Below are 112,219 nucleotides of genomic sequence, written 5' to 3' on the forward strand. Positions count from 1 at the left end.
CTTGCAGACCCTGAGCGAAACTGCGCCCACTCGGCTGCCCGCTGTGGCGCGCTGAGTACCGTGCATCTCAGCTCTGTCCGGGCTGTGGACCTACACCACGGAATGGGACACGACCCTCATCTGTTGGCCAGTCGAGTCTGGAGTCGAATATTCGCGCCATTGGCTGGGGCATCAATCAAGGCCGCCATGTGTCTTGGCATGCGGCTGAGAGGTACAACCCGTCTCTACAGCGAACAGCTTTACAGCCCGCTGAGCGTTCGCCTTCGGCCGATTCTGTTGAAAAACTCGGTCAGTCGCACAGGGTGAAAGTGCCTGCGCCACAGGTGGAGGCGCAGTTCTCCCTTTCTCCGGGCTCTCATGCCCTGTTTTGATGGTTGTTCGGAGGGTTTCGCCTCAAGCGGGCGCAGCTGTGCTCTGGAACGGTGGTCCATGGGAGGTCAGCTTGGCAAGACGTCGCAGGTTTTGGACCGCCGCTGCCAGCGTGAACTCATCTGCTGCCCCCGTAAGCCCACGCAGACGCAGTCGGTCGAGCTTGAGGATGCGTTTGAGGTGCGCGAACAGCACCTCGACCTTCTTGCGTTCGTGACGTGATCGTTGGTACTGCGCTGTGGCGCCGATGCGCCTGGCAACATCGCGGGCATCTTCATGAATGCTGCGAGCAATCTTGCGGTTGGGCGTATTGGGGCAGCACTGCTGCTTCCTCGGGCAGTTGGTGCAGTCCTTCTGGCTGGCTCGGTAGATGACGGTGTCCGCCTTGGTGATGCGAGTTCGCTCGATCTTGAAGACGCGACGGTCGCGGCGCAGTTCATGGCCTTCAGGGCAGAGGTATGCGCCAGTCTCCGCATCCCATTGAAAGTCGTTGCTCGACAGGCTGTCGTCCTTGCGCTTGGTCTTGTCCCATACCGGTACGTGCGGCTCGATTCCCTTGTCCTGGACCATCCAGCCCAACATCGGCGCTGTGCCATACCGTCGAATGCAAGCCTCGTTGACCAGGCAATGCGTGAACATCTCGGAGAAGGTCGTGCAGCGGCTGATGAAGCAGGAATGCTTGGTTGCCGCCACGCGCAAGCGCCGACGATACGGCTCTTACATGGGAGAGATCAGCCCTGCGCCAGACAACCTACTGGAGCGCGACTTCAGCGCAGGTGCGCCGAACGAGAAGTGGCTCACCGACCTCACAGAATTCCAGATTCCAGCTGGCAGGTGTACCTGTCGCCCATGATCGACTGCTTCAATGGCATGGTCGTCAGCTGGACGATCGGAACTCGCCCGGACGCCGAACTCGTCAACACGATGTTGGACGCGGCCATCGAGACCGTCACAGCCAGCGATGAGCGGCCGATCGTGCACTCCGATCGCGGCGCCCACTACCGGTGGCCTGGCTGGCTGTCTCGGATTGCTGAAGCAAAGCTTGCGCGCTCGATGTCTCGCAAGGCATGCTCGCCGGACAACGCTGCGTGTGAAGGGTTCTTTGGCCGCCTGAAGACCGAGCTGTTCTACGCGCGCAGCTGGCTGTCCACGACTATCGAGGACTTCATCGCGGCGTTGCACTCCTACATCCTTTGGTACAACGAGGATCGGATCAAGATCTCGCTGGGAGCCCGCAGCCCCATCGAGTACCGGCGCAACCTTGGACTTGTTAGATAACCCGTCCAAGTTTTCTGCCGCCCCCCCCTGGGTTAGTTTTACATCGGCGCTAACTGCCAGCACCACGCAGTGCGCCAGAGCGTTGCCCTCGATGGCGTCGCGGTGCAGTTGGTAGGTGCCCTTGTCAGCGCTGCGGCGCAAGCCCGTGATGAACTCGCACAGGTTGCCGTAGCCCTCGATGTTGCAGGCCAGCACGGTGAACGTGAATGGGGCGTCGCCGTCCACGGCGAACTGGCTGCCGTGGATGATCTTCAGGCCCTGCGCCTTGCCCTCGGTGTGCGCGCGCACCGCGCCCGTGGAGCACTCGTCGCAGACGGCGCGTTGTAGCCGAGCTTCTGCGCTCGCTCGACCAGTTCCTCGGGCCAGCTGGCGCCCTTCGAAAAGCTGAAGTTGGACAGGCACCGCAGCTCGGCGTAGCCCGGGATGCCGGCCCGCGGACCGGCGCTCATGCGAAGGCGCCATGCAGGTACCAGGCAGTCTGTTCCCCCGCGAGCCGCTCGTGGAAGATCCACAGCACGCCGGCATGGGGGCTCTGCGCCACCCAGTAGTCGCGCACCACGGTCCGGGTGGTCTCCTGGGCGTCCTCGCGCACGCGGTGCCACCAGCCGCCCTCGACGCGGTGCGGGCCGGCGACCAGTTGCAGCGGGCCCTGGTAGAGCGGGGTTTCGCCGCGCATGCTCAGGCGCAGCGGTGCGGGCAGCAAGAAGCTGGGCGGCGGAAACCGGCTGCGGCGCGCCCGCTTGCGGGGCAGCGGCTGGGGTGCGGGCAGCCACTGCGTCTGCCATTCCAGGCGGTGGTCCTCCAGCAGAAGCGGCCGCAGCACCTTCTGGGGTCCCAGCCGCGCCGCAATGCGTTCGAGCACCAGGGCCAGCGACTCGCCCGTCTGCGCCGCGTCCGGCAGCAGCGACTTGCTCAGCTCCTCCAGGTCCTGCACCTCCACCGCTTCGAGCTCGAGGTCGCCCGCAGGCGCCGCCAGCTGCACCTTGGCCAGGTGCTCGGCCAGCAGCGGGCACAGGTGCTCGACGTCGCGCATCGGGGCGGCGGTGCGCACCGTGAGTTCGCCGCCCTCGCCCGCGTCCTTGGACCGCATGGCGTCGTGGCGCCAGCGCAGGGTGAACGCCGTGGTGCCGGCATGCCGTGCGGCGAGCCGACCGCACAGTTGCAGTACCAGCCGGCGGGCGCCGAACAGCAGGGCCGGGGCGGTCTCCACGCGCGCCATGAGTTCCACCTTCGCCAGGAACGTGGGCGCCAGTGCGATCCAGCTGTGGGCCTCCGGCCGCAGCCCGTAGGCCTGGTCCAGCGCGATCAGCAGCTGCGCGTCGAAGCGTCGGCTGATGCCCCCGCGCGGCAGCGCGCGCACGTCGCCCAGGCGGCGGCAGCCCAGTTGCGTCAGCGTGGTCTGGTGCGGCCGCACGGCCGCCAGGACCTCCATCGGCAGCGCGTCCAGCAGGCCGGCCAAGGCGCCGCGCAGGCCATTCTCATGCCCGGCCCACGCGAACGCGATGGCCGCCAGGCTGGTCGGCGCCCAGGCCACCTGGCCGACGTCCTGGTCCTGGGCGTGCACCACGATCCGGTCGCGCAACGCGCGCCTGCCGCCGAACAGGCGAGCGCTGGCGTCCACCTCGAGCACCACGGCGTCTTCGACGAGGGCCACGCGCGGGGAGAACTGCAGCGCCCAGGTCGCCAGTCCGCGCAGTGGCACGTCAAGCGGCGGAGGGTGCGCGTCGGGCCGCAACAGCAGGGCGGCCCACAGCATGGGGAGCCTCGCGAACCACCGGTGGGGCCACACGCCGCATGCGCGGTGTGAGCACGGACGTCAGGCCGCCGGGCACGGAGGGCGGCGACAGCGGCTGCGCGTGCGACGGCCCGCGACGCTTGAGGATCTGGACGTCCAGGTGCCAGTCCTGGGTGGACTGCGCCTGCACGCGCAACGGCGCGGCCGAGGATTCGTGCCGGGCCGCCTCGGGGCGGCACAGGAACACCGGCCCGTCGCACGCCAGCGCGCAGACCTGCAGGCGGCGCAGCTGTTCGGGCCGGGCGTTGGGCAGCCAGGCGATGACCGCGCCGGCGGCGTTCGACTTGATGAGCTGCTCGGTGATCCACAGCCGTTCCGCCGGCGCATCGGCCTGGATCCAGATGAACTGTCGCTCGCTCAGACCCATGTGCTGCAGGCCGGGCAGGTGCGGATGCCGGGGCGGCCCAATGACCACGACCTGCCCGCCCGCCTGCACCACCTGGGCCAGGCTGGGGGACAGCAGCCGCCATTCGATGACGCAGGGCTGTGCGGCCAGGATCTCGGTGACGGAGCGTCGCAGCCAACCACCGCCCGGCAGTTCCGCATCGAGCGCCGCCCAGCCCGACGAGACGGATTCGACGACCTGATGGCCCAGCGCATCGCCCCGCCACACCGCATCGGCGATGTGCGGCGCGAGCCGCAACGGCGCAGGGGCACCGGTGGCTTGAGGGGATTCGGAGGCAATGGCGACGGCGGGCATGGTCTAAAATAACTGTACATCAATACAGTATCACGATCGTCGCCACGTGGCTGTCGGTGCATCGCACGCGGCGTCCGAACCGACGTCGTGCCGGAGTGCCGCATGCAGAGCGACTTGTTCGCCGACACCGAGACCGCGTCCATCCCGGGCCTGCGCTACCAGCCGGAATTTCTGACGGCCGCGCAGGAGGCTGAGTTGCTGGACATCATCCGCAGCTTGCCGCTGCGCCCGGCGCAGTACAAGGCGTACCTGGCGCGCCGGCACGTGGTCAGCTTCGGGGGCACCCGCGACGTCGACACCCACCCGCTGCGCGTTGGCGCGGCGCTGGACGCGCGGCTGGTGCCGCTGCGCGACCGCGTGGCCCACTGGCTGGGCGTGAAGCCGGACCGGCTCGTGCAGGTGCTGGTGGCGTCGTACGCGCCGGGCACTCCGCTGGGGTGGCACCGCGATGTGCCCGAGTACGAGACCATTGCGGGGGTCTCGCTCGGAAGCACGGCCACGCTGCGGTTCCGGCCGTATCCGCCTGACCTGCCGGCCAGGCGGCATGCCGTGCAGCTGGACGTGGCGCCGCGTTCAATCTACAGCCTGGAAGGCACGGCCCGCTGGGGCTGGCAGCACTGCGTGCCACCGGTGCGGTCGCAGCGCTGGTCGATCACGTTCAGGACACCTCGGGCGGGAAGACCGTGAATCGGTCCCACACGCTCCCCGGCAATGCCGTCGGCGCCTTCCACGGCTGAACCCTGCGTGGCCCTGGCGCTACGATGCCCCATGTGCTATTCATCCCGCATCGAGGCCGAGTACCGCAGGTATGTGCGAGAGATGGGCGCGCGCATGAGCTTCCACGACTACCACCAGGTGTTCTGGGAGCGGCCCGGCGGGCGCAACATCAAAGTACCGCGCGCGATCGAGGATGCGTTCTTGGCCGGCGACAGCGAGGACGAGCGCAGGATCGCCGCACTGATCCACGCGCACCGGGCCGCAGAGGCCGTCCGCATGGACCAGGAGCTGTTCGCGCAGCGCAAGCGCTTGGCCGATGCCGAGCGCAAGTTGGCCTTGAAGCCGACCAAGGCGGCCAGCGAAAGCCAGCGCATCGCGACCTCCAAGATCGAGCAGTTCATGGCCCGGATCACGGATCTCCAGCGCGCGGACGGCAAGAGCGGCGATGCGCGCATCTTCCCGGGCACCTATGCGCACGTCCTGATTGTGGAGAACGGTGAGCGCGTGCTCAAACCCATGCGCCATGGCTGCCGGCCGGCCGGCAAGCCGGCGCTTTACGACACCAAGTACCCGGGCACCTACAACGCACGCCGAGACAACCTCGAAGGGTTCTGGAAGCAGCAGTTCGGCCACACCCACGGCGTCGCGTTCTGGTGGCAGTTCTACGAGCACGTCGACCGCGGCGGCCAGGACGTTGTGCTGGAGTTCACACCGGCCACTGGCGAACTGATGGCCGTTGCGTGCCTGTACTCGCACTGGACACCGCCGGCGGGTTCAACCGAGCCGGCGCTGTGGTCCTTCGCGGCAGTCACCGACGAGCCGCCGCCAGAGGTCGCGGGGGCGGGGCACGACCGCTGCATCATCCCGCTGCAGGCCCGGCACCTGGACACTTGGTTGAATCCCGATGCGCAAGACCTGCCGGCCCAGCATGCGGTGCTGGATGACCGCGAGCGGTACTTTTACGACCACCGGATGGCGGCGTGACTCGGAGTGTGGGTCGAAGCACCTGGCAGTTTGTGGAATCGATCCGTTTGCGAAGGCATACAGGGGAGTTGGGGGCAGCCCGACATGGCGGATTCGAGGTGGCTGCTGCGGGATCGTAGTGGTCGCGGCATTGGACCCATGGAGATTTTGCAGCGGTCGCCTGTTGACCCGTATCGGTTGCCCGGGCCGGAACAGCGAAGGCCGGGTTAAGCCGGGGCTCGGGCGGTCACCTAGATTGGCAGCAACCGCGCTGCGCCCGTCGCCTCGCGATCCCGAGCGACAGCAGTGCAGCGGTTGCTGCCGGTGACCTGCAGCGGCCGTACTCACGCTGCCCGCAATCAAGCCGTCGTTCGGCTGGGCGCCAGGCGCTGGCCTGAATGACCGCGGTACGAGGTACAGCGGTCGCACGAATCCATTGGGGCGATTCGCGCAGCGTCGACGGCCGCTTCTGAACTCTGGGTGACCAGAGAAGTTGTCACTTTTTGCCAACCCTCAAATGACGTCTAGGCACGTCCCCTTTTGCGATCACTTTGCGCGAGTTAAGCTCCACAGCGCAAGGCGGCCCGGTGTTGGGTTGCAGCGCGAAGTGGCGTGGCCTGACGATGGAATTCGGGAAGTCTTTGCAGGCGTGAGGGTGCGCCGCGACTGCACGCTCTTTTTCCATTGACGAAAGCAGAACGCTGTGGACATGACACTTCTGATGAGCTTCCTTGGACTATCCATCCTGGAGACGATCGTGCCCGGTCCCACGCTTGCGCTAGTGTTGCAGACGCGCACAAATCACAGCAGACCCGCTGCGTTTGCAACCGTTGCCGGAATCACCGTCGGAAACGTCGTATGGGTGATTGTTGCCTTGGGCGTGACCTATTGGAATGCGCAGGTCGCTAGCGAGTGGATCAGTTCGATCGTCAGAAATTTCGGTGCTGCCTTCCTGATCTATCTGGCTTCCAGAAGAATCCTGTCTTCTGCGGTGGGCATGATTGCGGGACGGGACGGCGATCCTCCCCTCGATTCCTCCGAGACGACCAAGAAGGCGTTCCTGACCGGCTTTGTCGCGCACGGATTGAACCCTCTGTCAGCGACCTACTACCTGGCCGCATTCAGTGTGGCCATTTCAGGGTTGCCTTTCAAGTACGCAATAGTGTTCGGCGCGATTCCAGTGGTGGTCGATCTATTGATCTTTTCCTTGCTGGCATGGGTGAACCTGCCAACGTTCGGTCATCTCCCGACGCGCCTGGTCCGCCTCTTCGCGGGATTCTTCTTCGTTTTCCTCATCGGCCATGTGTATTCGGAATCGCAGGAACAACCGAACATCCTGGTGACTTCGTGGACCGCCATCGTCATGCTGATCGGATTCTCGTCGGGGGCCGTTCACGAAGCCATAGACCAGGTTGAACTGCGCCAGAAGAAGTCCAACAAGATGCTCTGGCGAACAGTGGCGGTTTGGAGTTCTTGGTTTTCCATCGCCGCGCTCGTCGGCGGCTTCTATACGCTGATCGGTGGATTCGGCGAGTCGATGCTCTCGTTGCCGCCGGCGGTGGAACACAGAGTGCGCATCTGTTTCGTGATCGCCGCCGTGCTGGCCGCAACGCTGTCGTTCGCGAAAGCGATCGGAGAACTGCAGGATGAAAGAGTTCCCGCGGGAGGCGCCGCGCACGGTGCCGCGGCGCAGGGGTGGCAGACCAAACCACTGCTCGTAGGACTGGTGGTGATAGGCCTGTTGCTTGCGACGTTCTTGATGCTTTCGGCGGCCAATTTCAGCGTGGTAACGCACGGCAAGACCTGATCCGTTTCAGGCCGGCGTAGAAGCTGCAACGCCGGCTTCCCGGATGGTTTTTATGAGGAGACGTTGACGTGGAATCAAGTTGCTCACCCTCCATGCTCGCGAGCAGCGAGCGCCTATCGAGGGATGACATAGAGTCGCTGTGGAATGCCGCGTCCGGTCAGGACGACTCGCTGACCGTTTCTCCCGGAATGATCTCGGCGCTGGCAAACAAGCAGGTGAAGCCTGTTGCCTATTCACGGGCACTTTTCTACGAAAGAACACTGTCCTGTGCCCCCAGTATCTTCTGCAATTTCGAGTTGCGACGAAACGGGCGCCGTACGTCGCATCACCCGGACCCGTCGACGTTGCCTGATGTGCTGCGTAACGTGTTCGCACGCGAGAGTGCCCGTGTCCGGAGCGGCGAGTCAGTTCGCCGGGTGCTGATTCCCGACATTCTGAAAAAATGGGACCGCGAGCGAGCGATCTTTGGCGTAACCGACCTCCACTACATTGGTTCCCGCTTCGACAGGGTTGTCGATACGTCCGGGCTGAACGACTTCAACTTGCTGCCCAGGGGCACAGAGGGCTTTCAATCGCAGGACTCCCTCGTCATCAGTTCAAAGGGGGCCGTCACCGACTCCCACTCCGACGATCACAGCGGTAGCAATCACAGCTTCATCGGGAGCAAGCTCTGGCTGCTGTGGGACACCCTGGAAGGCATTGGACGTGGGCTTCAGGATGCCGAGCATTGCAGCGTTCGAGGACGCGCCGCCTTCGATCTAGCCGAGTTCATCGGCCTGAAGACATCCAGTTGGATCCTGATCGGCCCGGGCCAGACAATGTTCATCCCCGCGCACCTGACCCACAAGGTGATCACACTGGAGAAATACATCGGCCTCGGAAGCTTTCACGCGGCCTTGCCGGCTTTCCCCGACCTGCTGTCGCGCTGGAATTCCCTCAAGCCGCGATGGACCGTGCATCATTTCGGAAATGCCGATTGTTCGGTCGAGTTCCTAACACGACGAGCCATCCGGAAGATTCATGCACTCAGGCATGCCAGCGAGGCGGAACGCGAGCGCTGGGGCGTTCCCCAATTGCAGGCACGTATGCGGATGAGACGACCCCGCTACTGTGCAGCAAACCTGTACGATCCATGTGACGATGACGTCTGTCTGAAGGCGTTTTGCCACGCTGCGCGCCGGCTTTGATCCGCAGACCCGTGAGACAGCGGTCGGGTCAAATTTCATTTCGGGTCAAGAAAAGAGACCTGATCCAAAGTGTCGAACCACCAACCTCGCACGCTAGGTCCTGCGGTTGGCTCGAACGACCGCATCGGAGTGCGCTGCGGTCATCCCAGTCATCGTCGCTCAACCATCTAGAGAATTTGGCGCTTCAACGATCGCTGTCAGCTGGGGTGAACTGGCGCTGCGCGCCCAATCCGGTCAGAGAAGACTCAAAATTCGGCGCCGCAAAGCGGGCACCGCAGTCTGCCGCTTGCCGGGTTCAGCTTTTGACTCGGACAATCTGCTCCCTAACAGGCCGTTGAAAAACCGACGATGAACGCGAGTTCAGCCATGGAAGTTCGGCTCGCCGAGGTCATGGAGCTTTCTGGTTCGACCCGAGTGCGCCTGATGGGCCAGTTGCACAGCCCTTTTTGCGGCTGGAACGCGCCATTTTCGACGTCCTTCGCCCTCATGGGACGCACTGCGGACGCAGTTGCGCCAAGGTACGCAGCCGCGTGAGGTTGTAGGCTGCCATCGTCAGCGTTAGAAGCTGATCGACCTTGTCCAGTCCCTGCACCATGACCTGGCGGATCGGGCCAATCACCTCGCTTTGTCGCCCCGACCGTCACGCGCTTGCCCGGACCCGCCACGTCGGCCAGCATCTGCGCGGCCACTTCGCGCTCGGCCGTTCCATCGGAAGTGCTGGCTTGCTCATTGACAACCAGGCCGTGGCGGTTGACGGTGCTCGCCTCTACAGCCTCCAGCAGTTGTTCGAACTGAAGCGGCTGCGATACGAAGCCGACGCGCGGTTGATGGCGCTCGAGGCCACGCAGGAGCCAGCGGCGACGGACTGACGCGACGGCGGCGTTGCTGGGCGGCGTCTGAAAATGGATTCGCCACCGCCAGCAGGTGGCGCGGCTCGATCATGTCGGCAACCGGCTGGACGGAAGAAATCTGCCCCGGGCATCGGCAAAACGCCCAGGAATCAAGAATCTGATGAGAGGGTTCTCGGGGGATCGTGCACCCGGAGGAACTGGGGCAACCCCAGTGTTCATGCGGGAGCGGAGGTCTTCAGGGCCGACCACTAAGCTCCTTGGGCCTCGTCTCGAAGCGGCGCGTGCGCCCGTCCTCATCTTTGATGACGCGCTGCGTCCGGGCGGCCCGTCCTGTGGGCTCCAGCAGCCAGAATCCTGGCGTGCGCGACGACACCGCGCTGGATCACAAGAACACGGGGGCTTCGGATGAACCGCACATTCCGCGCGCTGACCGCCATCGTGGCCATCACAGCAATCACGACCGGCTGCGGGGGTGGAGGCGACGACTCTGATCCGCAATCGATCTCGGCGATGCCTCTGGCCATCACCGCAGACGCTGCGGACAGCATCGGGACGCTGGTGCCCGGCGTCGCAGACGCGGTCCTGACGGCCGCGCAGTTCGCCGTGGATGCCACCCGCCGTTTTACGCTGCCGGGCACCAAGTCGCCCGTGATCTCCACCTGTCCCAACAGCGGCCTGCTGACCGTCACGCTGGTCGACCGCGACGGTGATGGTGTTGCCTCGCCCGGTGACCGCATCTCGGTCGACGCGCGCGACTGCGCGGCGCCGATCCTCGCCGACATGGTCGCGGGCACCATGCACATCGACCTGGGCATGCCAGCCGGCCTGCCCGCGACCAGCCTGCGGGCGGCCCTGACCCTGGCCACACCCGTGCGCGTAGGAGAGGCGGACGCTGACGCGGCGCGCCTGCTGGGATCGATGCAGCTCGACTGGTCGTCGACCGGCGTGCAGACCATCTTGCGCGTGACCGCATCGGCTGCCGATGACCTGCGGGTCGTGGAAGCCGGCACCGGTGCCAACGCTGCATCGTCGATGGCGTCGATCCGCCAGCCCGACCTGACGAAGACGCTCCAGTTCGATCAGGCGCGCTCTGTGGTCTCGATGTCCTTTCGCTACGAGAGTGAAGCGCTTGCGGGCAGCGTCATCGTCGCCACGCCCGTCCCGCTGCAGGCCTACCTGAACACATTCCCGGAAGAAGGCCAGGTCGAGGTGTCAGGCGCAGCCGGCAGCAAGGTGGTGCTGACGCCCAATTTCGCGAGCAACAGCCATCAGTACCAGTCTGCGTTCGACAGCAATGGCGACGGCCAGACCGAGGCCCGCAGGAGCATCGACTGGGCCGCCAGCGTGGCGGGCTACCTCTGGTGGGACGGCACCACCATGCCCCCCCTCTGGAACCCCCATGGCTATGCCACGCGCACCTTTGCGACGACCGACTTGTTCGCGAACGCGACCTTGGACTGGACGACTTCGAGCGCGAGTTCCGTTCGGTTGCAGTTCAGCCGCCTGCCGGCCAGCACGACACCCGCGCTGTTCTTCCGCTTCGTCGACCAAGGCTCCTCGAGCAGCGGCTACACGCCGCCCGTTTACATTGCCGCCAGCGCGCAGGTGCATGGTGCGCTCATCATCGTCAAGCCCAGCACGCCGCTGCGCCATGCGCGCTCCTACACGCTGCAGGTCTCCGGGGATGGCGTGAGCTGGTCGAACAGCGTGACGGTGCAGGACGCACTCGGCAACAGTTCGTCCAGTTTCCAGTGGAGCGGCATGTCCTTCACCACACCCGACAACCTGCTGGCCAGCGCTGTGGCGACTGGTCTGCTGGCGGGCCCGGCCGACCAGGTGTCGTTGAACGGGCAGGCGTCAACCGGTGATCCCCGTCCCATCGTCAGCTACCAGTGGTCGCAAGTCTCCGGTACGCCGCTGCGCTTCGCCGATGCCAGTGCGGCGCAGACCACAGTGTCGTGGGGGGCTACACCACCGACCGGCGTGGAGATGGTGGTGGTCCGGCTGACGGTGACCGATGCAGCAGGCGACACCGAATGGGCGGAGGTGCCGGTCACCTCGGCCGACCTGACCACCGCCTCTCGTGTGCTGTACTTTCGCAGTGCTGCGGGCGACTCTGTTGGCGCAGGAGTCACCAGCCTGCTCGTCGATGGCCAGGCGCAGTTCCAGAACTACGGCAGCTTTGGCTGGTTCTATGTGACGGCCGCCACGCCAGGCTCTGCGCAATGGTGGAACCTAAACCTGACCAGCGGGGACGGCCTGCCCTTTCACGTGGGTGCCTACGAGAACGCCATTTCTTGGGCTTCTTTCGGCCAGAACGGCATCAACTTCACCGTCAACGGGCGTGGTTGCGGCCAGACGGTCGGCCGCTTCGACGTGCTCGAGATCCAGACGGACTTCAGCGGCACGATCACAAAGCTTGCCATCGATTTCGAGCAACGCTGCGGATCCGCGTCTGCGCCCCCGTTGCTAGGCAGCTATCGCGTGAACAGCAGCGTGCCGATCCGGCGCTGAAGCACGGCGACGACGGTGCGGCGCGTGCACCGGCCGCCTAAGACCCCGCAGGGGTTCTAGCCATGCGCCGCATCCTCCGCACGATCTGGAGTTCGGCGTGAAGGTCAGCCTGGCGGTCACGAACTAGCAGGGTCGGATGGTCGGTCGGGCCGAAGCGCGCGGAAGCACCGGGTTGTTCCCAACGGCAAAGCCGCATCAACGGCTCTGCACAGTTATCTATGTTGTTGGCGCCGACGCCAGGATGAGCCACTTGCAGCCACGGCGCCGGCTTCGCAGTGAGCCGGCTCAACCAGTTGCCCGCCCGCGCGGGGCGTGGCATTTTCGATTTGAGGGAGGCTCACTGCGAAGCCGGCGCGGTGGCTCAAATCTCGATCGGCGTCAACACCGCAACGGGCAACAATCGGTCATCGACCGGGTACCGCTGTTCAAAGAGCAGGTCATCCCCTCCCAAACAACGCTGGCTTCAGACTTACGGAAATAACGACCCGCAGGTCGGCGTCGGGGGTCGGATGCGTCAAGTGCGCCCTTGCTACTTGACACGACCGACTGTGGTGTTCAGGACGGCGCCTGCCACCTCTTTCTGGTCGAGCAGCACACGGATGAACTTGCGGGGGGCTTGCACGAATGCGCTGTTAGTGGAGGGGAACGGGGAAATCCGCGTCGGCTGAATGCCAGACAGCTCGCAAGCCCGATCCAACACCTGTTCGACAGCGTTGCTCACGACTGTGGCGCGATGCTGACGTTGAGCGACTAACGGCATCGCTGCATTGATCGACGGCAACCCACCGACATCAAAGCGAACCACTACGTCGAGCAACTCGTCGGGAGCTTCGGCGGTGTCAGGCAGGCTCAGCGCCGCCTCCAGGCGGGGTTCAACCTTGGCGGGCATGAGCATCGGCTGTGGTCAAGTGCACCGTGCCAGTCTACGCCTTGATGAGCCAGCGTAAACGGCACGCGGTCACCGAGATCCGTGTGCCACCGAGGTCGCGGCCTAGCCGTTCACGAGGCCTGCAAGCGACTGCAAGGCTGCTTCGGCGTCGGGCATACCCCGCCCGGCCCGGGTATCGGGGACCGACGCATGGCGCTTGGCTGAGCCAATGATCGCAGTCTCGACTAGGCTAATCGGTGCTCTCGGATGCGCTTCCATCAGGAGGGCGGCGAGCCCCGCGACGTGCGGCGTCGCCTGAGAGGTGCCCTGCAGCATCTGGAAACCGTCGCCGGGCGCCGCCGACCAGATGTCGACGCCCGGAGCCACGATGTCTGGAACGATCGGTTCGTTGGGCCGATTCATCACTTCGCTGCCCGAGAAGGTTGGTACGCGGCCGAACTGCGAGACAGCACCTACGCTGAGCGACTGCGCGTAGTTGCCGGGAGAGCGCGTCGAGCCTTCGCCGTCGTTGCCGGTAGCGATCACCGGTAGGCACTCGTTGGCGCGCAGGGCATCGACGATGGTTAGAAAGCAGTCGGTATAGGTCGGCCAACCCAACGAGAGGTTGAGGATGCGCGCACCATTGGTCAGCGCCCATTCCATTCCGCCTAGGACCCGCGCGATGGAATCACCGGCTTCGAGTACCTCTGCTGAGAGTAGTTTCGCCCCCGGCGCGACGCCCGCCTTTACCTGTTTGAAGGGCCGGCCCGCGATGATCCCTGCAGTGTGGGTACCGTGATGGCCACTATCGGTAGGTGGGTTCGTGGCGCGCTTCTCGACGCCGCCCAGGTCGAACACCGTGGCCTTTTCAATCGCGCCCTCAAGCATCGGGTGTGCCCCATCTATGCCCGTGTCCAGGTGACCCACCAGCACGCCCTTGCCTGTAAGGCCCTGAGACCACAACGCTTCAATCTTAAGTGCTTTGATGCCCCATGTTGGCCCCTTGTCGGGAGTATCCTGCGCACTCTGGGCGAGGTATGGCACCGGACGGATCATGCGAAGACTGTTGGACTCAGTCACGCTTCGCACCGCCTGGTGCTTGCGCATCGCTTCGAGCCCCTCGCGCGTCACCGCCCCGTAGGCCAAACCCAATTTGGGGAAGACTAGCATCGGCGAGGGAGACTCAGAAGTGCCACTCCTGCGGGAGCGACGCCTGTTTGTTGCCAGCACGGCGCCGCGGGAGCCCGCTTCGGAATCGAAAAGGCCCTTTAGCGTTGTGAGGTCGGCCTCGCTTTGCGACGAAAGGCGCACTAGCACGCCGGCAGCCCTACGGTTGGCCAGAAGTTCGTCGATGCTCATGGCGAAGTCTTGCCAGCGTTAACGGCTCCGGTAGCTCCCTGCTGGGATGCAGTCGGCTCGGCCGGTCGGGCGTTGACGATATTCTGGACGTTGCTCACGGAGTGGTAGCCGCCGTGAACAGGGACAAGGCTTGAAGCCATGACGTTTCCGGTGGGCCCATCGAAGGCGGTCATGGTTGCAACCGCACCGCCCATCACGAAGAACGGGTTCGCTCCAAGTGAGGACAATATGTTCTTCTTTGTGTAGCCGGTTCCCCCGGCTTTGTGCAGTTGGACAACAACCAGCGAGGCTCCATCATCGAGCTGTCCGCGTAAGGCCCCTTCTCGAACGACGTTCGCTAACGGGATCTGGCCCTTGTCGTCCGCCGTGCCGAGCTTGACGGCCCACGTATCGATGCGATCAGCCAGCGCCTTCCACTGCGCGGCCGCTTCCTTCGCCTTGGCAATCTCCTTCTGGAGGCGGATCGCTTCGGCTTCCGCCGTATCGCGCTCGGCTTTCGGCTTTGTCGCGTCGTCCCTGATCTTTGCCTGGGCAGCCAGGGACGTCTCCCGCTCGACCTGCGCGGACGCATGCTGGCGAGCTCTCTGCGCTGCGAGGTCGCCGATTTCAAAGGCGGCTGTTATCTCGCCCAGCGCTTGCTGGTCTGTCTGGTCCGGCTTGGCCTGATACATCGCCGGGGCCTGGGCCGTGATGGCAGGACTGAGAGCGCGCAGCTCACCCGCCAACGCCGCTAAAAGCATGCCATCCGTGGTCGCCACCTCAATGCCCTGGAACTTATAGTCGGTCTTGAAGTAGCTCAAGACCTTGTTCAACGCTTCGAGACCGAGGCCCACCGACGCCAACGACTGAGCCAGGGTGTCAGACCTCGGAGCATCCTTCGTCTGCTCGGTCACTCCCTTCTGTGCGGCCTTAAAGCTCTCGTGTTGCGCGTTGAAGGCGATGAGCGCCTGAAAGTCAGGGACAGTGGAGGAGGTGAAAAGCAACGCTTTCTTCTGGTCCGACTTGGACTTCCCGATAGACACCGCGAATTCTCTGGCAATCGTGCGGACCGCTAAGGTGGCGAGCAGGAGCGCCTCCGCGTTGCCCGCATTGGTGCCCATGTCAGCCGCGCCCGTGTAGCCGGAGGCTGTGAAGTCTCCGTACTTCGCCTTCGCTGCTGCCGACGCCGCTTCGAAGCTCGCCTTCTCGGCGTCTGCTTGTGCCTTCCTCGCGTCGGCGAGCTCCTTGGCCGCCTTGGCAACGGCGGCCTGATCGGCGGCTGGCGATTTCGCCGTGTCCTGCGCGGCGGCCAGCGCCTTGGCCGCGTTGGCTTCCTGTGTCAAGGCTTCCAACGCTTCCTTCCTTGCCACGGCCTGCTCTTTGATCTTCTTGAGTTCTTCGGGCGTTGCATTCGCGGGAATGGCTGGATCTTGAGCGGCCACGGGACCTCCGTAGAGAGAAAGCAGAAGCAGGGTCGCCGGAGCGATTCGGCGGAAACGAGCGATTGCGGTCAGGACGCCGTCGGGCGGCGTGATCGTTAGATGTTCGACGAGCGCGATGGCAACGCGTGCCGCAGAGCCTTCGGCCATGGTATGCATTCTCCTTCTGTGGGGTAGCAAGTCGCCACACCCGCATAGTGCTTAGAACGCCGTGTGCCGTCATCATCAATTGGACTGACGAGCGGTGCCCTATCAAGGTGGTTGTGGACCTGCGTACCGGGTCGCCTCGATATCGGGCGGTCGTAGCAGAAATTTCGCAACGTGCGCACGGATGAGTCATCATGGCCGGACACGCCGCATCGGCTTTACGCTGGAAGCGAATGATCTGCGACTCGGTATAGCGCTTCGTCGCCTACTCTCCGAGAAGCCCAAAAAACTCTTGTTGGGATGCTGTTTAGCTGCCGCTCGTCAATTGCCGAAACTGGCCGAGAGCGACTGCCCACCGGGACGCTTGAATGCAGCCCTTCAACCCTGCTTGGCGGAGGGGGCAACCCGCAACGACAGCTGCTAGGCAGGCGCATCCTACAAGGCCCTCAACTCGATGGGAGACCATCATGGAAACTGCAAGCACTGCGATCCACCACGAGCCGTGGAACAAGGGCAAGATCGTGGGACAGAAGGCACCGTTCAAGCTGCAAGACATCTGGGCGCTTCGCGTTCGCCTCCAGATGGAAGGCCGGGTCCGCGAGCTGGCCCTCTTCAACCTCGGGATCGACAGCAAGCTGCGCGGGTGCGACCTCGTTGCCTTGAAGGTCCGCGACGTGTGCCATGGCGAACAAGTTGCCGCGCGCGCCATCGTCATGCAGCACAAGACGCAACGCCCGGTCCAGTTCGAGATCACAGCCGCCACCCGAAAGGCTCTGGCGGCGTGGATCAAGCAAGCTAGGCTGAGGTCGGATGACTTCCTGTTTCCCAGCCGGCTCCACGAGTCGCCACACCTGGGGACGCGACAGTAGCCCGGATTCTCGGCTGGGGCTGGACCGCGCGGACTACGGGACTCACTCCATGCGACGGACGAAAGCGACCCTGATCTATCGACGGACGAAGAACCTGCGCGCGGTGCAACTGCTGCTCGGGCACTCCAAGCTGGAATCGACCGTGCGATACCTCGGCATTGAAGTAGATGAAGCACTCGAGATCTCCGAGCAGACAGAGATCTGAGCAGCCGCAGCGGCAGCTCTGCAATTGCGCCGAGCCGGCCGCTGCTCAACGACGGCTATGTGCAGTCTGGCTGCACCAACGCTATCGGCCAGAGGACTAAACCGCTCGCGCGGTAAGCGCTTCGCGCAACCCGTTGGCGACTGATCGGCACCGTTGGTGCCACCGTCGATGTCGAGGCAATCCGCCTCGTTCACCGACGGAGCAGTAACCATGGACACGATCACATCGGCGGTCACCCCGCTGCGCCAGCGCATGCTCGAAGACATGCGCATGCGCAAACTGGAACCACGCACGCAGGAAGCCTACATCCGCGCCGTGCGCAAGCTGGCGGCCTGGCTGCACCGCTCGCCAGACACGGCCACCGTGGAAGACCTGCGCAACTTTCAGCTCCACCTGGTCGACGAAGGCGCCTCGCCGATGACGTTGAACGTCACGCTCACCGGCCTGCGATTCTTCTTCGACGTCACGCTGCAGCGGCTGGAACTGATGGCCCGCATGCACCCGGTCAAGCTGCCGCACAAACTGCCGGTGGTGCTCAGCACGCAGGAGGTCTCGCGCCTGATCGCCGCTGCCTCCAACGTCAAGCACCAGGCGGCGTTGTCGGTCGCCTACGGCGCCGGCCTGCGTGCCAGCGAAGTCATCCACCTGAAGGTCACCGACGTGGACAGCGAGCGCATGACGCTGCGAGTGGAGCAAGGCAAGGGCCGCAAGGACCGCTACGCCATGCTCAGCCCGGTGCTGTTGCAGCGCCTGCGTTCGTGGTGGCGCATCGCCAACAGGCAGGGCCGCATGCTGCCCGGCGGATGGCTGTTCCCGGGCCTGGACCCGACGGACCCGCTGACGCCGCGCCAGCTCAACCGCGCCGTGCACGCCGCCGCCGAGGCCGCCGGCATCGACAAGCGGATCTCCACGCACTCGCTGCGCCACGGGTTCGCCACCCACCTGTTGGAGCGCAAAGTGGACATCCGCGTGATCCAGGTGTTGCTGGGCCACAAGCGGCTGGAGACGACGGCGATCTACGCCCATGTGGCCAGCGACCTGCTGCGCGAGGTGATCGGCCCGCTGGAGCCTGTGCCGTCATCCTGAGGTCGCTGTGCAGCGGCCCGTCCTGGAGGTCGCCGACGTCTTTCATCAGCACGGCCCGGCCTGGCGTGCCGCCCAACGCGGCCACCTGAGCCTGGGCCAGCTCAAGGTCATGTCGGCCATCGAGCAGTGCCGCAGCGCGGCGCTGGGTGGACACGTGTTGCGCTGCGAGGGCTGCGGCACGGACCAGGTCTCGTACAACTCGTGCCGCAATCGACACTGCCCCAAGTGCCAGAGCGCAGCAGCGCAGCGCTGGTTGGAGTCCCGGCAGGTCGATCTGCTGCCGGTGGACTACTACCACGTGGTGTTCACGCTGCCGGCGCCCGTGGCCGATCTCGCGTACCAGAACAAGGCCGCGCTCTACGGGCTGTTGTTCGACTTGGCCTCCGAGGTCTTGCTGACCATCGCGGCCGATCCGAAGCATCTGGGCGCCAGGATCGGCGCCACGCTGGTGCTGCACACCTGGGGCTCGGCGTTGACGCACCATCCGCATGTGCACGGCATCGTGCCCGGTGGCGGGCTGGCGCCCGACGGCAAGACCTGGGTGGCGTGCCGGCCTGGCTTCTTTCTGCCGGTGCGGGTGCTGTCGCGCTTGTTCCGGCGGCGCTTTCTCGACGAGCTGGGGCGGCTGCACGCCGGCGGCAAGCTGCGGTTCTTCGGCGAGCTCGCCGCACTGGCCGATGCGCGCACCTTCAAGAGCTGGCTGGCACCGCTGCGCAAGGTCGAGTGGGTGGTCTACGCCAAGCGTCCCTTTGCCGGCCCGCAGGCCGTGCTGGCCTACCTGTCGCGCTACACCCACCGGGTGGCGATCTCCAACAGCCGGCTGCTCGCGATGGACGAGCGCGGCGTGACGTTCCGCTGGAAGGACTACCGCGCCAAGGGACGCACGCGTCACAAGGCCATGACGCTGGAGCCAGCGGAGTTCATGCGGCGCTTCCTGCTGCACGTGCTGCCCGGTGGCTTGCACCGCATCCGGCACTACGGACTGCTGGCCAACGGCTGTCGCAAAGCCAGCCTGGCGTTGGCGCGCGAGCTGCTGCAGGTCGCGCCAGAGCCAGTCGCGACGGACAGTGACGCTGGTGCGTCGGCCCCGCAGGCTGTCGCCTTCATCTGCCGGCACTGTGGGAGCCCGATGGGCATCGTGCAGATCTTCCCGCGCGGCGTGGCCATCCGCGCACCGCCACCGCGATGACCGCCGACAAACCAACACCACGCCTTGCGCCGATCAGCCAGTGGCTTGAATCGCCTGGACACTTGCGCGCGTGGCGGCTCAAACAAGAGCCGCGGCCGCCTGCAAGAGCTGCTGCGCTGGGACTGTTCACGCAGCGGTGGGGCTGTGGGCGAGCACAGCGACCTCGTCAATCACCACGGCATGCCCGTCCACCATCGCACCGTGCCGCTCAAATCCCCATAGACCCCTGCGTCTGACAACCGCTGCGCCTTGGTCCGCGGTTTCCTCCCTCGAGGCTTGTGCGACACCTGCCCTCAGGCCGTGGGCGCTCCATGCCCGGCTGGTTGTCGGGCAGGTATCTCACAACCCTAAACACTAGGAGTCATCGACAAGCGGCAGCTTTCCCGGACCTCTGTTGGCGATGGCCGGTCAGCCGGTCAGCCGCCAACCTCATCAAGTCGATCGGGCACCACAGTGCAGAACCACCAATCCGGCACCCGCACCGTGCATGAGGTGTCTCCGCTAGACTACCGCCACCAATTGCGGTGGGATTAGGCGTCGGCGATGGGGGACACGGCGGTGGCGGCAAACGGTTCCGGGGCGTGCCCCATGTGCGGATATGTGGGCGCCGAGCCCAGCCTGCGCTTCTGCGGGCAGTGCGGCATGCGCTTGGCCGCGCCTCCTGCATCCGGCAGCGCAATAGTGCCCCGGCGCGACCCTGCTGGCGGTCCCGAACGCCGGCAGGTCACAGTGATGTTTTGCGACCTCGTCGGGTCGAGCACCCTGGCCCAGCAACTGGAGCTCGAGGAGTTCCGCGACTTGATCCTGGCCTTCCAGGATCGATGCACGTCCATCGTGCAACGGTTCGGCGGCGAGGTCTCGCGCTTCATGGGAGACGCGCTGCTCGTAGTGTTCGGCTACCCGCGCGCGGACGAAAGCGCCTCGGAACGCGCGGTGCTCGCGGGCCTGGAACTGGTGGCCGGCGTGTCGCGCCTCCCGCTGCAAAGCCACCCGCAGCAGGTGCTGGGAGTGCGCGTGGGCATTGCGACAGGCATGGCCGTGGTGGGCGACCGGATCGGGGAAGGTGCCTGGCTTGAGCAGGCCGTGCTCGGTGAAACGCCCAACCTGGCGTCGCGGCTGCAGGGGCTGGCGCCGCCGGATTCGGTGGTCGTCTCGGGGGCCACCCGCGAACTGATCGGCAGCCGGTTCCTGTGCGAAAACCTCGGAATGCAATCACTCAAGGGCTTCGACGCACCGGTGCCGGTGTGGCGCGTGTCAGGTGTGCAGCAGGTCTCCAGCCGATTTCAGGCGCTGCGCTCGGCGAATTTGCCTCCGCTGGTCGACCGCCATGACGAATTGGGCTGGCTGGACGACCTGTGGCAGGCAGCCACGCAAGGCCAGGGCCGCGTGGCGCTGATCGGCGGCGAACCGGGCATCGGCAAGTCGCGCCTTGTGGAAGCGCTGCGCCAGCGCGTCGGTCAGGAGCAGGCCGCGTGCATCCACCTGCAGTGCTCGCCTTATTACACCAACCGCGCGCTGCATCCGGTGCTGGAGTACATCGAAGGCGCCGCCTTCATGGACAAGGAAGATGCCCCAAAGAGGAAGGTACAGCGGCTGGCGCAATGGCTGGGCGCGCAGACGGGCCGCACCCATGCGATGGCGCTGCTCGGCGGGCTGCTGTCGATCCCTGCGGCCGATCTGCCGCCGCTGCCATCGATGACGGCTTCGCGCCAGAAGGCGCTGGTCTTCAGGCTGCTGAACGAGCTGATCCAGGGAATCGCCGTCGAGCGTCCGCTGATGCTGGTGTGCGAGGACCTGCAGTGGATCGACCCCACTAGCGAAGCTTTGCTGTCGCAGATGGTGGCCGGTGTCCGCCAGATGCCGATCTTCATCGTCGGCACGCACCGGCCGGAGTTCGTGTCCGCCTGGCCGGATGCCGAGCGGCGCACGCTGCGCCGCCTCGCCCCACAGCTGGCGCGCACGCTGGCTGAGCACCTACCCGGCGCCCGCGACCTGCCCGCCGACGAACTGGACGATCTGGTCGCCGCCTCCGACGGCATTCCGCTGTTCGTCGAAGAGATCACTCGTGCGGCTGTGCACGCCAGGTCCGTGAGCGGTGCGCCTTCGGGGCGCAGCGCGCGACGAGGGCGCCTGTCGATCCCGTCATCGTTGCACGACACGCTCCTCGCGCGCCTGGACCAGCTGGGACCAGAGCGCCAGGTGGCGCAGCTGGCCAGCGTGATTGGCCGCGAGTTCAGCTATCCGCTGCTGCAGGCGATTTCCACGTCGCCGCCGGCCGCAGTGCACGAAGCGATCGGCGCGCTCGAGCGCGCCGAGCTGATCTTCGCCGACCGCAGCGGGGTGGGCGCGCGCTACGTCTTCAGCCATGCGCTAGTCCGTGAGGCCGCCTACGAAACGCTGCTGCATAGCCGGCGTCGACAGCTGCATGCGGCCGTGGCCGAGGCTCTTGAGCGGCAGTTCCCGCAGACCGCGACCGAGACACCGGAGCTGGTAGCCCACCACTGGTCGGAAGCCGGACGCCCGGAGCTGGCCATTGCCAGCTGGCTGCTGGCCGGCCGACGGGCGAGTGAGCGATCGGAATATCGCGAAGCGATCGGCCACCTGCAGCGCGCTATCGAACTGCTGCCGCAGTTGCCCGAGGATCAGTCCCACGAGCATCGCGAATTGGAGGTGCTGCTGGAACTAGCGCCTTCATTGATCGTCACCCAGGGTGCGGGCACGGCCGAGGTGGCCCAGCTCTACACTCGAGCGCTGGACTTATGCGACCGGCTGCCGACTTCGCCGCTGCACTTCGCTGCGCGCTGGGGCTGGTGGCGTGTCTCGATGGATCACCGCTCGGGGCGTGGGCGCGCCGCCGAACTGATTGGCCTGGCGCAGAGCCTGGACGACCCAGGCCTCGTCGTGCAAGCGCACCATGCACAGTGGGCGACCCTTTATATGGTTGGCCAGCACGAGCAGTGCTGCGCGCACGCCGACGCGGGCCTGAGCCTGTATGACCCGCTACGGCATCGGATGCATGGCGGCATCTTCGGCGGCCACGACGCGAAGGTTTGTGCGCTGGGCGAATCAGCGCTGTCGGCATGGATGCTCGCCCGTCTCGACGAAGCAACCGGCCGCATGCAGGCCGCGCTGGACTGGTCTGCTACCCTGGGCCACGCCGCCAGCCGCGTACATGCGATGGACTACGCGCTGCAGTTGCACCGCTTCCGAGGTGACGCCGCCGAGGTCGCCCGCCGGGCCGATGAGTTGGTCGCCTACGCCGTGGAGCAGCACCTCCATGAACACCGCGCCAAAGGCCGGATCTTCCGCGGCTGGGCGCGCGCGCGGCTCGAGCCCGATGCCGCGAAGGCGTTCGAGGAGATCCGCTCGGCGCTGGACGAAGAAAAGACCGCCGCCACGCCGGAAGACTTCCCCCAGTACTACGAGATGTATGCCGATGTCTGCGCGCGCGCGGGGCAAGTCGATGCCGGGCTGGCGGCGGTGGACGAAGCGCTGCGGCTCGCTGACAAGGGCGGCTTTGTCTACTGGAATGCCGAGTTGCTACGCCGCCGCGCCGGGCTGCTGGGGGTGGCCGGCGCCGACAGCGAGACCATCGACGCCTGCTTCTGCCAGGCCCTAACCTGCGCGCGCGAGCAAGGCGCTTTGTCACTGGCGCTGCGCGCCGCCACCAGCCGGGCCCGCTTCTGCGCCGACGGCCCGCGCGCGACCGAAGCCTTCGACGCGCTCCGCCAGATCCTCGGGCAGTTCCGCCAGGGATTGGCCTCCCCCGACGTTGTCGAAGCTACCCGGCTGGCCGAAGCGCCGCGGTCCGTATGACGGAGGCCGCCTTGCCCGAGCTCGGGACCATGCATCGCTGCTGCACGCCGGCGCAGACACTGGCCCGGCTTGAGCCACTGCTGCCTGCCTTTGGTATCACGCGGGTCGCCAACGTGACCGGCTTGGACCGTATCGGTATCCCGGTGGTGATGGTTGCACGGCCGCTGGCCCGGTCGATCTCGGTCTCGCAGGGCAAGGGGCTTACGCTCGACGCCGCCAAGGTGGGCGGCCTGATGGAGGCCATCGAGGTCTGGCACGCCGAACGCATCACGCAGCCGCTGCGCATGGGCAGCGCGGCGGAGCTGGCGCAGGAGCACCGCGTTGTCGCCGTCGGCCGGCTCGTGCTGACGGTGGACTCACAAGTGGCGCATGAGAGGCCGACGCTGTGGGTCGAGGGCCGGGACCTTTCATGCGGCCATGGCGTGTGGGTGCCCTATGAGATGGTCAGCACCGACTACACGCTGCCCTTGCCACCGGGCAGCGGCATGTTCGAGGCCAGCACCAACGGCCTGGCCTCGGGCAACGATTCGGCGGAGGCCGAATGCCACGCGCTGTGCGAGGTGGTCGAACGCGATGCCACCGTGCGCTGGAAGCGCTTGCCTGCCTCCTGCCGCGATGCACGCACGCTAGACCTGGACTCGGTCCACGATCCGGCCTGCCGGGACGTCATCGTACGGCTGCGGGCAGCGGGCCTGTCCATCCATGCCTGGGACACCACGTCCGACGTCCGCGTAGCCGCCTTCGTTTGCTTGGTGATGGAAGTATCCGGGGACTTTGCCGACCCGGAGTTCGGTGCCGGCTGCCATCCGCAGCGGGCCGCGGCGCTGCTGAGCGCGTTGCTCGAAGCTGCGCAGGCCCGCACGACCTTCATCACCGGTGCGCGCGACGACTTCGCGCCCGATGCCTGGGAAACGCGGCATCGGCATCGCCGCCACCGGGCCTGCAGCAGCCTGCTGCCGCGCAGTCCGGCGCAACGTCGCTTCGATGCCGTCCCTGACGTAGCGACAGCGAATGCGGCCGAGGACCGCAGCCACGTCATTGCCCGCCTGCAGGAGATCGGATGCGACCAGGCGATTGCCGTCGACCTGAGCAAGTCGGCGATCGGCATACCGGTGGTCAAGGTCGTGGTACCTGGGCTGGTCGGTCGGCTGGCCGAAGAGCAGCGCGCGCCGGTCCATCGCGAGCGCGCGAAGACGGCTCTGCGCCGCAACTGGGTGGTGCAGTGGCCGTGAAGGCCTGCGTCTTCGTGGGCCCAACACTGCGGCGGCAAGAGGCACTCGCGGCGCTCGACGCCCACTTCCTGCCGCCGGCCCGGCTGGGTGACGTGTACCAGGCGGTGTCGCTGCTTCGGCCGCGGGTGATCGGCATCGTCGACGGATACTTCCAGTGGGCACCCGCGGTCTGGCACAAGGAGATCCTCTGGGCGCTGTACGGCGGCATTCAGGTATTCGGCGCTGCCAGCCTCGGCGCCCTTCGGGCGGCGGAGCTGCATCCCTTCGGCATGCAGGGGGTCGGCACGATCTTCCAGGCCTACCGCGACGCCGTGCTACCGGGCGACGATGGCACGCCGTTTGAGGACGACGACGAGGTGGCCGTGGTGCACGGGCCGGCCGAGTTGGGCTACCCGCCACTTTCGGACGCAATGGTCAACATCCGGCTCACGATTCAACGGGCCGTGTCCGAAGGGGTGGTGGCACCGTCGATCGGCGACCAGCTGCGCCAGCTTGCGAAGGCCACGTTCTTCGCCGAGCGCTCGTACGCGGGTCTGCTCCGCCTTGCGCGGCAGCGCGGCCTACCAGCTGCCGAGTTGCGAGCGCTCGAGTGGTGGCTTCCCAACGGCGTCGTCGACCAGAAGCGGGCCGACGCCCTCGACATGCTGCGGGCGATGCGTGCGTCGCGCGCCACCTGGCAGCGGCCACCGGCAGTGAACTTCAGGTTCGAGTCGAACTGCTACTGGCAAGCCGTGGTCCACCACTTTGAGCCCGAACTCGCCGTTGACGAGACCGACGAACGGGTGCTGGCCGAATTGCGCCTGGATCCGGCGGCGTGGCAGGACGCCAAGCGGGCGGCGCTGGACCGCCTGTTGCCACCGCCGCCGTCAGCCTCCGCAGAGCCCGAGCCCCCAATGGCCGCGGCGCAGCAGTCTCGAGCGTGGGCGATCGCGCGAGATCGCCTGACCCCGGCCGTGGTCGACCGCGCGATGCTCGGTCACCTGCAAGCCACTGGCAAACTCGAGAACCTGCGCCGACGCGGCGACGCCAAGCACCGCTACCTAGGCGCCATGCCGAAGCCGCTTGGTGCCGATCGCCTCGGCGACATGCAACGGCTGGCCTTGACCGACTGGTATTTCGCCCAGGTCGTGGGCGGTGAGATGCCCGACGACCTGCCACAGTGGGCCCGCGACGCAGGCCATCGTGACGAGGAGGCGTTCATCGGTGCACTGTTCGACGAGTACCGGTTCCGCCAGGCGGTGGACGCTGAACCCGACGGCGCGGCCGCCGGATCCGGGGGCGCGAGCCAATGAGCCTTCGAGCCGTCTCCGCGCGCCGGTACGGCCGGCAAGTCAGCCTCACCCGGACCGGAACCAGGTTCCTGCTTTTTCCGCAGGCCCCGGTGTTGCCGGGCATTCGCGGGCCCGAGACGGTTTGGGTGTCGCCGCCGGCCGGAAGCATCGGACCCGGGCCAGCGGATGGTCGCATGTACGTGGTCGACGCAATCGAGAAGCTGCCGTACGACGGCGAGGCCTTCCCACCCTGGCGCGGCCCCGCGAATGCTCCAGCGCGGCCCGGACCGGAAGGCCACTTTGACCACCTCGAACCGCGCCAGCGGGAATTCATGGCGGCGCACTGCTACGGCGCGCTGAGGCTGGTGTTAGACATCTGGGAGCACTACCTCGGCCAGGTGATTCCGTGGCACTTCGCGATGCACTTCGACCGCCTGGAGATCGTGCCGATGGTGCACTGGAACAACGCCCAGTGCGGCTATGGCTTCATGGAGTTTGGCACGCACGCGCTCGGGCTGCCGGGCGCGCTGCCGTTGTGCCTCAACTTCGACGTGCTGGCGCACGAGTTGGGCCATGCGCTGCTCTATTCCCTTCTCGGGCTGCCGCGGCCGGAAGAGGTCTGCGCGCCCTACATCGCCTTTCATGAATCGGCGGCGGACTGCGTCGCGTTGATCTCGACCCTTCACTTCGACACGGTGGTAGACCGCCTGCTCCGCGCCACGCATGGCAACCTGTACTTGCCAAACGAGCTGAATCGCATCGGCGAACTGTCCACGACCGACCAGATCCGCAACGCCAGCCAGTCGCTGAAAATGTCCGACGTGCCGGCGTTCGATTTGCCGCTCGATCTGTTGTCGAACCGCCAGCGCCACGACATGAGCCTGCCGCTTACGGGTGCTGTCTTCGACATCCTGGTCGAGGTGTTCCAGGAGATCTTGGTGCGCGAAGGCCTGATCGGCGAGGAACTGAATGCGCTATCGCGCCAGGCCGGTGATGCCCACGAAGCCCTGGTGCAGCAGGCCTTCGACGTAGCTTTCAGTGGGCACGAGGCGCAGTTCAAGGCGGCCCTGCTGGATGCGCGGGACTACACGGCACGCTGCCTGGCTGGCGCGTGGAGAGCCCTTGACGATCAGGTCACCTTCGATCGCGCCGCCCAGGCCATGCTTCAGGCCGACCTAGCTCTGACCAGCGGCGCGGGCCACCGAATCCTGGTCGACTGCCTGAGCTGGCGCGGGATCCGTGTCTGATGAATCGGCTGACCTTCAGCAAGCCGACGGACGGAGCTCCTATCCACTGCAGCAAGCTGTGCGTATCATCGGTTAGGCAGTGAAGGTACTTTCAAAGGGAGGGTCCATGGCTAGTGAACGAAAAGCAAAAGAAAAGCCGGCGGAGACGTTGCCCAAGACGCCAGACAAGAAGCCGGACGAGATAACGGAGTCTGGGGGGCCTCCGCTGTACCCCTCACAAAACGCCGCAGAATCGTTCTTTGACTCCAACCGGATCGTCATGTTCGGCAAGCCGTTCAACGATCTGGCCGTCGCGAATCAGCAGCAGTCCAGAGGCGTTGTCAATGCCTCGGCCGCGCAGCGGAAGGCGGCGCTGCGCAATCTACTTCAAGACCGCGACGCACGGGTCGCCCGGATCTTCGGCTACTCGTTCGAAGGGCAATACTACAAGCTGCCTCGACCGATGCTTTTCGTCGTGATCGGAGACGGCACTTCGGTAGGTAACAGCCCCAGCGTCGCGGTCGCCGGCGTCGAAGGTCAGGACTGGAACTTTTCACCCGACATCGTCGCGTGGCCGGTTGATGGCGACGATGTCGCGATCTGCCTGGATCTGATGATCGGCACCTTCGAGGAACTGCTGCTCGGCGTGGACCCGGCGGTACCCGACGACACGAAAGCACGCAGCGCGATGGCAGGTCGCAGCGCGGTCGCTTCGCGCAGCGCGGCCACGCTGCGCAGCGCAGCCGCATTCCGCTCTGCGATGCTCGGGCCGCACCAGGACCGATGAGCGACGTATTTTGGGAAGCGAAGGTCTGTTCTAGATGTCGCTGACACGCCGGCAGCATTCCCGGCAATTGAGGCCCGGAGCGCGGCTTGAGACCGTGCGGACTCCCGCGCAGGGAGCCAACGTGGAAGCCGTTCGGCCGGCAAACTCTAGCGGGAGATGGCTGCCACCCAGTTCCACTACGAACGGCACCGCGCCCAGCAGGCCACGCCAAACGCCTGGTGCAGCAACACGCCGGCAATGTTCGTCGCGCAAGCCGAGGCCGGCACCGGATCTGAGCGACCACGGTTCTTTGAGAGACGAGTTCAATGCCCAGCCTGTCGCAGCGTTCTGCATCTACCCGCTTGATCGGCGCCTGGAGCAAACCCACCCGAGGTTCTTCGAATGGCAGTCTATGCGCGATGCGGCTCGGAAGATCCGTGCCGGATGTCCGACCCTGACCATGCGTGCAGGTGAGACAGCGCTCGAGGTGTGTTGGCGCCGACCGAAATTTGAGCTCACTTTTGCATTGGAGCCCACACTCGATGTGGCCATCGCGGAATGCGCAGCGCTTGCAGGCGGCAGATAACTGTGGCCTCGAACGCGTGACTGTGGGAGTGGCCGACCGACCGCTCCAGGGCGGCGAGATCGGGGCGGCCGATGACGGCTCCGGGCGCATAGCCGCATGCAATCGCATAGAAGCTGGCACGGACCCGACCCGGCTTCTTTCGGTCTGCGGCAGCCCCACGCTACCGTCGAAGCTGGTTACGCAGTGGCAACAGTATCGGGAATTTGCGACGAGCATCCGAAGCCGACCTTGACTAATGCGATGTGCCCTGCACTTTGACTCTGAACGAAAAAAGCACGGCCCGCTTTTCCAAAGTGCCCTCATCCGGAGCGGCGCTCCGCGACCCACCCTGCGTGGGGCGCTGGGACTACCGCAAAGCCTCAGTGGTCATGCACGACCGCAAGTGGGGAAGAAGCGAAATCCTTTCGGATGGGGCTGACGTCGAAAACACCCGATTCATGCCCCTTTGTCGCTGGCGAAACGAATCGCCGGGTTGATGTTGAGGGTCGTCTTTACCGGCTGTACACCGAGGCGAACCTGACCGTGCGCAAGCGCAAGAAGGTGCGCAGGCCACCCGCCGAGCGCACGCCGCTGAACATCGCCACCCAAGTCAACGAGGTATGGAGCATGGACTTCGTCAGCGACAGCCTGGCCAATGGAAGACGGCTGAAGTGCCTGACCGTGGCCGACGACTTCAGCCACGAGGCTGTGGACATTGCGGTGGACTACGGCATCAGCGGGCAGTACGTGATCAGGCTGCTGGACCAGGCCGCGCGGTTCCGGGGCTACCCGGCTGCTGTCAGGACAGACAACGGCCCCGAGTTCACCAGCAGGGCCTTCATCGGCTGGGCACAAAGCCACGGCATTCGACACATCCTGATCGAGCCGGGGCGACCCATGCAGAACGGCTACATCGAGAGCTTCAACGGCCGGTTTCGCGACGAGTGCCTGAACGAGCACTGGTTCCAGACGCTGCACCAGGCGCGCAAAGAGATCGCGGCATGGCGGCTCGACTACAACGTGGTGCGGCCCCACGGGAGCATCGGGCGCATGCCGCCAGCCCGGTTCGCCGAGCAGCATCGGAATGCCGGCGATGCTGCTCAACAGCTCACACCAGCAAACAACGAGATCCAGTAACCTTCAACCAGGACTTCTGCCGAAACATTGGTACGGCGGATGGGGGCAGGTCAGGAGGCTCAGCTTAACAACCCCACCTGCTCCACGCAGTAGCGCCGCGCCACCTCGGAATCGAACACCGCGCCGCACAGGCCCACATGGCCGTCGGGCCGCAGCAGGTGGAACGCCAGCAGCGCGATACCCGCGCCAGCCAGCACCGCGTCGTTGCCGGCATCGGCGGGCACGCACAGCACCGCCACGTCCGGCGGCAACGCAGCCGGCGGGGGGGCGTCCTGGCCGAACAGCAGCAGCGTCCAGCGCGTGTCGTCCAGCTGCTCGAACAGGTCCTGGGGCGCCGCTCCCGCCGCCAGGCGCAGCTGCAGCCACGGAAAGCGGTCCCCTGCGCGCACGCCTTCGGCCGGCATAGGTGCGGCTTCGCGCGACAGCGGACCGCCGCGGTAGCAGATGGCGGTCTGGGAGATGGTGCGGAAAGCCAGCGACTGCACACGGGCGGACCGCATCGCCAGCGCGGCGACGCGGGCCAGCACCTGCGTGCGCAGCAGCCCCGCGAGCGGGTTATCGGACACGATCACGCGGAAGGCGCGGTCTGTGGTGTCCAGCAGGCGGTCCGCCACCGGGATGCGTTCGGCCTCGTAGCTGTCCAGCAGCGCCGCTGCGGCCTCGCCGCGGGCCACGCGTGCGAGCTTCCAGGCCAGGTTGTAGGCATCCTGCAGCCCGGTGTTCATGCCTTGCGCGCCGACCGGGCTGTGCACATGCGCCGCGTCGCCGAGCAAGAAGCAGCGGCCGGCGCGGAAGCTGGCCGCGCGGCGATGGTGGATGCGGTAGGTGGAGAACCAGGAGCAGCCCTGAAACGCGAGCTGGTCGCCGGCCTCCTGTTCGATGGACGGCACCACCGCCTCGAAAGTCAGCCCGGGCCGGTCGCGCAGCTGCGGCTCCAGGATGCCGACCACGCGCCAGTGGTCGTTGCCGCGCATCGGAAAGAACAGGTGAAAGCCCTTCTTCCACAGGTAGATGTTGAGCTCGCCAGGGACCATGCTGCCGGTGGCCGTCGTGTCGGCCACGAAGAACACCTGCTCGTAGGACGCGCCTGGAAAGCCGATGCCGTTGAGCTCGCGCACGCTGCTGCGGGCGCCGTCGCAGCCGGCCACCCAGTCGGCCTGCAGCTCGCGCTCGCGGCCGTCCGGGTTGCGCAGTCGCGCCCGCACGCCGCCCACATCCTGCGCCAGCTCGACCAGCTCGGTGTTCCAGGCGATGGTCACGCCCAGGCCGCTCAGCCGCTCGCCCATGATGCGTTCGTTGTCGTCCTGGCCCAGCACCAGGATGTACGGATAGCGGCTGACGCGTGCACCAGCACTACCCAGCGGCACGCGGCCCAGCCGCCGGCCGTCGGCCCACAGGTTGCCGCCGGTGGCCGGGGTGCCGAGCGCCAGCGCCTGCTCCACCACGCCCATGCGCTCGTAGATCTCCAGCGTGCGCGCGTGCACGCCGAGCGCGCGCGACTGCATGGCCGGGCCGGCATGGCGGTCGACGATGAACGGCATCAGCCCGGCGCGCGCCATCTGGACGGCCAGCATCAGGCCGGTCGGGCCGGCCCCTACGATCAAGACCTGCGTGTGCATGGCGCTTCTCCTCGTAGCCTGCCCGCCATGATGCGCCGCTGGCCGGCGCACCGCCAGCCTGCATCGCGTCTAAAGGCACCCGAGTACGGCGCCAGCACGCGGCGGATGTCGCTGTCGGGCCGTGCCTTCGGCAATGCGCGGTCGGCCACGCCGTACAGGAGCACATCGATCAGCGCACCGGCGCTTCCACAACGTCGTGGTGCTCGCGCTCACAGCGCATCCGCTGGGACGCGGCCCAGTGCAGCCGTTCGAGCCTCGCAAGCGATGGGGGCGCAGCGACCGCAAACAACCCGGACCACTCGCTCGCCTTATCCATGGCAACGGCGGCAACCGCTGCACTGCCGACGTCCAAATTCGTCCGGCGACCGACAGCAAAGGGCGGCGAAGCTGCCACTCAGCAGGGCCGTCGCGCAACGCGCGAGCATGGATGCCGGGCGTTCACGAATAGCGCATGCGCTAATGGGCCCAGACGTTGATGCGCTGTCGCGGGCGTCGATGGCAAGCCACCCGCCATCGCGCTGGGCACGGCTGTGCAGCAGCACATCCGTGCCGCCGCCCTCACCTCGACGCGCTCCTCGCCGGTAGTCCGCGGTCACCGCCACTGCTGAATCCACTGCCGCAAATCTTCGGCCCGCCAGGCGGTGATGCCCTCGGACAACCGAACCGGCTTCGGAAACTCTCCTGCTTGCACCCGTCGCCACAGCGTGGTCTTGGAGAAGGGGATGACGCGCAGCAGCAGCTTCTGCCGCACGAACCCGATCTCCGGCAGGCTTGCGCGTTCAAGCGCAGGTGCATCGGCTGCACGTGGCGCGCTGGGGGTCGAAGGAAATACGTGTTGCATGATCGATCCTTGTGCCGGCTGTCGCCGACTGGAACAGGGATGACCCGCTCTGTCGCGGCCGTCGAGGTCACAAGACAACGCGCCGCCAAGGAACGCTGGATCTTAAGCGCCTGGCCGGCGTTCCGAGGGGCCAGGATGTCCATGCAACAAGGCGCACTGCGCCAGGAAGAGCGCCTGCACACAGCGCGTCCACGAAACTCCATGCGACGGCGGCGGAGGCCGTCCCACGGCGTTGCAAGAGGCAGGTACGACTGCGACGCGCCCGATCGGCGTCGCGTGCGCCGCAGTGGGCGGCGTACACGCCTGACCACTTTAGCGCGCGCCGTGCAGCGGCGGAACCACCGCGTGCCAGGGACCCGCCTATTGGCCCCGCCATCCTGGCACTTCGTGCATGGCGATGCGACGCGATGGGATCAGACGGAGGCGACCACGCCCTGCTGCACCACGGCGGTGGGGTGTGGCGCCGTGTTGCGTGCTTCGGCTCCGTTGCACGCTTTGGCATCCTCGGGCGCGGTGACCGCGGCTGGAGCATCTGGCACACCATCCTCCTCGTCCCCGCGGCGGCCGGCAGCCTCGGCGGACCGGTCCAGTGCATTCATCTTCATCCGCAAGCGACTCGCCTGGCTGCGCGCGCTGTTCGCCACGTCGCGCACCTTGCGCTTCAGGACCGCGCGCTCGTGGTCGATCTGCTCGGCGGTCCCGACCTCGTGGATCTCCAGCGTCTGCAGCAGCGGCATCAGCTGGTCCAGCTTGCCCAGGATCTCCAGATAGCGGCGTCCGCTGGACGACAGCACGCCGACCTCCAGGACCATGGGCACGGTGTCGTAGGTGGCGGTCACCGTGATGCCGTGCGCCTGGAAGTTCGCCTCGGCGGCATCGATGGCCTCGTCGATCAGCGCGGCCAGCTGGTCCATCTGCGCACGCAGCGTGGTCTCGGCCCTGGCCACCTCGGTCGGGTCCAGCCGCGTGCGCGCGATCACCGAGACGAAGTGGCTGCCGAGCTGGAAGGTGTTGAAGTAGCGCACAAACGCGCGCTTGCCGTCGGGACTGGCGAAACGCGACGGCATCTTCAGGCTGGCGGCCTCGACGCGCCGGAAGTCCGTCTTGTGCTCGCGCGCGAGGATGCGGGCGTTGACGCCCCCCTGGTCATGCTGGACGACTTCGATCTGGGCCATGGCCTCCTCCGGTGCGGATCCTGCGGCCTCCATGATCGGCATCTTGCGGATCCATCGCCATGCGAATCGGGCACTGATTTGGGGGGATATCGACCCCAGCCCCGTTGCGAGGTGGCGATGGGGTTGACGCGTCACGCTCCGTCGCCTACTGTGCCTCCCATGCAGTAGCTTGGCCCTGCTTCCCCGGCTAGCCCTGGAGTCAACGACGCCCCCGCTCGAGTCCCTGCGGTGCGGCGTCAGGAGGATCGACCGGACGCGGATGCGGCTTTCGAGGCCGGTCCAGGCCCTGCACCGCTGGCCTGGCGCCGAAAGCTTTCCCGCCGGTCGCTGGCAGACCGGACGCACGACGCACCGCGCCGTGCGCAAGCCAGCCTCGTGTCCCGATCCGTCCCGGATCCGATGTTTGCCAACCCCTGGGGGCTCCACGCCCCGCGGGTGATGGTGGCCTCCCTTTCAACCCTAGGAGCCCACCATGGTGCACACCCACGCCTGCTCGCAGATCATTTCCGTTGACTCGCTGTTCCATGTCCCGGTCGATCTGCTCGAGACCGACACCGGCAGCGCCGACACCGGTGCCTTCGATGTCGATGCACCCGTCGAATGGAGCGAAGAAGACCTGGTGCTGCTGCATTGGCGGCTGCTGCGGGAGATCCAGCGGCTGGCCGAGCCAGAGACGCCGCTGGAGGAGAAGCTGGACACGCTGCGCTGGGTCTTCACCGAGCGCGCCAAGGACGGCCAGCCGTTCTCGTTCGTGTCCTGCCTGCGCGTCGTGGGCTGCAGCCCGCTGTCGCCCCTGCCCTATTGCGGGCTCGTGGACGCCGAAGAGGTCCGCGACCGCATCCGCGCCGCCGTGAAGCCCTGGCTGCGCGAGACGCTGCTGCGCTACCCGGGCTGGGTACGCGAGGCCGTGCTGGACCACCCGGACTGGGTGGCCGCGCGCCTGGCCGCCAACCCGCAGTGGCTCAACGAGGAAACGCGGCGCATCGCGCTGCATGGCGACATGTTCGCCTGATGTCTTCGCGTTCTTTGGCGTGATTTGTTCGCCTGACCCATCCACCCCCGCGGTGCCGCGCTCCCTTAGGCCGACCCGCATTCCACAGGAGATGACCATGCAGATCCAAGTGCACATCGACGAAGCCGGCGCGCTGCGCAACCAGCGCTACGCCTTCTCCAACCGCTTCACGCTCGTCACCGAGCTGCTGCAGAACGCGCGCCGTGCCGGCGCGCAGCACATCGAGGTCGACTACGACCTGGACGCACAACGCCTGACCGTGCAGGACGACGGTTGCGGCCTGCAGGACTTCCAGGCCCTGCTGACCTTCCACCATTCGGGCTGGGACAGCCAGACCGTGGTCGAGGAACGCGCGTTCGGCCTGGGCTTCACCAAGTGCCTGTATGCGGCCACGCGCTGCATCGTGCACTCGGGCCACCAGCGCGTCGACATCGACACCGTGGCTGCGCTGGACCGGGCGCCATGTGACGTCGTCACCACCGACGCCCACGTCGCCGGCACACGCGTCGAGCTGCACGGCGTGGACCTGCCCGACCTGTCCGTGCGCATGGAACGGCTGTGCCAGGGCTTTCCGGTCGACGTGGTGTTCAACGGCGAACAGCTGGTCCGTCGCTATGCCGAGGACTGTCTGGTGTTCGAAGCCACCCCCATCGGCGCCATGCACCTCACAGGCCGCCACGACGGCCGCGCCATGCGCGGCATGCTGGTGTTCCTGCAGGGCTTCTGTGTGCACGCGCCCTCGTACCACGAGAGTGACCACGTCAATGTCGTGCACCTGGACCCGCGCCAGTTCGTGGCCAGGCTGCCAGACCGCGACATGCTGATCGACGCCGACCAGCAGTTGCCACGCATCGAGGCGCAGCTGCGCCTGTGCTGGCGCCACCACCTGCACAAGGCGCGTGACAGCCAGCCGGACCGCAGCTTCGTCGACACGTTCTACAACGCCATGCGCAGCTGGAACCTGCTGGAGCTGCTGAACGACCTGGACGAACTGCCGACCGCGCTGTGCGAGCGCATCGGTGGCTACCCGGTCCAGGGCCATGCGTTCGCGCGGGCTTTCATGGACCCGGTGGCCACGGCGCCCAGCCGCGCGGAGATCGAGCAAGGCCAGGTGCGACTGGTCGCGCTGGAGGATCCGCATGCGGGCAACGCCGCCCACTGGATGCTGGCCCGCGCGCGCCGCTGGCTGGTCATGCGCCCCCACAGTCTGCAGGCCTGCCACTGGGCGCAGCGCCACATCCGCATGCTGGACGACACCCCGGCCCAGGTCGAGGCGCTGGACGTGCAGACGCAGGCGCAGCTCGAAGGCCGGGTGGTGCGCGCGCGCGTCGTGCTCTGTCGCGCCGTGCGCATCCGGGTCGGCCAGGAGGAAGCCGAGATCGAGGACGCCGGTGTCTGCCATGCCGAGCAGCTGCTGCTGCCCGCCGGCGAGTGCAGTGGCGAGCCGGTGCGCCAGCTGTCGGACTTCCTCGACGACTGCGACCGGTACCAGGACGGCGCCATGCAGGCCGACCGCGAGGCCCTGGCGGCGTTGATCCAGCACCTGCGCTCCACCGATGCGCAGGCCACGCTGTCGGCGCTGCTGGCGACCATGAAGCTGGACCGCTACCCGCTGCTGCACGGCTGCTCGTTCGAGATCAGCGTCGGCAACGGTGCGGCGTCAGGCTGCTCGGTCGAGCTGGTCGGCTCGCCGCTGGTCGCCATCCCGCTGGGGAACCTTGGCTTGGAAGAGCGGCCACTGGGAGCGCTGCATGGACAACCCTGAGTACGCGCAGCGCGTGGACGCCGCCCGGCGTGCCGCGCATGGCCGCTGGACCGAGATCCTGCGCGCCCAGGGGCTGGACGAGCGCATGCTGCTGCGCAAGCCCATGGCCTGCCCGCTGTGCCGCGCCGGCGTGGACCGGTTCCAGTACACCGACAAGTTCGGCGAAGGGAACTACCACTGCCGCAAGTGCGGCGCCGGCGGCGGCTTCAAGCTGCTGCAGGCCTGCAAGGGCCTGGACTTCCATGCGGCGCTGTGTGCCGTGGAGTCGCTGCTGGGCCGGCTGCCGGAACCACCGGCATCGACGGCCCAGCCCGCGGCGCCCTCCCCCGAGCGCATGCGCGCCCTGGCGCAGCGCATCTGGGACGAGGCCCTGCCGGTGTCGCCCGGCGATGCCGTCGACCGCTACCTGCAGGCGCGCAGCCTGGGCCTGGCGGTGTACCCGCCAGCCCTGCGCTGCCACCCCGCCCTGGGCTACTTCCGCAAGGACGGTGGCCCGCGTGCGCGCAAGCTGGCCGACTACCCGGCCATGCTGGCCAGCGTGCAAAGCCCGCAGGGCCTGGTGACGCTGCACCGCACCTACCTGACGGACGGCCACAAGCTGGACGCCCAGGATGCGAAGAAGCTGCTGTCGGGTGGCTACGTCGGGGCCTCCGTGCCCCTGGCCGCGGCCACCGACGAACTGGCGGTGTGCGAGGGCCTGGAGACCGGCCTGGCCGTGCTGCTGGCGACCGGCAAGCCGGTCTGGTGCGCGCTCGGCGCGGGCAATCTGGAAAAGCTCTGGGTGCCGCCCACCGTGCGCCGGGTCTGCATCTACGCCGACAACGACGCCGACGGTGACTTCACCGGCCAGGCCAGTGCCTACGCGCTAGCGCGGCGGCTGCGGCGCGAGGACAGCACGGCGCGCGAGGTGCAGGTCTACCTGCCCAAGGCCGCCGGATCGGACTGGGCCGATGTCTGGCGCCAACGCCAGCAGACCCGTCTCGTGAGGGTGGCATGAGCGTGCCGTCTTGTGGGCGCGGCCACGCGCCATGGCTTGGCGGGCGACGGCGGTGGCCGCGCCCGGCCTTTTCAGCGCAGGTCGCGCGGGCCTGGCGGCCCGGTGCATCGGCCTGCACCGCAAAGGTCACCCCCGGCTTTCCCGACTGGTCGCTGCCAGACCAGGCCGCTCGCGCGGCGAAGGCAGCCTCGGAGTTCACGGTGCGATCCCTCGCACCACGGTGGTGCCGGCTTGCCGGCACCGATTGGCACCCCCTGGGGACCAGCGTCCCCAAGAGGGCCGTGGTTCCCTACTTGAAATGCAAAGGAGATGGTCATGAGACATGGACGTACCCTGCTGAGCTTGGCGCAGGAACTGCAGCGCCAGCTGGACAGCAAGAAGGACCTGGTCGTTCCGTCCGCACTCGTGCGGCACACAACCAGCGACACCGGCGACACCCGCCTGGTGGTCGCCGAAGCCACTGGCGCCGCCGAGTACGGCGTCACGCAGTTGGCGCGGCGTCAGCTCGCCGACAAGCTCGGCATTCCGCATGCCTACTTCGAGCGCATGCGCGCCGACCAGCCCAGCCTGCTGGACCGCAACGTCAACACCTGGCTGGCAAGCGAGAGCGAGCGCCGTCTGCTGCGGACCCTGGACGGCCGCGTGCGCGCCGTGCTGTCCGACCGCTACCGCCGGCTCGACAACTACGACCTGGCCGAGCATGTGCTGCCGATCTTGCAGGGCCTGCCGGACGTGGTGTTCGAATCCGTCGAGCTGACCGAGACGCGCATGTACCTCAAATGCATCACGCCGCAGCTGCAGTGCGAGATGGCGCCTGGCGACATCGTGCAGGCCGGCGTGGCCATCACCAACTCCGAGGTCGGCCAGGGCACGCTGTCGGTGCAGCCCCTGCTGTTCCGGCTGGTCTGCCGCAACGGCTTGATCGTGCCGGACCGCGCCCTGCGCAAGACCCACATCGGACGGGCATTGGCGCGCGAGGACGCAGCCGTGACGGTCTACCAGGACGACACGCTGCAGGCCGACGACAAGGCCTTCTTCCTGAAGGCGCGCGACGTGGTGCAGGCGGCGGTGTCCGAGTTGAGCTTCCACCAGGCGGCCAACAAGCTGCGCCACACCATGGGCATCCGGCTCGTCGGCGACCCGGTGCAAGCCGTGCAGGTGCTGGCCCAGCGCTGCGCGCTGAACGACCAGGAGCGCGCCGGGGTGCTGCGGCACCTGGTGGCCGGCGGCGATCTGTCGGGCTACGGCGTGGTCAACGCCGTCACGCACTACAGCCAGGAGATCGAGGACTACGACCGCGCGACGGACTTCGAAGTCCTGGGCGGCCGCCTGCTCGAGTGGAGTGCGCCGGAATGGAAGGCGCTTGCCGAAGCGGCGTGAGGTGCGGCGCGCAGGCGACCGGGAGGGCGACCTCCCGCGCCTGCGCGGCGCTCCGTGCTTCAGAGCGGGCGCAGTTCCAGCGCCGCGTGGACCTTGCCGACGACCCGCAGGCGTCCATCCTGCGCGACGTCGGTGCCGAGTTCGCAGTCCGCATAGGCCGGGTTGTCGCACTTGAGCACGAGCCGGTCCCCGATCCGCTGCTCGACGCGGCGGATCAGGCGCCGGCCATCGAACTCCAGCGCATACAGGCCGTTGCCGGCCAGGGCCGCCACCTGGGTGTCGACGAAGACCAGATCGCCTTCGCGCAGGTGGGGCGCCATTTCGTCGCCGACGATGCGCATGGGCGTGCCGATGCCGCCGCGCGCGGCCATGCTGCGCGCCAGGGCCTGCAGGCTGTCGGCCAGCACCAGCGTGTCCTGCACCAGGTGGCCGAGCGCGGCCTGGGCCGGCTCGATGCCGAGCAGATCGTCGGCGCGACAGCCCAGCCCGATGCACAGCCGCACGAACGAGGCCAAATCCGGCAGCCCGGGCTCGCGCGGATCGAACCAGCGCCGCACGCTCTGCACCGTGCGCTGGGTGATGCGGGCCGCATGCGAGACGGTGCGCGAGGGGGCGATGCCCATGGCATGCAGGCGCGCCAGCAGCCGGTCGCGGACCTCGGGCACCAGGCTCGGGGCGACCACCGTCGCGGCGGTGGTGGCGTCAACGTGCTGTCGCGGCTCCGACGCTGCCGTGGGTGCCTTGTCGTGGGGCACGAGCACGGAGAACTTGGCGTGTGCGTCGTGCCCGGTCGGCCGCGCAGGTTTTTTTTTTCGGATCATGGTGGTTCTTGGCGCGTTGGTCTCACCCAGAGCATGAGTGTCACCGTGACGCCTGGGATCCGCAGTTGCTGACGTGCGACATCGCCCAGATTCCTGGGACTTCGTGCATGGCAACCGAATCTGCCCTTGCGATTGAAACAGTTTGTGCCTGGTGGTCCTGGCTGTGCAGCATATGCTGTAAACGGCTTCATCCACCGGCAATCCACCACGACCATGAAACCGCTGTAAACCCCGGCCCGCACCGGGCCACCCGCATGAGGAAGCTGATCATGTCCCCCGTTGACTTCGACGTTCAAACCTCGAATCTCCGCCTGATAAACACCATCCGCTTCGGGCTGGAGCACGATCCCATCGACACCTGCCGCGCATTCGGCCTGCAGGCCGACGACGCGGAACGCCTGCGATCGTTCACGCCCGACCAGCTGTGGAACCGCACCCAGGCGATCGGGCCGATTTCCATCGTGGTCCTGCGCAGCGACTTCCTCGAGCTGCTGAACTCCCCGACCGACCTGTCGGCCACGTTGGCAGCGGCGCAGCCGCCCAGGCCAGCGCCACGGTCCAAGCGCAAGCCGTCCTCGCCTGCCGACCGGTCGCGCTGAGGAGATCGCCATGGCCAAGGTCTTTCGCATCGACCGCACGATCCACGACCTCGTTCTGGCGCGTGCCTGCGCGCACGCAGGGGCCCGCATCAGCACGATGGCCCTGCTGACGAACATCTCCGAGAAAAACCTGCGCAAGCTGATACCTCCGGGCGAGCTGCACGCGGCGCGCGGCCGGCTGCCGAATACGCGCGAATGGTTCCACAATGCCAGCCTGCCGCAGCAGATCGAGGCCTCCATCCTCATGACGGACTTCGAGCACTCGCGCGCGCTGGGCTTCCGCGCGGCCGAATCGCTGGTCGCCGCGTTCCGGTTCGACCGCCGGCTCTTCGGCGAGCTGTCCTGCATCAACTTCGACCGGGCCTTCGACCTCGCGGCGCACACCGCCGGGCGGTGGATCGCCACCAGCGCCAGCTTCCGCGTGAGTCCGTGCGCGGCCTGTGCCAGGCACCGCCTGCACATGGCCTGCACCGGACCCGTTCTCGAGCGCTGCATCTTCTGCAAGCTGGTCGAACGGTCGGCTTGGGACAAGCGCCTGGTGGCCGCCCTGCCCCGCGTCCCGCTCCGGGAGCGCCTGGGTGGCGATGGGACGCTTGCGCACGACCTTCCCGGGGGCTGACGCCGATATCCCCCCAAATCAGTGTCCGATACGGCGTGCGGCGCCGCCGGCCTGCGCGAACAATGGCCCGCCAGGACGCCCGAGGGGGCGTGGCATCCGCACCATGGCGCAACACCCACCAGCCCGCACAGCCGCGCCGCGTGACAGCGCTGGCGCGACGCGCCAAGACGCGCGGCCGGTGGACGCGCTGCTGGAGCAGAACGGCGCCCTGCTGGCCCGGCTGAAACTGTGTTTCGGCGCCGACCGCCCGACCTTCGAGCGCGACCTCCTGCCGCTGCTGCGCGGCTACGCGCGCTACGTGCACCTGCTGCCGGCCACCGCCGACAGCTTCTTCAGCGAGCCCGGCGGCCTGCTGCGGCTGGGGTTGGAGACCGCCTTCTTCGCGCTGCAGGGCACGGACGCGCACATCTTCTCCGGCAAGGCCACGATCTCGGAACGCGTCGAGCTGGAGCCGCGCTGGCGCCTCGCAACGCTCGTGGGCGGTCTCTGCAGCGAACTGCACCGCGCGCTAGGCCCCGTGACGGTCGTCGCCGACGACGGCGCCGTGTGGCCGGCCTGCCTGGGCCCGCTCGCCGACTGGCTGGCGCAGCATGCGTACGGCGGCTACCGCGTACTGTGGCGTGACGCATCGCGCGATGCGTCAGAACTGCGAGGAACGCGGGAAGCACGAGAAACGCGAGAAGCGCGCGGCACCGCCCTGTTTGCCTTGCCGCATGTGCTGCCGCCGGAACTGCTGCAGCATCTCGACCACGGCCACAGCGCCATCGTCGCCCATCTGCTGGCCAGCATCGGGGGTGTCCCGCTCGCCGAGCACAACGTGCTGGACCGGCTGGTGCGGCGGTCCGCAGCGCTGGTGATCGGCCGCGACCTGCTGGTCCACGCCGGCCAGCGCGGCAGCGCGGCCGACGCCGAGCACCTGGCGCGCTACCTGCTGGACGCGCTGCGCCGGCTCAGCGCGGGCCACTCGGCCTGGGTGCCGAACCAGGACAAGAGCCGCGTCTGGTACGCGCTGGACGGCCTGTTCCTGCTGTGGCCGGGCTGCGGCCACGATGTGCTCGCGTTGCTGGCCATCGACGAGCTGGCCGGCATGCCCGGCGATGCGCCCGCGGTCCTGGACATCCTGCTGCAGGCAGGCGCCATCGTCCCCCGCACGCCGGACCAGGTGATCTGGTCCATCCAGACGCCCACCGGCAAAGGACCCATGTCGGCTGTGAAGCTCAGTACCCCGGCGTTGCTGCTGGCCGGGGTCCCCGTCCTGGCCCAACCGCTGGACCAGCGCCTGGCGGTGGCGGTCGAGACCCGGGGCCCGCCTGGTCAGGTCGCTCCGGATGTGCCCTTGCCCGCAGCAGCCTCACGGCAGCAGTCGGCAGCAACGCCAGGCACAACGTCCCCACGCACGTCGGTGGTGCTGGACGCGGGCATGGGCCAGCTGTCGCTGCTCGGCGACGCGCCGGGACCGCTCATGGCACGACCCGAGCAGCACGGGGTGTCGGACGCAGCGCACGCCGAAACGCCGCCCACCCGCTTCAAGGCACCACTGCGGCTGCACCCGGCCGTCACCGCCGCGCTCGCGGAGATGGTGGCGGCCCACACAGCCCAGGGGGCCGTGGAGGGCTTCTTGCCTGACGACGAGGGCGTGTTCATTGCGCTCGAACAGTTCCAGCGTCGTGGCGTGCAACCCGCGCTCGCGCTGCGTGCCCTGCGCGAGGCGCGCCTGCTGGCGAGCCGACCGGGCGACCAGGCCACCACCTGCACGCAAAGCGTCAACGGCACGCCCACCCTGGGGGTGCGCCTGGCGTGGGAGCATTTCGAAGGGTTGCGGCGCGCGCCACCCGCGGCAGCAGGGGTCCAAAGAGGCCAGGTTGGCCGTGAAGCGTCAACGGGGCAGGCATGCTGACCCGTCGGTACGAGATGCCCTGGCGCCCGGCCTTCGAGGCGCAGGCCGCCGCGGTCTGGCTTGCCACCAGCCTCTACTTCGCCGTGGTCGCCTGGGGCGCGTGGCTGCCCCGCGAGGTCGCGTCAAGCCTGGCCCTGGCTTGCTTCGCCTTCGGGTTCCGGCGCGCCATGCAAGCCTTGCGCGTGTTGCGCCTGCGCGGCGCGCTGGGCGGACGCCGGGTGCAGGTCATCGGTCCGCGCGCCATGGCCCAACAGAGCCAGGATCCGGAGCAGGTCTTTCTGGGCTTTGGCTTCGAATGGCAACCGGTGCATGCCCAGCGCCTGTACGAGCTCGCCAAAGTCGACTACCGCGAGCAGGCCATCCCGCGCTGGCTGCAACGGCTGCTGGGTCAGGGCCAATTGGCGCAGCCCGATGCCGAGATCGGCCTGCCCTACCTGCACGGCGTCGAACCGCGCGAACACCCGCTGCACCGGCCGCTGCAGAACTTCGAAGGTGGCACCCTCTTGGTCGGCACGACCCAGTCGGGCAAAGGCGTGGCGCTGGCCTGCCTGATCACCCAGGCCGTGCGCCGCGGCGACGTGGTGGTCGTCATCGACCCGAAGAACAGCCAACGCCTCAAGCGCGTGGTCGAGCGCGCCTGCGCTGACTACCGCGAGCCCGACTGCTTCCTCGAATTCCACCCCGCCTTCCCCGAGCGCGGCGTGCGGCTGGACTTCACGTTCAACTGGCAGAAGCCGACCGAGATCGCCTCGCGCATCCAGGCCATCATGCCGCCCGACACGGCCGGCGCCTTCAGCGCCTTCGGCTGGGACGCCGTCAACGTCGTGGTGCAGGGCCTGGTGGCGCTCGAGGAGCGGCCGAACCTGATCAAGCTGACCAAGTACATCGAGGGCGGCATCGAGCCCGTGCTGGAGGCCTCGCTGCGGCGCTTCTACGAGGGGCTCCTCGGCCCCGGCTGGCGCGAACTGCCGGACATGCGGCGCCTGCTGCATGAGGCCCACCGCGGCCAGATGAAGCGGCCGTCCGAGGCCGCCAGTGCCGACCTGATGGCCTTCGTCGCTTACTACGAACACCAGGTCGCCCAGCACCAGCGCCACAAGGTGCTCGACGCCCAGGTCCGCACCTTCCGCCACAACCGCGAGCACTACCAGAAGATCACGGCCAACCTGCTGCCCATCCTGTCCATGCTGACCTCGGGCGACCTGGGCCGCAGCCTGTCGCCCGACCCGTTCGACGCCGAAGACGAGCGGCCCATCATGAACTTCGAGAAGATCGAGCGCGGCGCCCATGTGCTGTACATGTGCCTGGACGCCCTGCCCGATCCCTCGGTCGCCTCGGCCATCGGCGCGCTGGCGCTGGCCGACCAGGCCGCGCGCGCCGGCATGCGCTACAACCTGGGCACCTACCGCCGCATCGCGCTGTTCGTCGACGAGGTCAGCAACGTCATCAACCAGCCGCTGATCGAGATCCTGAACAAGGGCGCCGAGGGCGGCATCTTCACCACCTGCTCGATGCAGACGCTGGCCGACCTGGCCCGGCGCCTGGGCAGCGAGCATGCGGCGCGCATGGCGCTGGGCAACCTGAACAATCTGATTGCGCTGCGCACCAAGGACCGGCCGACGCAGGACTTCGTGGTCGAGACCTTCGGCAAGACGGCCATCCACACGGTGCGCGTGGGGCTGAGCCATGGGGCGGACGCACACCTCGGGGATTTCTCGTCGAGCTACTCGACCCAGCTGGCCGAGAGCTTCGAGGAACTGGTGCCGGCCGATGTGTTGGGCAAGCTGCCGAACCTGCAGTACTTTGCCTCGGTGTCCGGCGGGCGCATCGTCAAGGGGCGGTTTCCGATTCTGGACCCTGGCGCCGATGCGGGTGTGGCGCATGCGCGGAGCGTCGCATGATCCGGGTCGTTGCTGTCGTGTCGCTGCTGGCGGTGCTGGTGCTGGTCCTGTACGTCCCGGCCATCCACGCGCCGGCCGAGATTCTGCAGGTCCTGCGGCAAGAACACCATCGCGCCACGGACCTGTGGGGCGCCGAGCGCGCTGACCAGCATCTTCAGAGCGCCATGCGCCTGCAGACGCAGGTAGCCAGGGCGAGCCCGCTACCCGATGTCTCGCCGAAGCCAGAACGAGAGGTCGTCGGCAGCGCCGTCGCGTCGGAGATGCGCTACGTGACGCAGCGCCTGTTCGCCAACGACTATGTGCGCTCCGTCGACGCGATTTTGCTGCTGGCGAGCTACCGGCTCGCCGGCTTGATGGCCTGGCTGCCCTGGCTGTTGCCCATCGCGATCGCAGCCGCGAGTGATGGCGCCCTGCGCCGCCTGATCAAAGCCAGGGAGTTCCTTCAACATGACCCTGAACTGTTCGCCGTGTGGTGCTGCCTGCTCATCGTGGTCGCGTGCGGAACGGTCGTGGCGCTGGTGGTCCCCCGTAAGCTGCATCCGCTGACGATCGCTCTACTGCCCATCGCCGCGTCGCTCTTGGTCGGCCTGTCGATCGCGAGCTTTCACAGGCGCGCCTAGGACGCATGGCCATTGCCTTCGGCGGACTGCCTGCAAACGTCCGACGGTTCTCCAAGTCGATGGGCAGCTTGGCGCCCATTGCAGCCGGCGGCGGCTTTCTCGGCGAGTGACCCGTCCACCTTGGAACCTGACCTTCGCTCGCCCCGCGGAGAGAGTTGATGATGGCGACAGCGGTCGTTCGCGCATGCCGACCGACTATCGGCACAAGTTCGGGGCCGAACGACTGCATCCGGCGACCTCGAACTGGCGCTGCCGACACATTGGCGACATCCGCGGCGCCGAACTCGCCGCCCAGACCTACCGGGCGTACCCGAGCGCAGGCACCAGATGACGGCCCTGCGGCACCGACCGATGGCCGCTACGTCGCCGCCGCGTTGCGCGCGGCATCGGCGGCGGCGTCGGCCTCCTGCAAGCCCAGCAGGTGGTAGACGGCGCGATCGCCGTGGGCTTTGCGCGCATCAACCGCGGCTTCATCCTCCCCGGGAAGTGACGTCGGCCCTCACGCAGCGACGCGAATGACGAGCTTGCCATGCACCTGGCTCGACACCAGCGCGCGCATGCCTGCCGCTGTTTCCTCAAGCGGGAAGGTGCGATCGACCGCGGGAGTCACGCCAGGCTGCCCGAGTATGTCGGCCAGCGCCTGCAGCGGTTCCGGCTTCACGAAGCCCACCAGCATCGCCAGCCGCTGCTTCAGGAACATCGACCACAGCACTGCTCGCAGCGTTCGCCCCATGCCGCCGAAGACGCGGTCACCGCCTTCGCCGCCGCCGAGCACCAACGTGCCCCGGGGCGCGAGCGCTTTGCGCAGCACGATCAATGGCCGGTTGCCCGCCAGATCGAGAATCACATCGAAGCGGCCATCGGTCGGCAGCGGCACTTTCGTGTAGTCGAGCACCCAGGTGGCGCCGAGCGAACGCGCGAACTCGAGCTTCGAGGTGCTGCACACCGCGGTGACGAGTGCGCCGAAGTGCCGTGCGAGTTGCACGGCCCATGATCCGACGCCGCCGCCCGCGCCGATCACGCACACCGACTGGCCGGGCAACACCCTGGCCACGTCGCGCAGACCGATGAGCGCGGTCACACCAGAAATCGCTGAGCCCGCCGCCTGCTCGAAGCTCAGGCGCTCGGGTTTGAGGCAGAGCTGGTCTTCACGAGCGCAGGTGAACTCCGCGAACGTTCCCGACGCCGCGCCGAACACCGAGTCACCGACCTTGAAGCGCGTCACTTCGGCGCCGACAGCCTCCACCACGCCACTCACGTCCTTGCCAAGCACGCGCTGCTTCGGCTTCGTCAGTCCCGTCGCGAGTCGCATCACGTATGGCTTGCCGGACATGAGGTGCCATTGCCCGTAGTCGAGGCCGGCGGCCACCACGCGAACCAGCACTTCGTTCTTCTGCGGCAGGGGGCGCTCTAGGGTGACGACCTGGAGCACTTCGGGGTTGCCGTAGCGCGAATGGAAAACGGCTTTCATGAGCATGGCGCACTTGTTCAATGGAGCTCGAGGGTCTGATGGTGGCGAGCGCGCCGTGCCCGAATCAGCATCACCAACGCGACGATCACCGCAGCGGTCACGTCGAAAGTCATGCAGAATCCCGGCCAGCTGGCCGGCACGCCGGTGTTGTGCACCAGGTGGCCGTGGAAGGAGTCCATCACTCCGTGCCCGCCCAAGGCGAGCACTGCGATCCATGGGTTGCGCTTGAAGCCCAGTACCGCCCCGACGATGAACACTGCCGCGATCGCCACTTCGGTCAACCAGACCCCGGCGCGACCATCCCCAGCGGAGAACGCCAGGTAGTAGGAGGCGACGGTGATCGCCACGGCCGGGTAGAACACGCGCTCGCGGTCCATACCCAGTCCCGCGGCGGCGGCGCAGAAGAACAGCGCGAGAGTGATCCCGACGATGTATTCCATGGCTGGATCTCCGTGTTTCAAGGCACGAGATGCCGCAGGTCCGCCGGAACCGGCATCGGCTTGAAAGCGCTGACCCGCGCCCGCCCGCTGTTGCCGCGCGGCACCCACAGCCGCGAGAACAGTATTGAGGCCACGATCCGCGGCACCTGACCGACGGCTTCGCGAAGGTCGCCGCGGTGCAGGCCAGCCACGAGCATCCGCCAGTGAATGAACGTGTGCCGACCCGTCATCCGCTGGGCCAGCACATGGGCCCGCTCCAGATGCCTGAAGGCGACCTCGAAGTCATCTCGCCGCAGCGCCTCGTCGGCGCTTGCCACTTCCTGTTCGTACGCATCGTCCACGTCGTTGCTCCTGGTTTGCGCGAACGCGACCTGTGTTCGCTGACGTGAACTGTCGGCGGCGCTTGTGGGCGGCAACAGCGGCAAGCGCCCAACGGTCGAAATCTGTCCGGCAAGGGTCCGAACGCTCGATCGAGCGGTGGATGCAGGCGCCCTGCGGGAAGGGCGCGACATGGCAGCTCCACCCGCACCGGGGGCCCGACCACCCGGTCGATTGCCGAGACTGCTGCCGCACGCGCGCCGACCATTCGTCTCATTGGGCTGTCCATGCGCCGTCGCGCCGCCGAAAGTGCAGCCATCGAAGACATCCCGTCGTCGATGCAACCTTAAAGGACTCCACCATGAACACCACCCAGCAAACCACCTGCGGCTGCAACACCTGTCCCGGTACTGGCTGCAACTGCGGCTGCCAGCAAGCCGCCGCACAAACCACCGGCACCTGCGGCCCGCAGTGCCAGTGGGGCACGCAATGCAACTGCGGCTCGCAGTGCCAATGCGGCGCCGGCGCCAGCTGCGCCCAATCCTGAGCCGTGCTCCAACCGGCACGGCGCCGGCGGTCGCCACCCGGCCGCTGCCGGCATCTCGGCCTCGCGGGTCGACCCCACCCGCTTCCGTACAAAGGAATCCGTCTGTGAACAGCTTCGTCCTGGCCTATGTCGGCGGCATCGTCGGCGCCGTCCTGATGGACATCACCGAGACGTTCGCAGCCCGTGCGGGCCTGACGAGCGGCGTCACCGTCGCCCTGGTCGGCCGTTGGGCGCTGGGCCTGCTGCGCGGGCAATGGGCCCATGCTGACATCGCCCGCACCCCGATACGACCGGGCGAGGTGCGGGCGGGCTGGGCCTTTCACTTTCTCGTCGGCGGCGGGGTTGCGCTGCTGTACGCGGCCTTCGCCCACGCCGCGGGGTTCAACCTGCCCGCCCAGCACCTCTGGGGTGGCGTGATCTTCGGCGCGGTGACTTCGCTGCTGCCCTGGCTGCTGCTGTTGCCGGCCTTCGGCTGGGGCTGGTTCGGGCGACGCGGGCCGCGCGGGGCCAACGCCCTTCTGGCCAGCACGGTCTCGCACATCCCCTATGGTCTGGGCGTTGGGGTCGTGATGGCGTTGGGCTCGAGTCTGTAGCGGCTTGGTGTTGAACCACGCCGGCCCTAAAGTTGCGCTGACCCGATCCAGCCTCTCGAGGCACCACTGCCCACCATGTATCTGTCTTCGACACCTTCCGCCGAGTTGTGGCCCGACACGCTGAAGGGCTCGCTGCGTGGCGTTGCTATCGCCGCCGTCTTCTGGGCCCTCGCTGCGACGCTGCTTTACTTGCTGTCCCCTGGCCTCGATACCTGGTCCCGGCTTCTGGTGTTCCACGAGTGCGTGGGCATGACGATGGTGGTGTGCGTGCTGCTGCTGCGGCGCATGCGCGCCTTCTCGCCATTCAGACCGATGACCCGCTGGCTCCTCACCGGGATCGTCGCCATACCGATCGGCTTTGTCGTGGGGCACCAATTCGCCTTCCTGCTGCTGGGCGAGCCGCTGCGCATGGTCGGGTATCTGAGCGTCAGCCTGATCCCGGTTCTCTTCACCCTGTTGGTGGGTGGCGTGGGGCTGCACTACTACGCCACCCGCGAGCAGCTGGCCACGGAGGCGGCCGCACGCTCGGAGGCGCAACGCCTGGCAGTCGACGCCCAGCTGCGCCTGCTGCGCGCTCAGCTCGAGCCGCACATGCTGTTCAACACCCTTGCCAACCTGCGCTCTCTGGTGCGCGAGGACGTTGACCGGGCCGAGTCGATGATCGACCAGCTGATCGTGTACCTGCGCAGCGCGCTGGCGGCGTCGCAGACGGAGTCGGTGTCCCTGAGCCGGGAGTTCGCCCAGTTGCGCGCCTACCTGGACATCATGTCCCTGCGCATGGGGCCTCGACTGACCTACATGATGGACCTGCCGCCTGAGCTGGAGGCCACGACGGTGCCGCCCATGCTGCTGCAGCCGCTGGTCGAGAACGCCATCAAGCACGGGCTGGAACCCAAGGTGGGCCCGGGCAGCATCGAGGTGGTGGCACGCGCGACGGCCGCCGGAATCGAGATCCGCATCAACGACAGCGGCCTTGGGCTGCCCGCGGACGAGGAAGACGAGCTGGCGCCACGCTCTTCAGGCACGAGCTATGGCCTGCAGCATGTCCGCGACCGGCTGCAGGCGGTTTACGGGCCAGCCGCGCGGCTCAACCTGGAGCGGCGCCAGCCCACGGGTGTCAGCGCCCTGGTGTTCATTCCCGCTTGACCCGTCGCACACCCCAATTGCCCATCACCTTTGCCATCGACCCGTCGAGAGGGACCTCCATGACCCTGGCTACCGCCCCCACCGCCGTCATCGCCGAGGACGAACCCGTTCTTGCGCGCACCTTGACCCGCCTGCTGGAGCAGGTGTGGCCCGAGCTTCGCATCGTCGGCGTCGCGGAAGACGGCCTGCGGGCGACGGAGCTGGGGCTGGCGCATGCCCCCGACGTGATGTTCCTGGACATCAAGATGCCCGGTCGCACCGGCCTCGACGTGGCCGAGGCCGTCGCCGACGACTGGCCTGACGACCGTGCCGAGCCGCTCTTCGTGTTCATCACCGCCTACGACAGTTTCGCGGTGCCAGCGTTCGAACGCGCAGCGGTCGATTACCTGCTCAAGCCCGCCACGGCCGAGCGGCTGCAGCAGACCGTGGAACGCTTGAAGACAAGGTTGGCTGGACGCACCGCGTCACCCGCTGTGGGCGACCGGGCCGCGCTGATGCAGCGCATGCAGTCGCTGGCGGCGCCGCAGGTCGAGGCCGGCGAGCGCATCAAGGTCATCCGCGCCGGCGTGGGCAACACCGTGCGCATGATCCCGGTGGCCGACGTGGTCTGCTTCGAGGCGACTGAGAAGTACGTCAACGTCGTCACGCCCAACGGCGAAGCGCTGGTGCGCATGAGCCTGCGTGAGCTGATGGCGCGCGTCGACTCGACCGACTTCATCCAGGTGCACCGCAGCGTGATGGTGAACACCAACGCCATCCTCAGCGCGACACGCGACGAGATCGGGCACTACAGCCTGGCCGTGCGCGGCCTGCAGCGGCCCCTGAAGGTGAGCCGCGCCTTCGGGCACCTCTTCCGGCCGATGTAGGCCTGCAGCGAGCGTGACGCCCGCGCGTCACGACAGGGCCACCTCAAGGCTCAAGGACGTGCTCGCTCGAGCGCTTGCTGCCGAACTTCGAGATCATTCGCGTCGATGGCCAGCGCAAGGTACTGCTCTTCAATGCTGGCGGTCCGCCGCAGGGTCAGCAGGCTGGCGATGGCTTGCAGCGGGGTCTTCATGGGTCTCTCCTTGGCACCTTGCGGCGGCCGGGTGTGCGCGACGGCGGAATGCCTTCGATGACGGCACTGCGGTTGTCGGCTCCCTTGGAGCGACAGCCCTTTGCGACCGACTGTCGGCGGGCTTGCTGCAGCGGTCGACGGCGTCGACCGAACGGCACGCCGCTCAGGCGGTCGCGGGCCGCGCCGGGGCGATCGGCGCCAGCCGGACCGGCAGTGCCCAGGCGGCGACGCAGGCCGGCAGGGCGGCCAGTGCCGCCGCGGTGAAGACGCCCGCCAGTGCGGGCAGCAAGCCGCCGGACAGGTGTCGCGCCAGATACTCACCGAGCAGGGCCATGCCCACCGCCGCCACCCAGCGCGCGCAGCATCATCGGCATCGCGGTGGCGATGCCCGTTTGCGCCGACGGGGCGGCACGCTGCGAAACGACGGTCAACACCGGCACGGCCAAGCCCAGGCCCGCGCCCAGCGGCAGCACCGCAGCCGACAAGACCCAGTTCGACGTGGCGCCGGCGTGCAGCAAGCCGGCCAGCACGGCGAGCGATCCTGCCATCGCCAGCGTCGCCGCCACCGCCAGAGACCGTGGCGCCGTGCCGCACCGCATCCGTGCACCGGCACGCCGCGACGCAAGCATCAGCCCCGCCATCAGCGGCAGCAGGTGTGCAGCCGATGCCGTGGGCGACAGGTGCTGCACGCCCTGAGGAAGGCTGGCAGGAACACCACGGCGGCGAACAGCGACATGCCGGTGCTGGCCGCCCGCCAGCGGGCCGGCCATCGTCGCCAGGCCGTAGGCCGCGCCCAGCCTGGTCGTGCGCGTGCTGCGTTCCTCGGGTGCCGACAGCGCCGCGGTGGCCAGCAGCGTCAACGTCATCAGCCCGCCGCCGCCCAGGCCCTGCAGCGCGCGCGCCGCGATCAGTGCGTCCATCGTGGATGCAAGCCCGCAGGCCAGCGAGCCGGCGATGAACAGGCCCGCCGCCGTCAGCAACAGCAGCCGCACGCCCCAGCGGTCGGCCAGCTTGCCGTAGACCGGAATGACCACGGTCGACGCGACGAGGAAGGCCGTGAACACCCAGGGCGAGCGGTCGGCCCCGCCGAGCTCGCGCGCGATGGTGGGCAGCGCCGCCGACAGCAGGGTCTGGTCCAGGCCGGACAGCACGAGCAGCAAGGCCAGCAGGGCGTGGGCGACGGGGGTGGTGGTGGGGTTGGCAGTCTTCATGGTCGCGCAGTTTGCAAACGCGCTTCGATTCCGTACAGTGCAATGATCAAAAACAAAGCTTGCAAGCTTGCATGAACTGAAATCCTGGGACCTCAACCTCCTGCGCGCCCTCGATGCGCTGCTGACCACCGGCAGCGTGACTTTGGCGGCCGAGCGCCTGCACCTGTCCGTGCCCGCCACCAGCCACACCTTGGCGCGCGCCCGAGTGGCGCTGGGCGACCCGCTGTTCGTGCGTGCCGGCCGCTGCCTGACGCCCACGCCGCGCGCGCTGGCGATGAAGCAGGTGATTGCACGCCTGCTGGCCGAGGCCGACGCGCTGGCAGCTGCGCCCGGCGAGCGCGACGTCGCGACGCTCGAGCGCCGCTTCGTCGTGCGCGCACCTGGTGGCCTGGTGGTGGCCTACGCCGCCGCGCTGGCCCAGGCGCTGCGCGAAACCCTGCCGCGGGCCACGCTGCACTTTGTGCCCGAACCACACGGCGACCGCAGCGCGCTGCGCGACGGCCGGATCGACCTAGACATCGGCAGCTTTAGTGGCCGCAACCCCGAAGTGGAGGTGACCCAGCTGTCGCAGCACGCCCCGCTGGGCGCGGTGCGCGCCGACCACCCGCTGGCCCGGGGGCGGCGCACGCTGCAGGGCTACGTGGCGGCCGCCCACGTGGCGGCAATGCAGCGGGGCGGCGAAGCCTCGGTGGTTGACGACGCGCTGGCGCAGCACGGCCTGGCGCGCACGATCGCCCTCACGGTACGCAGCAGCTACGCGGCGCTGGTGGCGGCGGCCCGCTCGACCTTCGTCGCCACCGCGTCCGAACGCACCTTGCGCGCCATGGCGCCGGCGCTCGGCCTCGTCGTCTTCGAACTGCCTTTCGAGCTGCCGCCCGAACGCCAGTTGATGGCGTGGCACCGCGTCACGACGCAGACCCCGCGCACAGGCATCTGCGCGCGCTGGTGCAGCGTGTGCTGGGCCGCACGCCGGCGACGCCCGCTCTGACCCCCAGCGTCGGCCTGAGCCGGCTGCAGTTCGGCGCAGCGCGTCGACCGTTCGGTCGGCCTCTTCGACCGCTGCCGGACGCCCGTGCACCGCTGATCGCCTGGCGCTGTCGCCTGGACGGGTCGGACCCGACAGTGCGTCCAACCCGCCGCCCACCCGGCTGGTGGGTCCGACCCCCTCAACACCCGACCACTCGCCAGAACACCCAGGAGCTCCGCATGAATCGCCATCTCGCCACCGCACTTTCCCTGGCCGCGCTCGCCGCCACCACCGGCTGCATGTCCCCGCCGAAAGACCTCGACCTCGCGCTGACGCGCCCGACGGCCGACAACAAGTACGTCGTCACGCTGCAGCCGCCGCCCAAGCCGGCGGCCATCAACCAGATGCATGCCTGGCAAGTGAAGCTGACCTCACCTGCCGGCGTGCCGGTGCCGAACGCGCGCGTCAAGGTCGACGGCGGCATGCCGCAGCACGGCCACGGCCTGCCCACGCGACCACAGGTGACGCGCGAACTGCCGGGCGGCGGCTACCTCATCGAGGGCATGAAGTTCAGCATGACCGGCTGGTGGGAGATCAAGCTCGCCATCGACGGCCCCGACGGCGCCGACCGCGTCACCTTCCACACCGTCGTCGCCGAAGCCGGCGCGAGCCGCTGAAGCCCCGCAGCGGCACCACCAGGAGACGACGATGATCAAACTGGCCTCGATGGCCTCGATGCTCGGCAGCGCTGGAGCAGCCATGTGCGCGGCGCTGACCGTGACCCTGGCGAGCGCCGGCACGCCGGAGCCCGCGGCGGGTGCGGTGCGCTGGAGCACCGCAGAGCGGGCCGTGCTGGCATCGCTCAGCCTGAAGCGGCTGCCGCCGGTGCCGACAGATCCGTCGAACGCGGTCGAACGGCAGCCCGCCGCCGTGGAGTTGGGTCGGCGCCTCTTCAACGACGCACGCCTCAGCCGCAACGGCGTCGTCGCGTGCGCCACTTGCCACGATCCGGCCCAGCAGTTCCAGGACGGCCTGCCAGTGAGCCAGGGCGTGGGTACCGGTTCGCGCCGCGCCATGCCCATCGTCGGCGCCGACCACAGCCCCTGGCTGTTCTGGGACGGCCGCAAGGACAGCCTGTGGGCGCAGGCGTTGGGCCCCCTCGAGGATGCCGTGGAGCATGGGACCAACCGCACGCGGGTGGCCCACCTGGTGGCCACAAACCATCGCCGTGATTGCGTGGAGGTCTTCGGTTCGCTGCCGCCGTTCGATGGGTATCCGGGCCACGCCGGCCCGAATGGCAGCGCAGCCGAGCAGGCGGCGTGGGCTGCCATCGACACGCGTCGGCGCGAGGACGTGTCGCGCGTGTTCGCGAACATCGGCAAGGCCATCGCGGCGTACGAGAAGTCGCTGCAGGACGAGCCGACGCGTCTGGACGGCTACATCGACGTTATGCTGAGCGGCGACCGGGCCGCCAGCGGCCTGCTGCGGGCCGATGAAGCACGAGGCCTGCGCCTGTTCATCGGCAAGGCACAGTGCGTGAGCTGCCACCACGGACCGCTCTTCAGCGACCAGCAGTTCCACAACACCGGCGTGCCGCCGCGCGATGCCGCCCGGTCCGACCGCGGGCGTGCCGCTGCGACGGCCAAGGTGCGCAGCGATGAATTCAACTGCCTGGGGCCGTTTAGCGATGCCCGTCCCGAGCAGTGTCAGGAACTGCGCTTCATGGTCACCGACGACCCGGCGCTGGAGGGGGCTTTCCGGACCCCGGGCCTGCGCGGCGTCGCCGGCCGACCGCCCTACATGCACGCCGGTCAGTTCAGCTCGCTGGAGCAGGTGGTGCGCCACTACGTCGCGGCACCCCATGCCGCGGTGGGGCACTCGGAGCTCACGCATCGCCATGCTGGCGCCGCGCCTGCGAAGCATGTCGAGCGCGCGCCGATCGAGATGAGCGACGCCGAGATCGCCGACCTGGTGAGCTTTCTCGGCACGCTGAATGCGGAGCGACCATCGGCTGCACCACCGCCACCGCCACCGCCACCGCCAGCGCCAACGCCAACGCCAACGCGACTGGAGGACGGCCGCGCGTCGAGCAGGATAGGGCCAGCGCACTGCAATGAAGCTGCGTGTCGTGATCGGCTGCATCTGGGCCACATGGACCTGCCCCAGAGCGACGGGGGCACGACAACGGTCTTCTATCCCACCGAGGCCGCGGAAGCCCCTGTCCGCAGAGGCCCCTTCCAACTCTCCTGGGCTGAGGATGCACCACCCCGCCGGGGCAACGGCAGGCTCGTCGTGATCTCGCATGGTTCCGGAGGATCACCCTGGGTCCACGTCGACCTGGCGCGCGTGCTGGTCGAGCGTGGCTTCACGGTGGCCCTGCCGCAGCACGCCGGCGACAACGTCAAGGACCCCTCGGAGCCCGGCCCGACGAGCTGGGCCAGGCGCCCGCGCGAGGTCAGTCAAGCCATCGACCGCGTGGCCGCCGATGGCAGGCTGGCAACGCATCTCCGGCTAGACGCGGTCGGCGTCTTCGGTGGATCTGCTGGCGGCCACACGGCGCTGTCGCTGGCGGGCGGTCAGTGGTCCCCGAGCCGCTTTCGCGATCACTGCCTGCAGAACATCGAACAGGACTTTTCTTCCTGCGTCGGCTTCATCACCTTGCGGCGAGGTGATGGGCTCGACACGGTCAAGATCTGGGCAGCCAAGCTTGTCATCCGCCTCAGGTTTTCCGACGACACGTCGCAGCGACACATTGACCCACGCATCGGGGCCGCCATCGCCATGGTCCCCTTCGCGGCCGACTTCGATCCCGAGTCCTTGCGCCGGCCGGTCGTCCCTCTGGGCCTGGTGATCGCCGAGCAGGACATCAACCAAATTCCTCGCTTTCACGCGGAAGCCGTTCGGGCAGCCTGCGAGCCACGGTGTGAGGTGTTGGCGCGCCTGGCCCAGGGCGGGCACGGGGCCATGCTGTCGCCTTTGCCGCCGCTCGAGCCGGGCAGCATCGCCGAGCGGCTCCTCGGCGATCCCCCACCGTTCGATCGCACGGCCACATTGCCGCCACTGCATGCCGCCATCGCCGCGTTCTTCGTCCACCGTCTCGCGCCGGCGAAGTAACGCCTGCTGCAGAACTGAAGCACGAAGGACCGGGTAGGTAGACCGTCGGGCGAGCAAGCGACTGCCACCATCGAGATGTCCAGCCGCGACGACGCGAAAGTCCAAGAGGCAATGGGCACCAAGCAAGACACCGCGCAAGGGCCTCGGGTCGCTGCCCGTGCAAAGGGAGAGAGCGCTGCACGGTGGCGCGAGGGAGCAAGGGAGCAATCAAGCTCAAAAGTCCGCAAACCGCGTGACCGACTTGGCCCACTCCGGGACAGCGCGCTCTCGGTCGTTGAAGAGCGGCGTCTCGCGCCACACAGCGACAGTCGCCAAGCGCCGCTCGCCCTTTCCCGCTTTGCGGGCGTCGGCCGTGTGCACATCGATGCAGTGCGCGCAGCCGTTCAACTGCGACGCCCGAAGGCGCACCGGTTCGACCAGTGGCTTCTCCAGGTCCGATCAGGCGATCTGCTGAACGATGCCGGCCATGCCCTTCATGGCTTCTGGACCTGACTTGAAGAAATTCAGAAGGGGATCCATGGTGTTCGCCTTAGGCGGTGGGCAGTTGTTGGATGCTTCTGGGTGATCCAAGTTCAGGTGCAAAGCTTCTGCGAAGGGCGCGGGCTCAACGCGCTCTGGTCTCCACCCATGGCTTGACCCGCAACACGCTCACGAGCCCTGCAAACAGGGTCAGCACCGCTCCGACCCCGAGACCGACTCTGGGTGCTGACTCGACGGATGCGACGGTGAACAGCAGGCTCATGACGACCCCACCCGCGGTCTGACCTGCCAGCCGCGCGGTACTCTGCATGCCGCCCGCGGCGCCCGCTCTTTCGGGTGGCGCCGAGAGGAACATATTGCGGTTGTTGGGTACCTGAAAGAGGCCGAAGCCCAAACCGCAAAACATGGTGATCGGCACCAGCGGCAAGGCGCTGCCGTGCAGCGGCCAGAGCGAGGCAGCGGCGAGCCCAAGCGCGAGAAAGGCACCGCCGGCCGCGCAGAGCCATGCCGTCGGTACGCGATTCGCGAGATGGCCGGACAGCGGGGCTGCGACAGCCACGGTCAGCGGCCAGGGCGTCATGTAGAGCCCCGTCATCAGGGTGTCCTGGCCGAGGCTGTGCTGCAGGTAGAAGGGCAGGGCAAGCAGGCCCGTGGTCATGCCTGCGAAGCACCAGACCGAGGCCATCACCGAAATGCGAAATGAGGCTCAGCGCAGCAGGTCCAGCGGAATCAAGGGCGCGGCTCTGGGCATCACCCGCCGGATCAGCGCTGCCAGGCTGATGGCCGCCGCGGCGAGCAAGGCGGCTGCCAACACCGGCTGCTCGACCAACACTTCCGCGCCAACCACCAGCGATGCAAAGACTGCGGCGTTCAGCGCCACGCTGGACCCGTCAAGCGGCCGCGCCGTACCGGCGAGATCGGGCATTGCACGGCAGGCGAGAAGCACCAGTCCGCCCAAGGGCAGGTTCAACGCGAACAGCCAAGGCCAGCTCGCGCCTGACAGGAGCACGGCGCCGATGGTTGGGCCGGCCGCAGAGGACAGGGCCACCGCCAGCGCGTTCCACCCGATGGCGGCACCCAGCTCGCGCTGAGGAACCACTAGGCGCAGCAGCGCGATGCCCAGCGCCATGATGGCGGCACCACCAAGCCCTTGAAGGAAGCGGGCCGCGACGAGCCACGGCAGCGACGGGGCCAGTGCACACAGCGCGGACGCGACCGTGAACAATGCGACGCCCATCCTGAAGACACGGCGATAGCCCAGGCTCTCGCCGAGCGCGGCGCAGGGCAGCAAGCCCATCACCAGCGCCGCCTGGTAGGCGGTAATGATCCACACCGACATACCCGGTGTCACTTGCAGTGACTGCGCCATGCTGGGCAACGCTACGTTTGCGATGGCTGCATCCAGCACCGCCAGCACCATGGCCGCCAGCACGGCGGCAATCGCAGCTTTGCGCCGCAGCCCGTGCAGCCCAGTCACGGCAACCCCACGGTCCAGGCACCGTCCCGCTCGACGTACCTCGTCACCCGGTGTTCTTCCTTGTCCTCCCTCTTCAGGTCTCGCTCCGTGAAGCGGAACAGCAAGGCAGGTCCGGTCATGCACAGAGTGTCGTGGATGTCTCCCGGCAGGTACACCTGGACCTGGCCCGGCAGCACCCGCGTTGAACCCCGTTTCACCAGCCGAACGCTGCCACCCGGAGCCGCCAGCCGGCCGTAGGTGCCCATCTCGATTTCGCCCTGCTGAATCGCGTAGATGACCCAGCCCCGGCCGTGGTCGTGAGGCGGCCGGTACAGCCCCGCGGGTTCGGTGTGTGCGAGGAGCACGAACCCGTGTGTCGGGTCGCGGTACAGCTCCTTGTTGGCCGGCGCTTCCTTGTGCAGCGCCGCCAACCAGCCCTCGGTGGCGGGCGCTTGGAGCAGGTCCTCCAGGTGTCCGCGACAGGCGGCGAGCACTTCGGAGCTGAGCGGCCCCCAGGCGGACTTGATCCCCTCAATCGATCTAGCAAACGCATTGCGAGCCATGAATTTCTCCTCTGGTTTCGCTCGAACGAAGGCCGTTCAAACGCATGGCCAGAAGATATTCATTCGCCGGGGATAGCGGAAGGCGCATCATTTGCACTCTGTACGTGCGTCACACGCCATGCCAACCGAAACGCCCGGAGCCACGACTTGGCCAGACCCGATCTCAATCTGCTCTTCACCCTGGACGTGCTGCTCGCGGAAGGCAGCGTGGCGCGCGCTGCGCGGCGCTTGCACCTGAGCCCGTCAGCGATGAGCCGCGCGCTGGCCCGGCTGCGTGAGGCTACCGGCGATCCGCTGCTGGTGCGCGCAGGTCGCGGACTGGTGGCCTCACCCCGGGCGCTGGAGCTTCGCGCCTCCATCAGCCAACTCGTGCAAGACGCCGAAGCGGCCCTGCGGCCTGTCGGCAAGCTCGACCTCGGACAACTCGACCGGACGTTCACGCTGCGGGCCAGCGAGGGCTTCGTCGAGAACTTCGGGGCCAGCCTCCTGTTGCGGATCTCCGAGGAGGCCCCAGGTGTTCGCCTGCACTTCCTGCACAAACTGGACAAGGACAGCGGGCCGCTGCGCGATGGTTCGGTCGATCTGGAAACCGGCGTCGTGGACAAGGCCATCGGCCCGGAAGTGCGGGCGCAGGCCTTGTTCTGCGACCGCTACGTGGGCGTCGTGCGGGCGGGCCACCCGCTGAGCGAGGGAGACATCACGCCCGCCCGATTGGCCGCCGCAAGCCATGTCCACGTCTCGCGACGGGACGGCGACAAAGGCCCCATCGACGACGCTTTGGCGGGCGTGGGGCTGCAACGACAGATCGCCGCCACCGTCGGCGGCTTTACGGCTGCGCTTGCGCTGGTTCGTGCCACGGATTGGGTCGTCTGCGTCCACGAACGACACACCGGCGTTCTGTATGCCGGCATGCACAGTTTCGTGCTGCCAGTGCCCGTCGCGCCGTTCACGGTGTCCTTGCTCTGGCACCCACGGCTGGATGGCGATCCAGCACACCGCTGGCTGCGGGGGTGCGTTCGGGGCGTCTGCGCCGAGCAGCGTTCGGCGGAGTCGTGCACGGGAGCCGATACAGGAGACGCGCCACCCGATCGCGGATGCCGTGGAACAAAGGCCCTGGGGACTCATATAGTCGACGATGACCTCCCCCTTGCTTGCCACCAAGCTCTTCGCGCCCCCACCGTCGCCGCAGAGCGTGGAGCGTCACCGTTTGACGCAGCGCCTGGATGCTGAGTTGCGGGGCAAGTTGACAATGGTCTGCGCACCAGCAGGTTCGACGCTGCTCGGTGCCTGGGTCCAGGCCTGTGAGCACCCCAGCGCCTGGTTGTCCCTCAATGAGGAAGAGCGCGATCCAAACCGGTTTGTGGCGTACCTGACGGCCAGCCTGCGGTCCATCTCCGTCGATCTGGGTGAAGGTGCCTTGGCACTGGCCCAGGCCCACCCTAGGCCCTCGCCAGAAGCGGTGCTGGGCCATCTGATCAACCGCCTGGCCAAGCGGCGCGGCAGGCTGGTGCTGGTGCTCGACGACTACCAGTTGGCCAGCGGCCCTGAAGTCGACGCGGCGCTGATATTTCTGATCGACCACATGCCCGCGTCACTGCATCTGGTGGTCGCTTCGCGCGAAATGCCGGCCATCGCGTTGGCCCCGTTGCGTGCCCAGGGCGAACTGCTGGAGATCGGACAGGACGATCTGCGCTTTCATGCAGCATGATGGCAGCGGCCGAAGTTGCCATTCGCAAGGTTGCCACCGACTTTGTGCTGCTGCTGCAAGTCGCGCCCGATGCCGGGAAGCAGACCGCACTGCGCTGAGACCTGCTCGGGTAGCCAAGCAGCCGGCGACCGCTGGCGGTCGTCTCGCGCTTCGCTGCTCTGCCTTTGTCGCGTGGCCCTATTGCTATTGCGCTGTCTGGTCTGACACTCGAACAACCCACCGAATTGGAGCACCACATGCCCCGCTTTCTTCAGCGCATCCTGGCCTCGCTTGCCACCCTGCTCGTCGCAGCAAGCGCGCACGCGTTCGAGGCCGGCTGGATGCAGATCCAGACCTCTGGTGCGACACCAGACGGCCCCAAGACGACGGTCGCTCTGTACTACCCGACGATGGCCGCGCCGCGAGTCGTCGCAATGGGGCCGTTCTCGGTTGACGCTGCCATCGGCGGCAAACCCGTCGACAAGGTCAAAGCACTGATCCTGCTCAGTCATGGCATCAGCGGCACCGAGCTCGGGCACAGCACGCTGGCGCAAGCCCTTGCCCGCAACGGCTATCTGGTCGCCGCGCTCCGTCATCCCGGCGACAACTACCAGGATCGGTCACTGCTGGAGAAGGGCCCCGAGCGCTACTTCGACGAGCGGCCGCGGCAAGCCTCCCGTGTCATCGACGCGATCCTGGCCGACCCGGCTTGGAAGGCCCGCATTGCGGCCGACAGCCAGGGGCCTCTCGTGGGTGCGCTTGGACATTCGGCCGGCGGCTACACGGTGCTGGCGTTGGCAGGGGCCAAGCCAGACTTGTCCCGGATAAAGAAGCACTGCCAGGCCGAAGCATCCGAAGACCCGATCTTCTGCAGTCTGGCTCGCCCGGGTGAAGCGACGCCGCCGTCACCGGTGGCCACGCCCTCGCCCCTGCCTTCGCTGAAGGACGAGCGCGTTCGCGCGATCGTTGCGATGGCCCCGACAGGTGTGCTGCTCACCGCCGAATCGCTCGCCGCGGTTCGCTCGGCAACCATGATCTACGAGGCCGAGCTCGATCGATTCCTGGTGCCGCGATTTCATGCCGAGTGGGTGGCGAGCAGTCTGCCCGCAGCTAACCTTCATCGGGTGCCCAACGCTTGGCACTTCGCCTTCATGAATGCGCCCAGCATGCCCATCCCCAGCCACGACGGCGACGTCGCCGCGAACCCGGCGGGTTTCGATCGCGATGCGTTTCTGAAGCAACTTGCCGTCGAAATCACGGCCTTCTTCGACAAGAACCTGCTTTAGCCCGAACATTGGACGGCGGAAGCACCATGTCAGCCATCCACCCGTGTGAAGTCCCGTTGAACACAATGCTCCGTAGCTACAAAGACGGGCCGGGCTACGCCGACTGCTACGTCACCGAAGTTCAGGGCGCGATCACGCAGGAAATTTTCATCGAGGCGTTTTATACGTCGCCTACGTTCAAAGTGGAGAGAACCATTCTGAAATTCCTTGCCGCAAGACCCGCAACCGATGCTGAGGCAAGGCAGCTGGCGGCAGGCAACGCTACCAAGTTCTCAGCTTGGCGCATCGAGCGGCAGTCGACCGCAGAACTGCTTCTTGCAGACTTCACTGGTCGCACAAGGTCATGGCTCATGGCAACACCAGGCCCAGGATCAGTGACTGCGCCCAGTACGTTTCTCTACTTCGGCTCCGCGGTACTGCCGCGCACGAGCCATGGCAACACGAACCCAAGCATGGGTTGGCCCTTCCACGCCCTGTCGGGCTTCCATCGCCTCTATTCACGGCTGCTTCTTTCAGCGGCAAGCCGGAGGGTTGCCCCGGCATAGCAAAACGCCGCATGGTGGCAAAAGGTGTCGATGTGGATCCGTGCAGGTTGAACTGGAGGTAGCGTTGCTGCCAGCGGCACGGAGCTATGGGGGTCGTTCATGGTTGAGTCGCCCATGCTGGGGTCGGCAACGCCAGCTCGGGCGGGCTTGTCCGGTGTCGCACCAGAGCCACTCCGAGCACCAGCAGCCAGACCGGCAGCACTACGTTGTTGAGCGCTGCGATCGGCTCGACCCAGCCGGCCACGTTGCGCAGCATGGCCGGGCCGCCCAGCAGGCTGGCCGACGCGCCGGCCACCAGCAGCCAGCGCGGTGCAGGTGCCGCCGCGCGGGTGAGCTCGATGGCAGCGCACAGGAAAACGAGTTCAGGAACAGCTCTCCCAGAAACTCGCCGATGAAGTTGCCCAGGTCGCTGTTGGAGGCGTCGAAGATCGCGGTGATGGCCTCCCGCGCGTTGGGGGTGCATCCGCGTCGGCGAGTGCAAGTTGCCAGTGCAGGCTGGGCCAGCGCAACAGGCCCGCCATCATGGCGGCGGCAACACCCCGAGTTGCCATCAGCCGATGACACGACGCCGTAGTGCTCGACAGGTCGTTCAGCAATCGTTGGAAGGCATCGAACGGCCATGGGCAGCCGTGCCTTCGCGACGCAGCGCCCCGCCAAGCGGTGGCGCTGGAGCGTGACCCGCGCTCCCGGCAGAAGTCGATGGGTCCGGCGAGTGCTTTGCGGCGGAGCACCGGTGGCGCGCGCAGGACGGCGCAGGCTGTGCATGCGCTGGTGGAAATTCCGCCCCGGCAAGTTGTATTTTTATCCGGGTGTTATTGACCCACTAATTTAACCCGGATAAAATTCTCGGCATGTACCAAACCATGCCACTCACCTACACCGCTTTTCTGGAGGGGCGCCGTCTCACCAGCGGTCCCTTGCACGAGGTTGCCGTGGCCGTGTTGCGGGCGCAGCAGGTGCAACCCGAGGGGTATCTGCTGGTCTTCAGCGATGCCAGCGGCCAGTCTGCCGACCTGGACCTGCGTGGCGGCGAAGAAGCCGTCGCGGCCCGCTACACCGTGGTTGCGCCGACCCAAGCGCCCAAGGGCCGCGGTCGCCCCAAGCTCGGCGTGGTCGCGCGGGAAGTGACGTTGCTGCCGGAACACTGGGATTGGCTCGCTGCGCAACCAGGCGGCGTCTCCGTGGCCTTGCGCAAGCTCGTGCATGAAGCGCGGCACAAGGGCGGCGAGCGGGGCCGGACGCGTCAGGCGCGCGACCGCGCCTATCACGCCATGTCCACGCTGGCCGGCGATATTGCCGGCTTCGAGGAAGCATCGCGGGCGCTGTTCGCCGGCGACCACGAGCGGCTGGTAGCGCAGATGGCCGCATGGCCTGAAGACGTGCGGGCGTACGTGCTGCAGCTCGCCGAACCTGACCCCGGCTAAGCCGGACCTCTTTTTCCCTTTTGCAACCAGCGCGCGGCTCCGGGCCGCAGCGCTGCGGGCACACGCACGCCCGCTTGTCCACAGGAGCACTCATGAACGAGCCAGAAACGACACCCCCCGCCGGACCGGCGCCGACGCTGCGCACGCACTACCTTGCGCTTCTGACGCCCCTCATCCTGACGCACGCACTGCAGAGCGCTGGCGGCCTGCTCGATGGCTTCTGGCTCGGGCACCTGCTGGGCGTGCGCGGCATCGCGACGGCCGCGTCGTTCTTTCCCGTGTTCTTCTTGCTGCTGTCGCTGAACATCGGGCTGGGCGCCGGGGCGACCATCCTTGCGGGACAAGCCTAGGGCGCGCGTGATGCGGCGCGGGTGCGGCGCGTGGGTGCGACGGCCTTCGTGGCTGCGCTTGGCGTCGGGCTTGCGGTCGCGGTCGCCGGAGCATGGTCTGCGCCGTGGTTGATGCAAGCTCTAGGCACGCCGCAGGACATCTTGCCGGCGGCTGTCGGCTATGCGCGCGCCATGTTGCTGGTGATGCCCTTCGTGTTCGTCGCATGGACGGGCCTGTCCTTGAGCCGCGGCACCGGCGACGCGATCTCGCCGATGTGGTCCTTGCTGGCCGCGACGCTGGTGGGCACGGTGTGCACGCCGCTGCTCGTTTCGGGCACGTCTTTGGGTGCGGCTGGCGTGGCAGTCTCGGCGCTCGTCGCACAGCTGGCTGCGCTTGCTGTGTTGATCCGGCGCTGGCGTCGGGACGGCCATCCGCTCGCCCCCGGCGCCGGGTGGCAGTACTGCAAGCCGAATGGGGCAATAGCCAAACGCATGCTGCGCATCGCCCTGCCGGCCGCATTGCAGATGCTGGCGATGGCGCTTGCGGAGATCGTGCTGCTGGGCTTGGTGAACCGTCACGGGTCGACCGCTACCGCAGCCTATGGCGCGGCGACGCAGGTCCTGAGCTGGGTGCAGTTTCCGGCGATGAGCCTGGGCATTGCCGCGACGATCTCAGCGCGCACGCAGTCGGTGCAGGACGACGCGAACGGCTACCCGCGATCGTGAGTGCGGGGTTGCGCCTGAACGCAGTGGTCACCGCGCTGTTCGTCGTCGCTGCGCACCTGCTCGCGCCGTTCGCGTTGCAAGTGTTCCTGGAACCCGGGCCCGTGCTGGAGCAGGCAGTCACCATCGTGCGAACCGTCGCCTAGAGCGTGATGCTGCTCGGATGGAGCAACGTGCTGGTGGGCGCGCGATGCGCGCGAGCGGCGCGGCGCTGGTGCCAGCGCTCCTCAGCATGGCTGCGATCGTGGCCGTCGAATGGCCGGTTGCCGTGGCACTGGACGCGCGTTTCGGCCTGGCAGGGGTGTTTTGGGCCTGCCCTGTCGCGTTCGTGGCCATGCTGGTGCTGCACGGCCTCTACTACCTTCACAAGAAGAAAGAAGATGGATTCTTCCGCCAACCAGGCGTCGCGCTCGGCGCGGCGGGTGGCTGTACGCCTAGCGCGTGACGCCTTTCCGCCGATGGGCATTTACGCCATCCGCGACCGCGCAAGCGGTCACCTGCTGCTCGGCGCGAGCCGCAACGTGCATGCGGCGCTGAACCGCGCTCGCTTTGAACTGGGCATGGGCAAGCACGCGGACCGCGTGCTGCAGGCCGAGTGGCATCGCAGCGGGGTCGAGGGGCTCGCCTTCGAAGTTCTGGAACTCGTGAAGGAACGCGAGGAAGCGGGTTTCGACTACGCGGGCGAACTGAAAGCGATGGAGCAGATCCACCGCGAAGTGCAAGGGCTGGCGCCATGAGTGAAGAAGCATTGCAAGCCTGCGTGGACCGGCACCTGGCGCACGCGGCGTTGGTGTTCATGCTCGACGACGAACTCGGCACGCATCACGGCCTGTCGTGGGCCGACTTCGTTCTGCTGACGGTGCTGGATGCCGCCGGCGCCGCTGCGTCCGCGACGGCGCTCGCGCGCACCTTGCGCATGCCGGCCTCGCACCTGCTGCTGCGGCTGCTGCCGCTGGAGAAGACCGGGCTGGTGGAGCGCGCTGCAGATGGCGACGGCAAGCGCCGCGTCACGCTGCGCCCGCAAGGCCGGCGACTGCTGCACGAGGCGGGGGACACGGCCGCGCACGCCTGCGCACCCTGATTTCGCTTCGGCGCCAACGTACCGTGGCGCGAGTCCGACCTGGGACATGCGGACGTATGTGTCAACGCCCCTCCAACGGACTTCAGCTTTGGGTGGCGCAAGTTCGGCTGATCGAACTGCGGGCGTACGGCCTGCTTCGTATCTCGCCCGGCGCCGCAAGACTGCGGTCGACTGCTTTGGAGAGTGGTCGCGTCTTGGCGGCCGCCATGCTATGGCCGCCGCCCTTGGCGGTCTTTCGCGTCATGGGAGTTGACGGGCGGCTGTGGCGCATTGCCGTCGCTCCCCTGTGTCGAGGAGGCCGCGGATGCTGGTCAATGAACGGCAACGCGCGGCGGCAGCGAAGGCATCGACTGTTCCACCGACCAGACGCTCGAGGGTGCGGTGTTTGCCTGCACCAGGCGTTCCTTGACAGCGATCCTCGTCCGACATGAAGTCGCCCGCACTTCACACCGGGCCATGCGTCAGCCAACCCAACTGGCGTTGGTTACCGTGGCTCGGGACGTGCATGGTGGGCCGCATTTTTTTCTCAGAGTCCTACAGGTGCCTTCGCGTATTCGCTTCTGTGCCGCATGAACCGGTGGTGCGACATGCGCAGATGCAATTGCATCACCTCACGGGCGAGTTCCCCGTCCTGGGCTGCCACTGCCAAGGTCAAGTCCCGGTGGTGGTGCAGGCTTTGTTCCAGTTCAGCCGGCGAGTAGAGATAGAACGACCTCACCACGATGGGCATGTCGATGATGGTGTCGAGCATCGAGCGCAACCGTGAGGAGCCGGCTGCGTCCAGAAGCGCGCGATGAAACTGGCGGTTCGCCTCCTGGACGCCCTCTGTTCCCGCATTGCCACCCAGCCGGATGGCGTTTTCCATTGCCAGGTTGCTTGCCTGAAGCCGCGCCAGCAGGTCTGTACCTCCTCGCGTCGCGGCAAGGTAGGAGGCGTAGGGCTCCAGCAGCATGCGGAGCTGAAACGTCTCTTCGACATCCCACTGCGTCCACTTGGCCACGTGGACGCCTTGACCGACCGCGTCCGTGGCCAAGCCTTCCTCCACCAGGCGCTTGAGCGCCGTTCGAACAGGAGTGCGGCTTAGGCCCAGTTCGCGTGCAATCGGCTCCTCTTTCAGCTGCGAGCCAGGGTTGTAGTGCCCGCCGATCAGGCGTTCCCTGAGCACCTCGTAGGCGTTGTCACTTCCATTGCGCATCACATCGTCCACTGTCGTTGATCCGCGCGATTGTAGGGATCTGGGCTTTGCCCCCATCCGAACAAAATTGTTGGAATATTGGTTTTAAGGCAGAGGTTTGCAAAGCACTGAAATAAGAACTTCGTGCTTTCCTGGACGTAATTGTTTTTAATCTGTACTATCAAGTCAGTGACGGCACTCGCCTGAACGCTTTGTCCTGGGGCGGTGCCCCTGCTGCTTCACCCCATTGCGGCCTGGCGCCGCATTTCAAGAACCTGGAGACAGATATGCGCACTCTGATACGAATCTCGACGGCGGTCCTTCTCTGCATCGGTGCTGCCGGCGCCGGTGCACAACCCTATCCCGAACGCCCCATCCGGATGGTTGTTCCTTTCCCGGCCGGCGGTGGGACCGACAGCCTGTCGCGCCTGCTGGCCACGGCGCTGACCTCCAAGCTGAACTGGGTGATCACGGTCGACAACAAGCCCGGCGCCGGCGGCAATCTGGCGCTGGACACCGTCGCCAAATCCAAGCCGGACGGCTATACCTTCGTCATGGCCCAGACCGACAACGTCGTGCTGAACCCGCTGCTCTACGCGAAGTTGACGTACGACCCGGTCAAGGATCTGCAGGCGGTGTCATCGGTGGCCAGTGGCGCAGTGGTGGTCGTCGTGCGCGCCGATTCGCCTTATAAGACGTTGGCCGACATCGTCGCGGCAGCCAAGGCGAAGCCGGACACGGTGACGGTGGCGACACCCGGCACGGGCACCATCGCGCACCTGGTCAGCCAGCTGTGGCAGAACGCCTCCGGCGTGAAGTTCACGCACGTGCCTTACCGCGGCATGTCCCAGGCGCTGCCCGACCTCATCGGTGGGCAAACCGAAATCTACATGGGCTCGATCCCGACGCTGCTGAGCCAGATCGAAGGGGGCAAGGTGCGCCCCATTGCCGTGACGGCCGCCAAGCGCTCTCCGGTTCTCCCCAACGTGCCGACCTTCACCGAATCCGGTATTCGGGGCGTCGAGCTCGCGAGCGTCTGGGGCGTCATGGCGCCGGCCGGCACCCCCAAGACGATCATCGACAAGTGGAACACCGCCATCAACGAGTTGCTCGCTCAACCCGATGTACGGCAAAAGATCCTTGCGACCGGCGCCGAGCTGTACGGCGGCACGCCCCAATCCATGGCAGATCTCTACCAGGCCGATCGCAACCGCCTGGCTCCCGTGGTCAAGGCCGCCGACATCAAGCTCGATTGAACAACAGCGCCACCGGACACACACCATGCACAACGGACTTCGTATCCTCCAAAGGCGCCGTGCCGTCGACCTCGATCTGGCGCGCCAGTTCCTCGAGGTGCCGGTTGCCAATGTCAGCGACTGTATGTCGCGCATGACGGCCGGCGGCCCACGCCTGCGCCCGATGCACGCAGGGGGCCGGATGGCGGGCCCCGCGCTGACGGTCAAGACGCGCCCGGGTGACAACCTCATGATCCACAAGGCGCTGCAGATGGCCAGGCCGGGCGACGTGATCGTTGTCGACGCCGGCGGCGATCTCACGAATGCCCTGGTCGGCGAAATCATGGTCGGCGATGCCGTTCAGCAAGGCCTGGGCGGCTTCGTGATGAACGGCGCGATCCGCGACGCCGGTGCATTGCGCGCCGGCGCCTTCCCCGTGTTTGCCGCAGGCATCACCCACCGCGGACCCTACAAGGATGGCCCCGGCGAAATCAACGTGTCGATCGCCATCGATGGCATGGTCATCGAGCCGGGCGATCTCGTCATCGGCGACGAGGATGGCCTGCTGTGCGTGCCTTTCGAAGACGTCGAGCGGCTGCTGGCGGCTGCACAGCACAAGCAGCGCGTCGAGGACAAGATGGTTGCAGACATCAAGGCGGGCTGCCTAGACCGGGCCTGGGTGGACGAGACCCTGGCGCGGCTGAACTGCTACATCGAACCGTGACCCGCTCCAGGCCAACCCAGGAATCCATTATGTCCACCGAAATGCAAGCCAAGCGCGTGGTGCGCTTGAACCAATGGATCAACCCGGTCTTCGACGAGCGACTGTCGCGCGAGCACGATGTGCAGCTCACGGTCGCCCCCATGCGAGGGGACGATGCGTCGACCTGGGCGGCATTGGCGCAGGCCCACATCTACCAGATCTCTTCTGCCAAGGACGAGCTGCCCCCGCAGTTCTGGGCCAATGAGGCGCTGCTGTCGCGCTGCCCGGACCTACTGTGCGTGTCGGCGGGCGGCGCGGGCTACGACACGGTCGACGTCGACGCCTGCACGCGCGCTGGCGTGGCGGTCGTCTGCCAGATCGGGGGCAACGCTGCCGCAGTCGCCGAGATGGCGATCGGCCTCATGCTGGCTGTGTCGCGCCGTATCGTGGAGTCCGACCGCAAACTGCGCACCGCCACAGAGCGCTTTTCGCGCGAGTCCGTGATGGGCCACGACCTGGGCGGCAAGACGCTGGGCATCGTGGGCCTGGGCTATGCCGGCACCAGAACGGCGGCGCTGGCCCGGGCTTTTGGCATGCATGTGCTGGCGTACGACCCGCTGCTGTCGGCGGACGACTTCGCGGAACGAGGGGCGCAACAGGTCGACCTCGACACCTTGGTTCGCGCATCGGACATCGTGTCCCTGCACTGCCCGCGAGACGCGTCCACTTTGAAGATGTTCAATGCCGATCGCTTCTCGGCCATGAAGTCGGGCGCCATCTTCGTCAGTACCGCCCGCGGCGGTGTGCACGACGAAGGCGCACTGCACCAGGCACTGCAGTCGGGCCACCTGGCCGGTGCGGGACTCGATGTCTGGGAGCAGGAGCCGCCCTCCAGGGAGAACCCGCTGCTTGCGTTGGACAACGTGGTCGCAACCTTCCACACGGCTGGCGTCTCCCACGAAGGCAGGGCGAACATCGCCGCCCTGAGCGCCGAGCAGATCATTGAGGTGCTGGCAGGACGCAAACCCCCGCGCCTGGTCAATCCCGAGGTGTGGCCACGCTTCGAGGCGCGACGCGACGCGGTGCTGGCGCGAGCGCGCGACCGGAGTGTGCAATGAGCGCCGCTCCGGCCCGCCCCGAGCAAGCGCGCGCCGCAGGTGAAGCCGCAGGCGTCCCTGCAGGCTTCACCGCCGTACTGGCCGAAATCGTCGGCCCGGCCAATGTGTTGACGGGCGCCGAGGCGGCGCCGTTCCTGACCGACTGGCGCAACCGGTTCACCGGCCAGGCCATCGCCGTGGTGCGGCCCGGCACCACGCCGCAGGTGGCCGATGTGGTCCGGGCGTGTGCGGCGCGCGGCATCCCGCTGGTGCCGCAAGGCGGCAACACCGGCTTGTGCGGAGGAGCCACGCCCGACGATTCCGGACGGGCCGTGGTGCTGCTCACGTCCAGGCTCAACCGCGTGCGCGCCGTCGACACGGTCAACGACACCATGACGGTGGAGGCCGGCTGCATTCTCCAGGCCGTGCAGGAACGCGCCGCCGCCGAGGGTCGCTTCTTTCCGCTGTCTCTCGGTGCCGAAGGCAGCTGCACCATCGGCGGCAACCTGGCGACCAATGCCGGTGGCACCGGCGTGCTGCGCTACGGCAACATGCGCGACCTGACGCTCGGGCTCGAAGTGGTGGGCGCAGACGGTGAGATCTGGGACGGGCTGCGCGGCCTGCGCAAGGACAACACCGGCTACGACCTGCGCGACCTGTACGTCGGCAGCGAAGGCACGCTGGGCATCATCACCGCCGCCACCCTCAAATTGTTCCCGCAACCTGCGGCGCGCTGTACGGCCTTGCTGGCGCTGTCCAGCGCCGGGCAGGCCGTGGCGCTGCTCGCCCGGGCGCGCTCGGGTTTTGCTGCATCGCTGACGGGGTTCGAGCTGATGGCGGGGGTGTGCCTGCAGATGGTGACGCGCACCTATCCGGCCCAGCGCCTGCCCTTCGAAGGCCCGTCGGCCAGCGCGGCCTGGTATGCCCTGCTCGAGATCTCGGACGCCGAGAGCGAGGCACATGCCCGCGAGCGCTTCGAGGTCGTGCTCGGCCAGGCGATCGAAGCCGGCGAAGCCGAGGATGCGGTGGTGGCCGAGAACATCGCGCAAAGCAAGGCGCTGTGGCACCTGCGCGAGAGCATCACGCTGGCCCAGGCGGAAGCGGGCAAGAGCATCAAGCACGATGTGTCGCTGCCCATCTCGCAGATCCCGCGCTTCGTGCAGGAGACCGATGCACTGCTGCAGCAGCGCTTTGCGGGCCTGGTCAACATGACGTTCGGCCATCTCGGCGACGGCAATCTTCACTACAACGTCGGCACATCGCCGACGTTCGGCGATGCAGACATGGTGGCCCACCAGGATGCGATCTATGAACTGGTCCACGGCCGCGTGCACGCTCTCGGCGGCTCCATCAGTGCCGAGCATGGCGTCGGCCAACTGAAGGTCGGGGAACTGGCCCGCTACAAGAGTGCCCAGGAACTCAAGCTCATGTCGCTGCTCAAGCGCTCCCTGGAACCGCGCTGCATCTTAAATCCGGGCAAGGTGTTGCCAAGGTACTAGTCTCGGCGACACCAACTGCCACGTTCAGATGGGCGAGATAGGCCTGCTGTTTGACGGCGTCTCTGCATTTCTAGCAGACCGACGCTGGTGTCTGTGCCACGCGCTGTCGACGATGAGCTGGCTGCAATGCGATCTGGCATCGGACTCGCCCTCTACATGCGAGCGTCTGAAGCTAGTGGCGGAGCAGTCGTTCGCGGCTTCACGGCGATCGACCGCTGATGGCCGCCGGTAGCGGGTCGTCGTAGCTGGCTGCTCTGCGCCCGTAGCAGACCCCAGATCTGAAAGCAATCTGCGCAGTTCAGTTTGCAGGGACCATGGTCTGAGATCGGCGCCGGCCGAGTTCTTGAATGTTCATGGAGAACAGAGCGGCAACTGAGTCCCGCTCGTGACGGTACTAAGTCGATCCTACTCGTGACAGGATCGAGCCGTGCTCCTTCTGCTCATATTCCTAAAGGTCGAGATACCTCTGAGCATCAAGGGCCGCCATGCAACCGCTGCCCGCGCTGGTGATAGCTTGTCTGTAGACGTGATCCTGGACATCGCCCGCAGCGAAGACTCCCTGGACGCTTGTCATCGTGGCATAGCCATCGGTACCCGATCTGGTCTTGATGTATCCGTCCGTCATCGTTAGTTGGCCATTGAACAGACCCGTGTTGGGCTGGTGGCCAATGGCGATGAAGCAGCCCTGCACGTCGATCGTCTGGGTGGTTTCGCTTTGCTGGTGGCGCAGCTGTACTCCTGTGACACCAGCAGCGTTACCGACAACCTGCTCGACGACGCAGTTCACCTTGAGCTCGATCTTTCCGTCTTCCACCTTCCTGCCCAGTCGGTCGAGAAGGATGGGCTCGGCACGGAACTTCTCACGCCGGTGCACGAGCGTCACTTTCCTGGCGATGTTGGCCAGATACAGCGCCTCCTCTACCGCACTGTTGCCCCCGCCCACCACGCATACGTCCTGATCGACGAAGAAAAAGCCGTCGCATGTGGCGCAGCCCGAGACGCCGCGGCCCATGAATGCAGCCTCCGAAGGCAGGCCGAGATACTTGGCCGAGGCGCCCGTCGCCACGATGAGTGCGTCGCACGAATAGGTGCCTGATTGCCCTTCGAGCACGAAAGGACGGCGCTTCAGGTCGACGGACAGGATGTGATCCGACACCACCCGCGTGTTGAAGCGTTCTGCGTGCTGAAGGAATCGGTCCATCAGATCGGGCCCTTGCACGCCTTGCACGTCGGCAGGCCAGTTCTCGACATCCGTCGTCGTGGTGAGTTGACCACCTTGGACGCTGCCGGTGATCAGCATCGGCGACAGATTCGCCCTTGCTGCATAGATGGCGGCGGTGTATCCGGCTGGGCCAGAGCCCAGGATGATCAGCTTGGCATGTTCCATGGTCGGCACCGGTGATGCATGGGGTTCAAGGTCAGCCAGGACACTGATCATTCCCAAAGGCCTTTCGGCACTGGCAGACCATCGAGGATTTTCTCTGTCAGCGGCTTTTCAATGACGATGCGGTTTTCGTTGCTCCACCAGAGGATTTGGCGCGTGTGTTGTGCGGTGTGCCACACGGAGCGTTCCAGAAAGGAGTGCATCGAATGGACGCCATAGAACATCTTCAATGGCCTCTTGCAGCTCCTGTCTTCCAAAGCGTCCCACCATGCAGCGACGCCTGCCCGTTGCCTGTCTGCATATGCAAGGATGGCTGCTGTCTCGAGGCTTGGGGGCGCATCAACATTTGCAACGACCGTCCAGTCTTCCAGCCCATGGTTGACTACCTGAAGAAAGGCATCGGGCACCTGGAAGATGTGATACGCAACATCTCGCACGGTGCGTGCACGCGGCGGGGCAGGCAACTCTTCAAGCATCGCGTCGGGAATCTTGGAAATTGCTGTTGCGGCAATGTCCATGATGGCGTTCCACCGCTCCACCAGAACTTCTGGCGCGAGCACATCGACGGCATGCTCGATGCCCACGAATGCAGCGACATCGTCCAGCGACTGAGCGAACGTGAATTCGTTGCCACGGACCACGACCGGGATCGACCGCGCGCCGAGCGAGGCCAGGAACTTCATCGCTGCGGGGTCCTTGGCGACGTTGATCGACTCGAATGGAACACCCTTGCGGGTCAGGAACTCTTTGACCCTGACACAACTGGAGCACCCGGTGGTCCAGTAAACGCTGATGGCTTCCATGATGCGGCTTCTCTTGAGTGGGAATGACCGCACTGTAGGAAAAGCAGCGCCACGCCGCTATTCAATCTGCATAGGGGCTCTTCGCTCAAGTCGATGGCGCGTCTTTTGCCTCGCCGATGCCCAGCCAAAGCTTTCGGTCCAACGCGTGCCGGACCACCCGTTCGAGCAGTTCATAGACGGCTGCAGCAGTTGCGCCAAGAGGAAGGTGCTCGGAGGTACAGAGCACCACGTTCCGGGCCATTTGAAGGGGCGTGACCACGAGGGGATGTGCGTCAGGACTGCGAAATTGCCTCTGTAGCGCCGACGCCGGCAGGATCGTGTGAGCGTATCCGGCCTCGACTGCGTCGACCAGCGTCCTGAGGGAATCCACCTCGGCGACCACATCCACGGAGACATCGTGTGCGCGGAGTTCGGCTTCCACGATACGTCGCATCCCTGTCTGTCGGCTGGAAAGCACCAACGGTAGGTCGGCGACTTCGGAAATGGACAAGGCACGGCCGCCGGCCTTGACGGCAGAGGCAGCAGGCGACACGAGGTAGATGGCTTCGCTGAACAGGGGCTGTTCCACGATTCCCGGCGAGGGCTCGAATTGGTAGGTGACCGTCATGTCGAGCCTGCCTTGCAGCACCATCTCCTTCAACAGGTAGCTCATTCCCTCGGCAAGGTGGAGCTGGACCGCTGGGAGTTGCTGGCGCGCAGCCGTCAACAGGTCGATCGCGAGCAGGTCCTGGACGACCACAGGCAGTCCGAGCGACGCTGGTCCGCCGACCTCGGCGGCAGATCGCTTCACGTCCAACGCTGCGCGCTCCACCTGTCGAAGAATGGCTTGTGCGTGCTTGTAGAGCGCCTCGCCCGCCTTGGTGGGAAAGACACCGGTGGAGCGCCTGACCAACAGTTTTTGCTGGAGGCGCGTCTCAAGATTAGAGATTTGCAGGCTCAGCGCGGACTGCGCCACATGAAGCTCGACCGAAGCGCGCGACATGCTGCGCTGTTCGACGATCTTGACGAAATACTTGAGCTGTCGAAAGTCCATGGTGCTTAGCCGGAAGGTTGGCGTGTAGCCATCTCGCGATTCGATTCCCGCATCTGTCGATTGAATGGCGCGCGCTCGGAGCGAGCCAGATACTCCGGCCACTACTACACAAGGCAACAGATGAGACAAGCTCCTCCCATTCGCCGGCGCACCTTGATCGCAGCCTTCGCTGCGGCTTCCGGATTGTGCGCGCTGCCTGCACGAGCCCAAAGTCCCAAGGCGCTACGCCTTGTCGTTCCCTATCCTCCGGGCGGCGCGGTCGATGCGCTTGCCAGAGTGCTCGCGGAGAAGCTGCCAGCGTCGCTCCATGACAGGACAGTCATCGTCGACAACCGCCCAGGAGCCGGGGGCAACATCGCAGCAGGCCTTGTCGCGAAGTCTGAAGCGGACGGCAGCAGCGTACTGGTGACATCGAACAACCACACGATCAATCTGTCCCTGTATCAGAAGCCCGGCTACACGCTGGACGAGTTCGAGCCGATTGCGCAGATTGGTGTCACCGGCTTTGCCATCGTGGCGCATCCGTCAACCAACTTCAAAACGCTCTCCGATATGCTGACTGCAGCGCGCAGGAAACCCGGCTCCATTTCTTTCGGGACCGGCGGAAATGGACATCCTGCGCATCTGGCTACCGAATTGCTCAAGGACTTAGCCAAGGTGTCCATGCAGCACATTCCTTACAAGGGAACTGGCCCGCTCACGGCCGACGTGGTCGGCGGGCAGTTGCCCGTGGGCGTCATCTCTGTCGTCGCTGCCCAGCCATTCGTTCTGTCTGGCCAGTTGATCGGTCTTGCCGTCACCACGAAAGAACGTTGGCCCGACCTTCCGAAGGTCCCAACGGTTGAGGAGTCCGGATTTCCCAACTACGAGTACAGCGCATGGATAGGCGTTCTTGGGCGTAAAGGCATGCCTGAGGCAGACCTGGCAAATCTCGAGCGCCAGTTGCTTGCGATCTCCGATACCGCCGACGTGCGCTCAAGGCTTTACAAGCAGGGGATCGTCCAAGCCTACAAGGGCCGGGCAGACTTCAAGGCCGCACTTATCCAGGACGCCGCGGTGAATCGGGACTTGGTCAAAACTATTGGCGTGCAAGTGGATTGACCGCAGGCGCAAGGGGGATGTAACGCAAACTCTGCTTGCTAATTGCATGCGCGATTGCCCAGGTGGGAGTTAAATTCTTAAGTGACTGCTACTGGCGATAGTGCGCATTCGCCTCTCCGGTGCCTACCGCCGCACCCAGGTTGGACTTGACGTTCGCGCCCGGCGAACTGAACGTCGTTGCTGGCCGATCTGAGGCGCAGGCTGGCGTGCCGCAGTTCGCTGCGACCGCCGCTGAGAAGACCGAAATCTCGGGCAAGCTCTTGCAGCGACGGGGTGACAGGCTGACGGCAATAAGCCGCCTAAAAAGTGCCTGTAAAGCAAGCGACAGCCGCGCGCTCGAAGCCTATCGTTTTACCCGTGTGCCCGCGTGCTTTTCCTCTACCCGTAGCCGGAAGGACCGATGCCATGCTCGAAGCTATGACGCCAGATGTGCCTGCGCAGCGCCCGATCGCGGCCACTGGAGAGCCCAGCGACATCGTCGAGACCCGTCTGTGGCTGGAGGAACACGACTGGCTCTATGCGCTGCTGCGTCGCAGCGACAATACCGCCCCTACGTTCCGTATGCCAGACCTGCTCAGTGCCTGCGTTGCCCAGGTCTTCGCCCAGTCCCGTCCGGCAGAGCGCATTTTCGGGTTCATGGGCATTGAGCTGGTCCTGCGCTCGCCCACAACGTTGCGCCGCCGTGAATGCCTGTGGCGCGCGCAGTTCGACCTGCTGCACGACTTGCAATGCTCGCCGCTCAATCGGCATCCGCATCCCAAGTTCCAGTTGGACCAGCTGACCACGGCTTGCGTGGCGCTCTGCCAGCAGGAGGACACCACAGGAGCGGCGGTGCTGCGCCAGGCAAGGCGCAACATGGTCGACCGGCTGCAGGCTGCGCAACGCGCAGCGGATGCCGCCCAGGCCCGCGCCTGAACCCAACCCGCATCTGACCCGCCGGGCGTACCCCGCCCGTCCCACCCGCACCCCACCCTGACCGCCGTTGCGGTCCCTACCTCGTACCTGTCGACCGACAGGTGGTGCGGTTGCGTCATGGAGAGGTCCGATGCGTGTTGCGTTTGTTCTGGGTGTTGCGTTTGTTCTGGGTCTGACGGTGCTGGCCATGCCCACCGCGCACGCGGTCCCCTGCTGGGACGAAGCGGCGCAGAGATACGGCATCGCGCCGGAGCTGCTCTACGCGGTCGCCCGCACCGAGTCCAACCTGGACGCGGCGGCCGTGAACCGCACCCATCTGCAGCGCACCGGCAGCTACGACATCGGCCTGATGCAGATCAACAGTCGGCATCTGCCGCAACTGGCCCGCCAAGGCATCCAGGAGTCCGATTTGGACGATGCCTGCATGAACCTGCAGGTGGGCGCCTGGCTGCTGGCCGATCTGTTCGCGCGGCATGGCGTGAGTTGGGACAGCGTGGGGGCCTACAACGCCGCCTGCAGCCAGCTCCAGGGCGACAACTGCCGGCGTGCACGCGCCAGCTACGCCTGGAAGGTCTACCAACGCTTGCCGACGACGAACGCCGGCAGCGCTGCACAGGCTGCACGACCGATCGCGGCCGCAGCGCCTCTGGCATCCAACCTCACGGTGAGGGTGGCGCAATGAACTCGCATTGGCTGCCTCTGCTTGGCTCCGCGTGCATCGCGGTGCCGCCCTGGCTGACCGGCTGCGCCACAGCGCCGGTCGTGGAGCCTGCCACGCCGCCAACGGTCGTGTCGGCCACGCTGCGCGCGGCTCAACGTGGCCATGGGTCGTTCGCATCGTTCGCGCTGTGCGAAGCCAGCCAGTGCCCGCAGCCGACACCGAAGGCCTTCGCGGCCAAGGCGTCAGCGCCCATGCACGGTCGTGATGGCCGCGATGGCCGCGATGGCCGTGCCGAGACCTTCGTCGCCCCGGTGCCCGAGCGTCCACCGTGATGCCGGCCGGACGCCTGTCGCCATCCCGCCATCCCGCCATCCCGCCATCCCGAGCCGTCCCCGTCCACCATCCATTGGAGTTCCCATGACCATTGCTTCCCTACCCTCCACCACGCCGCCCACGCGCCTGCCCAAGCGCCGGCTGCTCGGCTTCCTCGGCCTGCTGGGCATGGCCCTGCTCGCCCTCGTGCTGGCGTCGCCAGGCCACGCGCTCGACCTGGTGGCCTTCACCGGCATCACCGGCCCTATGACGTCGGCACTGGCGCAGATCGCCGACCTCGGCCCGGCGGTCAAGGCGCTGGTCGGTTTCATCGGCTTCGTGGTCGCCCTGATCAGCCTGTCGGCGCTGCGCAACTTCGGCCCCGTGCTGTCCTACATCGGCCTGGCGATCTTCGGCGCCGTGGGCCTGGTGATCGCCGGCGCCATCATGGGCGCGGTGGTCTGAACCGCCACCGCCCGCGCGCAGGCCCGCCATGCAGGCAGACACCTACATCCCGCGCCGGCTGGACGACAGCTGGAAGATCGGCTTCTGGGACATCGACGTGGCCGCGCCCATCGTGTGCATGTTCTTCGTCGGCTACCTGACGTCGAGCAAAGGCGCCTTCGCCGTGTGCATGGCCATCGGCATCGCCCTGTCGCGCTGGATCGCCCGCCTGAAGGCCGACAAGCACCCGGCCTTCGCGATCCACTGGCTGTACTGGCACCTGCCGACGAACCCGGCGACCTCGATGCTGGCCAGCCCGCCCTCCCACATCCGCCGCATGGTCGGCTGAGAGACGGAGCACCCCATGGACTTCGAGCGACTCAGCGGCGACCTGAAGGATCTGCGCCGGCGCAACCAGGGGCTGGGCCTGGCGGTCGGCGCCTTGGCCGCATGCCAGTTGATCGCACTGGCTGTGATCCTGGCCCTGCTCGGCACGGTGCGCACGGTGGTCGTGCCGCCTACGCTGCACAAGAGCTTCTGGGTCGACAGCGGCCGGGCGTCGAGCGAGTACTTGGAGCAGATGGGCAGCTTCGTCGCCTGGCTGGTGCTGGACGTCACGCCCAGCACCATCGACTGGAAAAAGGACATGCTGCTGGGCTACGTGGACCCGGCCCAGTACGGCGCGCTCAAGACGCGCCAGGAGGTCGAGGCCGAGCGCCTGAAGCGCATCAACGCCACCACGGCCTTCGCACCGCAGCAACTGGTGGCCAGCGAAGACGCCCAGAGCCTGGTCGTGCGCGGTCGGCTGCGCACCCTCGTCAATGGGCATGAGACCGGCAACGACCTCAAGGCCTACCGCATCGAATTCAGCCATGCCGGCGCGCGCATGCACCTCGTCGGTTTCCAGGAGGTGCCCTATGCGGTCAAGTGAGTTGGTGGGCGAACGCAGCCCCCACGCGGCGGCCACGCCACCCCCCGCCGCGGCGGGTCAGATCTCAGGCTCAACACAACGGCGTGCCCCAGCGCAACGCACGACCAACTGGCCTCTGCTGCCCTCGGCCCGCCGCATCCTGGCCATCACCGCCCTGGCCTACGGATTGCCCGCCCAGGCACTGCAGATGGTGGAGGCCAGCGACGGCGTGGCGGCCGAAGCCATCGTGTCGCTGAAGGAGCCGACGCGCCTGCGCATCGAAGGCATGCCGATCACCGATGTGTTCGGCAACATCCACTCCAGCCATTGCGGGCCGCCGAGCGCAGTACCGGGGCCGGCCCTGCCTGCCACGGCGACTGGCAGTGCCATGGCCGGCAGCCTGAGCGCGCCGGTCAACCCGGCCGGTGACGTCATCGTCGCCTGCGACCGCGACAAGGGCGAGATCTACCTGCGGCCCGTCGGCACCGGCACGCGGCCCATCAACCTGTTCGTGTCGTCGGCCACGGCCACCTACACGCTGCTGCTGCGCCGCGCCGACACGCCGGCCGACACCATCGTGATCCGCGACAAAACGCCCCGTGCGCTGCGCCCCCCAGGCCCCGAGGCCGCGCCCGCCGGCCCTGCGCCCAACCATGTGCGCACCATGAAGGCGCTGCTGGTCGCCATGGCCACTGACCGGCTGCCGTCGGACATCCGCGTGGAGGAGACGCAGCGGCCACTGCAGCTGTGGGCTGGCACGCGCTTCACGCTGATGCGTCTGTATGAGGGCCGTGGCTTCGTCGGCGAGAAGTACGCGCTGCAGAACATTGGCGCCGCGCCCATGGTGCTGGCCGAGCAGGAGTTCGACCGGCCGGCCGGCGGCGGGCCCGGTGGCGAGATCGCCGGCATCGCCATCGAGCACCACAACCTGCGGCCGGGCGAGTCCACCAGCGTCTATGTGCTGCGGCGTGGGGGCACGCGATGAACGGACCCACACCGCATGTCGGCCCGCACGCTGGTGCAACGCACCCCCAGCGTGGCCCTCTGCACCAGCGGCTGACGCCCCGGCAACGCCAGTACGCGCTGCTGGCGGCCATCGTCGCCGGCGGCGTGTTGCTTCTGTGGCTGGTGTTCAGCTTCTCGGCCGCGCAGCCCTCGACCGGACCAGCACGCCAGCGGCCAACCCTGCCGGGCGACGTCACCAACATCGGCATCATGCCGCCCGGCGCGCAGGTCAACCCGGTCGACCAGTGGGTTGGAACTGCCGGCCGCAAGCTCGCGCAGTACGAATCCGAACGCGAGGAACAGGGCCGGCTGAACAAGGACCGCCAGACCTTCGAGGCCCGCACGATGCAGCGCTTTGCGGAGCTGGAGCAACGGTTGACGGTGGGACAGGCAGCGGCCAAGCCGGTGCCGGCAGCAGCACCAGCATCGGCACCTACGCCCTTACCCGCGCTTGCCGCTGCGCTGGACAGCCCGACTGCCATGCCGCCAGCCGCCGCGCTGCCACCTCGGCTGCCGGCCACGGGCAGCGGCGGCGCCATGCCGACCGGATTGCCGCCCCCGCTGCTCGCCCCCGCAGCACCTCCTCTGACGGTCATCACGCGCGTCACGCTGGCCGAGCGCCGGCCCGCCGGTGCGGATGCCGACGGCGCCGCAGGCCGCAGCACCGACGGCAAGCAGGCGAAGGACACCCCCCGCACCGTCGCCACCTACCTGCCCGTCAGCTTCACGCGCGGCATCCTGCTGGGCGGGCTGGACGCGCCCACGGGCGGCCAATCGCAATCCAACCCGCACCCGGTGCTGATCCGCCTGTCCGACAACAGCGTGTTGCCGAACCAGTTCCGTGGCGAGTACCGCGAGTGCTTCGTCGTCGCGGCCGGCTACGGCGACATCAGCTCCGAGCGCGCCTACCTGCGCACGGAAAGCCTGTCCTGCGTGCGCACCGACGGCGCCATGCTGGAGGCGCGCATCCAGGGCACAGTCTATGGCGAGGACGGCAAGGTCGGCATGCGCGGCCGGCTGGTGACCAAGCAGGGGCAGATGCTGGCCAACGCGCTGCTGGCCGGCGTCGTCAGCGGCATCGGCCAGGGCCTGTCAACGGCCAACACCAGCTACAGCAGCTCGCCGCTGGGCACCATCGCCAGCACCGACAGCAACGCCGACGCCTACCGCGCGGGACTGGGCAGCGGCGTCGGCAAGGCCCTGGACCGGCTGGCGCGGTACTACATCAAGCTGGCCGAAAACACCTTCCCGGTGATCGAGGTCGATGGTGGCCGGCAGATCGACGTGGTGATCACCAAGGGCGTGCGCATCGACGTGCCGATGACGGCCCTGGCCGGTGCCGCCACGCGCCACGGCGGCACGCCTGGCCTTCGCAACCTGGAGCCCACCGATGACCAAGCCTACTGACTGCGGCCGGCTGCACATTGGCAGCCATCCGACGCTGGCGCTCGCAGTGCTGATGACCAGCATGCTGTCCGCGCCGTCGCCCACGCTGGCCGACACCGAGGCAGAACGGTTGCTGGGCACGCTGCGCCAGGCCCACCCGGGCACGCAGTTCACCGAGGTGGCCCGCACGGAAGTGCCGGGGATCTTCGAGGTCTGGATGCACGGCAACGTGGCCTATGTCGCGGCGTCCGCGCCACGCTACTTCCTGTTCGGGCGGCTGTTCGACACGCAGGACATGCGCGACCTGACCGGCCCGAAGCTGGCGCAGCGCGCTGACGGGACGCCCGTCGACCCCAGCGATAGTTCACCCACCGTGGCCATCAACCAGTTGCCGCTGGCCGATGCCATCACGGTCCAGCGCGGCAACGGGCAGCGGAAGATCGTGGTCTTCAGCGATCCCAGCTGCGGCTATTGCAAGCAACTCGAAGCCGAACTGGCCACGCTGGACGATGTGACTGTCCACACCTTCCTGGTGCCGTTCCAGGGTGAGGCGCGGCCGGTGGCCATCTGGTGTGCGGCCGACCGTGTGCAAGCCTGGCACCAATGGATGGTGCAGGGCAATGCCAGCACTCTGCAGCCGAAGCCGGGTTGCCAACACCCGATCGCGCGCAACCTGGCGCTGGCCCGCACCCTGCGCGTGCAAGGCACGCCCACGCTGTTCTGGGCCGACGGTTCGCGCACCGATGGCTATGTGGACCGCACGGTGCTGCAGGCCAGGCTGGCGGCAGCGGGCCAGGGCGCAGCCTCCACGGCGGAGCGGCGGCCATGAGATTTGCCTTGCTTCTTGGCACGTCCCTGCTGCTGACCGGCTGCGTCAACATGTCCGGGCTGGACGGTGAGTCCCGCTATGCCTGCGCCGCACCGGACGGTGTGGCCTGCGACTCGGTGGCGGGCACCTATGCCAACGCGCTGCACCACAACCTGCCGAGTCAGCGCACCGGCGCGCCGTTGACTGGGCCGGGTGCAACGAGATCGGCAGGCGCGGCATCACCTTACACGGATGCACCACCGCGCCCGGTGCTGCAGGGGGCCTTGCCAGCAACGGGCGACCCCGTCGACGAACCGCGACCCGGCGCCGCCCTGCGCTCGCCCGCACGCGTGCTGCGCCTATGGACCAAGCCCTGGGAAGATGCCGATGGCGACCTCTGGGACCAGGGCTATGTCTACGTGCAGGTGGAAGGCGGGCGCTGGCAGCTTGACCGTGTGCAGCAGCGTATTCGCGACCGTTACGTGCCGCTGCGGCCACCACCGAACACGCCCGTCAGCGCGCCACCGCCCGGCGGGTCCCGGGACACCCCTCCTGCAGAGGCCGAGCCGTCCGGCGATTCGCTGACGGAGAACCTCTCGCGCGGTCTGCCCTCCTCGCCCTTCGGCCACTTCCCGACGCTGCCCCGGCTACCGGCACTGCCGGCACTACCGCCACTGCAGGGCCAGCCCGGCGCACGCCAGCCTTGATCCTTCAGGGACGCCCACCATGCACACCGACACCACCGCTGCACGCACCCCCCGCACCGCCTGGCCCTGGCACTTCGACGCCACCACGCCCGCCGAACAGTTCGCCGGCTGGCTGCCCTACGCCGGCTACCTGGCCGAAGAACGCCTGTTCGTCAACCGCGACGGTCTGGGCTTCCTGCTGGAGCTGATGCCGCAATCGGGCGCCGACGAACGCATGGCCGAAGTGCTGGTGTCGCTCTACGCCAACTGCCCGCCACAGACCGGCCTGCAGTTCCACCTGTTCGCCTCACCGCACATCCGCCAGCAGTTGCGCCAGTACACCAACCTGCGTGTGGAAGACGCCGACCAAGCCGAGCGCGCCCAGCCGTTCGGCCGGCCCGTACCTGACGAGAACCTGTTCCGCAAGCTGGCGCGCCAGCGCGTGCACCACCTGCTGCACGGCACGCAGACCTCGCTGACCTCAGGCTTCCACTACACGCTGCGCGACTTCCGGTTGATGCTGAGCGTGACGGTGCCGGGTGAGGGGGAAGACATGGCCCGGCGCGAGGCCCTGCTGACGCTGCGCGACTCCATCGCCGCCACGCTGCGCTCGGCCATGCTGCCCAACCGCGTCTGCGACGCCAGCGACCTGATCAACTGGTGCGCGCTGTTCACCAACCCCGACCGCATCGCGCATTCGGACCACCCGGACCTGAACTTCGACGACGACCGCCAGCTGCACTACGACGAAGGCCGCGAGATCCGCGACCAGATCGTGGACTTCGACACCATCCAGGACCCGCACCCGGGCGGCCTGACGTTGTGGAAGGAAACCAGCGCCGACGTGTTGGAGGCGCGCTTCTATTCGATCAAGAGCTTCCCGGAGCGCTTCGCGCTGTGGCAGATGGGTTCGCTGATCGGCGACCTGATGCAGCCGGCGCTGCAGTACAGCGCGCCGTTCCTGATCACCCTGGGCGTGCACATGCTGGACCCGAACGCCACCAAGTCCATCGTCACGGCCAACCACGTGCGGGCGACGCAGAACGCCAAGTCCAAGATGGCCGACGTGATGCCGGACGTGCGCAAGAAGCTGGACGACTGGGCGGCTGCAGCGAACGCGGTGGACACCGGCGGCAGCCTGGTCAGCCTGTACCACCAGCTGGCGATCTTCACGCACCCGGACAAGGCCGCCGCCGCGCACGAGGCCGCCAACGCCATCTGGCGCGCCCGCGGCTTCCAGCTCAACGCCGATGCCTACATGCACCGCCAGGCGCTGCTGGCCAGCCTGCCGATGACGCTGAGCCCGCGCATGCACAAGGACCTGGCCAAGATGCGCCGCGTCACGCGCAAGACCATGGCCAACGCCATCCACCTGGCGCCGCTGATCGCCGAGTGGCGTGGGACGCGCACGCCGGCCCTGGTGTTCGGCGGCCGGCGCGGCCAGCTCATGACGCTGGATCTGTTCGACAACGACCTGGGCAACTACAACTTCGCGATCATCGGCGCGCCAGGGTCCGGCAAGTCGGTGCTCATGAACGAGCTGGCCTGGTCGTACCGCGCCATCGGCGCTAAGGTCTGGATGCTGGATCTGGGCCGGTCGTTCGAGAAGCTGTGTCGCAAGGCCCGTGGCACCTACATCGAGTTCCGGCCCGACGTGAACCTGTGCCTGAACCCGTTCACGATCGTGCGCGACATCCACGAGGACATCGACATGCTGGTGCCGGGTATCGCCAAGATGTGCTCGATGCAGCACCAGCTGGACGAGGTCCAGTACAAGGCGATCTCGGCCATGGTGCTGCAGCTCTGGCGGGCGCACGGGCAGGACCTGACGGTCACCGGCCTGCGCGACGCTTTCAAGACCGGCAGCATGCCCGAGTTGGGTGTCGTCAACGACCAGCGCATCAAGGACCTGGCCCTCATGCTGAACCCGTATGCGCGGGGCGGGCAGTACGAGCGCTTCTTCGAGGGCCAAGCCAACGTCGACTTCAGCAACGACTTCGTCGTCATCGAGAACGAGGAACTCAAGCGCCGGCCGGACCTGCACGCCGTCGTCAACATCCTGCTGCTGCACCAGATCACAGGCGAGATGTACCTGACGCGGAATCGGCGCAAGGTGTTGTTCATCGACGAGCTCAAGCAGCAGCTCGGAGACATCGGTGCCGACGACCCGGTCAAGGCCGCCGTGGTGGAGGAAGCGGCACGCCGGGCACGCAAGTACGGCGGTGCGCTGGGCACGGCCACCCAGAGTGCCGACGACTACTACGGCTCGGCGCAGATGGAGGCGGCCTTCAACTGCTCGGACTGGGTCTTTCTGCTGCGCCAGAAGCCCGAGTCCATCGAGATGCTGGACCGCAAGGGACGGCTCACCATGGACGAGCCCAAGAAGCGGTTGCTGAATTCGTTGCGCACCGAGGCCGGCGCGTTCTCGGAGCTGTACATCTCCTCTCCCGTCGGCGAAGGGGTGGCGCGCAACATCCTGGACCCGGCCACGCACCTGCTGTTCTCGAACAAGCTGGAGGACAACGCGCCGATCGACGCGCTGCGCGCGCAGGGGATGTCGATCGACGAGGCGATCACGGAGCTGCTGCGGCAGCGGGGGCTGGTGCTGTGAACCCGCTGCTGCCACATGCGCTTGCTACCGCCACGGTCTCGGCGTTGATCGCCGGCGCGGGCCTGGCGGCCTACGACCGCTGGGTCTTGCGCCCGGCGCTGGCCATCGGGACGGTGGACCTGGCCGAGGTCTACCGCGCCAAGGAAGCGCAGTTCACGCAGCTGCTGACCGCCAACGGCAGCGAGGAGCACAAGCAGCAGGCGCTCGCCATGGCACGCAGCTTCTCGCAACGGCTGCCGGCGGCGCTGGACGAACTCCCGCGCGAGTGTGGCTGCCTGGTCGTCCTGCGCACGGCCGTGGTCGGCAGCCCGCACGCGCTGGACCTGACGCCGGCGTTGCGGCGCAAGGTGGAGCTGCCATGAGCCACGAACTGGCTCCCCCTACCGCCTCCCAGTCGCGCCGCTGGATGGACCTGCGCGGTCTGCTCGACCACATGCGCCTGCGCTGGTACGTGTACGCGCCGGTTGTCGTCATCTGGGCCTTCGCGTACACCCGCCTGTTCGTCGACCCGACGCCGCGGCTGCCGCTGCTGTTCAACTGGACGCCCAGCCTGCCCTACCACGTGGCCTGGCTGCATAGCAGCACAGGACCACCGCAGCGTGGCGATCTGGTCGTGTACCGCTTCGACGGGCCGGCGCAGACGCGCTACCCCGGCCTGCGCGCGCAGCCCTTCTTCAAGCGCGTGTGTGGGCTGCCGGGCGATATCGTGACGGTGCAGGACCGGCTGGTGCGGGTCAACGGTGCGTCTGTCGGCCTGGCCAAGACCCACGCGTTCGACCGGCAGCCGCTGGCGCCGATCGCGCCGCTGGTGATTCCTGCCGGCCACTACTTCGTGCAGGGCACGGCCGCCGACAGCTTCGATTCACGCTACCGCGACAGCGGGCTGGTGCGGGCGGATCAAGTGCTGGGTGTCGTGGTGCCGCTGTTCTGAGGGGCCGAGATCATGCGGACCCACGCTACCAGCGCCACCGTGCCCCAGGCCACGCATGCCGCGCTACCCCTTGCTGCCATGCTTGGCTGCGTGCTGTCTGTCTGCGCGCACGGGCAAACGCTCGCCCAGACCAGTCCGGCCCAAGTCCCACCGACCACCGTGGCAAGTCCGTCCGCTGTCGATGACCGAGAGCTCGCCGACTACCTCGCTTTGCTGCAGCGCATCGCGCCGGCCTCGGAGACCGGCGCCCGGACGTACGTGGCCGCCGTCCGCCTGCGCTGTGGCCTGGCCCTGGATGCTGCAGGCCTGCGCCGCGCGATGGCGGTGGAAGGCGGTGATCCCGCGCTGATGGGCCTGATCCGCGCAGCGGCGACCCAAGACCGCATGGCCCGGCACCAGGCGGTAGCGCAGCTCCGATGCCCGCGCGAGCAGCGCAGATGACATCGCCCAAGTGCCGTCGATGGATCGCCGGGGCGCTGATCGCACCGGTGCTGTCGGCGCAGGCCATGGACCTCGGCACCCTCGGTCCGACCTACGCGATCACCGAACCGCATCTGCTGCAGATGATCGAACAACGCCTGCGCGAGAAGGGGCGTAGCGGCGAGCTGGACCGCATCGAACAGGAGGCCCGCGCGCGCGGCGTCGCAGCGGTGCGGCAACCCGCCGCCGTCGAAACCGTGCGCACCACCACCGTGGCGCGCAGCTTCCATGTCGATCCGAGCATCACGCTGGACCGAAACATCCTCGGCGCCCAGGGCGAGCTGCTGTTCGCCGCCGGCACGCGCGCCAACCCACTGGACGTCGTGTCGCTGTCCCGCCCGCTGCTGTTTTTCGATGCCCGCGACAGCCGCCAGGTCCGCCAGGCGCGCGCGCTGATGGCCCGAACTCCCGCCCGGGTCAAACCGATCCTGACAGGCGGCTCCTACCTGGACCTGATGCGGTCCTGGCGCGTGCCGGTCTACTACGACCAGCAGGGCCGGCTGACGCAGCGCCTGGGCATCGCCCAGGTGCCGGCGCTCGTGACGCAGGAAGGCCGGCGGCTGCGCGTCGACGAACTGGAGGTGGTGCCATGAGGCGGTTCTCGATGGCGACGTGGCGATGGCTGGCCGGACTCGTTTTGGCGGTCGGTGCCGCATCCGTCGGCGCGACCACCTGCACCGGCAAGTTCCCGAACCCGATCACCGACATCTGCTGGAGCTGCATCCTGCCGATCAGCATCGGCGCGGCCCGTGTCGGCAACTTCGGCGACCAGGAGGACATTGCCAATCCCACGACTCCGCTGTGCAGCTGCGGCGTGAACCCGGTGCTCGGCCTGTCGGTCGGCTTCTGGGAGCCGGCGCGCCATGTGGAGGTGGTGCGCAAACCGTTCTGCCTGAGCGCACTGGGTGGCATCGGCCTGAACCCGGGCCTGCCCGCGCCCGAGGCCGCACGCTTCACGCGCCCGGAAGGCGATGGCGATGGTGGCAGCTTCTACCAGGCGCACTACTACGCGAACCCGGTGCTGTACTACCTGGGCGTCGTGGCGGATTTTCCGTGCCTGGAGCCAGGCGCGTTCGACCTGGCCTACCTGACGGAGGTCGACCCGCTGTGGGCCGACGACGAGCTGAGCCTGATCTTGCATCCGGACGCGCTGCTGTTCGCCAACCCCGTCGCCGTCGCGGCCTGCGCGGCCGACTGTGTGGCTGCCAGCACCGGGTTCGGCATCCGCGAGCTGTTCTGGTGCGCCGGCTGCCAGGGCGGCATCTACCCCATGAACGGGCATGTGCCTTACCACCTGGGCGGCGTGCGCACCGCCGCGCTGATCGCGCAGCGCCTGACCGCCAAGCTGCACCGCGAGCTGATCGCCTGGGGCTGGCACGGCACGCCGGGTCTGTGTGGGCCGTACTTTGCGCCGGTCATGGACAAAACGGCCTACAAGACGCAGCTGACGCATCCGATTCCGAACACGGCCCAGGAGGCGGGCAAGTGCTGCCAGCCGTTCGGCCGCACCACGGTGACCTGGGGCGCCGGCAAGGAGTTTCCGGTGCGGGGCGAGGACTTCGGCTTCATGCTGTTCAGGAAGAGGAACTGCTGTGTGGGGTACTGATCACCTTCGCACGAGCAGCCGCAGCGTGCGATTGGCGCGCCACGCGGGAGCCCTGGCGGCCCTGGCTTGGTCGGCGCAAGCGAGCCCGCAGGCGCCGACCATCACCGATGCCGACATCGACCGTGTCAGCGGCGAACAGCCGGTGCTGATGGAGCGTGACATCGACGAAGCGCGTCGCCGGCACGTCGGGACGGGCGTGGTCGCGTCGGACCCTGCGGCAAGGTCTGCACCACTCCGGCTCGACGCCCTGCCCCAACCACGCACGACCAGACCCCTCGACCTGGAAGCCATCGCGCGCGGCTACGGTGCGTCCACCGCGTCCATCGGCACGGCAGCCGGCCTGCACCCGGGTCCGGGCCTGATCGTGTTCATCAGCCTGACGGTGCCGCGGCCCACACTGGACCGCCTGCTCGACCAGGCCGCACGCGCCGGTGCTACGGTGGTGTTGCGCGGCTTCGTGCAGGGCTCGCTGCGCACCACGGTCACCGCGTTGCACGGGCTGATCGGCCAGCGCCAGATCGCCGTGCAGATCGATCCACCGGCCTTTGACCGTTTCGCGATCACGCACGTGCCGAGCTTCGTGCTGGTGCGCGACGGCGCGCGCCCGGTCTCCTGCGCCAGCGGCACCTGCGCGCCGCCCGAGGCTTTCGTGAAGGCGGCCGGCGACGTCAGCCTGGACCATGCGCTGGACCACATGCAGCGGGCTGCGCCGGCGTTTCAGGCCGACGCCGCGCCGTTCCTGGCCCGGCTGCGGCCGTGAGGGACCGGTCATGCGGCAGCGTCTCCTGTCCTGCCTGCAGCGTGCGGTCGTGTGGTGCACGCTGGGTTGCTTCGTGGTAACCCAGGCGGGCGCGCAGTCAGGCGCCCACGCAGAAGGCATGGCCGCAGGCCAGGCGGTGCAGTCCATCGTCCGCGGCCACATCACCACACCGGGCGCTTCGGCCGTGGTGCCGGGCTACACCGCCGCACCGCCCGAGCGCGCGCACTATGGACAACCCAACCTGTCGGGCGCCAGCAGCAACCGACTGGCCGCCTGCGCGCTGACGCCCGGCGAGCCGGTCTGCCAGGCCCTGCTGGGTGCCCAGGCCTCAGCCCAGACAGCGCGCGCGCCCGTCCTCCCGACCGACCCCGCCGTGCTCGGGGCACGCCGCGTCGCGGCGAACCCTGGTGCGGTGCTGGAAGACCTCGGCAGCTTCTACAGCGGCTGCCAGGTCGACACGGTACCGACGGCCGCGACAGAGCCGCGGATCTGCCGCCAAGGGGCGGGCGTGGCCACTGCGGCGTGCGCGCGCACGCTGACCGTCGAGGTCGAGCGCACAGACAGTTGCGCCCCCGGCTCGTGGTCCGTGCTGGCCGGATCCAGTGACCTGCAACTCGCCGTGCAGTGCCTGCCCGACCATCCACAACAGCGCTTGCGCGCGCAGGATCGCCAGTCCGCGCCGCTGTACTTCAACTTCGATGTGGGGGCCGCACGGGTGTTCCCGCAGCCGCTGCAGCCGCTGTCCCCGACCGCATGGGGGGACACCGCGCGCGCGCTGTGGATCGTCGACGACGTCTGCAACGGCCACGACTGCCAGATGACGGGCTATGTGGCGGAACCGTCGCGACGCGTCTGCCGCACCGAAGGCGAGTCGGCCGAGGTCTGCACGGACGAACCCCCCTTCATCGAGGACGCCCGCCGCCTCGGCGCCGGCTACCGCGTGAACCCGCTGTACGGGCACAACCCGGCGCTGGCGCTGCGCTTCACGCGGCCGCACACGACCGTGACGGAAACGGACCGCTGGGACGATCGGTGCCCGGTGGCGGCCAGCGACAGCCGGTGCCGCGTTACGACTGCGGCACGCTGCGTCGATGGCCCGGCGACCAAGCCGATCGACGGCGTGCCCATCACCCGGGCCTGCTGGCGCTACGACACCGCCCTGTCCTGCCATTCCGGTGCCGCGACCGATGAATGCGCCCCGCTGGCGACGGCAGGCTGCACGCCGACCGCCTCCGTGTGCCGCCAGACGAATCCGGCCACCGGCGCCTGCGACCTCACCGAGAACACCTACGCCTGCCCCGTGGCCCGCGCCACGACGGCCTCGGCGCGCCACTGTCCCACCGACGTGTTCTGCGTGGCCGGCAGTTGCTTCAGCACCGCACATCTGCCGGACGCCGACGTCGCGCGTGCGATGACCTTTCTCGAAGCCGCACGCGAGGCCGGGGTCTACCTGGACGCCGACCGCCTGGAGGTGTTCCGTGGCGAGCCGAACCGCTGCCGGGACCGCTTGCTGAAGAACTGCTGCATGACCGACGCGGCCGGCCGCAGCATGTCCAACCAGAGCATCTACGGTGTCGGTTCGCGGCTGGTCTACGACGTGTTGATGAATGCGGGCAACCGCGAATTCCTCTACCACGGCACGCAGGCGCTGCTGACCAGTGGCGGCTTCAGCGGCAGCTTCTCCAGCTACGGCGTGACCGTCGCCTTGAACGGCACCGCCCTGCCCGCCGGCTCGTCCGTGCTGTACGCCGGCGAAAGCCTGGTGGTCGCCTTCGACCCCTGGAGCCTGGTCATCGCCATCGTGGTCTATGTCGTGATGGCCGCGCTGTCGTGCGATGCCGAGGAAGGCCAGCTGGCCATGAAGGAAGGCGCGCGCTTGTGCCATGCCGTGGGCACCTACTGCTCGTCGTGCATCCGCGTGCACGGGCGCTGCGTGTCCTGCCGGACCACCACCACGAACAAGTGCTGCTTTAACTCGGCCCTGGCTCGCATCATCCAGGAGCAAGGCCGCCAGCAGCTGGGCAAGTCGTGGGGCGGCGCCGGCAACCCGGACTGCTCGGGGTTCACCGTCGCGCAGCTGCAAAGCCTGGACTTCGGGCGCATGGACCTCAGCGAGTTCTACGCCTCCATCGTGCCGACACTGCCGAACGCGGCGGCGGTTCAGGGTGGGGCCATCGGCAAGGCCAGCCAGTGCACCTACGGCGAGGGGCGGTGCCCATGACAGCCCGCCAGATCGTCGCCCTGCACGTCGCCGTGCATGCCGCACTCCGTGTCGCCCTTCGTGATTCGCCGCGCCTTGCCGTGGCGCTGGCCACGTTGCTGGCGCAGGGGGCCGCACGCGCCGAGCCCGCGCGCAGTCCGGTGGCGGATGCGCGACCGGTGATGCTGGCGGCTCTGCAGTCGTCGGACGGCACGGCGCATGGGGTGCTGACCGGGGCGATGGCCGAAGCGATCACACAGAAGTTCCGGGCCAGCTCGCCGATCTTGATCGACGTGTCGACCGTCAAGCGCTACCAGCAGACCGGTTGCAGCCGCCTGAAGGTCCTGGTCTGGCAGGACGGGGTGCATCTGCCCGGCGCCGCCGCACCACGTCGGCAGACCATCGAGTTCGGCATCGACTACTGCCTGGATGGGCTGCCTCCGCGCTCGCGGTCCTGAGGTGTGGCATGGCTTCCTGTTTTGCTCGTCTCTCCCCGCTGCTGGCCAGTGCGTGGCTGTCCACGGGCGTGGCGCTGGCCCAGACTCCGCCCCCGAGCTCCGACGGCGTCCAGCCGCCGTACTGGGTTGACGCCTGGCGCGGCTGGCACTTCTACGAAGAGCCGGCTGCAGATGCGGACAGCGCCGTTGCTCCTCTCTTACCGCGAACCCCTGCGGCGGCGACACCACCCGCACGCCCGGCCGAACTCGTCGCCTTCGAACGGCTGCAGAAGCGCCTGGAGGACACCCGCCACATCGCCATCATGCGGCCGACCGAGGCCAACGTGCGGCGCTACATGGAGCTGGAGATGCAGGTCGTCAGCCGGGCCTCGTACTTCGCGGACGTGGCGCAGCGTGTGGCCTGGGCCACGCCAGCGCTGGATCCGACGCTGCACGGCCGTCCTGTCAACGCGACCGCGCTCGACGTGTTCGAACGCCAGCAGCAGACCGAGCGCTCCGCTTCCGTGGCGCGCCTGAGCCAGGACCACGTACTGTTCTTCTTCTTCCGCTCGGACTGCCCGTACTGCCACGCCTTCGCGCCCGTGCTCAAGGCGTTCGAAGCGCGGCATCGCCTGCAGGTCGTGGCCATCAGCGTCGATGGCGGTCCGATGTCGGGCTTCCCGCATTCCCGCCCCGACAACGGCATTGCCACAACGCTGCAGGTCAGCCAGGTGCCGGCGGTGTTCCTGGCGCAACCCAGTTCCGGAACGATCACCCCCATTGGCTTCGGCGTGCTGTCGGAGTCGCAGTTGCTGGAACGCATTTCGATCGTGACGTCGCCGGAGAACCGGGCCATGCTGCCCGGCACGGCGCGTCGGCTCTCATTGCCGTAGGAGATGCCATGCACAAGCCTCACTGCCCAGCGCCCTGCCGCGGCGCATTCCGCGTCTTCCTAGCCGCCACCTTGCTGGCCACTTCACTGCCCACGCGCGCCGACCTGAACAGCGAGGTCAACGACATGTTCCACAACCTGGGCGCCATCGGCAACTACACGGCACCCGGCGCCTTCCGCGGCCAGACCTACAACACCTACACGGGCGGAAATCTGATGATGCGCTCGCCCAACAAGGTCTACCAGCTGGCCGCCGTCCAGTTCCCCAGCGCGCGGGCCGGCTGCGGCGGCATCGACGTGTTCGGCGGCAGCTTCAGCCACATCTCGGCGGAGGAGTTCAAGAACATGCTGCGCAACATCACGGCTGCTCTGCCCGGCATCGCGTTCCAGCTCGCGCTCGAAGCCGTGTCGCCGCTGCTGGGTGGCCTGACCAAGTGGGCCAAGGGCCTGGAGACCTGGATCAACAACGCCCGCATGAACTCCTGCGAGACGGCCAAGGCCATGGTCAGCACGGCGGCGGAAGCGGCCGGCTACAGCAGCCAGGAAAGCTGCGCGGACCTGGCCATCGAGATGGGACTCGAAGGCGACCGCGACGCAGCGCGGCGGCGCTGTGCCACCCACCGTCCCGGCGTTCTGGCGTCCGCCCGCTTGTCCACGGACGCCAACCTGCGCCACAAGGCGCCCTTCGTCGGCAACCTGACCTGGAAGGCGCTGCAGCACACGGGCAGTACGCTGAGCGACGCTGAGCGCGAGCTGATCATGAGCCTGGTCGGCACCGTCATCTTCCACCCGGAGGAATCGGGCCGGGATCCGGAGCCGATCGCGCCGACGCTGACGTCCATCAGCCACCTCCTCTACGGCCAGGCGGCCGGCACTGGAGGCCAGGTCGTCCAGCACCTGCTGCGTTGCAACGACTACACCAACTGCGATGCGGTGTCGCTGAACACCGGCTACCAGCACCTGCCCTTCACGGCGCGTGTCGAGACGCTGATGCGCTCCATCGCCGACAAGATCGCCACGCGCACCGCCATCCCGAACCATTCGGCCGAGGTCGGCTTCGTGAACCAGACGACAGAGCCGGTCTACAAGATGCTGTCGGTCGGCACCAGCATCCCGGGCTCGGGCCTGGCCGACAGCCTGATCGCCCAGTACCGGGACGTGATCGCCGCCGACTACGCCTACGTGTTCCTGGAGCGCAACCTGCGGCTCGGCATGGCGGCGCTGGCCAAGGACTACACCTTGCAGCAGGGACAGCGTGAGCAGGCGCAGCAGATCCGACAGCGCGCGCAGGCCATGCTGCTGCAGCTTTCCCAGGAGAAGAACCTGCTGTACCAGAAGGTCGGCTCCTTCCGGGCCGTCGCCAGCCATCTGGAGCAACTGGAGCGCCAGCTGCGCTCCAGCATGCCGCAGCATGTGATGGACATGTTGGGGCAGCAGGCGGCCTACGGCACGCGATAGATCGGTGGAGCCAAGCGGCCATGTGGGAGATCTATGCCTACCAGAACGCCGACAGCCTGTTCGGTGTGTTCAACGCGGCCGCCGCCATCCATGCGTCCAGCGACTACGCGTCGGCCGTCGCGGCCGTCGCCTTCTGCGGCTTCGTCGCGGCCATGGTTGCCTACGCCTTCGCCCCGGAGAAGCTGCAGGGATGGAAGTGGCTGGCGTCCGTCGTGCTGGTCTTCGGCCTCCTGATCGTGCCCAAGGTCTCGGTCGGCATCGTGGACAAGACCGGTGGTTCGGCCGTCAAGGTGGTCGACAACGTGCCGTTCGGTGTCGCAGTGCTCGGCGGGCTGACCAGCACGATCGGGCACACGCTGACCGGGTTGTTCGAGACCGCCTTCCAGGTGATTTCCGGACCAGGCGCGCTGCCGGCCGAACTGAGCTACCAGCGCAACGGGCTGATGTTCGGCAACCGGCTGATCCGCGAGACCGGCAACGTGGTGTTCCAGGATCCCGGCTTCCGCACGGACCTGGTGAACTTCATCCACAACTGCACGACCTACGACCTGGTCGACGGCACGCTGGACCCGGCCGTGTTCTCGGCGTCCGACGACGTCTGGCCGCTGATGGCCTCTCCAAACCCAGCCCGCTTCAGCACGCTGAGCGCCACCAGCGGCAGCGTGGGGGTCGACACCTGCCCCAACGTCTACACCAGCCTGAACACCCGGCTGCCGGCGCAGGTCCAGCGCATCCAGGGCCGCATTGCGTTCCGGCTGAACCCCACGCTGCCAGCCGCAGCGGCCGCCAGCGTGATCGCCGGCCAGGTGCAGCAGGCCTATCTGAAAAACGGCATCGCCAACGCGTCGGCCACCGCTGCCGACCTGATCCGCCAGAACGCCATGCTCAATGCGCTGGAAGACACCGGCCGGATCGTGGGCCAGAAGGTCAACGACCCGGCCGCCATGGTGCTGGCCGTCGGGCGCGCCCAGGCACTCGCACAGATGAACGCCTCCTGGCTGAACTTCGGCAAGGTGGCCGAGCAGGCACTGCCGGTGTTCCGCAACGTGATCGAGGCGGTGACCTATGCGCTATTTCCGCTGTTCGTCCTGCTGCTGTTGCTGACCAGCGGCCGCGAGACCATGTTGGCGTTCAAGGGCTACGCGTCGATCCTGATCTGGATCCAGCTCTGGCCGCCGCTGTACGCGATCCTGAACTACATGGCGTCGATCTACGCGGCTTACGACTTGGCGGCGGCGGCGGACCTCGGTACCGGTACCAAGGCGCTGGCGCTGCAGACCGCGTCCGTCATCTACGGGCGGGCAGTGTCGGGCGAGGCCGTCGTCGGCTATCTGGCCATGAGCATCCCGTTCGTGGCCTGGGCGGCGCTCAAGCGCATGGAGAACTTCGGCACGGCGCTGGTCGGTGGGTTGTCGGGGATGCAGGGCGCTCTGTCCGGCGCGACATCGATGTCTGCCATCGGCAACACCACGCTCGGCAATGTGTCCATGGACCAGTTTCAGCTGGCACCGAACAGGAGTTCGGCCTTTATGGGGAGTTGGCAGCACGACCTGTCCGGCAACACGTTCTCGTCGAACGTGCTGACGGGGCGTACGGCTGTCAGCCTGTTGCGCAACCAGGGCTACGCGTCGCGGGTGGTGTCCATGCGGGTGTCGGAGCAGGATGTTCAGGATGCGAGCCGGCAGGTGGATGCGGCACGCGGGGAGTCGGTGGCGGCCAGCAATGAGCGTTCAGCCGTGCTGACGGAGGCGTTCACGAAGGGGTTGACCAAGCTGCGTTCGTCGCGGAACAGCAGCGGCTCCACGTCGAGCAGCTATGAACAGTTGGGGGAGTCGCTGAACAAGCTGGATCAGATCAGCCGCAGCATTGGCGACACGACGGGACTCAGTCAAGCGCAGGTAGCCCGAATCGCCCTCGGGGCATCAGGACACCTTGGGATCAACACGCCGCTTGCGGGCCTGCAGGGTAACGCCATCGTGGATAGAAGCTACACCTCTGGCCTGTCGGGAGCGGAGCAGCGCGCATTGGCCTCACTGAACAGCGACCAGATAGCGGCCTTCAAACAGTTCGGCGATCGCGCAACACGCGACCAAAGCTTTGTGCAGGTTCTCTCAAGTGATGCAGGCGAGGCACAGGATCTTTCCGCGCGCCTGTCATCCTCCGCAGCCCGCTCAGAGCGGGCCGACGCGAGCCTCTCTGAACGAACGGCCTTCGCAGAACGAGTTTCTTCCGCCCACGAGCGCGGTGACAGCATCGCCATCGACATCGCGCAGGACCCGCACAACCTGCGCATGTTCACGCGGTACGCTGAGCAATACGGGGGCGACAGCGCCTCGGCACAAGTCCTCATGGCCTCGGAACTGGCACGGCAGTCGCTGCGGCCGAATCGCGTGTTCTCCGACGGTACAGCTCTTCCAACGACGTTTAACGAAGTCGATGCTCAGCATCAACGAGATGCAACTGAAGGGTCACTGGTGCCGGATCTGGCCGCTCGCCACCAGGCCAACCGCGAATCCGTTCAGAGGAATGAAGTCACACCGAGCCGTCCCGGAAGCGGCACCACGCGGTCTGCGCTACGGGAGTCCATCCGCGAGGAAGGTGCGCAGATCAGAACGGTTGTGGAGAGCGACCAAGACAGATTCGAGCGCAAAGCAAAATTCACAAAGAAACCGGACGGGACGTTGGCGTCAGATAGCTCGCTTGTGAAACGATCTGCTGAGCAACTGCGTCAGGATTCCGCGCCCCTGATCGAGGATGCCAAACGCGCATTGAAGGACATCCTGAAGAAATGAGCCGGTTAGATATTCTTATCTGCGTCGAGCATATGGATGCCATGTTCTGGGCGTGGCGGCTTCATGAACGGTGGGTGCCCCTCATCCCGCCAAAAATTGGCGGCCAAGTCACGGCTGGATACACCCATACCCGGAATCGGTTCGATCTCTTCTTCCGTCCGAAGGCGCTGGATGTGCGGAAAGCGCCTACCGACTTGCGATAACGCTCCGCCAACTGCGCCGCCGAACATCCCGCCGATCACCATCATGACGATCTGCAGGCCGGTGTGATCATGCCGGGCCGAAAGCCAGCCCAGGCCGATGCCGATCGCGAGGAACAACAGGAAGACGAGTTTTCGCATGGCTCAGCCTTGACAGCCTAGCAGGCTTTGGGTCAAGTTCAAGGGAAGGCCAGTAGCGAACAGTGCTGTCCCAGATCCGAGGCAATCGCAAGTCGATCACGTCCACATACCCCGGCACCGCCGGGGGGGGGCACACACCGACTGCTACGCCGCAGTGTCCCTGCGCAGCGCGGCGATCAACTCGTCTAAAGCCGCGGTTGCGCCGTCCGCATCACGGTCCCGCAGGCAGCTCACCACCTTGCGACGCAGCGGAAACACGTCGGGCCTGGCAACCGATGGCGTCACATGTAACAGGCGTTCGCGTAGCACAGCCGTCATGGTCTGCGCCATGAGCCTTAGCGCCTCGTTGTGGCCCGCCAGCGCAATGGCCGAGAAGAAGCGCGCCAGAGCCTCGATGCGTTGCGGCACGGCGCCCGCGCCCTGGTGCTGTTCGATCTCGTCGGTGGCGGCCTCGATCGCATCCACCTCGGCATCGGACGCGCGCTCGCAGGCCAGCCGCAGCAGCGTGCCGTAGAGCGCGCGGTAAGCCTCGTCGATGGCGGGCGTGTCCAGCCGGCCTTCGAGCACCTGCTTGCGCAGCGACTCGGCCAGCATCATGTAGGCGCCCTTGTAGAACACCAGCGCATGCTCGCTGGAGCCGGTGCCCATGTGCCGCACTTCGCCGATGAAGATGTCGTGGTCGCCGGCTTCATGGCGGGCATGCACACGGCATTCGAAGCTGGCCAGGCAGTCGTCGATCAGCGGCGTGCCCAGCGGCCCGGGGGCCCAGTCCACGCCTTCGAACTTGTCGACAATCTTGCTCGACGCGAAGCGGCCGGACAACGCGTCCTGGCTCTGCGACAGGATGTTGATGGCAAAGCTGTCAGCCGCCACGAAAGTGCCCAGCAGGCTGCTGGCCTTGCGCAGGCTGAACAGCACCAGCGGCGGCTCCAGCGACACGGAGCTGAACGAGTTGCAGGTCAGCCCCACGGGCTTGCCGTCGGCGGCGGTCGTGGTGATCACCGCCACCCCGGTCGGAAAGCAGCCCAGCAACTGGCGGAACAGCTTGGGGTCGATGGCCTCGGTGGGCGTGGTCAGTTCGGTCATGGTGCGGGTGTCCCCTGGCGCTTGAAGAGTTGAACGATGTTGCCCTCAGGGTCGCGCAGCGACAGCACGGCGCCGTGCGCGCCCATGTCGCGCGTGCCCAGTACCTCGCCGCCGGCAGCGGCCACGCGCTCGGCGGTGGCCGTGAAGTCGTCCACCTCGAACACTATGACGACGCCGGAAGTGGCGGGCACGGCCTCTTCGCGGCAGGCCAGCGACACGCTGGTGGTGCCCACGGCGTACTGGATCCAGCGGTCGTGGTCGCGGAACTTCAGCTGCAGCCCGAGGGCTGATGCGTAGAAGTCGTGGAGCTCGGCGGGCCGCTCGGCCACGACGAAAACGTTCTGCAGGCGTTTGGGCGATTCCATGGGGTGTGTCTCAGTGTTCGGGTTGGTACAGGTTGCTCAGCGACGCCTTGAGGAAGCCGCCGTCGACCACGATGTCCTGGCCGTTGACGTAGGCAGAGGCATCGCTGGCCAGGAAGCACACGGCGCCCGCGATGTCGGCAGGCAGCCCCAGCCGCCGTGCGGGAATGCGCGCGGTGCGGCGCTTGAGCACGCCCTCGTCGCGGTAGTGCGGCTCGGACAGCGGCGTGCGCACCATGCCCGGGCTGACCGCGTTGGCGCGCAGGCCACGCGGCCCCCACTCCACCGCCATCTGGCGCGTCAAGGCCTGCAACGCGGCCTTGGTCGCACCGTAGGCACCGAGGCGCGAGGGCGACTGCGCGGCGATCGAGGCCACGTTGACGATGCTGCCCGCCTCCTGCGCGAACATCATCGGCACCAGCGCCTGCGCGCACAGCAAAGCGCCCCGCAAATTGACGCGGAAGACGCGGTCCCACAGGTCGACGGGCAAGTCTTCCAGCCCCACCGGCTGGCCAGTGATGGCCGCGTTGTTGACCAGCACATCGCAGCGGCCGAAGCGCGCGCGCGTTAGCTCGGCCATGGCCGCGACGGACGCCGGGTCCGCAATGTCGCAGTGCACGGCCAGCCGGCCATCGGTTTCGCTCGGTGTGGCCGCGTAACTGATGTCGGCCTGCACCACATGCGCACCCATGGCCTGCAGCTGCTGGCAGATGGCCAGACCCAGGCCGCCGGATGCGCCGGTGACCACGGCCACCCTGCCCCGCAGGGCCTGGCTGTCGAACGTCAAGGATGGGAACGCGGAGGTCATCTGCATCACGCGGCCACGGCGTCCATGGACTCGACTTCCTTGCGGATCGCCGGAATGATGCGCTCGCCCCACAGCTCGATCTGGCGCAGCATGGTCTTCTGGTCGAAGTTGCCCAGCTGCGTCTGCAGCGCGATGTGCTTGGGCCGCAGGATGCTGATCTCCTCCAGCATCTTGTCGATCACCTGGTTGACCGAGCCCACCGGCAGGTTCTTGCGCAGCTGCTCGAAGGTCGGGTCGGTGGCCGAGGGCACTTCCTTGACCATGTAGCCGTCGTCGGACTGGGCGCGGCGGTACTTGAGGCTCTCCGAGATGCGGCGCTGGAAGCGTGCGCAGTCCAGGTAGGCGTCGATCTCGGCCTGGTTGTTCGATGCGTAGGCGCAGCGCAGGAAGCCGAACTTCACGTCCTCGTCGAGGTCCTTGCCGTTGTCTTGCGCCACCTTCTCCAGCCGCTCGCGCAGCGACGTGACGGCGTCCGTGCCGTTGAGCAGCGCCGTCACGAACAGGTTGTGGCCTTCGCGCACACCGCGCCCCAGCGCCACCGGGTTGCCCGAGGTGATCCACAGCGGCGGCATCGGGCCTTGCACCGGGCGCACGGCGATCGAGCTGGGCGGCAGCTGCAGGAACTTGCCGTCGTAGGCCACGGTCTTTTGCGTCAGGCCCTTGGGAATGATGTCCAGAAACTCGTTGTAGATCGCAGCCGCGTCTTCGATCTTGACGCCGAAGCGCTCGAACTCGAACTCCTGGTAGCCCGAGCCCACGCCCAGGTCCAGCCGGCCATTCGACACGGTGTCGACGAAGCCGACCTCGGCCAGGAAACGGGCCGGGTGGTACAGCGGCAGGATGCACACCGCAGTGCCCAGCCGGATGCGCCGGGTCTTGGCCGCCATGTGGGCGATCATCATCAGCGGCGAGGGCGACAGCGAGTAGTTGTTGAAGTGGTGCTCGGCATACCAGGCGGTGTTGAAGCCGGCCTGCTCTGCCACCACGGTCTGCTCGATCGAGTTCTCGATGACCTGCTGCGAAGTCTGGTGGTAGCCACGTTGCTGCGCGAGGATGAAGACGCCGAATTCCATGGGGTTGCTCCTGTGTTGAAGAGTGCGATGCGATGGCGTGAATTTTCTGGCTGGCCCCTGCATTCGGGAATATGGAAACGGCGTGGTTCAGTCCTGCAGAAATGTGCGGGATCGACCGCGACCACGAACGGCACGCCCCAACGAAAACCGGGGCCATGGCCCCGGTGTTTCGCGAGCGCAGGCGAGCAGGCGCCTACTTGTCTTTCAGCGCCGTCACGCGCGCCAGCCCCTGCCAGATGGCCGCGTCCTTCTTGATGGACGCGGCGTACTCCTTGGCCGTGCGGGCCACCGGCACAATCATGTTCTGCCCCTCGATCTTCTGGCGCACCGCATCGGTCTTCTGCAACCGGTTGATCTCCTCGTTGAGGCGGTCGACGATGCCCTGCGGCGTGCCGGCCGGCGCGAACACGCCGTACCAGCCATCGGCCTCGAACTTGTAGCCCTGCTCGGACAGCGTGGGCAGGTCCTGCGTGGCCGGCCAGCGCTGCGAACCGGTCTGGCCCAGCGCCACGAGCTTGCCCGCTTTCATGTGCGGCAGCGGCGACTGGATGTCGGTGAAGCCCACGCTGATGTTGTTGCCGATCAGGTCGGTCACTTCGGTGACCAGCGTCTTGTAGGGTGCATGCGGCATGTCCAACCCGTAGTGCGCCTTGATGCCCTCCATGGCGAGGTGGCCCGACGAGCCGGTGCCCCAGGAACCATAAGCCAGCTTGCCGGGGTTGGCCTTGGCGTAGGCCACCATGTCGGCCAGGTTCTTGAAGCCCGTGCTCGGGTTGGCCACCAGCAGGATGCCGGCCGCGCCCACCTGCGCCACGGGCGTCAAGTCTTTCTCCGTGTCGTACGGCATCTTGGCGTGGATCACCGGGTTGATCAGGATGGCGGACGACGGCGCGAACAGCAGCGTGTAACCGTCGGCCTGCGCTTTGGCCACCGCGTCGCAGGCGATCAGGCCGTTGGCGCCCGCCTTGGGCTCCACCACGATGGGCTGCTTGAGTGCCTTGGACAAAGGCTCGGCGATCAGCCGCGCGAAGATGTCGCCGCCTGCGCCGGCCGAGCCGGCCACCACGATGCGGATCGGCCGTGACGGCCAGTCGCCGGTGTCGGCGAAGGCGTGCACGCCGGTGCCCAGCAGCAAGGTGCCAAGCAATAGGGTTCGTCGCTGGATGGGGGGATGGGTGTGGGTGTGGGTGTGGGTGTGGGTCATGAGGTCTCCTGTGTCTATCGATGTTTTGGGTGCGGCCGCTCAGGCCGCCACGGCTTGCGCGTTCGCGGGGTTGCGCGCCAGTTCCTTCTGGATGGCCGGGATGATCCGTTCGCCCCAGAGTTCGATCTGCTTGAGCATGGTCTTCTGGTCGAAATCGCCCAGCTGCGTCTGCAAGGCAATGTGCTTGGGGCGCAGGATGCTGATCTCCTCCAGCATCTTGTCGATCACCTGGTTGACCGAGCCGACGGGCAGGTTCTTGCGCAGCTGCTCCATGGTCGGGTCGGTGTCGGAGGGCACCTCCTTGACCATGTAGCCGTCGTCGGATTGCGCGCGGCGGTACTTGAGGCTTTCGGAGATGCGGCGCTGGAACCGCGCGCAATCCAGGTAGGCATCGATTTCGGCGTTGTTGTCGCTGGCGTAAGCGCAGCGCAGGAAGCCGAACTTCACGTCGCGGTCCAGGTCCTTGCCGTTGTCGCTGGCCACCTTGTCCAGGCGTGCGCGCAGGCCGCCGATGGCCTCGTTGCCGTTCAGCAGCGCGGTGACGAACAGGTTGTGGTTCTCGCGCACGCCGCGGCCCAGCGCCACCGGGTTGCCGGAGGTGACCCACAGAGGCGGCATCGGCTCCTGCACGCAGCGCACGGCGATGGAGGAACGCGGCATCTTCAAGAACTTGCCCTCGTACTCGAAGATCTTCTGCGTCATCCCCTGGTGCAGGATGTCCAGAAACTCGTTGTAGATGGTGCTGGCGTCGGCGATCTTGATGCCGAAGCGCTCGAACTCGAACTCCTGGTAGCCCGAGCCCACGCCCAGGTCGAGCCGGCCGTTGGACACCGTGTCGGCAAAGCCCACCTCGGCCAGGAAGCGCGCGGGTTGGTAGAGTGGCAGGATGCAGACCGCCGTCCCCAGGCGAATGCGCTGGGTCTTGGCGGCCATATGGGCCACCATCATGAGCGGCGATGGCGACAGCGAGTAATTGTTGAAATGGTGCTCGGCGTACCAGGCATTATTGAAACCCGCCTGTTCCGCCGCGACGGTCTGCTCGATCGAGTTGTGGATGACCTGCTGGGATGTCTGGTGATAACCCCGCTGTTGGGCAAGAATGAATACTCCGAATTCCATGAATCATCTCCGCAAAAAGGGCCGCCGAAAGGGTTGCCAAATTCTAGGGAACCACGCCCGTTCAGCTACCGCTGAAACTGCAGTTGTGATCTGCAGAATCCGGAGGACTCATGGATAGATTGCGCGCCATGGAGCTGTTTTTGTCGATCTCGCAAACGCGCAATTTCTCGGAAACGGCGCGCCGATTCGGCATCTCGGCCACGGGTGTGTCGCGCATGATCACGGAGGTCGAGGAAGAGCTGAAGGTCAAGCTGCTGCTGCGCTCCACGCGCCAGGTCACGCTGACCGAATCGGGCCAGGAATATGCGCGTCAGCTGGAAAGCATCCTGTGGCGCATCAACGAGCTGCAGAGCAATATCACCGCCATCAGCACCGCGCCGCAGGGCGTGCTGCGCGTGCATTCGCGTGTGATGTTCGGCCTGGGCGTGCTGCCGACGCTGATCGCAGCCTTCCGCAAGCGCTACCCGGCCATCCACATCGAGCTGACGCTGACCGAGGCCGCCGTGGACTTGCGGCGTAACCAGTTCGACATCGACTTTCGCATCTCGCCGCCCGAAGAGGCCGGCGTCAAGCGGCGCAAGCTGTTCCAGAGCGACCGCCACCTGGTCGCCACCCCCGCCTACCTGGCCGCCAAGCCGCCCTTGTGCCAGCCACAGGACATCCTGGTGCACGACTGCCTGGCCTACCAGCTGCCGGGCGACCAGACCACCTGGCTGTTCAAGCAGGGCGAGCAGCAGAACGAGATCGCGTTCCAGCCGCGCCACCTCAGCAACAGCGGCATCGCGCTCTTGGAACTGGCGCGTCTGGGCGAGGGCCTGGTGCTGCTGGACGACTACACCGTGGCCAACGACATCCGCATGGGCTGGCTGGCGCGGGTGATGGAGGACTGGCGCATCAGCAACAAAGGCTTCGACGAAGGCATGTACGCGACCATCCTGGACACGCCCATCGTGCCGGCCAAGATCAAGCTGTTCCTGGACTTCGTGGCCGACCATGTGGCCGGGCCGGAGCTGCGCTTCGCGGCGCATGGCAAGGCCGCCGGGCTGCACGCGCCGACGGCGGACAGCTGAGCCAGGGCACAGCGTCTTACATCCAAGTACTTCAAGGTCTTGGCGCTGGTACGTCGCCGAGTGGTGGGTTTGCCGTTTGCCGTTTGCCGTTTGCCGTTTGCCGTTTGCCGTTTGCCGTTTGCCGGGGTCGGTGCGGCTGATTCCGATGCGCGGGGCGCGCTGGCAGGCCGTCGAGAAGAAAGAGTCCGCATCTGCGAGCGGTGGGCGCTGAAACGCCGTCAAGAAGAAAAAGCCCGCGTCACGCGAGCCTGTCTGCCAGCAGCGCTTCAGCCACCGACCACGTAGCCCGGCCTGGGGTGGCCGCCGTGGCCAACCTGTGGACGCGCCGAGGAGCGCAGGACTGCGGGCGGCGGCGCAGCACGCCTCGTGAACTGACTCATTGCACTTGTTCGAATGCAGCGAACGCAGTGAGTAGCATGAGTTGTGCAATGCGCCCGCAGGCCGAGCACCGCAGGCTGCCCGAGCCCCTGGGCGAGGGACGCGTCCACCGGGCGGCCGCGGCGGACACCCCAGGCCGGGCGGCCCGCCCCAGGCCGGACGGCCCTGACCCAGGCAGGGCGCTACGCCACGGACAGCGCCCATTGATCGCAAAAACCTTGAAAGGCATGCCTCTTACAGCGCCAGCCGGCACACCGGCCGCGCCAGGCCAGCAAAGCCCAACCCCGTCAGCTTCAGCACCGCGCCATCCAGCGGGCCGGTGGCCTGCAGCCGGCCGCTGTCGCTGATGCTGGTGACGAACAGGTCGGCCATGCCGGGACCGCCGAAGCACAGGGCGCTGGGGTGCGTCACCGGCACATCGATCTTGTGCGTCAACCGGCCCTGCAGGTCGAACCGGGCCAGCGCGCCCACGCGCACCAGCGCCATCCACAGCCCGCCCTCGATGTCGAAGGCGCAGCCGTCGGGGCCGGAGCCATGTTCCTCGGTCCGCACGAAGACCTGCTTGTCGGAAAGCAGGCCGTCGGCCTCGATCCGGTACGAATAAACCACGCGCTCGCTGCTGTCGGCCACATGCAGGCGGCCCGTCAGCGGGTTGACGCAGGGGCCGTTGGTGATGCCCAGGCCCACGTCGAGCTTTTGCAGACGCAGTTGCGGATCGAGCCGGTACAGCCCGCCCAACGGCGCCTCGGCCGGCTCGCGCGGCACGTGCATGGTGCCGACCACGAAACTGCCGTCGGCCAGCGCCGTCCCGTCGTTCAACCGCAGCAGCGGGTGGCTGGTCTCGATGCGGGCCAGCGTGCGCAGTTGCCCGGTGGCGAGGTCGAGCGCGGCGATCTCGTCCTTCAGCGCCAGCACGATGCTGTCCCCGCCTTCGCCGTTGAACGCGAACGAGCCCAGCGGCGCCGGCGCCGCGTGGCGGGCCAGCACCTCACCCGCGTCTGCATCCAGCGCCAACACCAGGCCGGCGCGGCAGTCCAGCAGCCACAGCCGCCCGCCGTGCCACACGGGGCATTCACCCAATGCGGTTTTCAAATCGCCGAGGCGCTGGATAATCATGGTCAATGGGAAATCTCTGAAACGGCTGAATCGAATGGCGTTTGCCGATTCTCCGATTTCCCATCCATCGAATATCAGCGCGCTGAATGGTAGCCAGCGCTGGCGCGCCATCACACCCCCAATCCCTTCGTTTTTTGCAGAACAGTACCCCGAATTCATCGCTACCCATCCGGCCGGCGATTTTTAACAATCCAGCCAGCGTATCGACACTGAGACAAACCAGCGCAGGCCACCCGGCCCCGCAAAGCCAGGACAGAACTTCCCGCGCAGAACGGGCTGTTTGTCACCCAGTGCGATGTCTTGTCAATCTGGCGAATCTTGCTGCGGCAAGCTGGCTTTCACAAAGGTGGTGGTATGAGCGAAGAATGGGTCCGTTTGGAAGTGTCCGAGGGCGTCGGGCTGGTCACGCTGGACCGCAAGCCGGTCAACGCGCTGAACCGCGACATGCGCCGCCTGATCGTGGCCACCTTCGATGCCATCGCCGAGCGCGACGACATCCGCTGCGCGGTGCTGACCGGCACCGGCACCATGTTCTGCGCGGGGGCTGACCTGAAAGACCGGCCGAACGCGGAGGTCATGGGTGACTTCCTGGAGCACAACCGCATCACCCGCGAGACCGGCAACGCCATCCGCGAGTGCAGCAAGCCCGTCATCGCCGCCATCAACGGCGCGGCCCTGGGGGCAGGCTTCGGCCTGGCGGCGGCCTGCGACATCCTGTACGCGTCCGAGAACGCCACGGTCGGCATGCCCGAGATCAACGTCGGCCTGGCCGGCGGCGCCTCGATGCTCAAGACCCTGTTCGGCCGCTCCACGCTGCGCCGCATGTTCTTCACCGGCCAGCGCCTCACCGCGCACGACCTGCTTAAGCGCAACGTGATCGAGGACGTGGTGTCCGAAAAGGACCTGCTGCCCGTGACCATGGCGCTGGCGCGTGAGATCGCGTCCAAGGCGCCGCTCGCCATCGCATATGCGAAGCGCGCCGCCAACATGGTCGACGTGATGCCGCAGCGCGATGCCTACCGCTTCGAGCAGGAGTTCACCGTCGCGCTGTCCAAGACCGAAGACGCACGCGAAGCCCGCATGGCCTTCCTCGAAAAGCGCGCACCGGTCTTCAAGGGGCGCTGAGCATGTTGACCCAGGTTCAAGCGGCGCCCGGCGTCGGGCTGGATGCTTTCTTCGCGGCCGCCAGCGTGGCCATCGTCGGCGCCTCCGAAGACATCACCAAGATCGGCGGGCGCCCGGTGCAGCTGCTGCGCAAGTACGGCTACGCCGGCGCCATCTACCCCATCAACCCCAAGGGCGGCATGCTGCAGGGACTGCAGGCCTACGCCTCGGTGCTGGACACGCCGACGGCCCCCGAGCTGGCGATCCTGGCCGTGCCGGCCGCCGCCACGCTGCAGGCGGTGCGCGACTGTGCCGAGCGTGGTGTGCGCGGCGTGATCGTGCTGTCCACCGGCTTCGCCGAGGCCGGCCCCGAGGGCGCTGCCGTGCAGGCCGAGATGGTGCGCGTGGCGCGCACGCACGGCATGCGCCTGTTGGGCCCAAACTGCCTGGGCGCCGTCAACGTGGTGAACAAGCTGGTCGGCTCGTTCTCGGTCGCGCTGGAGCAGAGCCTGCCGCCCGCAGGCCAGGTGGGCATCGTCTCGCAGTCCGGCAACATCGGCAGCTTCACCATGCGCAACATGGCCGACCGTGGCCTGGGCGTGAGCCGCTTCATCGCCACCGGCAACGAGGCCGATGTCGATGTGGCCGACGGCATCGCCGCGCTGGCCGAAGACCCGGCCACCACCATCATCCTGTGCTGCATGGAGACCTGCCGCCACGCCGGCCGGCTGGCCCAGGCGCTGGACATGGCGCGCCGCCAGCACAAGCCCGTCATCGTGCTGAAGATCGGCGCCACCGCGCAGGGCCAGGCGGCCGCCGCCTCGCACACCGGCGCGCTGACCGGCTCCGACGCGGTGTTCGACGCCGTGTTCCGCCGCCATGGCGTGCTGCGCGTGCGCTCGTTCGAAGAGCTGCTCGATATCGGCCACGCTGCCGTGCTGCTGGGCGCGGAACGCTTGCCCACCACCGACGCGGTGACGCTGGTGGCGGCCTCGGGCGGCTTCGGCATCATGATGGCCGATGCCATGGTGCAAGCCGGCATGACGCTGCCCGCGCTGGGCGAGAACACCCAGGCCCTGATCCGCGAGGCCGTGCCCGCCGCCGGCACCAACAACCCGGTCGATGCATCGGCCCAGATGTCGGCCCGGCCCGACATCTTGTTGAAGATGCTCACTGCCTTGCAGAACGATGCCAACGGCAGCACGCTGGTGCTGCTGCTGGCCCTGTCGCTGTACAACCCGCGGCTGCGTGGCGTGTACCTGGAGGCGCTGACACAGATTCGCGCCAGCCACCCGCATCGGCTGATGGTCCTGATCAGCCAGGGCCCGCCGGACGCCGTGGCCGAGATCCGCGCGCTGGGCATCCCGGTGTTCCCCAGCATTCCGGCTGCCGCCACGGGGCTGGCCGGTTTGGTCCGCCTGGGCCAGCTCACGACGCTGCCCACGGCGCCTGCCTACGACGGCCCGATCGACGCGGTGGACCCTGCGGTGTTCCGCAACGAGTTCCATGCCAAGAAGGCGCTGGCCGCAGCCGGCATCTCCGTGCCGCGCGAAGAGATCGTGGCCTCGGCCGACGAGGCCGTGCGCAGCGCCCGCGCCACGGGCTACCCCGTCGTGCTGAAGATCGCCTCGGAAGACATCGCCCACAAGACCGAGATCGGTGGCGTTGCATTGAACCTGGCCGACGACGCGGCCGTGCGCGCAGCCTTCGACCGGCTGATGGCCAACGCGCGCCAGCACGCCCCCGCCGCGCGGCTGGACGGCGTGCTGGTCGCGCCCATGGTGCGCGGCGGCGTGGAGCTGATCGCAGGCATCTCGCGCGACCCGGTGTTCGGCCCCGTGGTCATGGTCGGCCTGGGCGGCATCTACGCCGAGGTGTTGAAAGACGTGGCCGTGCAGGTGGCCCCCGTCTCCGAAGACGAGGCGCTGCGCATGATCCGCAGCCTCAAGATGTTCGCGCTGCTTGATGGCGCGCGTGGCCAGCCCAAGGCCGACGTGGCCGCCGCCGCCCGCACCGTGGCGTGCCTCTCCGAGTTCGCCTGCCGCCACGCGGCCGACGTGGCCGAGATCGACATGAACCCCATCCTGGTCCGGCCCGAGGGCGAAGGCGTGCTCGTGCTCGATGCGCTGATGGTCCCGACCTCCCGCAACCCTTCCGCCCACTGAAGCAGCCCCATGCACATGGACAAGAACCCGGCCATTCCGGACGCCGCCGCAGGCCCGGCCGTCTACCGCCAGTACGCGCGCCAATGGCTGCGCGCCAACCTGCCCGCGCACATGTACGCCGACAGCGTCGACTACCGCACGCCCACGCTGGACGAATGCCGCGACTGGGAAGCTGCGATGCACCAGGCCGGCCTGGCCGGCATGACCTGGCCCAAGGCCTACGGCGGCCTGGGCCTCACGCTGCGCGAGCACCTGGCCGTCAACAAGGAAGTGGGCGCACTCGCCATGCCCGAGAGCGTGAGCTCCATCGGCAAGGAACTGGCCGGCCCCATCATCCAGACCGTGGGCACAGAGAAGCAGAAGCTGCAGTTCCTGCCGCGCATCCTGTCCATGCAGGACTACTGGTGCCAGGGCTTTTCCGAACCCGACGCCGGCTCCGACCTGGCGCGCCTGCGCACCAAGGGCGTGCCCGAGGGCGACAGCTGGCGCATCAACGGCCAGAAGATCTGGACCAGCGGCGCGGCCAAGGCGCACTACTGCCTGCTGCTGACGCGCACCGGCACCGTGGCCGACAAGCACCGCGGCCTGTTGATGTTCGCCGTGCCCATGGACACGCCCGGCATCCGCGTGGTGCCGATCAAGTCCATCGACGGCAAGGACTCGTTCGCCGAAGTCTTTTTCGACAACGTGGTCGTGCCCGACAGCGCGCGCCTGGGCGCACCCGACGAAGGCTGGAACGCGGCCATCCGCGTGCTGTCCATCGAGCGCGCCACCAACCGCATGTACCGAGCCTGGCGTTTCGAGTGCGAGCTGCGCCAATTGATCGCGGCCTGCAAGTCGGACCCAGAGCTGGCCAAGCTGCTGGACGACGGCCACACGCAGCGCCGCATCGGCGACGTGGTGGGCGAGATCGACGCGCTCAAGGGCCTGGTCGAGCGCACGGTGCGCCAGATGGTGGCGGGCGAGAAGATCGGCGCGCGCGGCTCGTTGACCAAGCTGTACTGGTCCGAATGCCACCAGGCGTTTGCCGCGCTGGCGCTGTCGCTGGTGTCGCATGTGACGCCGCGCTCCAGCGCGCTGGCGCAGCGCGCCCGCAAGCACTTCACCACCGGCTACCTGTTCGCCCGCGCCGAGACCATCTACGCCGGCACCACCGAAGTGCAGCTGGACATCATTGCCGACCGCATCATGAACTTGCCCAAGGACCTCTGACCATGTCGGACCAAGACCTCCAACCCGAAGAGTTCGCCCAGGCCGCGGCCGCGGCCATCGCCGATGCGCAGGGGCGCAGCGCGCGCGAAGCCGCCCAGGTGCTGGCCAATGCCGGCCTGTGCGGCGTGTGCGCTGTCGAAGACGCGGGCGGCCTGGCGCTGGGCACCGCGTTCGCGCTGCCCATCGTGGCCGAAGCCGGCCGTCTGCGCCTGCAGTGGCCGCTACTCGAAACCATCCTGGTCGCAAAGGCGCTGGGCACGTCGCCGCTGGCAGCCAAGCTGGCCGGCGGCACACGCACCGCCACCTGGGCGCTGCAGGGCAGCCTGCAGGACGGCTACGCCGGACAGGCACGCTACGCCCGCGCCAGCGACTGGGTGCTGGTGGCCGACGGCCACGGCGGTGCGGCCCTGCTCGACCTGGCCACCGTGCAGATCGACGACGACCCGGCGCTGGACCCTGACCACCCTCAGTGCTGGCTGGGGCTGGCCGACGCCAAGGTGTTGGCCACGCTGGATGCCGATACGTTCGGCGCGCTGCAGCGCGAGCGCGACATCCTGGTGGCCGGCTTCGTCAACGGTGCCGCCGAAGGCGCGCTGGCCACCACGGCCACCTACATGGCAACCCGCGTGCAGTTCGGCCGGCCGCTGTCGGCCAAGCAGGCGGTGCGCCACCTGCTGGCGCGCATGCGGCTGCTGCAGGAGGCGGCCGGCGCGGGCATCCAGCGCGTGCTCGATCCGGACGAAGACGGGCTGCCGCGCAACGCCCAGCCAGTGCTGGCCAACGCGCTGGCCAGCGCCGCCTTCGTGCTGGAGAAATCCATCCACCTGCACGGCGGCATGGGCTTCACCTGGGAACTGCCACTGCACGTGTCGCTGCGCCAGGTACGCAAGTTCGACGCCGCTTTCGGCTCGGGCGCGCTGGCCAGCCAGGTCGGCCGCGACTTCATCGCGTCCGTGTGAACACCAAGGAAAACTGATGCACCAAGACCTGCTGGGCCGCGTGGCCCTCATCACCGGCGCCGGCGCCGGCATCGGCCGCGAGACGGCCCTGCAGATGGCTGCGCGCGGCGCCATCGTCTGCGTGAACGACCTCAAGGAGGAACTGGTCGCGCCGGTGGTCGACGACATCGTCTCGCGCGGCGGCCAGGCCTTCGGCGCGCCGGTCAACATCGCCAGCCGCGAAGGCATGCGCGAGGCGATCCAGCGCGCGTTCGCGCATGCGCAGCGGCTGGACATCCTGGTCAACAACGCGGCCTGGGTGCGCTACCAGGCCATCCCGGAAATCATGCCGGAGACCATCGATCGCATGCTCGACGTGGGCTTCAAGTCCGTCATCTGGAGCCTGCAGGAAGCGGTGGCCGTGATGGATCCACAGCGCGGCGGCGCCATCGTCAACGTGGCCTCGGTCGCGGCGCTGCGCTCGGCGGCCAACTCGGTGGTGTATTCGGGCATCAAGGCCGGCATCCTGGGCATCACGCGTGCTGCTGCCGCCGAGCTGGGGCCGCGCAACATCCGCGTCAATGCAGTGTGCCCGTCCGCCGTGCCGACCGAGGGCACGCAGCGCAACCGCAATGCCGAGCGCGACGCCAACCGCATCGCCCGCACACCGCTGGGCCGGCTGGGCACGGTGGAAGACATCGCGCGGAGCATCTGCTTTCTGGCGAGCGACGACGCGAGCTTCATGACAGCGCAGGCGCTGGTGGTCGACGGCGGCATCACGCTCACCAATATCTGACGCGGGCCGCCCGATGCAGACGGTTCTGATCACCGGTGCCGCGTCCGGCATCGGGCGCGACACGGCGCGGCTGTTCGCCGCCGCAGGCTGGCAATGCGTGCTGGTCGACCACAACGCCAGCGCCTTGCAGCAGGTAGGCGCGGCCCTGCCCGCGCCGGCCGGAGCCGCGCACGTGCTGCGCGCCATCGACCTGACGGATGCCCAGCAGATCGCCACGCTGACCAATGGCACGCCTGCGCTGGACGCCATCGTCAACAACGCCGGCATGTCCGACGCCTCGAACACACCGCTGGCCCAGCAGAGCGCGGCGCAAATGGGCCGCCTGCTGGCGCTCAACCTGGCGGCGCCTGCCGCCGTGGTGGATGCCTGGAGCGCGCGGCTCAAGCCCGGCGCGCGCGTGGTCAACGTGTCGTCCGGCGCTGGCCTGCAGGCCATCCCCTGGCGCGGCGCCTACAGCCCGAGCAAGGCCGGGTTGATCGCGCAGACGCAGGCCCTGGCACAGGCACACCCCGAGTGGTGTGTGACGGTGCTGGCACCGGGCTTCGTGCGCACCGAGCTGGTGGACGGCCTCATCCAGGCCGGCCGGCTGCAGCCCGACGCGGCCGTCGGCAAGATCCCGCTGGGCCGCATGGCCGCGCCAGCCGAGATGGCGCAGGCGCTGTTCTTCCTCGCCAGCACCGGCGCCCAGCCCTTGAGCGGGCAGACCCTGGCCGTGAACGGTGGCTCGTCCATCTACGGCGGCAGCCAGCGGTTCGCGCCGGCGGTGTTGGCGCCTATGGCCCTGGACCTGCCGTTGCAATTGGAGGTGGTGGGGGGCGACGCCACGCCGTGGCAGGCCGTCGCGCCACCCAGTCCATCCGCCGCGCACTACGCCGCCTGCCTCGACCTCTCGCCGCTGCAAGCCGCGCCGGCCGGCCTGCTGCACGCCGTGCACGCAGCCGCTGCTCGCTTTGCCGCGCAGCACACACAACAAGCCAGCCTGACGGTGCTGCTGCCACGCGCGCAAACGTTGCGCTGGCAAGACGCAGGCGACGCCGCCGCCGCCCGCATGCTGGTCGCCACGCTGGCCTGCGAATGGGGCAGCCGCGCGCTGCGCATCAACGCG

General features: G+C 67.3%; 105 protein-coding genes and 8 pseudogenes (1 of these 113 cut by a window edge). 79 read left to right on the plus strand and 34 right to left on the minus strand.

The window, feature by feature from the left end; translation table 11 throughout:
* Positions 1-393 precede the first annotated feature (393 nt).
* A pseudogene (locus AC099J_RS18970) lies at positions 394-966 on the minus strand (transposase); the annotation flags it as partial.
* Between AC099J_RS18970 and AC099J_RS18975 the strand changes: the two are divergent.
* Positions 965-1,647: pseudogene (locus AC099J_RS18975) on the plus strand (IS3 family transposase); the annotation flags it as partial. The pseudogenes AC099J_RS18970 and AC099J_RS18975 sit on opposite strands and share 2 nt — an antisense overlap.
* Positions 1,648-1,716: 69 nt before the next feature.
* Positions 1,717-1,974 carry a hypothetical protein gene (locus AC099J_RS18980; protein ID WP_479616849.1) on the plus strand — a complete coding sequence of 86 codons (258 nt, stop codon included), beginning with the start codon at positions 1,717-1,719 and terminating at the stop codon, positions 1,972-1,974.
* Between the two features lie 118 nt (positions 1,975-2,092).
* On the opposite strand, the gene AC099J_RS18985 is transcribed toward AC099J_RS18980, so the two are convergent.
* Both AC099J_RS18985 and imuA read right to left on the minus strand, forming a co-directional pair.
* Complete coding sequence (locus AC099J_RS18985) at positions 2,093-3,403, minus strand: Y-family DNA polymerase (protein ID WP_479616850.1); 1,311 nt, start codon at positions 3,401-3,403, stop codon at positions 2,093-2,095.
* Positions 3,351-4,142, minus strand: coding sequence for a translesion DNA synthesis-associated protein ImuA (imuA, locus tag AC099J_RS18990; protein ID WP_479616851.1), 792 nt, complete (start codon positions 4,140-4,142; stop codon positions 3,351-3,353). Before imuA ends, AC099J_RS18985 begins: the two co-directional genes overlap by 53 nt.
* Before the next feature lie 102 nt (positions 4,143-4,244).
* Between imuA and AC099J_RS18995 the strand changes: the two genes are divergently transcribed.
* The 5 genes from AC099J_RS18995 to AC099J_RS19015 all read left to right on the plus strand — a co-directional run bounded on the left by AC099J_RS18995 (position 4,245) and on the right by AC099J_RS19015 (position 9,168).
* Positions 4,245-4,829, plus strand: a complete 585-nt coding sequence (locus AC099J_RS18995; RefSeq protein WP_479616852.1) for an alpha-ketoglutarate-dependent dioxygenase AlkB — start codon at positions 4,245-4,247, stop codon at positions 4,827-4,829.
* 81 nt (positions 4,830-4,910) lie between these two features.
* Positions 4,911-5,843 (plus strand): SOS response-associated peptidase family protein, encoded by a 933-nt coding sequence (locus AC099J_RS19000; RefSeq protein ID WP_479616853.1) that lies wholly within the window; start codon positions 4,911-4,913, stop codon positions 5,841-5,843.
* Positions 5,844-6,531: 688 nt separating this feature from the next.
* Positions 6,532-7,629, plus strand: coding sequence for a LysE family translocator (locus AC099J_RS19005; protein ID WP_479617086.1), 1,098 nt, complete (start codon positions 6,532-6,534; stop codon positions 7,627-7,629).
* Positions 7,630-7,721: 92 nt separating this feature from the next.
* A complete protein-coding gene (locus AC099J_RS19010) occupies positions 7,722-8,816 on the plus strand; it encodes a hypothetical protein (protein WP_479616854.1) in 1,095 nt (364 codons plus the stop codon).
* A gap of 106 nt (positions 8,817-8,922) precedes the next feature.
* Positions 8,923-9,168 (plus strand): UrcA family protein, encoded by a 246-nt coding sequence (locus tag AC099J_RS19015; RefSeq protein WP_479616855.1) that lies wholly within the window; start codon positions 8,923-8,925, stop codon positions 9,166-9,168.
* Positions 9,169-9,300: 132 nt separating this feature from the next.
* Here the strand turns inward: AC099J_RS19015 and AC099J_RS19020 are convergent.
* Positions 9,301-9,429: pseudogene (locus AC099J_RS19020) on the minus strand (IS5/IS1182 family transposase); the annotation flags it as partial.
* On the opposite strand from AC099J_RS19020, the gene AC099J_RS19025 reads away from it, so the two are divergent.
* Together AC099J_RS19025 and AC099J_RS19030 are read left to right on the plus strand one after the other, a co-directional pair.
* Positions 9,410-9,685: a hypothetical protein gene (locus tag AC099J_RS19025; RefSeq protein WP_479616856.1), complete on the plus strand. Its 276-nt coding sequence runs from the start codon at positions 9,410-9,412 to the stop codon at positions 9,683-9,685. The pseudogene AC099J_RS19020 and the gene AC099J_RS19025 sit on opposite strands and share 20 nt — an antisense overlap.
* Before the next feature lie 387 nt (positions 9,686-10,072).
* A complete protein-coding gene (locus AC099J_RS19030) occupies positions 10,073-12,181 on the plus strand; it encodes a PKD domain-containing protein (protein ID WP_479616857.1) in 2,109 nt (702 codons plus the stop codon).
* A gap of 529 nt (positions 12,182-12,710) precedes the next feature.
* On the opposite strand, the gene AC099J_RS19035 is transcribed toward AC099J_RS19030, so the two are convergent.
* The 3 genes from AC099J_RS19035 to AC099J_RS19045 form a co-directional block, all read right to left on the minus strand.
* The gene (locus AC099J_RS19035) at positions 12,711-13,070 is read right to left on the minus strand and encodes a hypothetical protein (RefSeq protein ID WP_479616858.1); all 360 of its coding nucleotides are present in this window, start codon (positions 13,068-13,070) and stop codon (positions 12,711-12,713) included.
* A 102-nt stretch (positions 13,071-13,172) separates the two neighbouring features.
* Positions 13,173-14,408, minus strand: a complete 1,236-nt coding sequence (locus tag AC099J_RS19040; RefSeq protein ID WP_479616859.1) for a S8 family peptidase — start codon at positions 14,406-14,408, stop codon at positions 13,173-13,175.
* Positions 14,405-15,976 (minus strand): hypothetical protein, encoded by a 1,572-nt coding sequence (locus tag AC099J_RS19045; protein ID WP_479616860.1) that lies wholly within the window; start codon positions 15,974-15,976, stop codon positions 14,405-14,407. The genes AC099J_RS19040 and AC099J_RS19045 overlap by 4 nt, the downstream gene beginning before the upstream one ends.
* 464 nt (positions 15,977-16,440) lie before the next feature.
* Between AC099J_RS19045 and AC099J_RS19050 the strand changes: the two are divergent.
* From AC099J_RS19050 to AC099J_RS19090, 9 genes and pseudogenes are all read left to right on the plus strand, one after another.
* A pseudogene (locus AC099J_RS19050) lies at positions 16,441-17,047 on the plus strand (tyrosine-type recombinase/integrase).
* Between the two features lie 210 nt (positions 17,048-17,257).
* Positions 17,258-18,133, plus strand: coding sequence for a tyrosine-type recombinase/integrase (locus AC099J_RS19055; RefSeq protein ID WP_479616861.1), 876 nt, complete (start codon positions 17,258-17,260; stop codon positions 18,131-18,133).
* A 7-nt stretch (positions 18,134-18,140) separates the two neighbouring features.
* Positions 18,141-19,322: an IS91 family transposase gene (locus tag AC099J_RS19060; protein ID WP_479616862.1), complete on the plus strand. Its 1,182-nt coding sequence runs from the start codon at positions 18,141-18,143 to the stop codon at positions 19,320-19,322.
* A gap of 642 nt (positions 19,323-19,964) precedes the next feature.
* On the plus strand, positions 19,965-23,138 hold the full coding sequence (locus AC099J_RS19065) for an AAA family ATPase (RefSeq protein ID WP_479617087.1): 3,174 nt from the start codon (positions 19,965-19,967) through the stop codon (positions 23,136-23,138).
* Positions 23,139-23,167: 29 nt separating this feature from the next.
* On the plus strand, positions 23,168-24,370 hold the full coding sequence (locus AC099J_RS19070) for a YcaO-like family protein (RefSeq protein WP_479616863.1): 1,203 nt from the start codon (positions 23,168-23,170) through the stop codon (positions 24,368-24,370).
* Positions 24,361-25,662, plus strand: coding sequence for a TfuA-like protein (locus AC099J_RS19075; RefSeq protein WP_479616864.1), 1,302 nt, complete (start codon positions 24,361-24,363; stop codon positions 25,660-25,662). Before AC099J_RS19070 ends, AC099J_RS19075 begins: the two co-directional genes overlap by 10 nt.
* Positions 25,663-25,835: 173 nt before the next feature.
* Positions 25,836-26,888, plus strand: a complete 1,053-nt coding sequence (locus AC099J_RS19080; RefSeq protein ID WP_479616865.1) for a gluzincin family metallopeptidase — start codon at positions 25,836-25,838, stop codon at positions 26,886-26,888.
* Between the two features lie 106 nt (positions 26,889-26,994).
* Positions 26,995-27,654, plus strand: a complete 660-nt coding sequence (locus AC099J_RS19085) for a hypothetical protein (protein ID WP_479616866.1) — start codon at positions 26,995-26,997, stop codon at positions 27,652-27,654.
* A gap of 1,051 nt (positions 27,655-28,705) precedes the next feature.
* A pseudogene (locus AC099J_RS19090) lies at positions 28,706-29,335 on the plus strand (IS3 family transposase); the annotation flags it as partial.
* 59 nt (positions 29,336-29,394) lie between these two features.
* On the opposite strand, the gene AC099J_RS19095 reads toward AC099J_RS19090, so the two are convergent.
* The 3 genes from AC099J_RS19095 to AC099J_RS19105 form a co-directional block, all read right to left on the minus strand.
* Entirely contained in the window at positions 29,395-30,954 is a 1,560-nt protein-coding gene (locus AC099J_RS19095) for an FAD-dependent monooxygenase (RefSeq protein WP_479616867.1), read from the minus strand.
* Between the two features lie 592 nt (positions 30,955-31,546).
* The gene (locus AC099J_RS19100) at positions 31,547-31,795 is read right to left on the minus strand and encodes a helix-turn-helix transcriptional regulator (RefSeq protein WP_479616868.1); all 249 of its coding nucleotides are present in this window, start codon (positions 31,793-31,795) and stop codon (positions 31,547-31,549) included.
* 413 nt (positions 31,796-32,208) lie between these two features.
* The gene (locus AC099J_RS19105) at positions 32,209-32,970 is read right to left on the minus strand and encodes a DUF1845 domain-containing protein (RefSeq protein ID WP_479616869.1); all 762 of its coding nucleotides are present in this window, start codon (positions 32,968-32,970) and stop codon (positions 32,209-32,211) included.
* 472 nt (positions 32,971-33,442) lie between these two features.
* On the opposite strand from AC099J_RS19105, the gene AC099J_RS19110 reads away from it, so the two are divergent.
* The 4 genes from AC099J_RS19110 to AC099J_RS19125 all read left to right on the plus strand — a co-directional run bounded on the left by AC099J_RS19110 (position 33,443) and on the right by AC099J_RS19125 (position 38,124).
* The gene (locus tag AC099J_RS19110; protein ID WP_479616870.1) at positions 33,443-33,982 is read left to right on the plus strand and encodes a hypothetical protein; all 540 of its coding nucleotides are present in this window, start codon (positions 33,443-33,445) and stop codon (positions 33,980-33,982) included.
* A gap of 97 nt (positions 33,983-34,079) precedes the next feature.
* Positions 34,080-35,747: an ATP-binding protein gene (locus AC099J_RS19115; protein ID WP_479616871.1), complete on the plus strand. Its 1,668-nt coding sequence runs from the start codon at positions 34,080-34,082 to the stop codon at positions 35,745-35,747.
* Positions 35,734-36,744: a DUF7146 domain-containing protein gene (locus tag AC099J_RS19120; protein ID WP_479616872.1), complete on the plus strand. Its 1,011-nt coding sequence runs from the start codon at positions 35,734-35,736 to the stop codon at positions 36,742-36,744. The genes AC099J_RS19115 and AC099J_RS19120 overlap by 14 nt, the downstream gene beginning before the upstream one ends.
* Positions 36,745-37,059: 315 nt before the next feature.
* Positions 37,060-38,124: a DUF932 domain-containing protein gene (locus tag AC099J_RS19125; protein ID WP_479616873.1), complete on the plus strand. Its 1,065-nt coding sequence runs from the start codon at positions 37,060-37,062 to the stop codon at positions 38,122-38,124.
* A 59-nt stretch (positions 38,125-38,183) separates the two neighbouring features.
* Here the strand turns inward: AC099J_RS19125 and AC099J_RS19130 are convergent, their stop codons facing one another.
* The gene (locus tag AC099J_RS19130; protein WP_479616874.1) at positions 38,184-38,945 is read right to left on the minus strand and encodes a S24 family peptidase; all 762 of its coding nucleotides are present in this window, start codon (positions 38,943-38,945) and stop codon (positions 38,184-38,186) included.
* Positions 38,946-39,214: 269 nt separating this feature from the next.
* Between AC099J_RS19130 and AC099J_RS19135 the strand changes: the two genes are divergently transcribed.
* The 5 genes from AC099J_RS19135 to AC099J_RS19155 all read left to right on the plus strand — a co-directional run bounded on the left by AC099J_RS19135 (position 39,215) and on the right by AC099J_RS19155 (position 44,581).
* Positions 39,215-39,544, plus strand: a complete 330-nt coding sequence (locus AC099J_RS19135) for a hypothetical protein (RefSeq protein ID WP_479616875.1) — start codon at positions 39,215-39,217, stop codon at positions 39,542-39,544.
* 10 nt (positions 39,545-39,554) lie between these two features.
* Positions 39,555-40,163: a FlhC family transcriptional regulator gene (locus AC099J_RS19140; protein ID WP_479616876.1), complete on the plus strand. Its 609-nt coding sequence runs from the start codon at positions 39,555-39,557 to the stop codon at positions 40,161-40,163.
* Between the two features lie 103 nt (positions 40,164-40,266).
* Complete coding sequence (gene mobH, locus AC099J_RS19145) at positions 40,267-42,060, plus strand: MobH family relaxase (protein ID WP_479616877.1); 1,794 nt, start codon at positions 40,267-40,269, stop codon at positions 42,058-42,060.
* Positions 42,054-43,961, plus strand: coding sequence for a conjugative transfer system coupling protein TraD (gene traD / locus AC099J_RS19150; protein WP_479616878.1), 1,908 nt, complete (start codon positions 42,054-42,056; stop codon positions 43,959-43,961). Before mobH ends, traD begins: the two co-directional genes overlap by 7 nt.
* The gene (locus AC099J_RS19155; RefSeq protein ID WP_479616879.1) at positions 43,958-44,581 is read left to right on the plus strand and encodes an IncC plasmid conjugative DNA transfer DtrJ family protein; all 624 of its coding nucleotides are present in this window, start codon (positions 43,958-43,960) and stop codon (positions 44,579-44,581) included. Before traD ends, AC099J_RS19155 begins: the two co-directional genes overlap by 4 nt.
* Before the next feature lie 499 nt (positions 44,582-45,080).
* Here AC099J_RS19155 and AC099J_RS19160 read toward each other — a convergent pair whose 3' ends face one another.
* Genes AC099J_RS19160 through AC099J_RS19170 form a run of 3 tightly spaced genes read right to left on the minus strand, consistent with a single transcriptional unit; the run spans position 45,081 to position 46,833 of the window.
* Positions 45,081-46,058 carry an NAD(P)-dependent alcohol dehydrogenase gene (locus AC099J_RS19160; RefSeq protein WP_479616880.1) on the minus strand — a complete coding sequence of 326 codons (978 nt, stop codon included), beginning with the start codon at positions 46,056-46,058 and terminating at the stop codon, positions 45,081-45,083.
* A gap of 11 nt (positions 46,059-46,069) precedes the next feature.
* Positions 46,070-46,492, minus strand: coding sequence for a hypothetical protein (locus AC099J_RS19165; RefSeq protein WP_479616881.1), 423 nt, complete (start codon positions 46,490-46,492; stop codon positions 46,070-46,072).
* Between the two features lie 17 nt (positions 46,493-46,509).
* Entirely contained in the window at positions 46,510-46,833 is a 324-nt protein-coding gene (locus AC099J_RS19170) for a DUF3703 domain-containing protein (RefSeq protein WP_479616882.1), read from the minus strand.
* 338 nt (positions 46,834-47,171) lie between these two features.
* Between AC099J_RS19170 and AC099J_RS19175 the strand changes: the two genes are divergently transcribed.
* The 4 genes from AC099J_RS19175 (at position 47,172) to AC099J_RS19190 (ending at position 49,962) form a co-directional block, all read left to right on the plus strand.
* A complete protein-coding gene (locus AC099J_RS19175) occupies positions 47,172-47,357 on the plus strand; it encodes a hypothetical protein (protein ID WP_479616883.1) in 186 nt (61 codons plus the stop codon).
* A 104-nt stretch (positions 47,358-47,461) separates the two neighbouring features.
* Positions 47,462-47,950, plus strand: coding sequence for a DUF2938 family protein (locus AC099J_RS19180; RefSeq protein ID WP_479616884.1), 489 nt, complete (start codon positions 47,462-47,464; stop codon positions 47,948-47,950).
* A 75-nt stretch (positions 47,951-48,025) separates the two neighbouring features.
* Complete coding sequence (locus AC099J_RS19185) at positions 48,026-49,096, plus strand: sensor histidine kinase (RefSeq protein WP_479616885.1); 1,071 nt, start codon at positions 48,026-48,028, stop codon at positions 49,094-49,096.
* A 59-nt stretch (positions 49,097-49,155) separates the two neighbouring features.
* A complete protein-coding gene (locus tag AC099J_RS19190; protein WP_479616886.1) occupies positions 49,156-49,962 on the plus strand; it encodes a LytR/AlgR family response regulator transcription factor in 807 nt (268 codons plus the stop codon).
* Positions 49,963-50,012: 50 nt separating this feature from the next.
* Here AC099J_RS19190 and AC099J_RS19195 read toward each other — a convergent pair whose 3' ends face one another.
* The 3 genes from AC099J_RS19195 to AC099J_RS19205 form a co-directional block, all read right to left on the minus strand.
* Positions 50,013-50,153, minus strand: a complete 141-nt coding sequence (locus AC099J_RS19195; RefSeq protein ID WP_479616887.1) for a hypothetical protein — start codon at positions 50,151-50,153, stop codon at positions 50,013-50,015.
* Between the two features lie 163 nt (positions 50,154-50,316).
* On the minus strand, positions 50,317-50,487 hold the full coding sequence (locus AC099J_RS19200) for a hypothetical protein (RefSeq protein ID WP_479616888.1): 171 nt from the start codon (positions 50,485-50,487) through the stop codon (positions 50,317-50,319).
* On the minus strand, positions 50,471-51,364 hold the full coding sequence (locus AC099J_RS19205) for an MFS transporter (protein ID WP_479616889.1): 894 nt from the start codon (positions 51,362-51,364) through the stop codon (positions 50,471-50,473). The genes AC099J_RS19200 and AC099J_RS19205 overlap by 17 nt, the downstream gene beginning before the upstream one ends.
* Positions 51,365-51,431: 67 nt before the next feature.
* Between AC099J_RS19205 and AC099J_RS19210 the strand changes: the two genes are divergently transcribed.
* From AC099J_RS19210 to AC099J_RS19220, 3 genes are all read left to right on the plus strand, one after another.
* A complete protein-coding gene (locus AC099J_RS19210; RefSeq protein WP_479616890.1) occupies positions 51,432-52,352 on the plus strand; it encodes a LysR family transcriptional regulator in 921 nt (306 codons plus the stop codon).
* A gap of 218 nt (positions 52,353-52,570) precedes the next feature.
* Entirely contained in the window at positions 52,571-53,008 is a 438-nt protein-coding gene (locus AC099J_RS19215) for a FixH family protein (RefSeq protein WP_479616891.1), read from the plus strand.
* A 31-nt stretch (positions 53,009-53,039) separates the two neighbouring features.
* Positions 53,040-55,445 carry a cytochrome c peroxidase gene (locus tag AC099J_RS19220; protein WP_479616892.1) on the plus strand — a complete coding sequence of 802 codons (2,406 nt, stop codon included), beginning with the start codon at positions 53,040-53,042 and terminating at the stop codon, positions 55,443-55,445.
* A 219-nt stretch (positions 55,446-55,664) separates the two neighbouring features.
* Here the strand turns inward: AC099J_RS19220 and AC099J_RS19225 are convergent.
* From AC099J_RS19225 to AC099J_RS19240, 4 genes and pseudogenes are all read right to left on the minus strand, one after another.
* A pseudogene (locus tag AC099J_RS19225) lies at positions 55,665-55,964 on the minus strand (carboxymuconolactone decarboxylase family protein); the annotation flags it as partial.
* Positions 55,965-56,049: 85 nt separating this feature from the next.
* Entirely contained in the window at positions 56,050-56,583 is a 534-nt protein-coding gene (locus AC099J_RS19230; RefSeq protein WP_479616893.1) for an MFS transporter, read from the minus strand.
* Between the two features lie 48 nt (positions 56,584-56,631).
* Positions 56,632-57,357, minus strand: a complete 726-nt coding sequence (locus AC099J_RS19235) for an MFS transporter (RefSeq protein WP_479616894.1) — start codon at positions 57,355-57,357, stop codon at positions 56,632-56,634.
* Between the two features lie 41 nt (positions 57,358-57,398).
* A complete protein-coding gene (locus AC099J_RS19240) occupies positions 57,399-57,944 on the minus strand; it encodes a hypothetical protein (protein WP_479616895.1) in 546 nt (181 codons plus the stop codon).
* Between the two features lie 147 nt (positions 57,945-58,091).
* Between AC099J_RS19240 and AC099J_RS19245 the strand changes: the two are divergent.
* The 4 genes and pseudogenes from AC099J_RS19245 to AC099J_RS19260 all read left to right on the plus strand — a co-directional run.
* Positions 58,092-58,988 (plus strand): annotated as a pseudogene (locus tag AC099J_RS19245) (LysR family transcriptional regulator); the annotation flags it as partial.
* 316 nt (positions 58,989-59,304) lie between these two features.
* Positions 59,305-59,652 carry a hypothetical protein gene (locus AC099J_RS19250; protein WP_479616896.1) on the plus strand — a complete coding sequence of 116 codons (348 nt, stop codon included), beginning with the start codon at positions 59,305-59,307 and terminating at the stop codon, positions 59,650-59,652.
* A gap of 236 nt (positions 59,653-59,888) precedes the next feature.
* A complete protein-coding gene (locus tag AC099J_RS19255; RefSeq protein WP_479616897.1) occupies positions 59,889-60,917 on the plus strand; it encodes an alpha/beta hydrolase family protein in 1,029 nt (342 codons plus the stop codon).
* 26 nt (positions 60,918-60,943) lie between these two features.
* Entirely contained in the window at positions 60,944-61,462 is a 519-nt protein-coding gene (locus tag AC099J_RS19260; RefSeq protein ID WP_479616898.1) for a hypothetical protein, read from the plus strand.
* Between the two features lie 97 nt (positions 61,463-61,559).
* Here AC099J_RS19260 and AC099J_RS19265 read toward each other — a convergent pair whose 3' ends face one another.
* Entirely contained in the window at positions 61,560-61,718 is a 159-nt protein-coding gene (locus AC099J_RS19265) for a hypothetical protein (RefSeq protein WP_479616899.1), read from the minus strand.
* A gap of 595 nt (positions 61,719-62,313) precedes the next feature.
* Between AC099J_RS19265 and AC099J_RS19270 the strand changes: the two genes are divergently transcribed.
* The 7 genes and pseudogenes from AC099J_RS19270 (at position 62,314) to AC099J_RS19300 (ending at position 65,019) form a co-directional block, all read left to right on the plus strand.
* Positions 62,314-62,886 carry a DUF2239 family protein gene (locus AC099J_RS19270; RefSeq protein WP_479616900.1) on the plus strand — a complete coding sequence of 191 codons (573 nt, stop codon included), beginning with the start codon at positions 62,314-62,316 and terminating at the stop codon, positions 62,884-62,886.
* 92 nt (positions 62,887-62,978) lie between these two features.
* A pseudogene (locus AC099J_RS19275) lies at positions 62,979-63,524 on the plus strand (MATE family efflux transporter); the annotation flags it as partial.
* A gap of 183 nt (positions 63,525-63,707) precedes the next feature.
* Positions 63,708-63,941: an MATE family efflux transporter gene (locus tag AC099J_RS19280; RefSeq protein ID WP_479617088.1), complete on the plus strand. Its 234-nt coding sequence runs from the start codon at positions 63,708-63,710 to the stop codon at positions 63,939-63,941.
* A gap of 8 nt (positions 63,942-63,949) precedes the next feature.
* A complete protein-coding gene (locus AC099J_RS19285) occupies positions 63,950-64,084 on the plus strand; it encodes a hypothetical protein (RefSeq protein ID WP_479616901.1) in 135 nt (44 codons plus the stop codon).
* A gap of 17 nt (positions 64,085-64,101) precedes the next feature.
* Positions 64,102-64,383: a hypothetical protein gene (locus AC099J_RS19290; RefSeq protein ID WP_479616902.1), complete on the plus strand. Its 282-nt coding sequence runs from the start codon at positions 64,102-64,104 to the stop codon at positions 64,381-64,383.
* Complete coding sequence (locus AC099J_RS19295) at positions 64,319-64,675, plus strand: GIY-YIG nuclease family protein (RefSeq protein WP_479616903.1); 357 nt, start codon at positions 64,319-64,321, stop codon at positions 64,673-64,675. Before AC099J_RS19290 ends, AC099J_RS19295 begins: the two co-directional genes overlap by 65 nt.
* Positions 64,672-65,019 carry an AsnC family transcriptional regulator gene (locus tag AC099J_RS19300; protein ID WP_479616904.1) on the plus strand — a complete coding sequence of 116 codons (348 nt, stop codon included), beginning with the start codon at positions 64,672-64,674 and terminating at the stop codon, positions 65,017-65,019. The genes AC099J_RS19295 and AC099J_RS19300 overlap by 4 nt, the downstream gene beginning before the upstream one ends.
* Before the next feature lie 526 nt (positions 65,020-65,545).
* On the opposite strand, the gene AC099J_RS19305 is transcribed toward AC099J_RS19300, so the two are convergent.
* On the minus strand, positions 65,546-66,214 hold the full coding sequence (locus tag AC099J_RS19305; RefSeq protein WP_479617089.1) for a GntR family transcriptional regulator: 669 nt from the start codon (positions 66,212-66,214) through the stop codon (positions 65,546-65,548).
* Positions 66,215-66,480: 266 nt separating this feature from the next.
* On the opposite strand from AC099J_RS19305, the gene AC099J_RS19310 reads away from it, so the two are divergent.
* Genes AC099J_RS19310 through AC099J_RS19325 form a run of 4 tightly spaced genes read left to right on the plus strand, consistent with a single transcriptional unit; the run spans position 66,481 to position 70,727 of the window.
* Positions 66,481-67,449, plus strand: coding sequence for a Bug family tripartite tricarboxylate transporter substrate binding protein (locus tag AC099J_RS19310; protein WP_479617090.1), 969 nt, complete (start codon positions 66,481-66,483; stop codon positions 67,447-67,449).
* Positions 67,450-67,474: 25 nt separating this feature from the next.
* Complete coding sequence (locus AC099J_RS19315) at positions 67,475-68,152, plus strand: RraA family protein (RefSeq protein ID WP_479616905.1); 678 nt, start codon at positions 67,475-67,477, stop codon at positions 68,150-68,152.
* 29 nt (positions 68,153-68,181) lie between these two features.
* The gene (locus AC099J_RS19320) at positions 68,182-69,249 is read left to right on the plus strand and encodes a hydroxyacid dehydrogenase (RefSeq protein WP_479616906.1); all 1,068 of its coding nucleotides are present in this window, start codon (positions 68,182-68,184) and stop codon (positions 69,247-69,249) included.
* On the plus strand, positions 69,246-70,727 hold the full coding sequence (locus AC099J_RS19325) for an FAD-binding oxidoreductase (RefSeq protein ID WP_479616907.1): 1,482 nt from the start codon (positions 69,246-69,248) through the stop codon (positions 70,725-70,727). Before AC099J_RS19320 ends, AC099J_RS19325 begins: the two co-directional genes overlap by 4 nt.
* Positions 70,728-71,175: 448 nt before the next feature.
* Here the strand turns inward: AC099J_RS19325 and trxB are convergent, their stop codons facing one another.
* The 3 genes from trxB to AC099J_RS19340 all read right to left on the minus strand — a co-directional run bounded on the left by trxB (position 71,176) and on the right by AC099J_RS19340 (position 73,947).
* Positions 71,176-72,123 (minus strand): thioredoxin-disulfide reductase, encoded by a 948-nt coding sequence (gene trxB / locus AC099J_RS19330; RefSeq protein ID WP_479617091.1) that lies wholly within the window; start codon positions 72,121-72,123, stop codon positions 71,176-71,178.
* A gap of 38 nt (positions 72,124-72,161) precedes the next feature.
* Entirely contained in the window at positions 72,162-72,914 is a 753-nt protein-coding gene (locus AC099J_RS19335; protein WP_479616908.1) for a glutaredoxin domain-containing protein, read from the minus strand.
* Positions 72,915-72,999: 85 nt separating this feature from the next.
* A complete protein-coding gene (locus tag AC099J_RS19340) occupies positions 73,000-73,947 on the minus strand; it encodes a LysR substrate-binding domain-containing protein (protein WP_479616909.1) in 948 nt (315 codons plus the stop codon).
* A gap of 153 nt (positions 73,948-74,100) precedes the next feature.
* Between AC099J_RS19340 and AC099J_RS19345 the strand changes: the two genes are divergently transcribed.
* The 23 genes from AC099J_RS19345 (at position 74,101) to AC099J_RS19455 (ending at position 96,342) form a co-directional block, all read left to right on the plus strand.
* On the plus strand, positions 74,101-75,048 hold the full coding sequence (locus AC099J_RS19345; RefSeq protein WP_479616910.1) for a Bug family tripartite tricarboxylate transporter substrate binding protein: 948 nt from the start codon (positions 74,101-74,103) through the stop codon (positions 75,046-75,048).
* A gap of 429 nt (positions 75,049-75,477) precedes the next feature.
* The gene (locus tag AC099J_RS19350; protein WP_479616911.1) at positions 75,478-75,963 is read left to right on the plus strand and encodes a hypothetical protein; all 486 of its coding nucleotides are present in this window, start codon (positions 75,478-75,480) and stop codon (positions 75,961-75,963) included.
* A 130-nt stretch (positions 75,964-76,093) separates the two neighbouring features.
* Positions 76,094-76,645, plus strand: coding sequence for a lytic transglycosylase domain-containing protein (locus AC099J_RS19355; protein ID WP_479616912.1), 552 nt, complete (start codon positions 76,094-76,096; stop codon positions 76,643-76,645).
* Positions 76,642-76,956: a hypothetical protein gene (locus AC099J_RS19360; protein WP_479616913.1), complete on the plus strand. Its 315-nt coding sequence runs from the start codon at positions 76,642-76,644 to the stop codon at positions 76,954-76,956. The genes AC099J_RS19355 and AC099J_RS19360 overlap by 4 nt, the downstream gene beginning before the upstream one ends.
* A gap of 85 nt (positions 76,957-77,041) precedes the next feature.
* A complete protein-coding gene (locus AC099J_RS19365; protein ID WP_479616914.1) occupies positions 77,042-77,401 on the plus strand; it encodes a hypothetical protein in 360 nt (119 codons plus the stop codon).
* Positions 77,402-77,429: 28 nt separating this feature from the next.
* Entirely contained in the window at positions 77,430-77,729 is a 300-nt protein-coding gene (gene traL / locus AC099J_RS19370; RefSeq protein ID WP_479616915.1) for a type IV conjugative transfer system protein TraL, read from the plus strand.
* Positions 77,730-77,744: 15 nt separating this feature from the next.
* Positions 77,745-78,311: a type IV conjugative transfer system protein TraE gene (gene traE / locus AC099J_RS19375; RefSeq protein WP_479616916.1), complete on the plus strand. Its 567-nt coding sequence runs from the start codon at positions 77,745-77,747 to the stop codon at positions 78,309-78,311.
* Entirely contained in the window at positions 78,298-79,275 is a 978-nt protein-coding gene (locus AC099J_RS19380) for a type-F conjugative transfer system secretin TraK (protein ID WP_479616917.1), read from the plus strand. Before traE ends, AC099J_RS19380 begins: the two co-directional genes overlap by 14 nt.
* Positions 79,272-80,702 (plus strand): TraB/TrbI/VirB10 family type IV secretion system protein, encoded by a 1,431-nt coding sequence (locus AC099J_RS19385; RefSeq protein ID WP_479616918.1) that lies wholly within the window; start codon positions 79,272-79,274, stop codon positions 80,700-80,702. The genes AC099J_RS19380 and AC099J_RS19385 overlap by 4 nt, the downstream gene beginning before the upstream one ends.
* Positions 80,686-81,510 carry a DsbC family protein gene (locus AC099J_RS19390; RefSeq protein ID WP_479616919.1) on the plus strand — a complete coding sequence of 275 codons (825 nt, stop codon included), beginning with the start codon at positions 80,686-80,688 and terminating at the stop codon, positions 81,508-81,510. The genes AC099J_RS19385 and AC099J_RS19390 overlap by 17 nt, the downstream gene beginning before the upstream one ends.
* Complete coding sequence (locus AC099J_RS19395; protein ID WP_479616920.1) at positions 81,507-82,196, plus strand: TraV family lipoprotein; 690 nt, start codon at positions 81,507-81,509, stop codon at positions 82,194-82,196. The genes AC099J_RS19390 and AC099J_RS19395 overlap by 4 nt, the downstream gene beginning before the upstream one ends.
* Positions 82,197-82,215: 19 nt before the next feature.
* Complete coding sequence (gene traC / locus AC099J_RS19400; RefSeq protein WP_479616921.1) at positions 82,216-84,786, plus strand: type IV secretion system protein TraC; 2,571 nt, start codon at positions 82,216-82,218, stop codon at positions 84,784-84,786.
* Positions 84,783-85,148 carry a hypothetical protein gene (locus tag AC099J_RS19405; RefSeq protein WP_479616922.1) on the plus strand — a complete coding sequence of 122 codons (366 nt, stop codon included), beginning with the start codon at positions 84,783-84,785 and terminating at the stop codon, positions 85,146-85,148. Before traC ends, AC099J_RS19405 begins: the two co-directional genes overlap by 4 nt.
* The gene (gene traF, locus AC099J_RS19410; RefSeq protein ID WP_479616923.1) at positions 85,145-85,717 is read left to right on the plus strand and encodes a conjugative transfer signal peptidase TraF; all 573 of its coding nucleotides are present in this window, start codon (positions 85,145-85,147) and stop codon (positions 85,715-85,717) included. The genes AC099J_RS19405 and traF (AC099J_RS19410) overlap by 4 nt, the downstream gene beginning before the upstream one ends.
* Positions 85,718-85,756: 39 nt before the next feature.
* Complete coding sequence (locus AC099J_RS19415) at positions 85,757-86,158, plus strand: hypothetical protein (RefSeq protein WP_479616924.1); 402 nt, start codon at positions 85,757-85,759, stop codon at positions 86,156-86,158.
* Positions 86,155-86,790, plus strand: coding sequence for a type-F conjugative transfer system protein TraW (gene traW / locus AC099J_RS19420; protein ID WP_479616925.1), 636 nt, complete (start codon positions 86,155-86,157; stop codon positions 86,788-86,790). Before AC099J_RS19415 ends, traW begins: the two co-directional genes overlap by 4 nt.
* Positions 86,787-87,803 carry a TraU family protein gene (locus tag AC099J_RS19425; RefSeq protein WP_479616926.1) on the plus strand — a complete coding sequence of 339 codons (1,017 nt, stop codon included), beginning with the start codon at positions 86,787-86,789 and terminating at the stop codon, positions 87,801-87,803. The genes traW and AC099J_RS19425 overlap by 4 nt, the downstream gene beginning before the upstream one ends.
* 25 nt (positions 87,804-87,828) lie before the next feature.
* Positions 87,829-88,563 carry a type-F conjugative transfer system pilin assembly protein TrbC gene (gene trbC, locus AC099J_RS19430; protein WP_479616927.1) on the plus strand — a complete coding sequence of 245 codons (735 nt, stop codon included), beginning with the start codon at positions 87,829-87,831 and terminating at the stop codon, positions 88,561-88,563.
* A gap of 10 nt (positions 88,564-88,573) precedes the next feature.
* Positions 88,574-90,784, plus strand: coding sequence for a conjugal transfer protein TraN (locus AC099J_RS19435; protein WP_479616928.1), 2,211 nt, complete (start codon positions 88,574-88,576; stop codon positions 90,782-90,784).
* Positions 90,781-91,221 (plus strand): hypothetical protein, encoded by a 441-nt coding sequence (locus AC099J_RS19440; protein ID WP_479616929.1) that lies wholly within the window; start codon positions 90,781-90,783, stop codon positions 91,219-91,221. The genes AC099J_RS19435 and AC099J_RS19440 overlap by 4 nt, the downstream gene beginning before the upstream one ends.
* An 8-nt stretch (positions 91,222-91,229) precedes the next feature.
* The gene (gene traF, locus AC099J_RS19445; protein ID WP_479616930.1) at positions 91,230-92,093 is read left to right on the plus strand and encodes a conjugal transfer protein TraF; all 864 of its coding nucleotides are present in this window, start codon (positions 91,230-91,232) and stop codon (positions 92,091-92,093) included.
* Positions 92,094-92,101: 8 nt separating this feature from the next.
* A complete protein-coding gene (locus AC099J_RS19450; protein ID WP_479616931.1) occupies positions 92,102-93,550 on the plus strand; it encodes a conjugal transfer protein TraH in 1,449 nt (482 codons plus the stop codon).
* 20 nt (positions 93,551-93,570) lie between these two features.
* The gene (locus tag AC099J_RS19455; RefSeq protein ID WP_479616932.1) at positions 93,571-96,342 is read left to right on the plus strand and encodes a conjugal transfer protein TraG N-terminal domain-containing protein; all 2,772 of its coding nucleotides are present in this window, start codon (positions 93,571-93,573) and stop codon (positions 96,340-96,342) included.
* 5 nt (positions 96,343-96,347) lie between these two features.
* On the opposite strand, the gene AC099J_RS19460 is transcribed toward AC099J_RS19455, so the two are convergent.
* The 7 genes from AC099J_RS19460 to AC099J_RS19490 form a co-directional block, all read right to left on the minus strand.
* Positions 96,348-96,683 carry a hypothetical protein gene (locus AC099J_RS19460; RefSeq protein WP_479616933.1) on the minus strand — a complete coding sequence of 112 codons (336 nt, stop codon included), beginning with the start codon at positions 96,681-96,683 and terminating at the stop codon, positions 96,348-96,350.
* A gap of 144 nt (positions 96,684-96,827) precedes the next feature.
* Positions 96,828-97,769: a flavin reductase gene (locus AC099J_RS19465; protein ID WP_479616934.1), complete on the minus strand. Its 942-nt coding sequence runs from the start codon at positions 97,767-97,769 to the stop codon at positions 96,828-96,830.
* Positions 97,766-98,134 (minus strand): VOC family protein, encoded by a 369-nt coding sequence (locus tag AC099J_RS19470; protein WP_479616935.1) that lies wholly within the window; start codon positions 98,132-98,134, stop codon positions 97,766-97,768. Before AC099J_RS19470 ends, AC099J_RS19465 begins: the two co-directional genes overlap by 4 nt.
* Before the next feature lie 10 nt (positions 98,135-98,144).
* Positions 98,145-98,945: an SDR family NAD(P)-dependent oxidoreductase gene (locus AC099J_RS19475; protein ID WP_479616936.1), complete on the minus strand. Its 801-nt coding sequence runs from the start codon at positions 98,943-98,945 to the stop codon at positions 98,145-98,147.
* The gene (locus AC099J_RS19480) at positions 98,945-100,012 is read right to left on the minus strand and encodes an LLM class flavin-dependent oxidoreductase (protein WP_479616937.1); all 1,068 of its coding nucleotides are present in this window, start codon (positions 100,010-100,012) and stop codon (positions 98,945-98,947) included. The genes AC099J_RS19475 and AC099J_RS19480 overlap by 1 nt, the downstream gene beginning before the upstream one ends.
* A gap of 193 nt (positions 100,013-100,205) precedes the next feature.
* Complete coding sequence (locus AC099J_RS19485; RefSeq protein ID WP_479616938.1) at positions 100,206-101,216, minus strand: Bug family tripartite tricarboxylate transporter substrate binding protein; 1,011 nt, start codon at positions 101,214-101,216, stop codon at positions 100,206-100,208.
* A 39-nt stretch (positions 101,217-101,255) separates the two neighbouring features.
* Positions 101,256-102,335: an LLM class flavin-dependent oxidoreductase gene (locus tag AC099J_RS19490; RefSeq protein ID WP_479616939.1), complete on the minus strand. Its 1,080-nt coding sequence runs from the start codon at positions 102,333-102,335 to the stop codon at positions 101,256-101,258.
* Between the two features lie 110 nt (positions 102,336-102,445).
* On the opposite strand from AC099J_RS19490, the gene AC099J_RS19495 reads away from it, so the two are divergent.
* Positions 102,446-103,405: a LysR family transcriptional regulator gene (locus AC099J_RS19495; RefSeq protein ID WP_479616940.1), complete on the plus strand. Its 960-nt coding sequence runs from the start codon at positions 102,446-102,448 to the stop codon at positions 103,403-103,405.
* A gap of 612 nt (positions 103,406-104,017) precedes the next feature.
* On the opposite strand, the gene AC099J_RS19500 is transcribed toward AC099J_RS19495, so the two are convergent.
* Complete coding sequence (locus AC099J_RS19500) at positions 104,018-104,899, minus strand: SMP-30/gluconolactonase/LRE family protein (protein WP_479617092.1); 882 nt, start codon at positions 104,897-104,899, stop codon at positions 104,018-104,020.
* A 354-nt stretch (positions 104,900-105,253) separates the two neighbouring features.
* Between AC099J_RS19500 and AC099J_RS19505 the strand changes: the two genes are divergently transcribed.
* The 6 genes in view from AC099J_RS19505 to AC099J_RS19530 are tightly spaced (at most 16 nt apart) and all read left to right on the plus strand, a layout consistent with a single transcriptional unit that may run on beyond the window.
* Positions 105,254-106,024 carry an enoyl-CoA hydratase/isomerase family protein gene (locus AC099J_RS19505; RefSeq protein WP_479616941.1) on the plus strand — a complete coding sequence of 257 codons (771 nt, stop codon included), beginning with the start codon at positions 105,254-105,256 and terminating at the stop codon, positions 106,022-106,024.
* 2 nt (positions 106,025-106,026) lie between these two features.
* Positions 106,027-108,168: an acetate--CoA ligase family protein gene (locus AC099J_RS19510; protein ID WP_479616942.1), complete on the plus strand. Its 2,142-nt coding sequence runs from the start codon at positions 106,027-106,029 to the stop codon at positions 108,166-108,168.
* Positions 108,169-108,177: 9 nt separating this feature from the next.
* Complete coding sequence (locus AC099J_RS19515) at positions 108,178-109,380, plus strand: acyl-CoA dehydrogenase family protein (protein WP_479616943.1); 1,203 nt, start codon at positions 108,178-108,180, stop codon at positions 109,378-109,380.
* 2 nt (positions 109,381-109,382) lie between these two features.
* Positions 109,383-110,339 (plus strand): acyl-CoA dehydrogenase family protein, encoded by a 957-nt coding sequence (locus tag AC099J_RS19520; RefSeq protein ID WP_479616944.1) that lies wholly within the window; start codon positions 109,383-109,385, stop codon positions 110,337-110,339.
* Positions 110,340-110,355: 16 nt separating this feature from the next.
* Positions 110,356-111,114, plus strand: a complete 759-nt coding sequence (locus AC099J_RS19525) for an SDR family NAD(P)-dependent oxidoreductase (protein ID WP_479616945.1) — start codon at positions 110,356-110,358, stop codon at positions 111,112-111,114.
* A gap of 13 nt (positions 111,115-111,127) precedes the next feature.
* Positions 111,128-112,219: the 5' portion of an SDR family oxidoreductase gene (locus tag AC099J_RS19530; protein ID WP_479616946.1), read on the plus strand. 132 nt of this gene lie beyond the right edge of the window; the window shows 1,092 of its 1,224 coding nt (coding positions 1-1,092); its start codon is at positions 111,128-111,130; its stop codon lies off the right edge, out of view.

Source organism: Rhodoferax sp. RT4P68, from assembly GCF_056521305.1.

Bases quoted from the DNA above. Each gene is read 5' to 3' on its own strand.
- traF (WP_479616930.1), top strand. From the start codon at position 91,230: ATGGCTTCCTGTTTTGCTCGTCTCTCCCCGCTGCTGGCCAGTGCGTGG.
- AC099J_RS19395 (WP_479616920.1), top strand. From the start codon at position 81,507: ATGAGATTTGCCTTGCTTCTTGGCACGTCCCTGCTGCTGACCGGCTGC.
- AC099J_RS19485 (WP_479616938.1), bottom strand. From the start codon at position 101,216: ATGACCCACACCCACACCCACACCCACACCCATCCCCCCATCCAGCGA.
- AC099J_RS19270 (WP_479616900.1), top strand. From the start codon at position 62,314: ATGTACCAAACCATGCCACTCACCTACACCGCTTTTCTGGAGGGGCGC.
- AC099J_RS18995 (WP_479616852.1), top strand. From the start codon at position 4,245: ATGCAGAGCGACTTGTTCGCCGACACCGAGACCGCGTCCATCCCGGGC.
- AC099J_RS19135 (WP_479616875.1), top strand. From the start codon at position 39,215: ATGTCCCCCGTTGACTTCGACGTTCAAACCTCGAATCTCCGCCTGATA.
- AC099J_RS19115 (WP_479616871.1), top strand. From the start codon at position 34,080: ATGCAGATCCAAGTGCACATCGACGAAGCCGGCGCGCTGCGCAACCAG.
- AC099J_RS19325 (WP_479616907.1), top strand. From the start codon at position 69,246: ATGAGCGCCGCTCCGGCCCGCCCCGAGCAAGCGCGCGCCGCAGGTGAA.
- AC099J_RS19475 (WP_479616936.1), bottom strand. From the start codon at position 98,945: ATGCAGATGACCTCCGCGTTCCCATCCTTGACGTTCGACAGCCAGGCC.
- AC099J_RS18985 (WP_479616850.1), bottom strand. From the start codon at position 3,403: ATGCTGTGGGCCGCCCTGCTGTTGCGGCCCGACGCGCACCCTCCGCCG.
- AC099J_RS19480 (WP_479616937.1), bottom strand. From the start codon at position 100,012: ATGGAATTCGGCGTCTTCATCCTCGCGCAGCAACGTGGCTACCACCAG.
- AC099J_RS19005 (WP_479617086.1), top strand. From the start codon at position 6,532: ATGACACTTCTGATGAGCTTCCTTGGACTATCCATCCTGGAGACGATC.
- AC099J_RS19195 (WP_479616887.1), bottom strand. From the start codon at position 50,153: ATGAAGACCCCGCTGCAAGCCATCGCCAGCCTGCTGACCCTGCGGCGG.
- AC099J_RS19010 (WP_479616854.1), top strand. From the start codon at position 7,722: ATGCTCGCGAGCAGCGAGCGCCTATCGAGGGATGACATAGAGTCGCTG.
- traC (WP_479616921.1), top strand. From the start codon at position 82,216: ATGCACACCGACACCACCGCTGCACGCACCCCCCGCACCGCCTGGCCC.
- AC099J_RS19440 (WP_479616929.1), top strand. From the start codon at position 90,781: ATGACAGCCCGCCAGATCGTCGCCCTGCACGTCGCCGTGCATGCCGCA.
- AC099J_RS19500 (WP_479617092.1), bottom strand. From the start codon at position 104,899: ATGATTATCCAGCGCCTCGGCGATTTGAAAACCGCATTGGGTGAATGC.
- AC099J_RS19460 (WP_479616933.1), bottom strand. From the start codon at position 96,683: ATGCGAAAACTCGTCTTCCTGTTGTTCCTCGCGATCGGCATCGGCCTG.
- AC099J_RS19220 (WP_479616892.1), top strand. From the start codon at position 53,040: ATGATCAAACTGGCCTCGATGGCCTCGATGCTCGGCAGCGCTGGAGCA.
- AC099J_RS19260 (WP_479616898.1), top strand. From the start codon at position 60,944: ATGTCAGCCATCCACCCGTGTGAAGTCCCGTTGAACACAATGCTCCGT.
- AC099J_RS19080 (WP_479616865.1), top strand. From the start codon at position 25,836: ATGTACGTGGTCGACGCAATCGAGAAGCTGCCGTACGACGGCGAGGCC.
- AC099J_RS19470 (WP_479616935.1), bottom strand. From the start codon at position 98,134: ATGGAATCGCCCAAACGCCTGCAGAACGTTTTCGTCGTGGCCGAGCGG.
- AC099J_RS19185 (WP_479616885.1), top strand. From the start codon at position 48,026: ATGTATCTGTCTTCGACACCTTCCGCCGAGTTGTGGCCCGACACGCTG.
- AC099J_RS19230 (WP_479616893.1), bottom strand. From the start codon at position 56,583: ATGACCACGGGCCTGCTTGCCCTGCCCTTCTACCTGCAGCACAGCCTC.
- AC099J_RS19490 (WP_479616939.1), bottom strand. From the start codon at position 102,335: ATGGAATTCGGAGTATTCATTCTTGCCCAACAGCGGGGTTATCACCAG.
- AC099J_RS19095 (WP_479616867.1), bottom strand. From the start codon at position 30,954: ATGCACACGCAGGTCTTGATCGTAGGGGCCGGCCCGACCGGCCTGATG.
- AC099J_RS19045 (WP_479616860.1), bottom strand. From the start codon at position 15,976: ATGGCCGAAGGCTCTGCGGCACGCGTTGCCATCGCGCTCGTCGAACAT.
- AC099J_RS19035 (WP_479616858.1), bottom strand. From the start codon at position 13,070: ATGCCCGCCAAGGTTGAACCCCGCCTGGAGGCGGCGCTGAGCCTGCCT.
- AC099J_RS19160 (WP_479616880.1), bottom strand. From the start codon at position 46,058: ATGCTCATGAAAGCCGTTTTCCATTCGCGCTACGGCAACCCCGAAGTG.
- AC099J_RS19240 (WP_479616895.1), bottom strand. From the start codon at position 57,944: ATGGCTCGCAATGCGTTTGCTAGATCGATTGAGGGGATCAAGTCCGCC.
- traL (WP_479616915.1), top strand. From the start codon at position 77,430: ATGCAGGCAGACACCTACATCCCGCGCCGGCTGGACGACAGCTGGAAG.
- AC099J_RS19055 (WP_479616861.1), top strand. From the start codon at position 17,258: ATGGACACGATCACATCGGCGGTCACCCCGCTGCGCCAGCGCATGCTC.
- AC099J_RS19030 (WP_479616857.1), top strand. From the start codon at position 10,073: ATGAACCGCACATTCCGCGCGCTGACCGCCATCGTGGCCATCACAGCA.
- AC099J_RS19360 (WP_479616913.1), top strand. From the start codon at position 76,642: ATGAACTCGCATTGGCTGCCTCTGCTTGGCTCCGCGTGCATCGCGGTG.
- AC099J_RS19310 (WP_479617090.1), top strand. From the start codon at position 66,481: ATGCGCACTCTGATACGAATCTCGACGGCGGTCCTTCTCTGCATCGGT.
- AC099J_RS19190 (WP_479616886.1), top strand. From the start codon at position 49,156: ATGACCCTGGCTACCGCCCCCACCGCCGTCATCGCCGAGGACGAACCC.
- mobH (WP_479616877.1), top strand. From the start codon at position 40,267: ATGGCGCAACACCCACCAGCCCGCACAGCCGCGCCGCGTGACAGCGCT.
- AC099J_RS19205 (WP_479616889.1), bottom strand. From the start codon at position 51,364: ATGAAGACTGCCAACCCCACCACCACCCCCGTCGCCCACGCCCTGCTG.
- traF (WP_479616923.1), top strand. From the start codon at position 85,145: ATGAGCCACGAACTGGCTCCCCCTACCGCCTCCCAGTCGCGCCGCTGG.
- AC099J_RS19175 (WP_479616883.1), top strand. From the start codon at position 47,172: ATGAACACCACCCAGCAAACCACCTGCGGCTGCAACACCTGTCCCGGT.
- AC099J_RS19125 (WP_479616873.1), top strand. From the start codon at position 37,060: ATGAGACATGGACGTACCCTGCTGAGCTTGGCGCAGGAACTGCAGCGC.
- AC099J_RS19335 (WP_479616908.1), bottom strand. From the start codon at position 72,914: ATGGAAGCCATCAGCGTTTACTGGACCACCGGGTGCTCCAGTTGTGTC.
- AC099J_RS19140 (WP_479616876.1), top strand. From the start codon at position 39,555: ATGGCCAAGGTCTTTCGCATCGACCGCACGATCCACGACCTCGTTCTG.
- AC099J_RS19070 (WP_479616863.1), top strand. From the start codon at position 23,168: ATGCATCGCTGCTGCACGCCGGCGCAGACACTGGCCCGGCTTGAGCCA.
- AC099J_RS19435 (WP_479616928.1), top strand. From the start codon at position 88,574: ATGCGGCAGCGTCTCCTGTCCTGCCTGCAGCGTGCGGTCGTGTGGTGC.
- AC099J_RS19120 (WP_479616872.1), top strand. From the start codon at position 35,734: ATGGACAACCCTGAGTACGCGCAGCGCGTGGACGCCGCCCGGCGTGCC.
- AC099J_RS19315 (WP_479616905.1), top strand. From the start codon at position 67,475: ATGCACAACGGACTTCGTATCCTCCAAAGGCGCCGTGCCGTCGACCTC.
- AC099J_RS19025 (WP_479616856.1), top strand. From the start codon at position 9,410: ATGACCTGGCGGATCGGGCCAATCACCTCGCTTTGTCGCCCCGACCGT.
- AC099J_RS19365 (WP_479616914.1), top strand. From the start codon at position 77,042: ATGACCATTGCTTCCCTACCCTCCACCACGCCGCCCACGCGCCTGCCC.
- AC099J_RS19450 (WP_479616931.1), top strand. From the start codon at position 92,102: ATGCACAAGCCTCACTGCCCAGCGCCCTGCCGCGGCGCATTCCGCGTC.
- traW (WP_479616925.1), top strand. From the start codon at position 86,155: ATGACATCGCCCAAGTGCCGTCGATGGATCGCCGGGGCGCTGATCGCA.
- AC099J_RS19155 (WP_479616879.1), top strand. From the start codon at position 43,958: ATGATCCGGGTCGTTGCTGTCGTGTCGCTGCTGGCGGTGCTGGTGCTG.
- AC099J_RS19040 (WP_479616859.1), bottom strand. From the start codon at position 14,408: ATGAGCATCGACGAACTTCTGGCCAACCGTAGGGCTGCCGGCGTGCTA.
- AC099J_RS19300 (WP_479616904.1), top strand. From the start codon at position 64,672: ATGAGTGAAGAAGCATTGCAAGCCTGCGTGGACCGGCACCTGGCGCAC.
- AC099J_RS19100 (WP_479616868.1), bottom strand. From the start codon at position 31,795: ATGCAACACGTATTTCCTTCGACCCCCAGCGCGCCACGTGCAGCCGAT.
- AC099J_RS19425 (WP_479616926.1), top strand. From the start codon at position 86,787: ATGAGGCGGTTCTCGATGGCGACGTGGCGATGGCTGGCCGGACTCGTT.
- AC099J_RS19520 (WP_479616944.1), top strand. From the start codon at position 109,383: ATGTCGGACCAAGACCTCCAACCCGAAGAGTTCGCCCAGGCCGCGGCC.
- AC099J_RS19065 (WP_479617087.1), top strand. From the start codon at position 19,965: ATGCGCTTGGCCGCGCCTCCTGCATCCGGCAGCGCAATAGTGCCCCGG.
- AC099J_RS19355 (WP_479616912.1), top strand. From the start codon at position 76,094: ATGCGTGTTGCGTTTGTTCTGGGTGTTGCGTTTGTTCTGGGTCTGACG.
- AC099J_RS19340 (WP_479616909.1), bottom strand. From the start codon at position 73,947: ATGGACTTTCGACAGCTCAAGTATTTCGTCAAGATCGTCGAACAGCGC.
- AC099J_RS19515 (WP_479616943.1), top strand. From the start codon at position 108,178: ATGCACATGGACAAGAACCCGGCCATTCCGGACGCCGCCGCAGGCCCG.
- AC099J_RS19510 (WP_479616942.1), top strand. From the start codon at position 106,027: ATGTTGACCCAGGTTCAAGCGGCGCCCGGCGTCGGGCTGGATGCTTTC.
- AC099J_RS19380 (WP_479616917.1), top strand. From the start codon at position 78,298: ATGCGGTCAAGTGAGTTGGTGGGCGAACGCAGCCCCCACGCGGCGGCC.
- AC099J_RS19465 (WP_479616934.1), bottom strand. From the start codon at position 97,769: ATGACCGAACTGACCACGCCCACCGAGGCCATCGACCCCAAGCTGTTC.
- AC099J_RS19265 (WP_479616899.1), bottom strand. From the start codon at position 61,718: ATGCTGCGCAACGTGGCCGGCTGGGTCGAGCCGATCGCAGCGCTCAAC.
- imuA (WP_479616851.1), bottom strand. From the start codon at position 4,142: ATGCCCGCCGTCGCCATTGCCTCCGAATCCCCTCAAGCCACCGGTGCC.
- AC099J_RS19390 (WP_479616919.1), top strand. From the start codon at position 80,686: ATGACCAAGCCTACTGACTGCGGCCGGCTGCACATTGGCAGCCATCCG.
- AC099J_RS19000 (WP_479616853.1), top strand. From the start codon at position 4,911: ATGTGCTATTCATCCCGCATCGAGGCCGAGTACCGCAGGTATGTGCGA.
- AC099J_RS19320 (WP_479616906.1), top strand. From the start codon at position 68,182: ATGTCCACCGAAATGCAAGCCAAGCGCGTGGTGCGCTTGAACCAATGG.
- AC099J_RS19255 (WP_479616897.1), top strand. From the start codon at position 59,889: ATGCCCCGCTTTCTTCAGCGCATCCTGGCCTCGCTTGCCACCCTGCTC.
- AC099J_RS19165 (WP_479616881.1), bottom strand. From the start codon at position 46,492: ATGGAATACATCGTCGGGATCACTCTCGCGCTGTTCTTCTGCGCCGCC.
- traD (WP_479616878.1), top strand. From the start codon at position 42,054: ATGCTGACCCGTCGGTACGAGATGCCCTGGCGCCCGGCCTTCGAGGCG.
- AC099J_RS19280 (WP_479617088.1), top strand. From the start codon at position 63,708: ATGCTGCGCATCGCCCTGCCGGCCGCATTGCAGATGCTGGCGATGGCG.
- AC099J_RS19505 (WP_479616941.1), top strand. From the start codon at position 105,254: ATGAGCGAAGAATGGGTCCGTTTGGAAGTGTCCGAGGGCGTCGGGCTG.
- AC099J_RS19105 (WP_479616869.1), bottom strand. From the start codon at position 32,970: ATGGCCCAGATCGAAGTCGTCCAGCATGACCAGGGGGGCGTCAACGCC.
- AC099J_RS19385 (WP_479616918.1), top strand. From the start codon at position 79,272: ATGAACGGACCCACACCGCATGTCGGCCCGCACGCTGGTGCAACGCAC.
- AC099J_RS19290 (WP_479616902.1), top strand. From the start codon at position 64,102: ATGGAGCAACGTGCTGGTGGGCGCGCGATGCGCGCGAGCGGCGCGGCG.
- AC099J_RS19215 (WP_479616891.1), top strand. From the start codon at position 52,571: ATGAATCGCCATCTCGCCACCGCACTTTCCCTGGCCGCGCTCGCCGCC.
- AC099J_RS19305 (WP_479617089.1), bottom strand. From the start codon at position 66,214: ATGCGCAATGGAAGTGACAACGCCTACGAGGTGCTCAGGGAACGCCTG.
- AC099J_RS19295 (WP_479616903.1), top strand. From the start codon at position 64,319: ATGGATTCTTCCGCCAACCAGGCGTCGCGCTCGGCGCGGCGGGTGGCT.
- AC099J_RS19200 (WP_479616888.1), bottom strand. From the start codon at position 50,487: ATGGCCCTGCTCGGTGAGTATCTGGCGCGACACCTGTCCGGCGGCTTG.
- AC099J_RS19455 (WP_479616932.1), top strand. From the start codon at position 93,571: ATGTGGGAGATCTATGCCTACCAGAACGCCGACAGCCTGTTCGGTGTG.
- traE (WP_479616916.1), top strand. From the start codon at position 77,745: ATGGACTTCGAGCGACTCAGCGGCGACCTGAAGGATCTGCGCCGGCGC.
- AC099J_RS19130 (WP_479616874.1), bottom strand. From the start codon at position 38,945: ATGATCCGAAAAAAAAAACCTGCGCGGCCGACCGGGCACGACGCACAC.
- AC099J_RS19495 (WP_479616940.1), top strand. From the start codon at position 102,446: ATGGATAGATTGCGCGCCATGGAGCTGTTTTTGTCGATCTCGCAAACG.
- AC099J_RS19525 (WP_479616945.1), top strand. From the start codon at position 110,356: ATGCACCAAGACCTGCTGGGCCGCGTGGCCCTCATCACCGGCGCCGGC.
- AC099J_RS19085 (WP_479616866.1), top strand. From the start codon at position 26,995: ATGGCTAGTGAACGAAAAGCAAAAGAAAAGCCGGCGGAGACGTTGCCC.
- AC099J_RS19110 (WP_479616870.1), top strand. From the start codon at position 33,443: ATGGTGCACACCCACGCCTGCTCGCAGATCATTTCCGTTGACTCGCTG.